The organism is Thalassotalea sp. HSM 43 (assembly GCF_004752005.1).
Classification (GTDB): Bacteria; Pseudomonadota; Gammaproteobacteria; order Enterobacterales; family Alteromonadaceae; genus Thalassotalea_A.
Genome location: NZ_CP038493.1, coordinates 2,420,396 through 2,535,738, shown reverse-complemented (window position 1 = coordinate 2,535,738; position 115,343 = coordinate 2,420,396). Strand labels below are relative to the sequence as shown.

At 43.5% G+C, this 115,343-nt stretch carries 105 protein-coding genes and 1 other RNA gene (1 of these 106 cut by a window edge); 44 read left to right on the top strand and 62 right to left on the bottom strand.

Annotation, left to right across the window (positions count from 1 at the left end):
- Positions 1-89: 89 nt before the first annotated feature.
- The 4 genes from E2K93_RS10910 to E2K93_RS10895 form a co-directional block, all read right to left on the bottom strand.
- Entirely contained in the window at positions 90-695 is a 606-nt protein-coding gene (locus E2K93_RS10910; RefSeq protein ID WP_189637752.1) for a lipase family alpha/beta hydrolase, read from the bottom strand.
- A 171-nt stretch (positions 696-866) separates the two neighbouring features.
- Positions 867-4,001, bottom strand: coding sequence for an efflux RND transporter permease subunit (locus E2K93_RS10905; protein WP_135439119.1), 3,135 nt, complete (start codon positions 3,999-4,001; stop codon positions 867-869).
- Between the two features lie 4 nt (positions 4,002-4,005).
- Positions 4,006-5,124, bottom strand: a complete 1,119-nt coding sequence (locus E2K93_RS10900; protein ID WP_189637751.1) for an efflux RND transporter periplasmic adaptor subunit — start codon at positions 5,122-5,124, stop codon at positions 4,006-4,008.
- 255 nt (positions 5,125-5,379) lie between these two features.
- Positions 5,380-5,745 (bottom strand): YacL family protein, encoded by a 366-nt coding sequence (locus E2K93_RS10895; protein WP_135439117.1) that lies wholly within the window; start codon positions 5,743-5,745, stop codon positions 5,380-5,382.
- Positions 5,746-5,901: 156 nt separating this feature from the next.
- Between E2K93_RS10895 and E2K93_RS10890 the strand changes: the two genes are divergently transcribed.
- On the top strand, positions 5,902-6,717 hold the full coding sequence (locus E2K93_RS10890) for a hypothetical protein (RefSeq protein WP_135439116.1): 816 nt from the start codon (positions 5,902-5,904) through the stop codon (positions 6,715-6,717).
- Between the two features lie 17 nt (positions 6,718-6,734).
- On the opposite strand, the gene E2K93_RS17850 is transcribed toward E2K93_RS10890, so the two are convergent.
- Entirely contained in the window at positions 6,735-6,860 is a 126-nt protein-coding gene (locus E2K93_RS17850) for a hypothetical protein (protein WP_267128052.1), read from the bottom strand.
- A gap of 85 nt (positions 6,861-6,945) precedes the next feature.
- Positions 6,946-9,543 carry a bifunctional aconitate hydratase 2/2-methylisocitrate dehydratase gene (gene acnB / locus E2K93_RS10885; protein WP_135439115.1) on the bottom strand — a complete coding sequence of 866 codons (2,598 nt, stop codon included), beginning with the start codon at positions 9,541-9,543 and terminating at the stop codon, positions 6,946-6,948.
- Between the two features lie 367 nt (positions 9,544-9,910).
- Here acnB and E2K93_RS10880 point away from each other — a divergent pair, with 367 nt between their 5' ends.
- The 5 genes from E2K93_RS10880 to E2K93_RS10860 all read left to right on the top strand — a co-directional run bounded on the left by E2K93_RS10880 (position 9,911) and on the right by E2K93_RS10860 (position 15,157).
- The gene (locus E2K93_RS10880; protein ID WP_135439114.1) at positions 9,911-10,888 is read left to right on the top strand and encodes a metallophosphoesterase family protein; all 978 of its coding nucleotides are present in this window, start codon (positions 9,911-9,913) and stop codon (positions 10,886-10,888) included.
- A 185-nt stretch (positions 10,889-11,073) separates the two neighbouring features.
- Positions 11,074-11,754 carry a potassium channel family protein gene (locus tag E2K93_RS10875; RefSeq protein ID WP_135439113.1) on the top strand — a complete coding sequence of 227 codons (681 nt, stop codon included), beginning with the start codon at positions 11,074-11,076 and terminating at the stop codon, positions 11,752-11,754.
- Entirely contained in the window at positions 11,747-12,832 is a 1,086-nt protein-coding gene (locus E2K93_RS10870) for an AI-2E family transporter (RefSeq protein ID WP_135439112.1), read from the top strand. Before E2K93_RS10875 ends, E2K93_RS10870 begins: the two co-directional genes overlap by 8 nt.
- 17 nt (positions 12,833-12,849) lie before the next feature.
- The gene (locus E2K93_RS10865; protein WP_135439111.1) at positions 12,850-14,073 is read left to right on the top strand and encodes an HlyD family secretion protein; all 1,224 of its coding nucleotides are present in this window, start codon (positions 12,850-12,852) and stop codon (positions 14,071-14,073) included.
- Positions 14,074-14,080: 7 nt separating this feature from the next.
- Complete coding sequence (locus E2K93_RS10860; protein WP_135439110.1) at positions 14,081-15,157, top strand: DUF2955 domain-containing protein; 1,077 nt, start codon at positions 14,081-14,083, stop codon at positions 15,155-15,157.
- Between the two features lie 343 nt (positions 15,158-15,500).
- Here E2K93_RS10860 and lpdA read toward each other — a convergent pair whose 3' ends face one another.
- From lpdA to ampD, 6 genes are all read right to left on the bottom strand, one after another.
- Positions 15,501-16,937, bottom strand: coding sequence for a dihydrolipoyl dehydrogenase (gene lpdA, locus E2K93_RS10855; protein WP_135439109.1), 1,437 nt, complete (start codon positions 16,935-16,937; stop codon positions 15,501-15,503).
- A 326-nt stretch (positions 16,938-17,263) separates the two neighbouring features.
- Positions 17,264-19,231 carry a pyruvate dehydrogenase complex dihydrolipoyllysine-residue acetyltransferase gene (gene aceF, locus E2K93_RS10850; protein ID WP_135439108.1) on the bottom strand — a complete coding sequence of 656 codons (1,968 nt, stop codon included), beginning with the start codon at positions 19,229-19,231 and terminating at the stop codon, positions 17,264-17,266.
- 36 nt (positions 19,232-19,267) lie between these two features.
- On the bottom strand, positions 19,268-21,940 hold the full coding sequence (gene aceE / locus E2K93_RS10845; protein ID WP_135439107.1) for a pyruvate dehydrogenase (acetyl-transferring), homodimeric type: 2,673 nt from the start codon (positions 21,938-21,940) through the stop codon (positions 19,268-19,270).
- 113 nt (positions 21,941-22,053) lie between these two features.
- Positions 22,054-22,827 carry a pyruvate dehydrogenase complex transcriptional repressor PdhR gene (gene pdhR / locus E2K93_RS10840; protein WP_135439106.1) on the bottom strand — a complete coding sequence of 258 codons (774 nt, stop codon included), beginning with the start codon at positions 22,825-22,827 and terminating at the stop codon, positions 22,054-22,056.
- Positions 22,828-23,259: 432 nt separating this feature from the next.
- Complete coding sequence (gene ampE / locus E2K93_RS10835; RefSeq protein ID WP_135439105.1) at positions 23,260-24,105, bottom strand: regulatory signaling modulator protein AmpE; 846 nt, start codon at positions 24,103-24,105, stop codon at positions 23,260-23,262.
- 86 nt (positions 24,106-24,191) lie between these two features.
- Positions 24,192-24,803 carry a 1,6-anhydro-N-acetylmuramyl-L-alanine amidase AmpD gene (gene ampD / locus E2K93_RS10830; RefSeq protein ID WP_228445274.1) on the bottom strand — a complete coding sequence of 204 codons (612 nt, stop codon included), beginning with the start codon at positions 24,801-24,803 and terminating at the stop codon, positions 24,192-24,194.
- Positions 24,804-24,824: 21 nt separating this feature from the next.
- Between ampD and E2K93_RS10825 the strand changes: the two genes are divergently transcribed.
- From E2K93_RS10825 to yacG, 9 genes are all read left to right on the top strand, one after another.
- Positions 24,825-25,346: a retropepsin-like aspartic protease family protein gene (locus tag E2K93_RS10825; RefSeq protein WP_135439104.1), complete on the top strand. Its 522-nt coding sequence runs from the start codon at positions 24,825-24,827 to the stop codon at positions 25,344-25,346.
- A 70-nt stretch (positions 25,347-25,416) separates the two neighbouring features.
- A complete protein-coding gene (nadC, locus tag E2K93_RS10820; RefSeq protein ID WP_135439103.1) occupies positions 25,417-26,310 on the top strand; it encodes a carboxylating nicotinate-nucleotide diphosphorylase in 894 nt (297 codons plus the stop codon).
- Between the two features lie 498 nt (positions 26,311-26,808).
- The gene (locus tag E2K93_RS17790; protein WP_323368246.1) at positions 26,809-27,222 is read left to right on the top strand and encodes a pilin; all 414 of its coding nucleotides are present in this window, start codon (positions 26,809-26,811) and stop codon (positions 27,220-27,222) included.
- A gap of 116 nt (positions 27,223-27,338) precedes the next feature.
- Positions 27,339-29,042 carry a type IV-A pilus assembly ATPase PilB gene (gene pilB, locus E2K93_RS10810; RefSeq protein WP_416316110.1) on the top strand — a complete coding sequence of 568 codons (1,704 nt, stop codon included), beginning with the start codon at positions 27,339-27,341 and terminating at the stop codon, positions 29,040-29,042.
- Positions 29,043-29,080: 38 nt separating this feature from the next.
- Positions 29,081-30,322: a type II secretion system F family protein gene (locus E2K93_RS10805; RefSeq protein WP_323368245.1), complete on the top strand. Its 1,242-nt coding sequence runs from the start codon at positions 29,081-29,083 to the stop codon at positions 30,320-30,322.
- Between the two features lie 84 nt (positions 30,323-30,406).
- Complete coding sequence (locus E2K93_RS10800) at positions 30,407-31,294, top strand: prepilin peptidase (RefSeq protein ID WP_135439101.1); 888 nt, start codon at positions 30,407-30,409, stop codon at positions 31,292-31,294.
- Complete coding sequence (coaE, locus tag E2K93_RS10795) at positions 31,295-31,906, top strand: dephospho-CoA kinase (protein WP_135439100.1); 612 nt, start codon at positions 31,295-31,297, stop codon at positions 31,904-31,906.
- Positions 31,907-32,009: 103 nt separating this feature from the next.
- On the top strand, positions 32,010-32,756 hold the full coding sequence (gene zapD, locus E2K93_RS10790; protein WP_135439099.1) for a cell division protein ZapD: 747 nt from the start codon (positions 32,010-32,012) through the stop codon (positions 32,754-32,756).
- Between the two features lie 174 nt (positions 32,757-32,930).
- Entirely contained in the window at positions 32,931-33,167 is a 237-nt protein-coding gene (yacG, locus tag E2K93_RS10785) for a DNA gyrase inhibitor YacG (protein ID WP_135439098.1), read from the top strand.
- A gap of 150 nt (positions 33,168-33,317) precedes the next feature.
- On the opposite strand, the gene E2K93_RS10780 is transcribed toward yacG, so the two are convergent.
- Positions 33,318-33,860 (bottom strand): hypothetical protein, encoded by a 543-nt coding sequence (locus tag E2K93_RS10780; RefSeq protein ID WP_135439097.1) that lies wholly within the window; start codon positions 33,858-33,860, stop codon positions 33,318-33,320.
- Positions 33,861-34,092: 232 nt separating this feature from the next.
- A complete protein-coding gene (locus tag E2K93_RS10775; protein ID WP_135439096.1) occupies positions 34,093-34,977 on the bottom strand; it encodes a LysR substrate-binding domain-containing protein in 885 nt (294 codons plus the stop codon).
- A 481-nt stretch (positions 34,978-35,458) separates the two neighbouring features.
- On the opposite strand from E2K93_RS10775, the gene E2K93_RS10770 reads away from it, so the two are divergent.
- A complete protein-coding gene (locus E2K93_RS10770; protein WP_135439095.1) occupies positions 35,459-35,974 on the top strand; it encodes a DUF3465 domain-containing protein in 516 nt (171 codons plus the stop codon).
- 106 nt (positions 35,975-36,080) lie between these two features.
- Here E2K93_RS10770 and mutT read toward each other — a convergent pair whose 3' ends face one another.
- The 3 genes from mutT to E2K93_RS10755 form a co-directional block, all read right to left on the bottom strand.
- A complete protein-coding gene (gene mutT, locus E2K93_RS10765) occupies positions 36,081-36,476 on the bottom strand; it encodes an 8-oxo-dGTP diphosphatase MutT (protein WP_135440474.1) in 396 nt (131 codons plus the stop codon).
- A gap of 88 nt (positions 36,477-36,564) precedes the next feature.
- Positions 36,565-39,249: a preprotein translocase subunit SecA gene (secA, locus tag E2K93_RS10760; RefSeq protein ID WP_135439094.1), complete on the bottom strand. Its 2,685-nt coding sequence runs from the start codon at positions 39,247-39,249 to the stop codon at positions 36,565-36,567.
- A gap of 85 nt (positions 39,250-39,334) precedes the next feature.
- Positions 39,335-40,192: a M23 family metallopeptidase gene (locus tag E2K93_RS10755; RefSeq protein ID WP_228445272.1), complete on the bottom strand. Its 858-nt coding sequence runs from the start codon at positions 40,190-40,192 to the stop codon at positions 39,335-39,337.
- A gap of 109 nt (positions 40,193-40,301) precedes the next feature.
- On the opposite strand from E2K93_RS10755, the gene E2K93_RS10750 reads away from it, so the two are divergent.
- The gene (locus tag E2K93_RS10750; protein ID WP_135439092.1) at positions 40,302-40,775 is read left to right on the top strand and encodes a DUF721 domain-containing protein; all 474 of its coding nucleotides are present in this window, start codon (positions 40,302-40,304) and stop codon (positions 40,773-40,775) included.
- Between the two features lie 54 nt (positions 40,776-40,829).
- On the opposite strand, the gene lpxC is transcribed toward E2K93_RS10750, so the two are convergent.
- From lpxC to mraZ, 16 genes are all read right to left on the bottom strand, one after another.
- Complete coding sequence (gene lpxC, locus E2K93_RS10745; protein ID WP_135439091.1) at positions 40,830-41,741, bottom strand: UDP-3-O-acyl-N-acetylglucosamine deacetylase; 912 nt, start codon at positions 41,739-41,741, stop codon at positions 40,830-40,832.
- Between the two features lie 276 nt (positions 41,742-42,017).
- Positions 42,018-43,166 carry a cell division protein FtsZ gene (ftsZ, locus tag E2K93_RS10740; protein WP_135439090.1) on the bottom strand — a complete coding sequence of 383 codons (1,149 nt, stop codon included), beginning with the start codon at positions 43,164-43,166 and terminating at the stop codon, positions 42,018-42,020.
- A gap of 67 nt (positions 43,167-43,233) precedes the next feature.
- Positions 43,234-44,469 (bottom strand): cell division protein FtsA, encoded by a 1,236-nt coding sequence (gene ftsA / locus E2K93_RS10735; protein WP_135439089.1) that lies wholly within the window; start codon positions 44,467-44,469, stop codon positions 43,234-43,236.
- Positions 44,462-45,238, bottom strand: coding sequence for a cell division protein FtsQ/DivIB (locus E2K93_RS10730; RefSeq protein ID WP_135439088.1), 777 nt, complete (start codon positions 45,236-45,238; stop codon positions 44,462-44,464). The genes ftsA and E2K93_RS10730 overlap by 8 nt, the downstream gene beginning before the upstream one ends.
- 55 nt (positions 45,239-45,293) lie before the next feature.
- A complete protein-coding gene (locus tag E2K93_RS10725) occupies positions 45,294-46,244 on the bottom strand; it encodes a D-alanine--D-alanine ligase (protein WP_135439087.1) in 951 nt (316 codons plus the stop codon).
- Complete coding sequence (gene murC / locus E2K93_RS10720; RefSeq protein WP_135440473.1) at positions 46,241-47,665, bottom strand: UDP-N-acetylmuramate--L-alanine ligase; 1,425 nt, start codon at positions 47,663-47,665, stop codon at positions 46,241-46,243. Before murC ends, E2K93_RS10725 begins: the two co-directional genes overlap by 4 nt.
- An 11-nt stretch (positions 47,666-47,676) precedes the next feature.
- The gene (murG, locus tag E2K93_RS10715; protein ID WP_267128051.1) at positions 47,677-48,753 is read right to left on the bottom strand and encodes an undecaprenyldiphospho-muramoylpentapeptide beta-N-acetylglucosaminyltransferase; all 1,077 of its coding nucleotides are present in this window, start codon (positions 48,751-48,753) and stop codon (positions 47,677-47,679) included.
- Positions 48,753-49,946 (bottom strand): cell division protein FtsW, encoded by a 1,194-nt coding sequence (gene ftsW / locus E2K93_RS10710; protein WP_135439086.1) that lies wholly within the window; start codon positions 49,944-49,946, stop codon positions 48,753-48,755. The genes murG and ftsW overlap by 1 nt, the downstream gene beginning before the upstream one ends.
- Positions 49,946-51,265 (bottom strand): UDP-N-acetylmuramoyl-L-alanine--D-glutamate ligase, encoded by a 1,320-nt coding sequence (gene murD, locus E2K93_RS10705; protein ID WP_228445270.1) that lies wholly within the window; start codon positions 51,263-51,265, stop codon positions 49,946-49,948. The genes ftsW and murD overlap by 1 nt, the downstream gene beginning before the upstream one ends.
- 47 nt (positions 51,266-51,312) lie before the next feature.
- Positions 51,313-52,392, bottom strand: a complete 1,080-nt coding sequence (mraY, locus tag E2K93_RS10700) for a phospho-N-acetylmuramoyl-pentapeptide-transferase (protein ID WP_135439084.1) — start codon at positions 52,390-52,392, stop codon at positions 51,313-51,315.
- Positions 52,386-53,780 carry a UDP-N-acetylmuramoyl-tripeptide--D-alanyl-D-alanine ligase gene (murF, locus tag E2K93_RS10695; RefSeq protein ID WP_135439083.1) on the bottom strand — a complete coding sequence of 465 codons (1,395 nt, stop codon included), beginning with the start codon at positions 53,778-53,780 and terminating at the stop codon, positions 52,386-52,388. The genes mraY and murF overlap by 7 nt, the downstream gene beginning before the upstream one ends.
- Entirely contained in the window at positions 53,777-55,318 is a 1,542-nt protein-coding gene (murE, locus tag E2K93_RS10690; protein WP_228445268.1) for a UDP-N-acetylmuramoyl-L-alanyl-D-glutamate--2,6-diaminopimelate ligase, read from the bottom strand. Before murE ends, murF begins: the two co-directional genes overlap by 4 nt.
- On the bottom strand, positions 55,308-57,074 hold the full coding sequence (locus E2K93_RS10685; protein WP_135439082.1) for a peptidoglycan D,D-transpeptidase FtsI family protein: 1,767 nt from the start codon (positions 57,072-57,074) through the stop codon (positions 55,308-55,310). The genes murE and E2K93_RS10685 overlap by 11 nt, the downstream gene beginning before the upstream one ends.
- Complete coding sequence (gene ftsL / locus E2K93_RS10680; RefSeq protein WP_135439081.1) at positions 57,074-57,382, bottom strand: cell division protein FtsL; 309 nt, start codon at positions 57,380-57,382, stop codon at positions 57,074-57,076. The genes E2K93_RS10685 and ftsL overlap by 1 nt, the downstream gene beginning before the upstream one ends.
- A gap of 48 nt (positions 57,383-57,430) precedes the next feature.
- Positions 57,431-58,372 (bottom strand): 16S rRNA (cytosine(1402)-N(4))-methyltransferase RsmH, encoded by a 942-nt coding sequence (gene rsmH / locus E2K93_RS10675; protein WP_135439080.1) that lies wholly within the window; start codon positions 58,370-58,372, stop codon positions 57,431-57,433.
- Positions 58,373-58,397: 25 nt separating this feature from the next.
- On the bottom strand, positions 58,398-58,856 hold the full coding sequence (gene mraZ / locus E2K93_RS10670; RefSeq protein WP_135439079.1) for a division/cell wall cluster transcriptional repressor MraZ: 459 nt from the start codon (positions 58,854-58,856) through the stop codon (positions 58,398-58,400).
- 622 nt (positions 58,857-59,478) lie between these two features.
- Here mraZ and tkt point away from each other — a divergent pair.
- From tkt to E2K93_RS10655, 3 genes are all read left to right on the top strand, one after another.
- Complete coding sequence (gene tkt / locus E2K93_RS10665) at positions 59,479-61,479, top strand: transketolase (protein ID WP_135439078.1); 2,001 nt, start codon at positions 59,479-59,481, stop codon at positions 61,477-61,479.
- Between the two features lie 16 nt (positions 61,480-61,495).
- Positions 61,496-63,136 (top strand): glucose-6-phosphate isomerase, encoded by a 1,641-nt coding sequence (gene pgi / locus E2K93_RS10660; protein WP_135439077.1) that lies wholly within the window; start codon positions 61,496-61,498, stop codon positions 63,134-63,136.
- A 164-nt stretch (positions 63,137-63,300) separates the two neighbouring features.
- On the top strand, positions 63,301-68,358 hold the full coding sequence (locus E2K93_RS10655; protein ID WP_135439076.1) for a PAS domain S-box protein: 5,058 nt from the start codon (positions 63,301-63,303) through the stop codon (positions 68,356-68,358).
- Between the two features lie 185 nt (positions 68,359-68,543).
- On the opposite strand, the gene E2K93_RS10650 is transcribed toward E2K93_RS10655, so the two are convergent.
- The 5 genes from E2K93_RS10650 to rnpB form a co-directional block, all read right to left on the bottom strand.
- Entirely contained in the window at positions 68,544-69,263 is a 720-nt protein-coding gene (locus E2K93_RS10650; RefSeq protein WP_135439075.1) for a DUF481 domain-containing protein, read from the bottom strand.
- Between the two features lie 276 nt (positions 69,264-69,539).
- Positions 69,540-70,127, bottom strand: a complete 588-nt coding sequence (locus tag E2K93_RS10645) for a hypothetical protein (protein WP_135439074.1) — start codon at positions 70,125-70,127, stop codon at positions 69,540-69,542.
- 129 nt (positions 70,128-70,256) lie between these two features.
- Positions 70,257-71,582: a GntP family permease gene (locus E2K93_RS10640; RefSeq protein WP_135439073.1), complete on the bottom strand. Its 1,326-nt coding sequence runs from the start codon at positions 71,580-71,582 to the stop codon at positions 70,257-70,259.
- A 162-nt stretch (positions 71,583-71,744) separates the two neighbouring features.
- Positions 71,745-72,158: a hypothetical protein gene (locus E2K93_RS10635; protein WP_135439072.1), complete on the bottom strand. Its 414-nt coding sequence runs from the start codon at positions 72,156-72,158 to the stop codon at positions 71,745-71,747.
- A gap of 406 nt (positions 72,159-72,564) precedes the next feature.
- Positions 72,565-72,947: RNase P RNA component class A (gene rnpB, locus E2K93_RS10630), an RNA gene on the bottom strand.
- A gap of 114 nt (positions 72,948-73,061) precedes the next feature.
- Between rnpB and E2K93_RS10625 the strand changes: the two genes are divergently transcribed.
- From E2K93_RS10625 to E2K93_RS10610, 4 genes are all read left to right on the top strand, one after another.
- The gene (locus tag E2K93_RS10625) at positions 73,062-74,363 is read left to right on the top strand and encodes a DASH family cryptochrome (protein ID WP_189637750.1); all 1,302 of its coding nucleotides are present in this window, start codon (positions 73,062-73,064) and stop codon (positions 74,361-74,363) included.
- A gap of 4 nt (positions 74,364-74,367) precedes the next feature.
- On the top strand, positions 74,368-74,517 hold the full coding sequence (locus tag E2K93_RS10620; RefSeq protein ID WP_135439070.1) for a DUF2256 domain-containing protein: 150 nt from the start codon (positions 74,368-74,370) through the stop codon (positions 74,515-74,517).
- Between the two features lie 104 nt (positions 74,518-74,621).
- The gene (locus E2K93_RS10615; RefSeq protein ID WP_135439069.1) at positions 74,622-74,876 is read left to right on the top strand and encodes a DUF3081 domain-containing protein; all 255 of its coding nucleotides are present in this window, start codon (positions 74,622-74,624) and stop codon (positions 74,874-74,876) included.
- 53 nt (positions 74,877-74,929) lie between these two features.
- The gene (locus E2K93_RS10610; RefSeq protein WP_228445266.1) at positions 74,930-75,580 is read left to right on the top strand and encodes a glutathione S-transferase family protein; all 651 of its coding nucleotides are present in this window, start codon (positions 74,930-74,932) and stop codon (positions 75,578-75,580) included.
- Here the strand turns inward: E2K93_RS10610 and rsmI are convergent.
- Positions 75,556-76,404, bottom strand: coding sequence for a 16S rRNA (cytidine(1402)-2'-O)-methyltransferase (gene rsmI, locus E2K93_RS10605; RefSeq protein WP_135439068.1), 849 nt, complete (start codon positions 76,402-76,404; stop codon positions 75,556-75,558). The genes E2K93_RS10610 and rsmI overlap by 25 nt on opposite strands.
- A gap of 129 nt (positions 76,405-76,533) precedes the next feature.
- Between rsmI and E2K93_RS10600 the strand changes: the two genes are divergently transcribed.
- The 4 genes from E2K93_RS10600 to E2K93_RS10585 are packed head-to-tail and all read left to right on the top strand — an operon-like array spanning position 76,534 to position 80,044.
- On the top strand, positions 76,534-78,489 hold the full coding sequence (locus E2K93_RS10600; RefSeq protein WP_135439067.1) for a penicillin-binding protein activator: 1,956 nt from the start codon (positions 76,534-76,536) through the stop codon (positions 78,487-78,489).
- Complete coding sequence (locus tag E2K93_RS10595; protein WP_135439066.1) at positions 78,476-78,856, top strand: YraN family protein; 381 nt, start codon at positions 78,476-78,478, stop codon at positions 78,854-78,856. Before E2K93_RS10600 ends, E2K93_RS10595 begins: the two co-directional genes overlap by 14 nt.
- A gap of 3 nt (positions 78,857-78,859) precedes the next feature.
- Complete coding sequence (locus E2K93_RS10590; RefSeq protein WP_135439065.1) at positions 78,860-79,450, top strand: phosphoheptose isomerase; 591 nt, start codon at positions 78,860-78,862, stop codon at positions 79,448-79,450.
- 30 nt (positions 79,451-79,480) lie between these two features.
- Positions 79,481-80,044 (top strand): BON domain-containing protein, encoded by a 564-nt coding sequence (locus E2K93_RS10585; protein WP_135439064.1) that lies wholly within the window; start codon positions 79,481-79,483, stop codon positions 80,042-80,044.
- A gap of 52 nt (positions 80,045-80,096) precedes the next feature.
- Here E2K93_RS10585 and E2K93_RS10580 read toward each other — a convergent pair whose 3' ends face one another.
- From E2K93_RS10580 to zapE, 10 genes are all read right to left on the bottom strand, one after another.
- Positions 80,097-80,777 (bottom strand): hypothetical protein, encoded by a 681-nt coding sequence (locus E2K93_RS10580; RefSeq protein WP_135439063.1) that lies wholly within the window; start codon positions 80,775-80,777, stop codon positions 80,097-80,099.
- A 56-nt stretch (positions 80,778-80,833) separates the two neighbouring features.
- Positions 80,834-82,432: a hypothetical protein gene (locus E2K93_RS10575; protein WP_135439062.1), complete on the bottom strand. Its 1,599-nt coding sequence runs from the start codon at positions 82,430-82,432 to the stop codon at positions 80,834-80,836.
- A 94-nt stretch (positions 82,433-82,526) separates the two neighbouring features.
- Positions 82,527-82,931 (bottom strand): ClpXP protease specificity-enhancing factor, encoded by a 405-nt coding sequence (locus E2K93_RS10570; protein WP_228445264.1) that lies wholly within the window; start codon positions 82,929-82,931, stop codon positions 82,527-82,529.
- A gap of 19 nt (positions 82,932-82,950) precedes the next feature.
- Positions 82,951-83,592: a stringent starvation protein SspA gene (sspA, locus tag E2K93_RS10565; RefSeq protein ID WP_135439061.1), complete on the bottom strand. Its 642-nt coding sequence runs from the start codon at positions 83,590-83,592 to the stop codon at positions 82,951-82,953.
- A 142-nt stretch (positions 83,593-83,734) separates the two neighbouring features.
- The gene (locus E2K93_RS10560) at positions 83,735-84,490 is read right to left on the bottom strand and encodes a cytochrome c1 (RefSeq protein ID WP_135439060.1); all 756 of its coding nucleotides are present in this window, start codon (positions 84,488-84,490) and stop codon (positions 83,735-83,737) included.
- Positions 84,490-85,755, bottom strand: coding sequence for a cytochrome b (locus E2K93_RS10555; protein ID WP_135439059.1), 1,266 nt, complete (start codon positions 85,753-85,755; stop codon positions 84,490-84,492). Before E2K93_RS10555 ends, E2K93_RS10560 begins: the two co-directional genes overlap by 1 nt.
- Positions 85,755-86,345, bottom strand: coding sequence for a ubiquinol-cytochrome c reductase iron-sulfur subunit (petA, locus tag E2K93_RS10550; protein ID WP_135439058.1), 591 nt, complete (start codon positions 86,343-86,345; stop codon positions 85,755-85,757). Before petA ends, E2K93_RS10555 begins: the two co-directional genes overlap by 1 nt.
- Before the next feature lie 364 nt (positions 86,346-86,709).
- Positions 86,710-87,102, bottom strand: coding sequence for a 30S ribosomal protein S9 (gene rpsI, locus E2K93_RS10545; protein WP_135439057.1), 393 nt, complete (start codon positions 87,100-87,102; stop codon positions 86,710-86,712).
- Between the two features lie 2 nt (positions 87,103-87,104).
- Positions 87,105-87,533 (bottom strand): 50S ribosomal protein L13, encoded by a 429-nt coding sequence (gene rplM / locus E2K93_RS10540; protein ID WP_135439056.1) that lies wholly within the window; start codon positions 87,531-87,533, stop codon positions 87,105-87,107.
- A gap of 245 nt (positions 87,534-87,778) precedes the next feature.
- Positions 87,779-88,894, bottom strand: a complete 1,116-nt coding sequence (gene zapE / locus E2K93_RS10535) for a cell division protein ZapE (protein WP_135439055.1) — start codon at positions 88,892-88,894, stop codon at positions 87,779-87,781.
- 328 nt (positions 88,895-89,222) lie between these two features.
- Between zapE and E2K93_RS10530 the strand changes: the two genes are divergently transcribed.
- From E2K93_RS10530 to E2K93_RS10520, 3 genes are all read left to right on the top strand, one after another.
- Entirely contained in the window at positions 89,223-89,675 is a 453-nt protein-coding gene (locus E2K93_RS10530) for a YhcB family protein (protein ID WP_135439054.1), read from the top strand.
- A 158-nt stretch (positions 89,676-89,833) separates the two neighbouring features.
- Entirely contained in the window at positions 89,834-91,180 is a 1,347-nt protein-coding gene (locus E2K93_RS10525) for a Do family serine endopeptidase (RefSeq protein ID WP_135439053.1), read from the top strand.
- 163 nt (positions 91,181-91,343) lie between these two features.
- The gene (locus tag E2K93_RS10520) at positions 91,344-92,405 is read left to right on the top strand and encodes a trypsin-like peptidase domain-containing protein (protein WP_135439052.1); all 1,062 of its coding nucleotides are present in this window, start codon (positions 91,344-91,346) and stop codon (positions 92,403-92,405) included.
- Positions 92,406-92,488: 83 nt separating this feature from the next.
- On the opposite strand, the gene murA is transcribed toward E2K93_RS10520, so the two are convergent.
- The 9 genes from murA to E2K93_RS10475 all read right to left on the bottom strand — a co-directional run bounded on the left by murA (position 92,489) and on the right by E2K93_RS10475 (position 99,461).
- Positions 92,489-93,751, bottom strand: a complete 1,263-nt coding sequence (murA, locus tag E2K93_RS10515; protein ID WP_135439051.1) for a UDP-N-acetylglucosamine 1-carboxyvinyltransferase — start codon at positions 93,749-93,751, stop codon at positions 92,489-92,491.
- Positions 93,752-93,784: 33 nt separating this feature from the next.
- A complete protein-coding gene (locus tag E2K93_RS10510) occupies positions 93,785-94,042 on the bottom strand; it encodes a BolA family protein (protein WP_135439050.1) in 258 nt (85 codons plus the stop codon).
- A 57-nt stretch (positions 94,043-94,099) separates the two neighbouring features.
- A complete protein-coding gene (locus tag E2K93_RS10505; RefSeq protein WP_135439049.1) occupies positions 94,100-94,402 on the bottom strand; it encodes an STAS domain-containing protein in 303 nt (100 codons plus the stop codon).
- Between the two features lie 3 nt (positions 94,403-94,405).
- Positions 94,406-95,101 carry a phospholipid-binding protein MlaC gene (mlaC, locus tag E2K93_RS10500; protein ID WP_135439048.1) on the bottom strand — a complete coding sequence of 232 codons (696 nt, stop codon included), beginning with the start codon at positions 95,099-95,101 and terminating at the stop codon, positions 94,406-94,408.
- A 23-nt stretch (positions 95,102-95,124) separates the two neighbouring features.
- On the bottom strand, positions 95,125-95,598 hold the full coding sequence (mlaD, locus tag E2K93_RS10495) for an outer membrane lipid asymmetry maintenance protein MlaD (protein WP_135439047.1): 474 nt from the start codon (positions 95,596-95,598) through the stop codon (positions 95,125-95,127).
- A gap of 18 nt (positions 95,599-95,616) precedes the next feature.
- Positions 95,617-96,396 (bottom strand): lipid asymmetry maintenance ABC transporter permease subunit MlaE, encoded by a 780-nt coding sequence (gene mlaE, locus E2K93_RS10490; protein ID WP_189637749.1) that lies wholly within the window; start codon positions 96,394-96,396, stop codon positions 95,617-95,619.
- Entirely contained in the window at positions 96,396-97,196 is an 801-nt protein-coding gene (gene mlaF, locus E2K93_RS10485) for a phospholipid ABC transporter ATP-binding protein MlaF (RefSeq protein ID WP_135439046.1), read from the bottom strand. The genes mlaE and mlaF overlap by 1 nt, the downstream gene beginning before the upstream one ends.
- Positions 97,197-97,511: 315 nt before the next feature.
- Entirely contained in the window at positions 97,512-98,312 is an 801-nt protein-coding gene (locus tag E2K93_RS10480; protein WP_135439045.1) for an outer membrane protein OmpK, read from the bottom strand.
- Between the two features lie 339 nt (positions 98,313-98,651).
- Positions 98,652-99,461: an outer membrane protein OmpK gene (locus E2K93_RS10475; protein ID WP_135439044.1), complete on the bottom strand. Its 810-nt coding sequence runs from the start codon at positions 99,459-99,461 to the stop codon at positions 98,652-98,654.
- 256 nt (positions 99,462-99,717) lie between these two features.
- On the opposite strand from E2K93_RS10475, the gene E2K93_RS10470 reads away from it, so the two are divergent.
- The 12 genes from E2K93_RS10470 (at position 99,718) to mgtE (ending at position 109,178) form a co-directional block, all read left to right on the top strand.
- On the top strand, positions 99,718-100,686 hold the full coding sequence (locus E2K93_RS10470) for a calcium/sodium antiporter (protein ID WP_135439043.1): 969 nt from the start codon (positions 99,718-99,720) through the stop codon (positions 100,684-100,686).
- A gap of 13 nt (positions 100,687-100,699) precedes the next feature.
- Complete coding sequence (locus tag E2K93_RS10465; protein WP_135439042.1) at positions 100,700-101,674, top strand: KpsF/GutQ family sugar-phosphate isomerase; 975 nt, start codon at positions 100,700-100,702, stop codon at positions 101,672-101,674.
- A gap of 18 nt (positions 101,675-101,692) precedes the next feature.
- Positions 101,693-102,241: a 3-deoxy-manno-octulosonate-8-phosphatase KdsC gene (gene kdsC, locus E2K93_RS10460; RefSeq protein WP_135440467.1), complete on the top strand. Its 549-nt coding sequence runs from the start codon at positions 101,693-101,695 to the stop codon at positions 102,239-102,241.
- Positions 102,238-102,804: an LPS export ABC transporter periplasmic protein LptC gene (lptC, locus tag E2K93_RS10455; protein ID WP_135439041.1), complete on the top strand. Its 567-nt coding sequence runs from the start codon at positions 102,238-102,240 to the stop codon at positions 102,802-102,804. The genes kdsC and lptC overlap by 4 nt, the downstream gene beginning before the upstream one ends.
- Positions 102,794-103,327 (top strand): lipopolysaccharide transport periplasmic protein LptA, encoded by a 534-nt coding sequence (lptA, locus tag E2K93_RS10450; RefSeq protein ID WP_189637748.1) that lies wholly within the window; start codon positions 102,794-102,796, stop codon positions 103,325-103,327. Before lptC ends, lptA begins: the two co-directional genes overlap by 11 nt.
- Positions 103,328-103,329: 2 nt before the next feature.
- A complete protein-coding gene (lptB, locus tag E2K93_RS10445; protein WP_135439039.1) occupies positions 103,330-104,058 on the top strand; it encodes an LPS export ABC transporter ATP-binding protein in 729 nt (242 codons plus the stop codon).
- A 99-nt stretch (positions 104,059-104,157) separates the two neighbouring features.
- Complete coding sequence (locus E2K93_RS10440; protein ID WP_135439038.1) at positions 104,158-105,621, top strand: RNA polymerase factor sigma-54; 1,464 nt, start codon at positions 104,158-104,160, stop codon at positions 105,619-105,621.
- Positions 105,622-105,644: 23 nt separating this feature from the next.
- Positions 105,645-105,932 (top strand): ribosome hibernation promoting factor, encoded by a 288-nt coding sequence (gene hpf, locus E2K93_RS10435; RefSeq protein ID WP_135439037.1) that lies wholly within the window; start codon positions 105,645-105,647, stop codon positions 105,930-105,932.
- A gap of 4 nt (positions 105,933-105,936) precedes the next feature.
- Positions 105,937-106,386 (top strand): PTS IIA-like nitrogen regulatory protein PtsN, encoded by a 450-nt coding sequence (gene ptsN / locus E2K93_RS10430; protein ID WP_135439036.1) that lies wholly within the window; start codon positions 105,937-105,939, stop codon positions 106,384-106,386.
- A gap of 12 nt (positions 106,387-106,398) precedes the next feature.
- The gene (rapZ, locus tag E2K93_RS10425) at positions 106,399-107,244 is read left to right on the top strand and encodes an RNase adapter RapZ (protein WP_135439035.1); all 846 of its coding nucleotides are present in this window, start codon (positions 106,399-106,401) and stop codon (positions 107,242-107,244) included.
- 44 nt (positions 107,245-107,288) lie between these two features.
- Positions 107,289-107,567, top strand: coding sequence for an HPr family phosphocarrier protein (locus tag E2K93_RS10420; RefSeq protein WP_135439034.1), 279 nt, complete (start codon positions 107,289-107,291; stop codon positions 107,565-107,567).
- A 252-nt stretch (positions 107,568-107,819) separates the two neighbouring features.
- Positions 107,820-109,178, top strand: a complete 1,359-nt coding sequence (gene mgtE, locus E2K93_RS10415) for a magnesium transporter (protein WP_189637747.1) — start codon at positions 107,820-107,822, stop codon at positions 109,176-109,178.
- Between the two features lie 345 nt (positions 109,179-109,523).
- Here mgtE and pmbA read toward each other — a convergent pair whose 3' ends face one another.
- On the bottom strand, positions 109,524-110,867 hold the full coding sequence (pmbA, locus tag E2K93_RS10410; protein WP_135439033.1) for a metalloprotease PmbA: 1,344 nt from the start codon (positions 110,865-110,867) through the stop codon (positions 109,524-109,526).
- Positions 110,868-111,028: 161 nt separating this feature from the next.
- Between pmbA and yjgA the strand changes: the two genes are divergently transcribed.
- A complete protein-coding gene (gene yjgA / locus E2K93_RS10405) occupies positions 111,029-111,556 on the top strand; it encodes a ribosome biogenesis factor YjgA (protein WP_135439032.1) in 528 nt (175 codons plus the stop codon).
- 81 nt (positions 111,557-111,637) lie between these two features.
- Here the strand turns inward: yjgA and tldD are convergent, their stop codons facing one another.
- The 3 genes in view from tldD to E2K93_RS10390 are tightly spaced (at most 16 nt apart) and all read right to left on the bottom strand, a layout consistent with a single transcriptional unit that may run on beyond the window.
- The gene (gene tldD, locus E2K93_RS10400) at positions 111,638-113,077 is read right to left on the bottom strand and encodes a metalloprotease TldD (RefSeq protein ID WP_135440465.1); all 1,440 of its coding nucleotides are present in this window, start codon (positions 113,075-113,077) and stop codon (positions 111,638-111,640) included.
- A gap of 16 nt (positions 113,078-113,093) precedes the next feature.
- Positions 113,094-113,927: a carbon-nitrogen hydrolase family protein gene (locus tag E2K93_RS10395; protein ID WP_135439031.1), complete on the bottom strand. Its 834-nt coding sequence runs from the start codon at positions 113,925-113,927 to the stop codon at positions 113,094-113,096.
- A 1-nt stretch (position 113,928) separates the two neighbouring features.
- Positions 113,929-115,343, bottom strand: the end of a protein-coding gene (locus tag E2K93_RS10390; RefSeq protein ID WP_135439030.1) for a YhdP family protein. The gene runs 2,662 nt beyond the window's last position; only the last 1,415 of its 4,077 coding nucleotides appear in the window; the start codon falls outside the window, past its right edge; the stop codon is at positions 113,929-113,931.

Genomic DNA, 115,343 nt, shown 5'->3' with positions numbered 1-115,343 from the left:
TAAAACAGAAGCTGCCGAAAGAAGTGAGTAACAGAAACTAATATTAGAAAGGAGTATCGATATAAAAACCGACTTTGGTTTATTAATCGTTAGTGGTCTGGGTCGCTAACGAGTGCCTTACATCGCTCATCAATGATACTCACCACGTCTTTCGAATACACCAAAGATGTATGAGTTTGATTAAGTACAATGTGCTCTGTCATGCCTGGTATGCGAGTTTCAGCAATACTCACTGTACCATCAGAGTCCTCGACTCCGTCGCGCCATACCCGATCCAGTAGTGGCCTAGCACCAATTTTAATGGAACCCGCGATAGAGATAAGCTTTTGCGGCACAGGCCAAGATTTAGTGAATCGTTTAGGCAATAAACCAAATTGAGTCGAAGAACCTAACAGATGTTGAATGTTTACTTTTTTCATGTCTTCGGCAATTTGTGCGCCTTGATGTGGCGTGCCAAGAGTTATCACTAACGGTACGCGTTCAACCGATACTTGACGAGTAAATAAATACTCCGTTGCGACAAGCCCGCCAAGTGAATGACCGAGCAATACTGTCGGCCCATCACCAACACGTTTATCAATGCTGTGAAACAATTTTTCTTTGTCTGCTTTGGTACTTGGGTAAGAAATATTTTCGACGATATGGCCAAGCTGCACAAGGCGATTGGCCAGCGGAGCCATGATAATTTTGTTCATAAACAATCCGTGTAATATGACAATTTTCATTTCTGCTCCAAATCAGATTAATGAGGGTAGGCGCTTTGATTTTGCTATAAAACTATTCGCTTGGCAAACTCAGTTTAGCGACCAAGCAAATAAAAATCGCACCAACTCAAACGAGTTAATGCGATTGATTTGCCTACTGAATTAACCGTGGGTTAAATTCGATGGCTGTCGTTTGCGCTTAAATTGGTTGCCTATATCCTCTCGTATCAGATACAGACTCGGAATCAAAAATAGCGTTATTACGGTGGCGAAGATAATACCGAAGCCCAGTGATATTGCCATTGGGATAATAAACTGCGCCTGTAAACTGGTCTCAAAATAGATCGGTAAAATACCAAAAAAGGTGGTAAGTGATGTCAGCAATATCGCACGAAAACGTTGCATACCCGCTTCAATAACGATATCCATCATTCGCATACCGGTATTTTTGGCACGATTAATAAAGTCGACCAAAATCAGCGAGTCATTGACGACAACACCTGATAACGCAATAAAACCGTACATAGACATCATATTAATGGTTTTACCGACGATCATATGTCCCCAGATGGCGCCAATGATACCAAACGGAATAACCGACATGATCACGAGTGGTTGGGTATATGATTTGGTTGGTATGGCAATCAAACCGTAAATTAAAAATAACGCCGTTACTGCCGCAAACATTAACTGCTGCAAAAAGTCCTGTTGATCTTTACTCGCACCTTCCATTCCATATTTTACGGTCGGGTATTTAGCCAAAATAGCAGGGATAATTTGCTCATTGAATTCACCAAGCACCTTGCGAGACTCGACTTTTTCACTGTCAATTTCAGCAGCGATTTTGATGGTACGTTTATTATTGATACGGGTGATTTTTGAGAATCCTTGGCCGATTTCAACATCAGCAACCTGATAGAACGGCACTTCCTGACCACTTGGGGTACGAACCCACATGTTTTCCAAGTCAGTGATTGAACGACGTTCTTCTTCAGGGTAGCGCACCATAACTTTCACTTCATTACGTCCACGCTGTATACGTTGCGCTTCATCGCCATAAAATGCCTGACGTACTTGTTTACCGAGATCGGATAACGACAAGCCCAGCACTTCCGCTTCAGGGCGAATCGACAATTTAATTTCTTCACTACCACGACTGAAAGAATTACGGATGTCGTACACACCGTCGTATTCACCGAGTTTATCCTGCACTTCCAAGGCCGCCTGCTCAAGCTCATACTCGTCCAGACCATTTAGTTGGAACTCTAAGGCGGCGCCACCACCCGCATTGGTACCGGCAAATAGGCGGAGCTCTTTAACTCCAGGGATTTCGCCTATTTGTTCGCGCCATAATTTTTCAATCTCAAAGGCGTTTAATTCACGAAACTCTGATTTATTTAATTCCATCAAAAAACCGCCAGCGAGATTGCCGTTGGTAAACACCATGATATGACGGATAAAGCTTTCCCCTTGATAGAGATTTTCCTCTGCCATTTCATAGCCTGAGTCAATAACCCGCTGCAATGCCTCATTACGTCGTTCCGGTGCCATACCGTCCTCCATAATGATTTGCCCTTGAATAAAGTCACTAGGCACACTAGGAAACACCTCTGTTTTAACCAATGAACCGGCAATTAAGCCAATTGAAAGAAAAAACAAAGCGATAAACGCCGCCATGGTGGTATAGCGATTTTTCAATGACCAGGTAATCGATCGTAGATAGGTGTTTTTAATAAAGATGTCGAGCCACGCTTTAAAGCGCAATTGAATACGATGCACAATATGGGCGTTGTCCGGATCAATCTCGGTGTACTTCATGTGCGCTAAATGCGCTGGCAAGATCCACTTCGACTCAATGATAGAGAAAACCAGACAAAGCATAACCACGATGGCGATTGATTGGAAAAAGCCAGAGAAGTTGGTGTCAATAAAAATCAGCGGCGCAAATGCGGCAATGGTCGTTAGAACCCCGAAGGTCGCAGGCATAGCGACTCGATGCGCGCCACGGATAACGTTATCAACCGAGTGGCCTTTATTTTGCACTTCGCTATAGACGCTTTCACCGATAACAATGGCGTCATCAACGACAATACCCAATACCATGATAAAGGCGAATAAGCTGAGTAAGTTTACGGTTACTGAGAAATCTCCTAATAACGGCATCATCATAAATGCGCCAAGGAAACAAATTGGAATGCCGACCATAACCCAAAAAGCGACACGCACTCGTAAAAATAGGGTTAATACTAAAAACACCAGTGCTGCACCAAGCATGAGGTTTTCAAACATCATGGTCAGGCGCTCGCTCAAATAAAACGACGAGTCAGCAAAGACCTCTACATTGGCACCTTCAGGCAGTGACTGCTGCTTTTTATCAACATAAGCACGTACTTGTTTGGCAATTTCTAAATCGTTTTGATTACTGGTAGAGCGAACACGAATACTGGTGGTGTTTTTGCCATCAAATAACGCGAAGCCTTCATCTTCAACGAAGGCGTCCTTAACGTTGGCTATATCGCCAAGGGTCAAATGGGTACCATCAGAATTAGTGCGTAATACCAGACGAGAAAATTCTTGCCCAGTATAGGCTTGGCCTTCTGTGCGTAATTGGATATAGCCACCGCTGGATTTAATGGTACCACCGGGTAAATCAAGCGAAGAGCGCTTAATGGCTTGTGAGATCTCATCAAATGTCAGGCCATATTCAAGTAATTGCAATTCCGATATCTCAATCGATATTTCATAATCTCGAATACCAACCACTTCAGCAATGTTGACGTCTGGTAATGCCGTTATTTCATCTTTAATGTCTTGCGCTAGCTCCTGTCGAGTGCGCCTGTCCATCTGGCCATTAACCGATACCCAAAGTACATCCATCTGAAACTCTTGCTTCATCACCAAGGGTCGCTCAATTTGTGCGGGAAAGGTGGTGATGGTGTCTATTTGCATTTGAATTTCATTGAGCTTGTCTTCCAGTGAATAACCGGAATTGATCTCGATGGTCACCGTAGCAAGGCCCTCAGTTGCCTCCGAAGTAACGCGCTTTAAGCCTTGTACATTTTCTAACTTTTCTTCGATTTGCAAAATAACCGACTGTTCGACATCGGCCGGTGAGGCACCAAGATGCGTCACCGTAACCATAATCGTATTAGGGCTAAATTCCGGGAACATCTTTTTGGTGATATTGAAATAAGAGTAAATACCCATGATGATGATAAACACCATCATTAAATTGGCAGCTACACTGTTGCGAGCAAACCAAGCAATGATACCCGTGAGTTTTTCTTGCTGCTCCATGATGCTACTCCGAGTCTGGTTCAGGCTTTATTGCGGCAACTTGCTCACCTTCAACGCGCAGCGGCATGCCTTGCACAGGGGTACGTAAACTGGTCATCACTATGCGATCGCCAGCGCTGAAATTATTTTTCACGTAAACGTCTTCGCCTTGAGCACGCACCACTTCAACCTCGATCACTTTGAGCTTGTTGTTGGCATCAATGATATGCAGCACATTGGTGCCATGAATCGCTTCTCTTGGCACAACAACGATATTGTCGGCTTTCTTACCTTGAATAACCGCATTAACGAACATGCCAATACGCACTTCGTCGTCATGTTCACGATTTTTCAAGTTATAGGGATCGTCAATTTGCGCGACAATATAGTGCACACGGGATTCATTACTGACTACACCTTCATAGCGAGCAATGAATGATGACCATTCATCGACTTTAAAGCCGTCGTGGTAGATGATTTTAACAGGACGCGAGGTATCGCCTATTTCATTTACTTTTGGCAAGTTTAAAAAGCGTAAATCAGATTGTTTGACCGGCAGTCGCACTTCGGCATAATCTATGGCAAAGGTCTTCGCCAATTGACCACCTATCGATACGTATTGACCAATATCGACGTATTTTTCGACCAATAACGCATCGTAAGGCGCATATATTTTGGTGCGTTCTAATTTGGTTTGTGCTTCTTTCAAATCCGCTTGCGAGGCTTTTACATCGGCTCTCGCCTTTTGTAATTGCGGTGTTCGTAACGCTAAAATTGGTGCATCATCTAATGGTTTGCCGGTCATGCGCCATTCTTCTTTGGCCTGATCTGAACGGGCTTGTTCTTGAATAAACTCGGCTTGCATCGATTCTAGACGTGATTGCGCTTCGAGCAAATTTACTTCATAGACGATAGGATCAATTTCCAGCATTAATTCGCCTTTAGAAAAATAACCGCCAACTCGTAATTTATCGGACACAAAAGTAATTTGTCCTGACACTTCAGAAATCATTACTGTTTCGGTACGTGCCTTTACGGTGCCCTGACTGGTCACTTCAAATACTATATCTTTGACTTCAATGTCGCTGGCCTTAACCAGTGGTGGACTAATATCTATCTCTTTCTTCTCCGGCTTTTGCGCCATTGAAGCGAGACCCACAAACCCTAGAATGCCAGCAAGGATGATCGCTATTGGCACTATTATGTTTTTCGTTCGACTCGGCGGGGCCGGGTTTTGAGCTTGAATCTGAGGATGTAATTTAGTCATTGCTAAGTACCGCGTTAATGATTTTTAAAACCTTGATATAGCCACTTAAATATAGCGCTAAAGCATTAATTTTTCTTCTATTTTTTCACTATAAAGTGATTTAACTCAATCGCCTATATAATTTACTTTGATTTACCAAAACTGATGCCAGGCACTAAGCATTTCCAGTAAGTCTTCTACGCCGCAACTCGCCGTTTGGTTCATATCGAAATTATCTACATCATCAATTAACCGCTCGGGCAAGTCTTGGTCACTGCAAATAATGTTCGCAAAAACGGTAGCCTCGCCCTCTTCTATACTCAATGAATACTCTTTACCGTTCAGTTGCAGCTTATCACTGCGGGTTTCGCTGGCATTAACAAGCGCTTGCACGGCATTAAATTTTGATTGGTCGGTGCCTATTTCACTTTCAAGCCACGGGCCGAATACATGATGTTCAAGGTTAAACTCGGCGCAAGGCTGGCCATTAATAAAGTCGAGGGTAAATTGATAGTCCATAATTGCTCTGGGTTGCTGTTAAAACAGTTACTTAACATAAAAAGTAGATGATAAACGCGTTAATTTTACTATGTTGGAAACTAAAAAGCGTTAACAACATCAAACGACCCATTGGAGTTAACAATAATTTAACATATTTTGATAACAACAGGGACTATGACCGCTTCTAGAGCCAAAAAATCAAAACTGAACTTGGTTAACGCACTGAGCTTGTCAGTGTTGCTGCACCTTGTTTTACTTGCGGTGTTTTTATCGCAATCCGTTGGCGTCGACAAGCTCAGTAATCGCCAACAATGGCAGGAAAACGCAAATCTCATCGATACACCTAAGCAAAATATCAAAAGCTACATTTATCGTTCACCGAAAAAAACAGCGGTTAAGACCCAGTTAGCACCTGAGTTAAGACCTGAGTTAACTTCTGAGCAAGCGCCTGAACTAGAGCCTCAGTTAGCACCCCAATTAAAAGCTGAGTCCAACGACCATGCAGAGGTAGAAGACAACAATGACGACATCGCCAACAATAAAGCAACGGAACCAACAAGCAAACAGCAATCCCCTTCAGCAAGTCCCGCCAGCTCGAGCAAAGATGTGATGGCAAAAGACACACAAGGCAATGACTTTAATCCCTATAAAACACGCATGCAGTTTGCTGAAAAGCTGCAACAACAAAGTCTGTTAGATATGCAAAAGCCGGAAAACGATAATGGCCCTTTACCGAACTGGCAAGCAGCGCCGATTAAACCATTAGTAAAAACACAATTACAAATAGACGCTGAAAATACCACGGTCATAGGAAATGAAACCATCATCAAAAAAGATGGCTGGTGTCAGCAAAGTACTGATTTAAGTTTTATCGATGATAATTTGGGGACGGTTTACTCGGCAAGCTTTTGCGGTGAAAGCAAAGCGGATAAATACTACCGAGAATTTATGAACAAGCACATGGAAGCATATAAACGCAAAGGCGAATAAACTGTGAGCGAAGCCCATTAAAAATTAGCGGTTGGCGTTGGTAGCAATCTTGCGACAAAAGTTCTGGTAATGCCCATGACTATGCCCATGGCAAGATTCATGGCAAGGTTCATGGCAACGCTCATGGCAATAGTCACTGCCATAGTTATGAAAACGTCCAGGACAATCTGCACACAATAAAAAGGGCCGCATTAGCGACCCTTTATAGTGTTATTAGTTAAACTGTAGTTATGCTACGTTTTGGGCAATAACAACTTCTTTTGCTTTGTTGGTGTAACTTTCCATCTTGTGGAAGTTCAAGTAACGGTAAGTATCGGCTGCTGTTGCATCGATTTGCTTAGCGTATTCCATGTACTCTTCTACAGATGGTAAACGACCAACGATAGCGCCAACGGCAGCTAGCTCTGCTGACGTTAAGTAAACGTTAGCGCCGGTACCTAAACGGTTCGGGAAGTTACGAGTAGAGGTGGACAATACGGTCGCCTTGTCAGCAACACGTGCTTGGTTACCCATACACAGTGAACAACCTGGAGTTTCGATACGAACACCAGATTTACCGTAGATTGAGTAATAACCTTCTTCGGTTAACTGATCACGGTCCATCTTAGTTGGTGGAGCAACCCACAAACGTGTTGATAAAGTACCGCCAAAGTTTTCAAGCAATTTACCCGCAGCACGGAAGTGACCAATGTTGGTCATACAAGAGCCGATGAATACTTCATCAACTTCGTCGCCAGCAACATCAGAAAGAAGCTTGGCATCATCTGGGTCGTTAGGACAACAAACGATTGGCTCTTTGATATCGGCTAAATCAATTTCGATAACGTGGGCATATTCTGCATCCGCGTCAGCTTCCATTAGTGATGGGTTCGCTAACCACTCTTGCATGCCGTTGATACGACGCTCGATGGTACGAACATCGCCGTAACCTTCAGAGATCATCCACTTAAGCATAACGACGTTTGATTCAAGGTATTCTTTAACAGCGTCTTCGTCAAGCTTGATGGTACAACCTGCAGCAGAACGCTCAGCAGATGCATCAGATAATTCAAATGCTTGCTCAACGGTCAAACCTTTAAGGCCTTCAATCTCTAGTACACGACCAGAGAATTCGTTGATTTTACCTGCTTTCTCAACGGTTAATAGACCGTTTTTGATGCCGTAGTAAGGGATAGCGTGTACTAGGTCACGTAAAGTGATACCCGGTTGCATTTCACCTTTAAAGCGAACCAATACTGATTCAGGCATATCAAGAGGCATAACGCCGGTAGCGGCAGCAAATGCAACCAAACCAGAACCCGCAGGGAATGAAATACCAAGAGGGAAACGCGTATGAGAATCACCACCTGTACCAACAGTGTCAGGCAACAACATACGGTTCAACCATGAGTGAATTACGCCGTCACCTGGACGAAGTGATACACCACCACGGTTCATGATGAAATCAGGTAATGTGTGGTGAGTTTGTACATCAACTGGCTTAGGGTAAGCAGAGGTATGACAGAAAGACTGCATGGTTAAGTCAGCAGAGAAACCAAGACATGCTAAATCTTTTAGCTCGTCACGGGTCATAGGACCTGTGGTATCTTGTGAACCAACAGTTGTCATTTTCGGCTCGCAGTATTGACCAGCACGAATACCGTCAACGCCACATGCTTTACCAACCATCTTCTGTGCAAGGGTGTAACCTTTACCAGAGTCAGCAACATCAACAGGCTTGTTGAACAAATCAGTTTCACCAAGACCTAGTGCTTCACGTGCACGGCCAGTTAGACCACGACCGATGATTAGAGGAATACGACCACCAGCACGAACTTCATCAAGAAGTACCGGGCTAAGCTCAAACGTAGAGATAACTTCGTCCGTACCAGAACGCTTAACAACACCTTCGTATGGGAAGATATCAATCACATCGCCCATGTTCATTGCTTGCACGTCTAGTTCGATTGGCAATGCACCAGAATCTTCCATTGTGTTGTAGAAAATAGGGGCGATTTTACCGCCTAAACAAACACCACCACCACGCTTATTCGGTACGTATGGGATATCATCACCCATAAACCAAAGTACTGAGTTAGTCGCTGACTTACGAGATGAACCGGTACCAACAACATCACCTACGTAGGCAAGAGGAATGTTGTCTTGTTGTAGTTCTTCGATTTGTGCGATTGGACCAATCGTACCGTCTTGATCTGGGTTGATACCGTCACGAGCCATTTTTAACATTGCTTTGGCGTGTAGAGGGATATCAGGACGAGACCAAGCATCAGGTGCTGGAGATAAGTCATCGGTGTTAGTCTCACCAGTAACTTTAAATACTTTAACCGTGATCTTCTCAGCTACGGCGTCACGGTTAGTAAACCATTCACCATTAGCCCATGATTCCATAACGGCTTTAGCTTGAGCGTTACCCGCGTCAGCTTTTTCTTTTACGTCATAGAAAGAATCGAACATAAGAAGTGTTTTAGAAAGACCGGTAGCGGCGGTAGCAGCTAGCGCTTCATCTTCTAATAAATCGATCATAGGTTGGATGTTGTAACCACCTAACATGGTACCTAGTAATTCGGTAGCACGTTCAGCATTAAGGATTGGTGAATTTGCTTCGCCTTTAGCTAATGCGGCTAAGAAGCCAGCTTTAACGTAAGCGGCATCATCAACACCTGGAGGCACGCGATTGGTTAGAAGGTCTAAAAGAAACTCTTCTTCGCCTGCTGGTGGGTTTTTAACAAGTTCTACTAGCTGAGCAACTTGTTCTGCATCTAGTGGCTTAGGAACAATACCTTCTGCCGCACGCTCTTCTACGTGTTTACGATAATCTTGAAGCACTTTGCTTTCCTCTCTTGCATAAAACGAATGTACCGGGTGTTAACCCTGTTCTGAACACTCGTTTATTGTGATTTTTAACCGCGCAAATTATACGGGATCTGGCGCAAAAACTGAATACACAAGTCAGTAATTAAATTTATATCTGGTATTCATGGCGTTTATATTGATTTACATCTCGGTATAGATTCAGGGCAGAACCGTTTGTTATTTTAGCCTAGCTTGGATGACATTTTGGTGACGATTACATTTAAATTAGAGAACAAGGCATAAGGGCTAAGGGCTAAGCGATGTTGTGGCAGGTTATTTATTTTCAACCCCGATTTAGATTCTATACTTTGTTTGGTTGAGTAAATTAACGGGACAACAGATGTCACATACAAAGACCTTTGTGTTGATAACTTTTTTCATTGGCTGTTTTGCCATACAGGCAAAAGCACCAGAATTTGTCGCACCAGAAGAACAGCCCGACATAGTTCGTTTTGCCGTCATTGCCGATTTAACCGGTGGTGAACGTCCGGGAGTTTTTAATGTTGCAGCCGAAGGCATTGCCCGACTGCAGCCCGATTTTATAATGAGTATTGGTGATTTAATCGAAGGCGGTACCGAAGACATCGCGCAAATGAACAAAGAATGGCGAACCTTTAAAGCCAACCTCAATAACCCTGACATTAATTTTTATCCGACCGTTGGCAACCATGACATATCCAACAGCGTCATGCGTGACTGGTATGAATCGACAGTTGGACCACGCTATTACCATTTCGTCTATAAAAATGCCTTATTTATCGTTATCGACAGTGAAGATTTTAGTGATGAATTTTTCATTGAATTAAAGCAAAAACGCGATAAAGCCATTGAGGTCTATAAAACCAACCCTGATCAATTTGCCGATACGGAATACGCGAAAATGCCACAACGTCATTATGGCGAGATAAGCAAACAACAAACCGACTATGTATTAAAGGTATTAAAGCAAAACAACGAGGTACGTTGGACCTTTCTGTTTATGCATAAACCGGTTTGGCAAGACGAAAACGAGAGCAACTTTAAGCTGATAGAAGATGCAATGAAGGATAGAAGCTATACCGTCTTTAACGGCCATGTACATATGTATCAACACACCCATCGCTTTGGCATGGACTACATTCAACTGGCAACATCCGGTGGCAAAATGTTTGCCGGTAAAGGCCAAAATATGGACCACATCACAATGGTCGCTTTATCCGATGATAAGCCGACCTATCTCAATATTAAACTCGACGGCATGATTGACAAAACAGGTAAAATTCCTGCAAAAGGCGATACGCTATGCTTTTCTGCTACAGACTGTACCAAAAGTAAATAAGCCTGCAATTCACTGGCTTTAATCTCATCTACAACAAGGCGTTGTCTGACGCCTTGCTGAACTCAATATAAATTCATAATAAACAACTGCTTAGTTTGTATAAAAATTGGCAGCATTGGCAACGCTAAACTATGCTTTTAAAGCATGTTAAACAAAAATAAACCTGACAGGATCTGCTCACCTTAATGACTGATAAAGATAATTTTATCTACCTAACCTGGTCGTTAGCATTACTGCTGTTTGCAGTGACCATAGTACAAAACAGTGTCGACCCCGCTTGGCAACGCCTAGTGCAGTCGGCAACGGTGCTTACGCTATTGCTCGCTGTTTGGGGAGTACAAAAGCGTGACAAGCGCCGTTTTGTGCTGCCTGTATTGATCATTGCCTTCTCTGTCGGTGGCAATTTATTTGATGATAACAGTGAAAATTATTTCCATTTATTTTTACTGTTGGTGTTTCTAGTTTTGACCGCCTTTAAAACCGCCAAACAGGTACTGTTTAGCGGTGAAGTTACTGGCAACACGATTTTAGGATCAATATGTCTATATGTCTTATTTGGTCTGATTTGGGCGGTACTGTACACCCTACTCGAAATTTTATTTGGCAATGCCTTTACCGGCATTGGTGATAGCACTAGCTGGCATCAGCTACTGCCTGATTTTATTTACTTTTCATTCGTAACCATTACCACATTAGGCTATGGCGACATTTCGCCAATTGTGCCGATAACCCGTTTTTTTGTATACCTTGAAGCCATCATTGGTCAGTTTTATATAGCCATTCTGGTCGCTAGTTTGGTTGGCTCCAGATTATCGAGTGTACAAGAACCTAAATCCAATAAACCTGAAGGGCAAGACGATGAATAATTCAAACCTTAGCGATACTAGCCGCAGCATTATAGATGCCGGTATAGTCATTATCGCCGGCATGATACTTGGGATAGCCTGTTTTGACATCATTAGGCCATTTATACTTCCCATTGCATGGGGGGCGATTATTGCTATCGCGTTATACCCACTATTTAATAAGCTAAAAACCAGTTTAGGTGGCAAAGGCGGCTTAGCGGCAGCCATACTCACCATTATTGGTATTTCAGCCCTAGTGATTCCAACTGTAACGTTTTCGACATCCGCAATCGACGCGATTGGTTCAGTAGGAGAGCAATTAAAAGAAGGTACCCTTGATGTACCACCGCCAAGTGAAAAGGTAAAAGAGTGGCCATTAATTGGCGAAAAAACCTATGCCGCTTGGCAGAAAGCTGCCACCAACATCGAAGGTTTTGCTAGCCAGTATTCTGAACAAATCAAAAATACATTTTCTGCAATGTTGGGCGCCGCAGCCAGTTTTGGTGGGGTGATATTGCAATTCGTTTTTTCGATGATCATTACCGCCATATTCTGGACCAATGCTGAGGCCTGTAATAGAGGATGTCAGATTTTCTTCTCTCGTCTAATGGGCGACAAAAGCGATGAAATCCTAAAAAATAGCGTGGCAACGGTGCGCAGTGTTGGCGCCGGTATTTTAGGTATCGCCTTTACGCAAGCCATACTGGCTGGTATTGGTTTAGTCGTTGCGGGCATTCCAGCAGCGGGCATTTGGGTATTGTTAGTTTTGATTGTCGCCATCGTGCAATTGCCACCTATCCTAATTCTCGGTCCTATTGCTGCTTATTACTTCTCCGTCGCTGACACCACGCCTGCGGTGATATTCTTAATCTACTCATTTTTAGTGAGTATGAGTGATGCATTCTTAAAACCGTTATTGCTCGGTCGTGGTACCGACATCCCCATGCTGGTGATTTTGATGGGCGCCATTGGTGGCATGATAATGTCCGGAATCATTGGTTTATTTACCGGTGCGGTGATTCTAGCCTTAGGTTATCAAGTGATGCTGATGTGGCTTAATACTCGTCAAACAAAGCCCCAGGAAAGCGCCGAAGAGTAACGCAGTAAAGGTGTACAATGAGCTCTAATAACGATAAAAATCAGCAAGATAACGGCGTCAATGATGACTCAGCTGAAGCACAACATAGTTCAGCTTCAGCTGCTGAGTCAGAAACTAAGTCAGAAGCCGTAGACGCAAAAGCTAGCGAGGAAAAGCCGGCTGGCAAAGCTGCTAAACCAGACTTTGCCAAGCGTTTTTCTAAAATAACGTTATCTTTAGCATTGTTGTATTTTCTTTGGTATGTGATTGGCGATCGGGTTACGCCAATCTCTGACCAAGGTCGCATTAGAGCGTTTGTTATTCCTGTGGTACCGCAAGTTGCCGGTAAAGTGTCAAAGATTTATGTTGGCGGTGACAAGGTGGTCAAAAAAGACCAAGTACTATTTGAAATCGACGATAGGGATTATCAATTGGCTTTAGAAAAAGCCAAAGCCAACCTTGAACTTACCGGACAAGAAATCGGCGCCGATACTGCCGTACTTGATTCCGCCAAAGCGCGACTCGATCAAGCTAAAGCGGATTTAGAAGTAAAGAAAATAAACACCAGCCGAGTGTTTATCCTCGAGCAAGAAGGCATTATTTCAGGTTTTGATGGCGATCGTGCTCGTGGCGTTTTAACGCAGGCAGAGCTCGCTGTCGTCGATGCCGAAGCCGGTTACGAGCAAGCTAAACAAAAACTCGGCAAAGAGGGTAAAAATAACCCCAAACTATTATCTGCATTGGCGGAGTTATCCACTGCTAGATTGAATCTTAGTCGTACTAAAGTATCCGCACCGAGTGATGGTGTGGTCTCTTATGCGAAAATAAACGTCGGTTACTATGCCGCTGTTGGCCAACAAATCATGACGTTTATTGGCAAAGACACGGTGTGGATAGAAGCCAGCTTTAGAGAAAATAATTTAGGCAACTTAAAGTCTGGGGATCCGGTCGATATCATTCTCGATTCCGCTCCAGGTCAAATATTTAAGGGCAGTATTGGCACCATAGGTTTTGGTGTTAACTTTGACAAAAATGAACCAGGCGCCCTACCTACACCTGAAAAACCAACCGGTTGGATGCGCGATCCACAGCGTTTCTCGGTCAATATCATATTCGACAAGCCAGACAGCATACCTAAACGCTTATTACGCGAAGGTGGCCAAGTCAGCGTTATCGCCTACACAGAGGAAAGCAATATTGTTTTCGACAAGTTAGGTAAAGCGTGGGCTTGGGTGACGTCTTACATGTCTTACCTGTATTAATACAACCATGAGAGTGACCACCGCAATTCATCATGCCTTGCACAGTCAAAGTGATGATGTGATCAGAATGTTGCGACTCACTTTTGGCCTGACGCTCGCCATCGCATTAGCGTTTGCGATTGCTTGGCCGCTGTCTTTTATTACCGCAGTGTTTACCGGCAGCTTTTTGGGTAATCGCAGCGGTAAAATGCCATTTAAAGTACTTGTCACATTATTAATGGTGGCAACGACCGCCTTTGTTAGCGGCATTTTGATATCCAGCATGCTGCTTAACTACCCTATCGTTTTCATGCTGGTGATGACGTTAATTATTTTCGCCGTTTCTTATTGGAGTTATCGCGGCGGTAATGATTTTGTCATTGCCATGTTATTGGTAGGTTTTACCTTAGTACCGTTGCTTGGCATATTGCACCCTGCCATCGCCGGTATTGTGACGCAAAATTTTATCATTTCTTGTGGTTTAGCCTTGTTCATTACCATGCTGTCCCACGAGATCATTCCCGATAAGCCGGATGTGGTCACCGCCCCTCCTAAACCCGTATTTGATGTTGGTGATAAAGTCATCGGTTTTCAATTGGCGCTGCTCAGTACCATCATCATCATGCCGGCGATGATATTCTTTTTTTATTTTGGTCTGACATCAGATTTATTGGTGCTGGTGTTTATTGCCATATTGGCCCAAAAGCCTGATGTACTTATCGGTATGAAAGGTGCGATGGGGCTTTTGCTCGGCAATATTATGGGCGGCATTATATCCATCGTTATTTTTAATGCCTTAATTATGGTGCCGAGTTACACCTTTATGATCTTAGTCTTTTTAGTGTTGATATCGTCTTTAGGGCGGGTCATTTTTTCTGACTCACGGCTTGCTCCACTATATGCGATGGCACTCAATACGGTGGTTATTATTGTTGCCAAAGGCAGTGGTGAAGATGGCAATGCCGCCGATGACTTTTATATACGTATATTTCAGATTGGCGCTGCTTGCGCATACGTTGTCTTTGCTGCTTATGTGACCACGCCTTGGCTCAGTCAAATCAAAGCCCAGTATCATCAACTGCAACAAAAAGCCTCGCCGCCATAATAGAACGGCCATGTCTGAACCACTAAAGCCGAACCGCTATAACTGAACCGCTATATCTGAACCGCTATAGCCAAATAATGATAAGAGATTCATTGTAGTCTTGTCTGAATACTCGAGTCACTCTAAGTGGGTAAGCGTAATCGCGACATCTTATAAATTAAATAATACGGCTCAGTTGGTTTAGCGTCTTTAAGTAAATGCTTTCAAGTCAAAGACTGCTAACCAAAGTCTCAAACCAATGTCTGCAAGCCAATGTCTTTAAGAAAATGTATTCTAGATAAAATTTGCCCATAAAAAAACGCCAGCACTTGCTGACGTTTTTGATAGCGATTCGATTAAAGAATTACTTCTTCTTTTTCTTAACCGCTTTGGCGTTTGGCAAGTCAGTAATTGAACCTTCAAATACTTCTGCAGCCAAGCCAACAGACTCGTTTAATGTCGGGTGAGCGTGAATGGTTAAACCAACATCTTCCGCATCAGCGCCCATTTCAACCGCTAATCCGATTTCACCTAGCATTTCACCAGCATTGATACCAACGATAGCACCACCTAGTACGCGACCAGTGTCTTTATCGAAGATCATCTTAGTTTTACCTTCAGTACGCGCTGAAGCAATTGCACGACCTGATGCAGACCAAGGGAAGTTAGCAACTTCGATGTTTAAGCCTTGCTCTTTCGCTTCACGCTCAGTAACACCTACCCATGCAATCTCAGGGTCAGTGTAGGCAATTGAAGGGATACAACGTGGTTCAAATACGTGCTTCTTACCAGCAATAACTTCAGCTGCAACGTGCGCTTCGTGAACCGCTTTATGAGCAAGCATAGGTTGGCCAACAACGTCACCAATTGCGAAGATGTGTGGCACGTTAGTGCGCAGCTCGTTGCTTACGTTGATGAAACCGCGCTCATCTACATTAACGCCAGCTTTATCAGCAGCAATTAAGTGACCGTTTGGTTTACGACCTACAGCAACCAAGATCTTGTCAAAACGAACCTGACCTTCTGGTGCTTTTTTACCTTCAAACGTTACATATAAACCGTCTTCTTTGGCATCAACGGCAACAACCTTGGTTGAAAGCATGATTGATTTAAAGCGTGGTTTGTTGTGCTTGGTGTAAATTTTTACAACGTCTGCGTCAGCCGCTGGTACCAATTGGTCAGCAAACTCAACAACAGAAACGTTAGCGCCTAATGAGCTGTATACGGTACCCATTTCAAGGCCGATGATACCACCACCTAAAACAAGCATCTCTTCAGGTACGTCTTTAAGCTCTAGGGCACCTGTTGAGTCGATGATGCGGTCGTCTTCAGGAATGAACGGCAAGTTCACAACAGATGAACCACAAGCGATGATCGCGTTGTCAAAGTTTACTGTGGTGTTACCGTCAGTGCCTTCAACTTCAATGCTGTTAGCGCCGGTGAATTTACCGTAACCGTTAACAACCTTAACTTTACGCATCTTGGCCATACCGCCAACACCTTGAGTAAGCTTGCCAACAACTTCGCTGTCTTTCCACTGGCGAATTTTTTCTAGGTCAATTTCTGGTTGACCAAAAGTAACACCGTGAGCGGCCATGTCTTTGGCATCATCAATCACTTTAGCAACGTGAAGAAGTGCTTTAGATGGAATACAGCCGACGTTTAGACAAACGCCACCTAAGTTACTGTATTTTTCAATTAATACTACGTCTAAGCCTAAATCTGCGGCTCGGAATGCTGCAGAATAACCGCCAGGGCCTGAACCTAAAACCACGACTTGTGTTTTAATTTCGTTGCTCATGTTTACCTCAAATTCTTGAAATTAGCGCCAATACTTAACCTGTGATTGACTACCAAATTACACCCCTGAATTCGTTCAGGCATGCAGTAAAATTCCTATTGTGAATGCGTTTAAAAGTGCTTAAGAAAACTTTTAACACACCCTCTAATTTTTTAAACGGGGCAAGTTTACAGTGTGTGACAAAAAATCGCCAACATTTATGTAAAAAATTCCAACCTTGCTCTGCTCTTGCGCTTAACCTACGTAAACTTTTCGATGCTTTGCAAAAGGGTTGTCATTATTACCACCAGATTAAAATCGCCGGTGCGAACACCGGCTAAAACGATTTACAAAATCATTTGACGAATATCGGTCATCATTGATGACAAATAAACGCTAAAGCGTGCTGCTAACGCGCCATCAATTACTCTGTGATCATACGATAGAGACAGAGGTAACATCAGACGTGGAACAAACTCGCTACCATTCCACTTAGGTTTCATATCTGACTTAGAAACACCTAAGATGGCAACATCTGGCGCATTTACGATAGGTGTAAATGCTGTACCACCAATACCACCTAATGATGAAATGGTGAAACAGCTGCCTTGCATGTCCTTCGCCGTTAACTTACCATCACGAGCTTTGGCAGAAATTTCCAATAACTCTTTAGACAGTTCATAAATACCTTTTTGATCAACGTCACGTACAACCGGTACAACCAAACCATTTGGTGTATCAACGGCAACACCAATGTGCACGTATTTTTTCATGATCAAGCTTTCGCCATCTTCACTCAAACTTGAGTTAAATACCGGGTACTCACGAAGCGCTGCGGCTGCCGCCTTCAAGATAAACACCAATGGCGTGATCTTAAAGCCTAACTTCTTCTTCTCCGCCAACACATTTTGTTGTTTACGGAATGCTTCTACCTCAGTGATATCGGCTTCATCAAATTGCGTAACATGTGGAATCGTTACCCAGTTGCGATGCAGATTAGGTCCTGAGATTTTTTGAATACGGGTTAATGGCACTTGCTCAATTTCACCAAATTTAGAGAAATCTACTTTTGGTTGAGCGATAACTTGCAAGCCACCTTCACCACTGGCAACCGAGGTATTCGCCGTTGCTTTCGGACGTGACAATTCGTATTTCACATACGACTGCACATCTTCTTTCATGATACGAGCTTTTTTACCGGTGCCTTTTACCTTGGATAAATCAACACCAAATTCACGGGCTAAACGGCGAATCGCCGGCGATGCGTAAATTTGACCTTGCTTCAGTGCAGAACCTGCACTTGGGTGGTGTGGTACTGGAGCGGCTTTCTTTTGTTGCGGTGCAGGTGCAGCAACAACCGTTTGTTCTTTCGCAGCTTCAACCGCTGGAGCAGCCGGTGCAGGTGCGACAGCAGCTTGGGTTTCAAGCAACAATACTAGGCTGCCTTCTCCCACTTTATCGCCAACAGCAACTTTCACTTCAACGACCTTGCCACCTTGTGGTGCCGGAACGTCCATGGTTGCTTTGTCAGTTTCAAGGGTAATCAAGCCATCTTCGGCAGCGATGTCATCACCGGCAGCAACCAGTACATCAATAACGTCAACTTCACCGTCTTGACCAATATCAGGTACACTAACTTCGATAACGGCACTGGCAGCAGGAGCCGCTGGTGCCGCAGCTGGTGCTGGCGTATCTGCTACAGGAGCTGGCGCAACCGGAGCTTGTGCAGCTGGTGCTGCAGCTGACGCTGATGCACCAACTTCTAGTAATAAGACTAAGCTGCCTTCTCCCACTTTATCACCAACAGCGACTTTCACTTCAACGACCTTGCCACCTTGTGGTGCAGGTACGTCCATGGTCGCTTTATCGGTTTCAAGGGTTATTAAACCATCTTCAGCACTGATTTCATCACCCGCGGCGACCAATACATCGATGATATCAACTTCACCGTCCTGACCAATGTCAGGTACAGTAATTTCAACCACTTCAGAACTAGCTGTTGCTGGTTCAGCAGCAGGAGCCGGCGCGGCTTCAGCAGCCGGGGCAGCGGCTTGTTCTGCAGGAGCAGAGTCCGCGGCAGCTACCTCAAGAACAACGATTAAATCGCCTTCTGAAATTTTGTCACCAATCGCTACTTTAATTTCTTTAACCACACCAGCATCCGATGATGGTATATCCATTGAAGCCTTATCAGTTTCAACACTTACCAATGCATCTTCTACCGCTACCGTGTCTCCGACAGCGACGCTCAGTTCGATAACTTCGACTTCGTCACCACCGACATCCGGTACGAGAATTTCTTTTATATCAGACATGTTATTATCCTTGCCTTACTTACGCTAATTGCTTAATTAAGCGTAAAGCGGGTTAATCTTGTCAGCGTCAATACCAAAGTCTTTAATGGCCTTGGTGACTACGTCCATTTTGATCTCGCCACGCTGGGCCAGTTCATACAATGAAGCAACAACAATATAGTTGTGATCAACTTCAAAGTGACGACGCAAGTTAGCGCGTGAATCAGAGCGACCGAAACCATCGGTACCTAATACACGGAAATCGGTATCAATAAATGCGCGAATTTGATCTGAGTACGCTTTCACATAATCCGTAGCTGAAATTGCTGGACCTGCATCTTTACTGATAACAGTTGTGATATAAGGTACTTTCGCTTCACTTTCTGGGTGTAACATGTTCCAGCGATTCGCTTCTTGACCATCTCGAGCCAATTCGTTGTATGACGTTACCGAGTATACGTCTGACGATATTGAAAACTGTTCAGCGAGAATACGAGCCGCTTCTCTTACTTGCAGCAAGATAGTACCTGAACCCATTAACTGCACGTTGGCTTTGGCTTTTTTGCCTGGCTCAACGCGGTCAAGTTTATAAATACCTTTAATAATGCCTTCTTCAGCATCCGCAGGCATTGCTGGGTGTTGGTAGTTTTCATTCATTAACGTTAAGTAGTAGAAAATGTTTTCATTTTCTTGGTACATACGACGTAAACCTTCACGAACGATAACCGCAACTTCATAACCGTATGTTGGATCATAAGTTACACAGTTCGGGATAAGGTTTGCTTGCACATGGGAATGACCATCCTGATGCTGCAGACCTTCACCGTTAAGTGTGGTACGACCGGCGGTAGCACCTAATAGGAAACCACGTGCCTGACTATCACCAGCTGCCCATGCCAAGTCACCAACACGTTGGAAACCAAACATTGAGTAATAGATGTAGAATGGAATGGTTGTCGCATTACAGGTTGAATAAGACGTACCAGATGCAACCCATGACGCCATGGCACCTAATTCATTAATACCTTCTTGCAATACCTGACCTTTCTTATCTTCGCGGTAGTACGCGACTTGGTCAGCATCTTGTGGTACGTATTTTTGTCCTTCATGAGCGTAAATACCAACTTGGCGGAATAAACCTTCCATACCAAATGTACGCGCTTCATCAGGAATGATTGGCACGATACGGTCACCAATCTTCTTATCTTTAAGCAATGCATTCAAAATACGAACGAAGGTCATGGTAGACGATACTTCACGTTCGCCACTGCCTTTGGTAATTGCTTCAAATGTTTTTAACGGTGGGATCTCAAGAGACTCTTCCGCTTGTTCGCGACGGGCAGGTAGTGAACCACCAAGACCTTCACGGCGCGCACGCATATATTGCATTTCTGGGCTGTCATCAGCAAAACGGAAGAAAGGCAATTCTTCTAATTGATCATCGGCAATTGGCATATTGAAACGATCGCGGTATTGCTTGATTGATTCAATGTCCATTTTCTTAACGTTATGTGCAACGTTTTGCGCTTCACCTGATTGACCTAAACCGTAACCTTTTACTGTTTTAGCCAAAATAACGGTTGGACGATCTTTGGTCTTCTTAGCATGATCATATGCTGCGTAGACTTTAACCGGATCGTGACCACCACGGTTTAGACGCCAAATATCGGCATCTGACATGTTGGCAACCATAGCGGCTGTTTCAGGGTATTTACCGAACCAGTTTTCACGGGTGTATTTGCCGCCTTTTGCTTTACAGTTTTGGTACTCACCATCAACTGTTTCATTCATAAGCTGCAAAAGTTTACCGGATGTGTCGCGAGCAATTAACGGATCCCAGTAAGAACCCCAAATAACTTTAACAACTTCCCAACCGGCACCACGGAAGGTACCTTCTAGTTCTTGAATGATCTTGCCGTTACCACGAACCGGACCATCAAGACGTTGCAAATTACAGTTGATAACGAAACATAGATTGTCTAGACCTTCACGAGCAGCCAAGCCAATCGCACCTAATGATTCTGGCTCATCAGTTTCACCATCACCTAGGAAACAATAAACGCGCTGATCTGAACAGTCTTTAATACCACGGTCCGTTAAGTACTTAAGGAAACGTGCGGTATAGATAGCTTGCAACGGACCCAAGCCCATAGATACTGTCGGGAACTGCCAAAAATCTTGCATAAGATGTGGATGCGGGTAAGACGATAAGCCTTCACCGTCAACTTCCTGACGGAAGTTATCCATTTGCGTTTCAGATAAACGGCCTTCAAGGAATGCACGGGCATAAATACCAGGAGAGATATGACCTTGAGCAAAGATAAAGTCACCACCGTCGGCAGGACTTGCTGCTTTAAAGAAGTGGTTAAAACCAACATCATATAAAGTCGCACTTGATGCGAATGATCCGATGTGACCACCAAGCTCTAAGTCTTTCTTAGATGCACGTAAAACCAATGCCATCGCATTCCAGCGAATCGCGGCACGAATGCGTGATTCAATGGTTTGGTCAGCAGGCATGTTAGGTTCTTGGCCAACAGGGATTGAGTTTACATAAGCAGTAGTTGCTTCAAACGGTAAATGAGTACCACCGCGACGGGCGCGCTCGATCAACGACTCAAGAATGTGATGTGCACGCTCTGGCCCATCTTGTTCAAGAATAGCTTCTAATGACTCAAGCCATTCTTGTGTTTCTTGCGGATCGATATCGTGATTGATTTGATCAGTCATAACGATGTTTTTCTCCAAATTTACGCCTTTATTTTCAAGGACGTTTTAATTTTTAAGTAGCCTTAAAGGTAGTCGAAAATAACGATAAACCTTAATTCTAAAGGCATTAAAGCTTACTGGGTTTGCAGTCGTCGCAACGATCTGGTGACCCTTGAGTTTTCTTCCGCCAGATTAAGCATTATCTCTTCGATGTAAGCCAAGTTTTTATGGCTTGCTCCCCACGCTTTGTTGGGTTCACCGCTGATAATACTTTCCATCAGACGTTTGCGATAATGAGCAATTCGCGCCGGAACTTCCGGACGTTTTGCCAATACCTGTAAATTCTTTTCTATATTGTCGATAAGCAAACCGCTCATCGCACGCGCCAAGTGTAAAATCACCGCATTATGCGAGGCCTCACATATGGCTAAATAAAATTCAAAAACACTTTGCGCTTCACCGCGAAAATTTTCACTTAGCTGAGTGTTTTCAATATGGGCAACGGTAATTGCTTCATATTTCGCTTCAATATTGCTGAAGTCTTCTTTGGTACCACGCATCGCCGCATAATAAGCAGCCATACCTTCAATGCCGTGTCGAAATTCAAGTAAATCAAATTGTGACTCACCTTTATTGGCCATTAACGCAAACAAAGGGTCCGACAGACCGCTCAATAATGTATCCGCAACAAAGGTGCCACCGCCCTGACGACGAAAAACCAAACCTTTAGCTTCCAAATTTTGAATTGCTTCACGCAACGATGGGCGCGAAACACTGAATTGCTCGGCTAATTCTCGCTCAGGTGGTAATTTTTGTCCGGCCGATAAGCTTCCTTCGAGTATCATTTCTTCTAATTGAGAAGTGATTACATCAGATAACTTAGGTTGTTTAATCTTCTTATAAGCCATTGAAAAATATTACAAACCGTTCAGTTTAAATTAATTAACCTTGGTAAATTGGTATTACCAATTTAGGGTTTCGATGCTTTAAAGTAACAGAGTTCTGTCATAATGTAAAATTATTACAACTACGACCAGTGCAACAAGACGTGTAACAAATTAGCAAAAAACCTTAATGGTATGACCAATATGTTAAAAATTGATGTTCGCTGTGTTAGCACGCAACGCTGTTATATATAAAGGGATAGGTAAAATATAGATGTAAATATTTAGCTTGCCAGAAAAGCGCCAAGTTAAGAGCAGAGTAAAGAGCAAAGTTAACAGCAAGGCCAAGGGTCAATTAAAGACAAAGGTACAGCAGGATATTACCGAAATAGCAGCCAAAAATAAAAAAGAGCCGGAAACGACTCTTTTTAGTGACGATATGAAATTAACTTTCAGTTAGTGGATAACACCCGCCATTGTCATAAACGCGGTAGCAGCAAGTAACAACATCACATTGCGTTTGGCAAGGCGCACCAAAAAGCCAGGTTCCGCGGTTAAATCGCCTTCTTCAATCGTGATTTCTTCCGATGTTTTGGCAACTTCACATAAATAACGGCGATTCGTAATGTGGGTGTTTAACATACCTTCCAGCCAATAGGTTAAGGCTCTAGAGAAATGGCCAACCAACATATAACCTAAGGCGACAAAGCGCACCGGAATAAAATCAATAACACTCAGCAAAGACCCCGACTTTTCAACGGCAATCTCAGGCAATATTGGTTCATCATTACCGTTACGAACCGCAGAGTTAGTAGCAACAAGCAATCGGTAGAAGACAACAGCAGCGATACCAAAGAAGATAAACATGAGCATAACCGCCATATAGTAACGGTAATTTACCCACACTAACGTTTGGCCGAACGACTCTTGTTCACTTTGCTGGCCATTTTGCAACTCCATTTGATAATGAGATACCGCGACTTCATCGCCACGCATCGCCGCATTTAAGAAGTTTTTGTAAGACTCTCTCGCGGTGTTTGAACCAAGACAGATAATAAGTAATAAGGTGGAGACGATAAATTCAACCAAGCCGCTATCAAAAAATTCTAACAGGCCCCACAGAATAAGCGCAGGCACTACGGCAAACGCTAAGATATTGCCGCGATTTTTGCTGATTTCACCTTTGGACACAAAACCACGCACGAGTTTAACGTACGAAATAAAATAGGTATCAAAATGCCAATTCTTTGACACCATTACCCGCTCAGCAGCGAGTGCGATAAGCAAACTGATAAGACTCATGTAAATCCTGACGACAACCGTTTGTTGTTTTTAAAAAAGCTGATACCTAATAGTATACAAAGATAATACTCAGAAACCATATAAAGTTACTGTTTTAAAATACAATTATCGGCGACAGCAGAGAAATATTGTTGCCAGTCAAAGCTTTCTCCGGGATCCGTCTTTCGACCTGGAGCGATATGACAATGACCGGTAATACGCTGCTTATTAATATCAGGATAATTGGCCATGATGGCCTCGGTTAATGTTGCGAGGGAGCTGTATTGTGACTCGGTATAAGGCAGATCGTCGGTGCCTTCCATCTCGATACCGATAGAATAATCATTACACTTTTGTCGACCACAAAACTCTGACACGCCAGCATGCCAGGCGCGTTTATTTAGCGGGACATATTGAATCACAGAACCATCCCGTCGAACTAAAAGGTGCGCAGAGACTCTTAACTTATATATGTCTTTGAAATAATCATCGTCGTCCGGGTTTAATTGCCCCAGAAAAAGGTCGGTTATATGATTTGAGCCAAATTTCCCCGGCGGTAAGGAAATGTTATGAATAACCAACAAACTGATGTCATCGCATTCCCTATCATCGCAATGCGGCGATGCTTTATGACTGATATGAAAGTCAAAACTATCGCTATCAAGCCAACCTTTATTGATCTTCACCTGTACAACCACCATAGTATTAAATAAGAGCATTATTAAACTACAAGATATCTTATGAGCGAAACAGATCACAGTAAAAAAATGGGCAAAACCATGATGTGGATAGCATGGGGGCTTTTTTTTGCGCTAATGATATGGTTTTTCCAAGGGGCATTGGACAAACAGCACAACCCAAACCAAAGACCGCAACTTAACTTAACCCAAGATGGTAAGAACGAAGTTACCCTTAAGCGCAATCGTTACGGTCATTATTTGTCGCCTGGTAATATCAATGGCAGTGAGGTGCTGTTCTTACTCGATACCGGGGCGACAAATGTGTCTATACCCGCCAATGTCGCCCAAGATCTCAACTTGCCAGTTCTTGGCACGCATTATGTGCAAACGGCGAATGGCTCAGTAAAAGTGCAACGAACTGAAATTGAGCAATTGAGCATTGGTAATATAATTTTGTATAATGTCGCCGCAAACATTAACCCAGGCATGGATACCGCTGAAATTCTGCTGGGCATGAGTGCATTAAAACAACTCGAATTCAAACAAAGCGGCCAATATTTGACACTGACAGAGCAATATTAGGTCACCAATATAGGCGATGTATACGCTATGTTTGCAAATAAAAGCATCAACAAGGCCATAGAGATTTAATATGTCAGAGCAAAACCTGAGCATTAGCCCGGAACTTGAAAAAGATATCGCAACCACCATTGCCTGGGCTCTCGCTGAAGATTTAGGTGCCGCGCCAGGCGAACAAGCCAGTGCCGACAATGATATAACCGCACAACTTATCCCTGCAGAAAATCAAGCAGTGGCAACCATTATTTGCCGTGACAATTGCGTTGTATCAGGCGTCGCTTGGGTTAATGAAGTATTCAAACAACTTGATCAAGAATCAGGCCTTAGCACGCAAATCACTTGGTTTGTACAAGACGGGCAAGCTGCGAAAGCCAACACTACTTTGTGTGAACTGCAAGGTAACGCCCGTTTACTATTAACCGGTGAGCGTACTGCTCTGAACTTTTTACAAAGTCTTTCCGGCACAGCGACCATCACCAGCCAATACGTAAAAGAGCTTGAAGGCGGTGAGACCAAACTGCTTGATACCCGTAAAACCATTCCTGGGATGCGCAGCGCACAAAAATACGCGGTAACCTGCGGTGGCGGCCATAACCATCGTATTGGCTTGTTTGACGCCTACCTTATTAAAGAAAATCACGTCAATGCCTGTGGTGGCATCAAAAATGCGGTACAAACAGCGCAGCAAAACCACCCAGGTAAAACCGTAGAAGTCGAAGTCGAGAGCCTAGATGAGTTAGAGCAAGCGATTGATGCCGGTGCCGACATAATTATGCTCGATAACTTTAGCACTGAGATGATTGCCAAAGCGGTTGAGCTGACACGTGGCAAAGCTAAGTTAGAAGTATCAGGTAATATGACATTGGAAAAGCTAAAAGCATATACCGCCGCAAAAGTAGACTTTATATCCGTTGGTGCACTAACCAAGCATGTTAACGCCATCGATTTGTCGATGCGATTTGCTTAAATTAGCTATCTATTAAGACAATGGCACTATTAACACAGTGGCATTAAACATAGCTAGAAGCGCAAATTAACAAGTACAGTCGAAGCAATTAGAGTGATATCAAAATCCCGTTAAAAATACCATTAAAAGTCCCAGCTCAGGCTGGGATTTTTAATTTAAAACGCCACTCAATTAAAGCAATTTAATCAATTACAACCGTTTAAGTTATAGCGAACTACTAGCAAACCATTAACGAATCACTAACAAACCGTTAGCAATAAAAATTTGCAAAATTTACTGAAATCGCCATTTTTAATGACTGTTAGTAAATAAATCAACGCATTAGCGACACTTTCAGCGCTTGAAAACAGAAACAAAACTGTATAACCGTTGAACAAATGCACAAAAATGCAGCAAAAGGTAAAATTTTCATCAAATTATAATTTACATTTTTTGCCAGATGCTCCATATTAGTCATTAGCCCCCATAACAATAAATATATATTTAATGGAATTTAATATGAAAACTATGAAATCTAATCAGGGTTTTACCCTTATCGAATTGATGATCGTTGTTGCGATTATCGGTATTCTTGCAGCTGTTGCGCTTCCTGCTTACCAAGATTACACTGCTAAATCAAAAGCGGCTCAGGCTGTTGCAACTCTTGCTGGTCAAAAGATCAAAGTAGCAGAAGTATTCTCTGTCTCTGGCGCAGTAGCTTGTACTAATGATGGTGTTGCTATCCAGCACTGTACAGTTACGGGTGATGAAGCTGTATTGTCGGTAGCTGATACGACTGGCCAAATCACAGCAACTATCACGTCTGTGACTCCAACTGTAGCAGGTGAAGGTCTAACATGGACTTGTTCACTTTCTGGTACAAATGCTGTAGCAATTACCGGTTGTACTGTAGCTGCTGTACCTGCTGTCTAAACAATTTACAATTGTTGTAATAAGTTTTTTTAAGAAAGCTGGCTATGGTGCCAGCTTTTTTTATTTCGTTTTTTTGTTAAAAAATGTAGACTGTAAGAAATATAAAATAAGAAGAAATACCAATGAAAGGACTCCACCGACAATCAAGCATCCTTTCCGCTGTAGTTCGTAGTGAATTGCTAGAGAAAGACAAAGCTGCGGCAATATTTGAACAATGCCAGAAAAAGCAAATGTCTCTTGTCTCTTTTTTAATAGAAAAAGAAAAGGTTTCATCCATTGCTTTAATAAAAGTATTATCGAAGAGCTTTGGTATCCCTTTAGTCAATTTAAAATCACTTGATTTGAATGCCCTACCTGAAGGTCTTCGTAACGAAAAGTTAGTTAAAAAGCATAATGCTCTACCTTTATATTTGCGCGGTGGTTTACTGCACGTTGCTGTCTCCGACCCTACCAATATAGATGCCCTAGAAGAGTTCCAGTTTAATACCGGCCACAATACGGAAATGGTGTTGGCTGATGATAAAGCGCTTCGCGATACGGTTGAAGGTATACTCGAAGATGAAAATTCCGCATTAGAATTAACCGATTTAGACGCCGATGAATTAAGTGATATCGATGTTGATGACACAGAAAAAGAAGAAGAGCAAGGTAGCGGCGAAAACGACGCGCCTATCGTTGTTTACATCAATAAAATTTTGCTAGACGCCATTAAAAAAGGTGCTTCGGATCTACACTTTGAACCATTTGAAACAAAATTCAGAATCCGTTTTCGTGTAGATGGTATTTTAACCGAAGTTGCAACTCCTCCAGTAAACCTTGCAAATCGCATGACTGCTCGTTTAAAAGTGATGTCAAAACTTGATATCGCCGAACGCCGCGTACCGCAAGATGGTCGTATTAAACTTGCTATTACAAAGAGTAAATCCATTGATTTTCGTGTATCTACATTACCTACTATGTGGGGTGAAAAAGTGGTTATGCGTATTCTCGATAGCTCAAGTGCAAAACTTGGTATCGATATTTTAGGTTATGAGGAAGAGCAAAAAGAGCTTTATTTAGATGCCTTATCAAAGCCGCAAGGTATGATACTGGTTACTGGCCCTACCGGTTCCGGTAAAACTGTATCGCTTTATACTGGCTTAAATATTCTTAATACCGAAGAGCGAAATATATCCACCGCAGAGGATCCGGTTGAAATTAACCTTGAGGGTGTTAACCAGGTGCAAATTAACAATCGAGCTGGCTTAACCTTTGCTGAAGCACTGAAATCATTCCTGCGTCAAGATCCAGATATCGTCATGGTTGGTGAAATTCGAGATTTAGAAACCGCTGAAATTGCCATCAAAGCGGCACAAACCGGTCACTTGGTATTATCAACTCTGCATACAAACTCAGCTGCTGAAACACTAACCCGTTTATTAAATATGGGGGTACCATCTTATAACGTTGCAAGTTCAGTAAGCTTAATCATCGCCCAACGTCTTGCACGCCGTTTGTGTAATCACTGTAAAGAAGTGGATGACATTTCTGAGCAAGCGTTAATAGAACTCGGTTTTGATGCTGCCGAAGTATCAGACATTACCATATACAAACCCAAAGGGTGTGATGAATGCACCAAAGGCTACAAAGGCCGTGTCGGTATTTATGAGGTAATGAAAATAAGTACCGCAAATGCCAAACTGATTATGGAAGGTGGCAGTTCACTTGATATTGCCCAACAGGCGCAAAGTGAAGGTTATAATAACCTGCGCCAGTCGGCATTGCTAAAAGCCAAAGCAGGCGTTACTAGCCTTGCCGAAGTTAGCCGTGTAACCGCATAACAGATATAATAAATGCATAATTATAAGAAGAGAATATTATGGCAGTAGCAAGTTCCCAACCGAAAATGGTTAAACCTAAACCTCTTGAAACGTTTCAATGGGAAGGGGTTAACCGTAAAGGTAAAAAAATCAAAGGTGAGTTATCCGCTACGAATGCAATGGAGCTAAAAGCGCAATTGCGAAAACAAGGTATCACGCCGTTAAAGCATAAAAAGAAACAAAAATCCTTATTCAGCGGCGACAAGCCGGTCAAGCCAGCCGACATTGCGGTTGTAACTCGACAAATTGCCACCATGTTAGGTGCGGGTGTTCCTTTGGTGCAAACCATTGAAATGATTGGTAAAGGTAATGATAACGGCAATATGCGCAAACTGCTAGGAGACATAGGCAATAAAGTTCAATCTGGCCTGCCGCTATCAGAGTGTTTAAGAGAACACCCAAGATATTTTGACGATTTATATTGTGACTTGGTTGAATCCGGTGAACAATCGGGTGCGTTAGAAGCCATTTTTGACCGGATTGCTATCTATAAAGAAAAAGCCGAAGCCCTAAAATCAAAAATTAAAAAAGCACTATTCTACCCCATTGCTGTATTAGTCATTGCTGCTGTTGTTACATCAATATTGTTAATCTTTGTTGTACCGACGTTCGTCGATATATTTAATGATTTCGGTGCTGAGCTGCCGGCATTTACGACTTTTGTGGTAAACATTTCAGACTTTATGGTGTCATCTTGGTACCTAATGCTTGGAGCATTAATTGCGGCGGGTTGGATGTTTAAACAAGCCCACCGAAGAAGTTTAGATTTTCGAGATAAAGTAGATGCGTTTGTATTAAAAGTACCTGTAATAGGTATGATCTTGGACAAAGCTGCGGTTGCTCGATTTGCACGTACATTATCAACAACGTTTGCCGCAGGCGTACCTTTAATTGATGCATTAGATTCAGCAGCAGGCGCATCAGGTAATGCCGTCTACCGAGATGCGATTCAAGATATCCGCAGTGAGGTTTCAGCCGGTATGCAAATGAATTTGGCGATGCGAAACGTAAACGTATTTCCGGATATGGTGATCCAAATGGTCACTATCGGAGAAGAATCCGGCGCTCTAGATGATATGCTCGCTAAGGTTGCAAACATTTACGAGCAAGAAGTCGATGATGCCGTTGATGGCTTGACCTCATTATTAGAACCTCTAATTATGGCCGTATTAGGGGTTGTGATTGGTGGTCTAATCATCGCTATGTACCTACCTATTTTCGCTATGGGTTCGATTCTATAAAAATAACCAAAACTAAGAAGCCGATGCACACAATCGTGCATTGGCTTTTTAGTTTAGTCATAACAAAAACAATAAAGGTTTCCTGTGCTTTCCGACTTAACCACTTTATTTGAACAATCCCCAGGTTTTTATTATTCATTTGCATTAATCCTTGGCCTTATCATTGGCAGTTTTCTAAATGTGGTAATCTTTCGTTTACCTAAAATGATTGAGGCTGAATGGGATTGCGAATGCCGTGAATTTTTAGCGGATGCTTTGAAAGATTCAGCTAAGGACAAAGAGCCACAAACAGTGACTCTTTCAAAGCCCGCTTCGACCTGCCCTAAATGCGGTCATAAAATCAAGGTATGGGAAAATATCCCAGTAATTTCCTGGTTATTATTGCGCGGTAAATGTTCATCATGCGCCAACCCGATATCCGCTCGCTACCCGATCATCGAAACCATAACCGGTATCTCGACGGTAGTTATCGCTATGCACTTTGGTGTCAGTTGGCAGGCAGCTGTGATGATGGTATTAAGCTGGTGTCTTATCACCTTAACCATGATTGATTTTGATAAAATGATTCTGCCAGATCAAATCACTCTACCATTAGTCTGGATTGGTTTGATTCTTGGTTTAAATAATGTTTTCGTTAGCCTAGACCAGGCGGTTATTGGTGCCATCGCCGGTTACATGAGTTTATGGTCTATCTACTGGCTATTTAAAATCGTCACAGGTAAAGAAGGCATGGGGTATGGCGACTTTAAGCTGTTCGCCGTGTTTGGCGCCTGGTTTGGTTGGCAAGTACTGCCGATGCTTATCTTGATGGCGTCTTTAGTAGGTGCGATTGTCGGTATTAGTTTAATGGTATTTAAAAGCCATGAAGGCTCAAAGCCTATCCCGTTTGGTCCTTATCTGGCGGTTGCCGGTTGGATCACCGCATTGTGGGGTGAAGGTATCTGGGCTTGGTATATGGGAATGATGGTATAGATGTCTAAGGTAATTATCGGTTTAACTGGCGGTATTGGCAGCGGTAAGACAACCGTTGCTAACCTGTTTGCTGAATATGGCGTCGATATCATCGATGCCGATATCGTTGCTCGCCAAGTTGTGCAACCTGGTCAACCTGCATTGCAGCAAATCGCGGCTCATTTTGGTGAAGACTATATTCTTGCCGATGGCAACTTAAACCGAGCAAAGCTTCGAGAAAAGGTATTTGCTGATCCTGACGACAAAGCATGGCTGAATGGCTTATTGCATCCATTAATTCGACAAACCATGAATGAGCAATGCCAAAATGCTAAAAGCCCTTATTGTTTTCTGGTTGCGCCTCTATTAATTGAAAACGGCATTAACCGCAGCGTTGATAATGTACTGGTCATCGATGTCAAACCTGAGACACAAATAGCCAGAACGGTTGCCAGAGACAATAATAGCGAAGAGCAAGTTAAACGCATCATTGCCGCACAAGTTGGCAGAGAAGAGCGTCTTATTCATGCTGACTTTGTTATTAATAACGATAAAGCGACAATGGAAGAATTGCGTATGCAAGTAGAAATATTGCATCGCAAGTTTTTAAAAATGGTCACAGAAAACGTTTAAAGCAAACTATTTCGCGAAAACCATTTAGCTCATATTGCCTTTGCCCTGTTCTCTCGTTACTATAGAAAAGATTCCAACAATAATTACAATATTAGTTACCTCAATGGCTGGCATTCTTTACGAGCACCCGTTAAACGAACGGATCCGCAACTACTTGAAGTTAGAGCAATTATTTGCTCAAGCTCGGTCGTGCCTAGCTCAAGAATTTGAATCAAGTCATACCTCATTTTTTAATGCCCTGTTTACCATTCTAGATACCATTGATCGCACCGATGTACGTGGTGATATGATCAAAGATTTGGAAAAACTAGAGCATAACCTGCACCTTTGGTCAAAATCACCGGCGGTTAACGATAAAGCACTGCAATTAAATCTAGAACAAACCAAAAAGCTTTCGACTGAATTACGCTCTAAGCAAAACCAGTGGGGCTCACTTAAAGAAGATAAGTTTTTAGATGCAATGCGCAAGCGCTTTAGTTTAACCGGTGCCTATTGCGGCTTTGACTTACCTGCCCTTGTGCATTGGCTAAATCAACCACCAATATTTATTCAACAAGATATCGACCGTTGGCTATCATGTTTAAGCACCATTGAACAAGCGCTCGTATTGGTGTTGAAGTTTATTCGTCAAAAATCCAACTTCGAACTGGTTGAAGTCGGCAATAGCTTTTATCAAGATAACGGTGAAGGATTGTTGTTACTTCGTATAGAATTAGAAGATGGCGCTGATTATTTCCCTTCGGTAAGTGGTAATCGTTATCGTTATTCGATACGTTTTATGGAGCTGTGCGATGCGAAGGGGCAGCAATACATTACAGATAATGTTTCATTTAAACTCGCTAAGTGTTAGTCCCCAACAAGTACAACCTATAATCTCGCTATAAACAACCTGAAACCAGCTAAACCCTAGTTAAAACCTCGCTAAACCTCGCTAAAAACTACTTAAACCCGACAATAGCTATTCTCTAAATCACATTGTTGCGTTAAAATCAGGTGATTATTCGCCATTAAAAACATTATTATTATGGTCACCAAAGTAAATTGTCCAACATGTGAAAAACAAGTCATCTGGAATGAAGAGGCTAAGTTTCGTCCATTTTGTTCTGAGCGTTGTAAATTGATAGATTTGGGCGATTGGGCAGAAGAGAATCATAAAATATCTCAACCTGCGCAAGGTGCTGATGCCTTGAGTGAAGAGATGCTTGATGCGCTTGAAGATCAGTTTTTGCAAAGCAACAAGTTTTTTGTCGATTCTGAGTAATGCTTACTCTGTCATTAGTAAAATAAAAGGTGCGCAGTTTTTTAACTCTTGCGCACCTTGATTTGTAAAATCATATTCTCACCTTTTTCATTACAATTGCTGTCGCATCCTTTCCTCCTCAGCAGCGATTGCTGCAATTACAAGTCACCGTTAGTGATTACTTGCTAACATCTCTTTTTTCATTAGTGCGACCGTCATGGCTTCAATATTGGCTTTAACGATGCGGTTATCGTCATATTTCATCGCCGTATTAAAGTCTTTAAATGCACTTACCTTGTCACCTAAATAGTGATTTACAATGGCGCGATTGCTGTAAGCGATGGCCGTAAGGTATTTACTGGCGTTGCTCTCGTTGTTGCTAATCACTTCAATTGCTTTATCACATGCGATTTTCGCTTCACTAAAGCGGCTAAGCTTTAAGTTCGCCACGCAATTTGCCATTAACAGTTCCAGCTTTTCATTTACGTCACTAGCTGAATTTATTTTGCTTAACGCATCTTCATAGTCACCAGCATTAATGTCACGCAATCCGGTACTGTTTTCGATCATTGCAATCTTAAATGTACTATTAAGGTGTGCGAGGTCTTCGTCAACCATCTTAGCGTTGGCCATATGGCTATGAGCAAGACCGGCAAGCAATAACGTTGCTAACGGCAGCTTTAAGCCTTTAAGTATGTGAGTTGATGTTTTCATCAGTATGTCTCCTTGAAATTAAAAAAGCGCAAACCAATCGGTTTACGCTCTCACTCTAGAAAAACAAGCCAATTCTGACAAACGAAATAAAATGACCTTTATAGGTTAATAAAATTCATATGATATTTTTATGACGCGTTTATGAAGCACTTTGGTAGCAAGCGCTATTAAGACCTAGCCCTAAAGCACTATGAAACTAGGGTACTAACTGCTTGTTCGTAACATAAATCCCTTAATATAAGTCACAAAATGTCTCTTGCATCCAATTGGCAAACTTTAATAGTTCATCAGATTGCTCAAGGTTTTCATGCTGCACTAAGAAGTATCTATCATTGGTCACTAACTCTTCTTCATAAAGGCGCACCAATAACTGCTCTTTAAACCAAGTTTGACTTATTGGCAAAGGAATTAACGCTATGCCCATGCCTTGTTGTGCTGCGCGAGCGACACCAAACATGCTATCAAATTGAATAATCTGCTTTGGATCAAAGTCCGGTACACCAACCTCATCTGCCCATTGGTGCCAAGCCCAGGGTCTGGATTGATGCAATATCAAAGGCACAGTTTTTAATGCTTTAAAACCCTCAGATGCCCACTTTCGATACAGGCGTTTATTACACGCCGGTACATATCTTACTGGGAACAAATCGGTAATAACTGGGCTATTTGGACGACCTCTGGACAAGACAATAGACAAATCGGCACTGGCAGCCGCTTGTGATCCTGTTTTAACCGTCTCAAGTTGTAAATTAATATCCGGGTGTGCCTGAGTCCAGTCGCTTAAACTCGGCACAAACAATTCGCTAGCAAAAAACTCAGGCAAGCTAATGGTGATGGTTTTATTTTGTTTGCTATTGGTGAAGTCATCAATGGTACTTTCTAAATCGGTAATAATCGGCTGAATGGCATGATAAAAACGCTTGCCGGCACTGGTTAATTCAATGGCTCGGGTTTGGCGAGTAAATAAATCAAATCCAAGTTGCTCTTCCAACTGCTTGATTTGATGACTGACAGCAGATGGCGTAAGAAAAAGCTTAGATGCGGCATGCTTAAAACTTAAGCACTTGGCAGCTATACAAAAGGAGCGCAAACCACGTATGGGTGTTTGAACGGCCATGAGTTATGAAAGATCCTAAGGGAATCAAAAACATTGATGATGCAATTCCCGCACCAACCATGTAAACCACTGTTTAATATAGGTTTAATTAAAATATGAAACAATGTGATGAATTTGAGAGCAACATAGCGCACTAAACTTGTGCATTTAAATGACAGAAAGAAAAATGGGCACCTAAAAGGTGCCCTAAAAATAACCAAATGATACTTTGTAAACTCATGGGGAGAGTTGTATTTATGATCTTGGGGAGACCAAATCAACAAAGCAAAGTAACGATAAACTTTTTGCTGAAATTCGACAAACGAGAAGAAATCATTTAACGATTTAAATAATTTCATCCATTTATATTATTGCCCATACAAATAGCAATAAAGTGGCATTAAAAAACAAGATTAATCGCCTATTCCCTTGCATTTGCGTTTCGCTATTTGGCATACTAAAAAAAGAATTAGAACTAGAGTACAACATACCTACTTTTATTATGAAGCATATCCTTATCGCCTTCGTCTTATTTGTCGCTGGCATTACTTTTTTGGAAGTACAATCAAAAACCAATGCTGAACCTGTCGCTGCAGACGTAAAGCCGACCAATGACATTGAAACATTAGAGCGAGCTTTTAGTAGCAGTAATTATCAAGAGTCCATAAACCTTGATGACTTTTCTGATTTAGAAAAAATTAGTTACGCCTTTGACAATGGCTTGTCTGATATCCAAGTTAGAGGCTTTGGTGAGGTCACCAAAGTACTGGCAGATGATAACGACGGCAGTAGACACCAACGTTTTATTGTCCGCTTGCAGAATAAACACACCTTATTGATCGCTCACAATATTGATTTAGCGAAACGAATCAATACCTTGCGCCAAGGTGATGAGATTGAATTTTATGGTGAATATGAGTGGAACGACAAAGGTGGTGTGGTGCATTGGACTCATAAAGATCCACGCAATAAGCATGAGCACGGTTATTTGCGTCATTCAGGCTTGAAATACTGGTAAGCCCTAAGCTACTAAATTTCATTCAATAAAAAAGCTTAATGAATCATCATTAAGCTTTTTTATTGCTTATTATTGCTTAGCGCACGCTGGCTTTATTTGCTAATCGCTACAAACCTTTGTCGATAATTTTGGCGACAATGGCATCATTGGCCTTTGGAAAATCAATTTCACTGAGCTGGTCTGCACTAAACCAACCTTGTTGTTGGCCTTCTTGTGCGGTAGGTTCACCGGCAAACTGATCCACCAAAAACACCTCTAACAACACCTGCTTATCAACGTAATCGTGGCTAATTTCAATCAAGGGTTGCATCGCTAGCGTATCGATAGCGATTTCTTCCTGTAACTCTCTATGCAAAGCCTGATGCACGGTTTCATTGTCTTCGACTTTACCACCAGGAAACTCCCATTTACCGCCCTGATGAGCGTTGGCAAGCCGCTTCGTTAAAAAGAACTGACCTTGTCGATAAATTACGCCAACGGCAACGTGTACTCGTTTAGTCATCGTCATTACTTCTGTTTAGTGATTAATTGTTTTAGCTCGTATAACAAAAAGGACGGTAATAACCGTCCTTCCTTCATTTCAGTACCTATTAGCCTAATTTGCCATGACACTGTTTGTATTTCTTACCTGAACCACACGGGCAAGGCTCGTTGCGGCCTACGCGCGGCAGTTTATTATCTTCTGTTGCCGTGCCACTGCTTTCATGGGTGAATTGCTTCTGCGCTTCTTCGGCTTTTTGCTGCTGTTGCTGCTCCATTTTTTCTACTTCGCTTTCTTGCTGAATGCGAACCTTAGAAAGCAGGCTAACAACATCGTATTTCAGGTTATCTAGCATACCTGAGAACAAGGCAAATGATTCTTTCTTGTATTCTTGCTTAGGGTTTTTCTGTGCATAACCACGTAAGTGAATACCTTGACGCAAATGGTCCATCGCCGCTAAGTGCTCTTTCCAAAGGTTATCAAGTGTTTGCAACATAACCGCTTTTTCAAAGTGGCGCAGTACTTCAGTACCGATTTGCTCTTCTTTGGCTTTATAAGCGTTATCGACTTCTTCGATAACTTTGTCGCGAAGTGATTCTTCGTGCAACTTATCGTCTTCTTCTAGCCACTTAGCAATTGGTAAATCAAGCGCTAAATCACCTTTCAATTGTTCTTCTAAACCTTGAATGTCCCACATTTCTTCTAAAGACTGTGGTGGGATATGGCCAGCAATAATACCGCTAACAACATCTAGGCGAATCGCTGCAATGGTTTCTTCGATATCACCGTCATCAAGCAATTCATTACGTTGATCGTAAATTACTTTACGTTGGTCGTTCGCTACATCATCGTATTCAAGCAATTGCTTACGGATGTCAAAGTTACGACCTTCAACTTTACGTTGTGCATTCTCGATAGACTTGGTTACCCACGGGTGCTCAATGGCTTCACCGTGTTCCATACCCAACTTACGCATCATGTTGGCAATACGTTCTGAGGCGAAAATACGCATCAAACCATCTTCCATTGAAAGATAAAAACGTGTTGAACCAGCATCACCTTGACGACCACTTCGGCCACGTAACTGGTTATCGATACGACGAGATTCATGGCGTTCGGTGGCAACGATATGTAAACCGCCAGCCTCAAGCACTTGTTCATGCTCTTCTTGCCATTTGCTCGTCGCTGCATCAATTTGTTCTTGGCTTGGGTTATCAAGCTTAGCTAATTCTGCCGCTAGATTACCACCTAATACGATATCGGTACCACGACCAGCCATGTTAGTGGCGATGGTCACCGCGCTAAGTTTACCAGCGTTGGCGACGATTTCCGCTTCTTCGGCATGGAATTTAGCGTTCAATACTTTGTGTTTGATCTTTTCTTTACGCAAGAACTGTGACAAGAACTCAGATGTTTCGATACTGATGGTACCAACCAATACCGGTTGACCACGTTTAACGCAATCTTGGATATCTTCAAGGATCGCTTCAAATTTTTCTTGCTGCGTCAGGTACACTAAATCAGGTAAATCTTGACGGATCATTGGGCGGTTGGTTGGAACAACTACCGTCTCTAGACCATAAATATGATTAAATTCAAATGCTTCAGTATCAGCGGTACCGGTCATACCGGATAGTTTTTGGTATAAGCGGAAATAGTTTTGAAAGGTAATAGACGCTAATGTCTGGTTTTCGTTTTGAATGTCTACACCTTCTTTGGCTTCGACAGCCTGATGTAAACCTTCTGACCAACGACGGCCTTCCATAGTACGACCGGTATGTTCATCAACGATAACAATTTCGCCGTCTTTAACGATGTAATCAACGTCCTTAACGAATAGCTTGTGTGAACGTAGTGCCGCCATAACATGATGCAACAAGGAAATGCTGCTTGCACCATAAAGCGAGTCGCCTTCGGCTAACATGCCACGTTCAGTTAGAATCTCTTCAACACGCACTTGACCACGTTCTGTCAAATATACCTGTTTTGATTTTTCATCAACGGTATAGTCACCGGTGCTTTCAACGCCCTCTTCATCTTCTCGGTCTTGCAACTCAAGTAGAGGAACGATTTGGTCGATCATCTTGTACAGCTCTGAACTGTCTTCAGCTGCACCAGAGATAATTAATGGTGTACGAGCTTCATCGATAAGAATAGAGTCAACCTCATCGATTACAGCGAAGTTTAACGGACGTTGTACACGTTGTTGCGGCGAAAATGCCATATTGTCACGTAGGTAGTCAAAACCGAACTCGTTATTGGTACCGTAGGTGATATCCGCTTCATAGGCTGCTTTCTTATCTTCAGGTTGCATACCTGGGATATTACAACCAACCGTCAAACCTAAATATTCAAATAATGGACGTGCCCAATCTGCATCACGCTTGGCCAAATAATCGTTAACGGTAATAACATGCACACCTTTACCGGTTAACGCATTCAAATAGGATGGCAGCGTCGCGGTTAGTGTTTTACCTTCACCGGTACGCATCTCGGAAATTTTACCTTGATGCAACACCATGCCACCGACCATTTGCACATCGAAATGACGCATCCCAAATACTCGAATACTGGCTTCGCGTACAACCGCAAATGCTTCAACTAAGATATCGCTCAGGCTAGCACCGCCTTCAATACGCTCTTTAAACTCAGCTGTTTTGCCTTTCAATTCCTCATCGCTTAGCGCTTTGATGGTATCTTCAAGGGCATTAATTTTAGTAACTTCTTTATTTAATTGCTTCAGTAGGCGATCGTTACGGCTACCGAACAGCTTCGTCATTAATTTTACAAACATGTTTATTAAACCAATTATTCAAATATATTTTGGCGACTACTAGGATTTTAGCGTGCGTTAAGTATTGTTATCGAGTGGATTTATCTTAAGTTTTTGGCTTGCGATAAACGTATTTTGCAGGATTGATTTGTTTGTCGTTTCTAAGAATTTCGTAATGCACATGTGGACCAGTTGAACGGCCAGTTGAACCCATTCTCGCAACAGGCTGACCTTTACTTACCACATCACCGAGCGTAACCAGGTTAAGTTTGTTATGGGCGTAACGGGTTTTGTAGCCATTACCATGGTCTATTTCAACCATATTACCATAACCATACTTCTCACCTGAGAAACTCACAACGCCACTACCAGTAGCGAATACTTCGGCATTTTCCTTTCCAGCAAAGTCGACGCCTTTATGCATCGCCGGTTTACCAGTGAAAGGATCTTTACGAACTCCGTAATACGATGACAACCAACCTTTACCTATAGGTCGTCCCGATAAATAACTCGTATTTTCGATATGGTGACCCAAAGCCAAAGATTCAAGTAATTTTAATTGATTTTCTTTGTGATCAAGGCTCAGGCTTAAATCGGAAATATGTTGATCGAGGTCACTATAAGACAAATGGCTTTGCACCGCCTGCGTTTGCAGCGGTCCACCACTTGATGGCATGGTCGCCATTTTAAACTCGTCTTTGGGAATATCAACTTCTTCAGCTAATCGTTCACCAAGGGCATTCAATCTTGCAACATGAGATTGCAACTCAGCAATTTTTGCAGTTAGGGCAACAACTTGTTCATTGCGGTAACTGTCATTTTGCTGTTTCGGTTTAACCAAATCTTGGTTGGTTTGCAGGTGCGCAGGCATTTCTTCAGGAGATAAGACCGAATGCATAACCAATCCAGATACCACAGCAAAGCCGCCAACGATGGCTAACCAACGAGGCTTACTTAGTTTCATTGAGAAACGAACATTTTGTCCGCGGTATATTAGTGTTAAACTCATAAACTCAAATTATTTTAGACAACGTTTGCCACTTTAACATAAAACCGCCATGGCACCATAAAAGATGAAACGAATCGTTAAAGCTCCACAAGATTTACAAACCTTGTTGCAAACTGCTAGCAGTAATATGGCTAATATTTCGGTAAAAGCACAATCACTGCAAATATTGGCCGACATTGTTAGACAAACTTGCCCAGATCTTCCTGAAGATGCCTGGCAAATTGCCAATTGTCGCGAAAACTTAGTTATCTTAGAAGCTAAATCTTCGGTATGGGGCCAACGGCTACAATTTGAACGTAACAATATAGCAAGCCAGCTCAGTTTGCAAACTCAGGGCATATTTAATCGCATTGAAATTAAAGTAAATCCTTTTGCTGTGAGAAAGCAAATTAAAGAGCAAGAGCCGGCAAAAGAGAAAAAGTCTATGTCTGCAGAAAGCGCTGAAGAATTACGAAAAGTAGCCGAGAATGCGCCAGACGGATTAAAACAAAAACTATTAAAACTCGCCTCTCATGTGAAACAAAAAAATAACCAATAAAAAACGGAGCATTAAGCTCCGTTTTTTGTTTAATCTGACCGACTTTATCGTAGGTTATGCATATATCGCATCTTGGTAGGCAATAGGTGATGGACGTTCGTCTTCATAAGTCACCCACTCCCAACTGTCTTCGCGTTTAAATACTTCGCGCAATAACATATTGTTTAAGCCATGACCTGACTTATAAGCATTTAGCTCGCCTAAGATGCTAACACTGCCCATATATAGATCACCGATAGCGTCTAAGATTTTGTGCTTAACGAATTCGTCGTCGTAACGTAACTCATCAGAGTTAAGCATTTTGTACTCATCAAGTACGATGGCGTTTTCTAAGCTACCGCCAAGGGCTAGATTGTGAGAGCGTAAAAACTCAATGTCACGCATAAAACCAAAGGTACGTGCACGACTGATTTCTTTTACGAACGAATTGCTCGACAAGTCCAAGCTCATTTGTTGTGTTGTGTTGGCAATCACAGGATGATCAAAGTCGATAGAAAAGTTTACTTTGAACCCTTCGTGTGGGCGTAACTCTGCCCACTTATCGCCTTCTTCAACACGAACAGGCTTGGTAATGCGTAAGAATCTCTTCGCTGCATTTTGCTCTTCAACACCAACGGATTGGATCAGGTAGACGAAAGGTAATGAGCTACCATCCATGATCGGAATCTCAGGCGAATCGACTTCAACAATCATATTATCAATGCCTAAACCAGCAACAGCAGCTAATAGGTGTTCTACGGTGGACACTTGAACACCTTGCTCGTTTACCAGACACGTACACAACGTCGTCTCACCAACCGCTTTCGGGGTTGCTGGGATATCGACAGCAGGACTTAGGTCAACACGACGGAAAATAATTCCAGTATTGGCCGGTGCAGGACGGAGAGTTAACTGCACTTTTTCACCTTTATGTAAGCCAACGCCAACGGCGTCTATTGCTTGTTTTAATGTACGTTGCTTGATCATATTTCGCCTTATAATCTTTTAGACCACCACGCTTTTAACAAATTCTTTAAAAAAGCGAGGCCGAATAATAGCAAAATTATCCTTTAGAGTCAAAAGTCTAACCTATTGGCCTGATACTTGCTTTACAACTTGTTACAACTGCATTAACAGCTGTAATCCGCTTGCATCAATACGTAAACCAATCCGCCAGAGACCAATACTCTGGTTACAATTAGCCACAATCTGGAACATCACATTCCAAATTGGACGCCAGCCTGATATTAATCAGACCGGATATTAGTCCGCTTGCTTACGCAAAAATGCAGGAATATCAAGATAATCTGCATCTGGTGCCGATGCAGGAGCAGCCTGCGGGCGTTCTTCAACAAATTGCGACTGGGCAACTTCTGGCTCTGGCGTATACGGCGCGTTTACAACCATTGGCTCAGGCTTTTGCACTGGCGGCACAATCGAAATTTCCGGTTTTTGCTGTTGGCCGATACCTGTAGCAACAACCGTAACGCGTAACTCGTCGGTCATTTCAGGGTCGATAACAGCACCGACAACAACGGTGGCATTTTCAGATGCAAAGGCACGAACAGCGTTACCAACGGTTTCAAATTCATCAATTGAAATATCTAAACCTGCGGTAATGTTTACCAAAATACCGCGAGCACCAGCTAAATCGACATCTTCCAGTAGCGGGCTTGAAATAGCCGCTTCTGCTGCTTCTTCAGCACGATCTTCACCACTTGCACAACCTGAGCCCATCATCGCTGTCCCCATTTCTGACATAACAGTACGTACGTCAGCAAAGTCAACGTTAATCAAACCAGGGCGAGTAATTAGCTCGGCAATACCTTGAACAGCACCTAGCAATACATTATTAGCCGCTTTAAAGGCGTCTAATAGTGATGTGCCTGGACCTAATACTTTTAATAGTTTTTCATTCGGAATGGTGATCAGTGAATCAACATTCTTCGATAAAAACTCAATACCTTGGTCGGCATAGTTCATACGCTTTTTGCCTTCAAACGGGAATGGCTTGGTCACAACCGCAACGGTCAAGATACCCATTTCCTTAGCAATTTCAGCAACCACAGGGGCAGCACCAGTACCTGTACCACCGCCCATACCGGCAGCGATAAAGATCATGTCAGCACCTTGTAAGGTCTGGCGAATGGTTTCGCGATCTTCTTCTGCACTGCGACGACCAATTTCAGGGTTTGCGCCTGCGCCCAAGCCCTTAGTTACGTCAGCACCGAGTTGCAAAGTCACGGTCGCAGAAGAATTGCGCAGTGCCTGTGAATCGGTATTCGCGGTGATAAATTCCACGCCTTCGATGGTTTGCACCACCATGTGTTCAACGGCGTTACCACCGCCTCCACCAACGCCGATGACTTTAATCACCGCTTCTTCGTTGTGCTCTTCCATTAATTCAAACATAATTTTCTCTCCGTTCTATCGTTTTTTGTTCCACCAAAAAAATGTTCAATTTTAAAATTTTGTCTATCTAAAAGTTGTTATTAAACCAACTCTTCAAGCGCGAAAGCATGCCAACCACACTTTCCCCTGCGCCCAACTCTGTAGTCTTATCATTGCTCGCTTGCAAGCCGTAATGCAGCAAACCAACAACGGTTGCATAGCTTGGATCGTTAACGTAATCGGTTAAGCCTTCAATATTTAATGGCGTACCCACACGTACTGGCATTTGGAATACTTCTTCAGCAAATTCCACCACGCCTTCCATTTTTGCGGTACCACCGGTAAGGACGATACCTGCAGCGATTTGATCCTCGAGTCCACTGGACTTAATTTCTTCTTGGATCAACTCAAATAATTCGTGATAACGCGGCTCAACAACCTCGGCTAAGGTATGACGAGACATACTGCGCGCCGGTCGACCGCCAACACTTGGTACTTCAATATTTTCTTCCATGCTGACCATTTGGCGTAATGCACATGCATACTGCACCTTAATGTCTTCTGCATGACTCAATGGCGTTCTAAATATTTTGGCAATGTCGCTGCTTACCTGATTACCGCCCACTGGGATAACCGCACTGTGACGAATAGCGCCACCGGCGACCACTGAAATGTCTAATGTGCCTGCGCCCATATCAACGACACAGACACCTAATTCTTTTTCATCATCGGTTAATACCGAATAGCTTGATGCCAGCGCAGAAAAAATTAATTGATCAGCGCTTAAATTGCAGCGCTCAACACATTTAACGATGTTCTTCGCCATATCGTTGGCACAGGTAATGATATGCACTTTGGCTTCCATACGAACGCCTGACATGCCGATAGGGCTTTTAATGCCTTCTTGTACATCAACGCTGTATTCTTGCGGTAACACATGCAGCATTTTACGTTCGGCTGACATCGGCACAGAGCGCGCGGTATGAATTACGTTTTCGACGTCTTCCTGCGTCACTTCATGGTCATTGATTGGCACCATGCCGTTTTCATTTTGACAAGAGACATGTTTACCGGAAATACCAAGATATACAGAACCAATACTGCAATCGGCCATGAGTTCCGCTTCATTCACGGCTCGTTGAATTGATTGCACCACCAAATTGAGATCATTTACGCCACCTTTATCCATACCACGGGCGGCATGGTGGCCTACACCAACAATGCTTAATTGGTTGTCAGGTGTCACTTCACCAACAACGGCGACGATCTTGGACGTACCAATATCGAGACCAACAACCAAATTTCTTTCTACTGCTTTAGGCATTTGTTTTTTCTTCTTCTAGTTTTGGTTTCCAACCAACGGCCATGCCGGTGTCATAGCGCAGGTCGATATAATCTACTTGCATGTCTTGCTTGGCCATTGATTTAATTTGCCTGTAGGCATCCATAAATCGTTGCACTCGCATGACTCTGTCTTCGCGCCCCAGATTCAAAGAGACGCCATCTTTTAGTGTTAAAACCCACGAATGACGCTCACTTAGCACCAATTCATCAATCTCAACCTCAATATAATTAAGCAACAAATTCAAATCTCTGTATGTTGCTAAAGCCAGAGTTTCACTGCCTTCTGGACCAAATAACTTTGGCAAACCCGGTGCTACCCGAGTTTGATCTGCTTGGAAAATGACACCTTGTTCATTGATAAAAAAATCATCATTCCATTGCGCTACCGGTGTTTGGTCAATCACATAAACACTTACCGTATCAGGCCATTGCTTGCGCACAGACGCCGAGTACACCCAGGGTAACTGCTCTAGTTCATGCTGTACCAAATTGACATCCAGTTGGAAAAAGTTATCCAATTCGCCCTGACGTAATGCGGCAACAATTTCAGCATTAAAGGTGTATGGTGTTTTACCTTTTATCACTAACGATGACACGGGTGATGCTTCATCCTGCATCATCGATTGATATACCTTTACCAGACCAAAGATCATTAACATGGTTACAACAATAAAAAACGCCAATCCGGACCAATAGTTCATTGGTACCTGATCAAGCAAACTATTATTGTTGTCTTTGCTCTTGCTCATAATCTAGTGCTAACGCCTTTAGCTAATCCCTTTAACGATATTTCTTTTTGTACAATTACTTATGTATATCACTTAGCTGCAATATTCGGCTCACTAGGTCTTGAAAGTCTAAGCCTGCGACCTTTGCAGCTTTCGGTACCAAGGATGTTTCTGTCATACCTGGAACCGTATTCACTTCCAGCAAGTTAAAATTGCCTTCGCTATCTTGCATCACATCAACACGACCCCAACCTTGGGCGCCGGTTGCTCGAAACGCTTTTAACGCCAATGATTGCAAGTGTGCTTCTTGCTCTGCTGGTAAACCACACGGGCACAAGTACTGGGTACTATTGCTTTGGTACTTGGCCTGATAATCATAAAACTCGTTTGGTGTGACCATAGATATTGCTGGCAATGCCTGCTCACCTAAAACCGCCACCGTAAATTCTGCACCACTAAGCCATGCTTCAACTAACACTTGATGGTCGTACTTAAACGCGTTTTCTAGTGCGCTCGCTAACTCATCTGCATCACGGGCTATCGCCATGCCAATACTCGAACCTTCTTTGGCTGGCTTGACCATGGCTTTGCCACCAAGATCTTGCAAAATCTGTTGGCAAGCATCGCTGCAGTAATCATCCTCGTTTACCACAGCAAAGTCAGCGGTTGGTAAACTACTGGCTTTAAATATTTGCTTGGTCCGTACCTTGTCCATCGACAACGCTGACCCTAATACACCAGAACCTGTATATGGAATCGACATGTATTCCAATGCACCTTGGATGCATCCGTCTTCACCACCACGACCATGCAAGGCAATAAATACCCGGTCGATGCCTAAGCTTTGCAGTTGGTTCAAAGCGACGTCTTTGGTATCAATACCGCTAACCTTAAAGCCCGCTTTTTGTAAACCATTGATAACCGCTTTGCCTGAATTTAACGACACCTCACGCTCAGCACTGTTGCCACCAAAAAGTACGGCGATATGCTGTTGCTTTAGTTGGTTAAGGTCAAGCAAGGTGCTCATGACGCATCCCCTTTGACGTTTAACTCTGGCGCCGCTACGACATCACGAGCAATAGCGCCAACATTACCGGCACCTTGGGTAATCAACATGTCGCCATGCTCTAATACGTTGCCAAGAATTTGTGGCAGTTGCTCTGGCGAACTAACATAAATTGGCTCCATGCTACCGCGAGAACGAATGCTCCAAGCCAAAGACTTAGAATCCGCATTAGCGATGTGCTCTTCACCCGCTGCGTATACATCGAGTAAAATCAATTGATCAACCGATGCCAACACTTCGACAAAATCTTCGTATAAATCACGTGTACGTGAATAACGGTGTGGTTGGAACATCATGACCAAACGACGCTCTGGCCAACCATTGCGCATCGCTTTAATGGTTGCTGCAACTTCACTTGGGTGATGACCATAATCATCAATTACCGTCATCTCGCCTTTTTCAGTGGCGATATCAGCTAGGTGTTCAAAACGACGTCCTATGCCTTCAAATTTCTCTAGTGCTTCAACAATGGCTTTATCTTCAACGCCTTCATCGGTCGCTACAGCAATCGCCGCAAGGGCGTTAGCAACGTTATGCAAACCAGGTAAATTCAACGTTACTTGCAAATCGTCGCGCTCTTTTCGCAACACAGTAAATTTGCTGACACCGGCATCTTGCTGATAATCAATGGCTCTAACGTCAGCGTCTTCACTAAAACCGTAGGTAATAAACTGACGGCCTACACGAGGTAAAATTTCAGCAACGACAGGGTTATCAATGCACAACACCGCTAGACCATAAAATGGCAAGTTATGTAAAAACTCAACGTAGGTGTCTTTTAATTTTTCAAAGTCACCTTCGTAGGTATCCATGTGATCCGCATCAATGTTGGTAATAACCGACACCATAGGTTGTAAATGCAAGAAAGACGCATCGCTTTCATCTGCCTCTGCAACCAAATAACGGCTCTTGCCTAATCGTGCATTAGTACCGGCACTGTTTAACAAACCACCGATAACAAATGTTGGATCGAGTTGCCCTTCGGCAAAGATACTGGCAATCAAACTCGTGGTGGTGGTTTTACCGTGGGTGCCTGCGATGGCAATACCATGGCGAAAACGCATCAACTCGGCAAGCATCTCGGCGCGAGGTACAATTGGAATACGCTGCTCTTGTGCCGCAACCAATTCAACATTGTCGGCTTTAATGGCGCTGGACACGACAACAACGCTAGCATCAGTTACGTTGTCACTTTGATGACCAATGTTAATTTTTGCACCCAGCTTAGTTAGACGGTTTACCACTGGGTTGACACCTATGTCAGACCCCGTCACTTGATAACCTTCGTTAAGTAATACCTCGGCAATACCACCCATGCCAGCACCACCGATGCCAACAAAATGAATGATTTTTACACGACGCATTTCTGGAATATTCATCATAAATTCTTTCACTAATCCACTAATGACCGACACAAGGTTGCAACTTGTTCGGTAGCATTAGGTGTAGAAACCGCTTTGCAGGCCTTAGCCATTTTCTTCAAAGTCGATTCTGAACTAAATAACATGTTCAATTTTCGCGATAATAAGGTCGCGTTTAATTCTGCTTGCGGCAACATATATGCCGCCCCAGCATCAACAAGATATTGGGCATTTTTAGTTTGATGATCATCAACCGCGTGTGGCAATGGGATGAAGATTGCGGGTTTTGCCGCCATCGCCAATTCAGACACAGTAAGAGCACCGGCACGACATATCACCACATCCGCCCATTCGTAGGCTTCGGCCATATCGTCAATAAACTCGGATACTTTGATCTTACTTTCATCAACTTGGTAACCTTGGTAAGACGCATCGACGTCAGTCTTATTGCCTTTACCGGTTTGATGCCAAACATCGATACCTTGCAGTTTAATTTGTGAGATAGCTTGTGGTACGGTGTCATTAAGTACTTTGGCACCTAAACTGCCGCCAACCACTAACACCCGCTTATTGATTTCGCGTTCATGTTCATCGGTTAACATGCTGATGTTGCCCCGTACCGGGTTACCTACCACTTGCGCATCAACACCACGACTGAAGGCATTCGGAAATGCGCTCAATACTTTGCTGGCTATCTTGGCTAGGTAACGATTGGTCATGCCGGCCACGGCATTTTGTTCGTGCAATACCAACGGAATACGCTTAATCCAAGCGGCGACACCACCTGGAGCACTGGCATAGCCACCCATACCAAGTACCACATCCGGTTGTACTTGATTTATCACATCTAGTGACTGCCACACAGATTGTAAAACTTTAAACGGCATGGTCAGCTTTGACTTCCACCCTTTACCGCGCAAACCGGAGATATTAATAAATGAAATATCAATATTGTGCGCTGGCACAACTTGCGCTTCCATTCGGTCAGACGTTCCAAGCCAATGCACGTGCCAGCCTTGTTGCTGTAAATATTCAGCCACAGCTAAACCCGGGAAAATATGCCCGCCGGTACCGCCTGCCATAATCAAGATTGTTGGACGTTTCGACACTACTTACGCCCTCCTTTCGAGGTTGCTTGAATCGCCTGCAACCTTAACTCATGATCAATGCGAATTAATACGACTATCGCCAGTGTCATGACTATCATTGAACTACCACCATAACTGATCAACGGCATAGTTAGGCCTTTGGTTGGGAATATCCCAGCGCTAGCACCAACATTTACTGCCGTTTGAAAACTCATCCAAATACCTATTGAATAGGCGAAAAAGCCTTCAAAATACTTTTCTTTTTCCAGTGCTTGTCGTCCTAGATACAGTGCTTTGACAACGAGAACCAAAACAACTGCCAGCAACGCCAACACACCAACAAAACCAAATTCTTCGCCAACCACTGCCATAACAAAGTCGGTATGGGCTTCAGGCAAGTAATCTAGCTTTTGAATGCTATTTCCTAACCCCAAACCAAAAAATTCGCCACGGCCATAAGCCATAAGCGATTGGGTTAATTGATAGCCGATACCAAACTCATCTGCCCACGGGTCTAAAAACCCGGTAATACGAGCCAAACGATAAGGCTCGTTATAAATCATTAGCGAAAATGCACTGAGTACCGCCACGACGATAGCGGCAAATTGCCACAACCTAGCTCCTGCTAAAAACAGTAAACCTAAGGCAGTACACCCCATTACAATCACAGTTCCCAAGTCAGGTTGCAACAGTAACAGTACGGCGAGGATGAATAATACCAACAATGGCTTAAAAAAGCCTTTAAAATTATCCATTACTTCGTCACGACGACGCACTAAATAGGCCGATAGATAACAAAAGAAAAATAACTTGGCAGGTTCCGCCACTTGGACGTTGATTAACCCTAAGCGAATCCATCGAGTTGAGCCGTTTACTTTATGACCAACCACCAATACCGCAGCCAATAAAAGGATGGCGAACAGCAATAAAACCCAACTGGATTTATGCCACTGTTCCATCTCTACTTTTAACGCTATAAACGCCACTACCAAGCTCAACAATACGTAGATACCATGGCGGATAACAAAGTGAAATGGGTTATTATATAAACGCTCACCAACCGGAATCGACGCGCTGGCAACCATCATTAAGCCCAAAAAATACAGGGTGAAGGCTAAGATAATAAAGGTACGGTCAAAGGTCGCAGGGGCTGTATCATCGCTGCCCTGACTAAACCACATAGGTAATTTCAACTGCCCTGCAAATGCCAACATCAGTGTATCTCCCTTACTGCCTGAATAAACATATCGCCACGCTGCATGTAGTTGTTAAACATATCGATGCTGGCGCATGCCGGAGATAACAGCACTAAATCGCCTGGTGTCGCTAACTGGCGAGCCGTTTTAACCGCTTGCTTAAGGGTGTCGACTTTAATTGTTCCAGCTTTTAAGTTTGCGATTTCATCGCCATCTTTGCCAAGGGTGATTAAGTGATCGACTTTGCTCAAACCTGGTAGCAACTCATTAAAATCAGCGCCTTTACCATCACCACCAGCGATAAGGATCATTTTTTGACGCGCTCTGGCTAAACCATCTATCGCCGCCAATGTGGCACCGATATTGGTTGCTTTCGAATCGTTTATCCAAACGATGCCATCATAGGTATCGATTTGCTTACAGCGATGATCGAGGCCTTCAAAAGACACCAAACCTTGTGCCAATTTATCTACCTGCCAATCGGTACAGACACCCAATGCCAATGCCGCCAAACAATTGAGTTGGTTATGCTTACCTGCCAGTGGTAAGTGGGCGCAATCAAGTAGTTTGGTGTCGCCGTAGGCTAAAAATTCTTTATCACCATCAACAACAACACCAAAGTGACCTGGTTGCGGTGCATCAAGACCAAAACTGATATCAGTGTCTTTTATGGTCTCAGGGCGAGTGCTAAGTTGTTCGCGATTAAATACCCGACGACGGCTTTGTTGGTATATGCGATGTTTAATCGCACTGTAGTTTTCCAACGTGTGATGACGATCCAAATGGTCATCACAAATATTCAGTACGGTACCAGCCACAGCATCTAAAGAGACCATGGTTTCAAGCTGAAAGCTTGATAACTCAAGAATGACCAGTTCGGATTCTTGCTCAGCAACCTCTAAGACCGGCAAACCGATATTACCGGCAAGTACCGCCTCGACGCCCATGTATTTCGCCAAGTGCGCTAATAAGCTCACCACGGTTGATTTACCGTTGGAGCCGGTCACGGCAAGTTTCGGCGAGCTATTGATGCGACAATACAGCTCAACATCACCAATCAATTCGGCATCAGCGCGGACGTTGTCACGGATCTCGGCAATATTAATGTCAACACCAGGGCTGGCAATGATAATATCGGCTGCGGCAATAGTTGTTGCATGCCAACCACCGGCGATGAGTTTTGCCTGCTTATTCAACTGCGCTAGACGTTTTTGCCCTGGCGGTTGCTGACGCGAGTCGTTGACAGCAAAGTCTACCCCAGTGGCCGTTAAATAGCGGGCACTGGCAAGTCCTGTGGCGCCAAGGCCCAGGACTAAAACATTTTTGCCGTTAAACATACTCATCATAAATGGTTAGTTAGTTTTCTCTGTTCTCTTATTGTCGATTAACGCAACTTCAATGTTGCCAAACCAATCAACACTAACACCACGGATATAATCCAGAATCGAACAATAACGCGTGGCTCTGGCCAACCTTTTAATTCATAGTGATGATGAATCGGTGCCATGCGAAATATACGTTTCGCGCGCAACTTGTAGGAGCCAACCTGCAATATCACCGATACCGTTTCAATCACGAAGATGCCGCCCATAATAAACAGCACCAACTCCTGTTTTACCAATACCGCAATAACACCTAAAATCGCACCTAACGCTAATGAGCCAACATCGCCCATAAACACTTGCGCTGGGTAGGTGTTAAACCACAAGAAACCAAGCCCGGCACCGACAATCGAGGTACATATAATCACCAACTCACTGGTCTCGCGAATATGCGGTAAATTTAGGTATTCAGAGAAGTTGGCATTACCAGTAACATAAGCAAATACCGCAAATGCGCCGGCAACTAAAATCGTTGGTACGATAGCCAAACCATCTAAACCATCGGTCAGGTTAACTGCGTTTGAGGTACCAACAATGACAAAATACACCAAGGCTACATACAACACGCCAAGTTGTGGCATCACGTCTTTTACGAATGGGATCAATAACGTGGTGCCTTCTGGCTGGGCGATAGCATACAAATAAAATGCGGTCGCTAAACCTGCAGCGGTTTGCCAAAAATATTTCCAACGCGCAATTAGGCCGTTCGGGTCCTTGCGTATCACTTTACGATAGTCATCAACAAAGCCAATAAGACCAAAGCTTACGGTGACAAACAACACCACCTGAACATAACGATTACTGAGATCGGCCCACAACAAGACGCTCAATAAAATGGTGCCCAAAATCAAGATACCGCCCATGGTAGGGGTACCGGATTTTGACAAATGGCTTTGCGGGCCGTCATCACGTACGGTTTGGCCGATTTGCATGGTTTGCAAATAGCGAATCAATTTAGGGCCAAAGTACAATGACGCAATTAATGCGGTTAATGTGGCAACAATAGCGCGGAACGTTAGATAGGAGAAAACGTTAAAACCGCTGTAAAATTCTGTCAGATATTGACCTAACCAGACTAACATGAACTCACCTCAGCCTTGTTACGCCATTGTTTAATGTCTTCAACGACAAGTTCCATACGGGCACTGCGTGAGCCCTTAACCAAAATAGTAATTGTTTGTTCCTCGTTAGTAAGCAATTGCGCCAGTTTTTCGATCAGCTTATCTCGCTGCGAAAAATGCGCGCCATCGCCATTAAACACTTGTGATGCGCTTTGACTTAGCACGCCAAGTGTTAATACGTTATCTATGTGATGTGTTAATGCATGCTCACCGATTTCTTGGTGATAGCGACGAGCATCTTCGCCAAGTTCTGCCATGTCGCCTAGTATCAGGATTCGGCGACCTGCATAACTGCCGAGCAATTCGACACCGGCTTTAGTCGACTCAACATTGGCGTTATAAGTATCATCAATCAGGGTCATTTTGTCCGGTAGACTGATCAGATTTAAGCGGCCTTTAACCGGCGCCATATTTCCAAGTCCAGATTTGATCTGCTCTAAGGTTGCACCAAACTCAAGCGCTATGGCTGCGGCAGCGACGGCGTTACATACATTATGGCGACCTGGTACAGGTACGGTAATGTCGATATTGCCTTGATATGTATTCAAGGTGAAACTGCTATACCCAAGGTCATTGAGGCGAACATCACTGCAATAACAATCGGCTTCTTTTACGCAGCTAAATTTGCGTACGGTTTTATCGGTTAAGCGCCATTGCCACTTGTGGGTATATGGTGTGTCTTGGTTATATAGCGCAACCCCGGTTTCATCTAGCCCTTCAAATATCTCGCCTTTGGCGCGGGCAACACCACATAAATCACCAAAGCCTTCTAAATGAGCTGCAGCAATATTATTGATGACGGCGACATCTGGCTTAGTAAGGGTTGTGGTATAGGCGATTTCACCAATGTGATTGGCACCAAGTTCGATCACCGCATATTGATGCTGATGCTCAAGACGCAATAAGGTTAACGGCACGCCAATTTCGTTATTGAAGTTACCATCAGTGGCTAACACGGTGCCAAGTTGTGACAAAATCGCTGCCACCATTTCTTTTACCGTGGTTTTACCGCTACTGCCTGTGATGGCTACAGTTTTTGGATTAACTTGCTGTTTTACATAAGCGGCAAGTTTACCCATAGCTTTGTAGCAATCGGTAACCAACAGTTGCGGGATGTCGACATCTTGCTCAGTCTCTACCAAGGCGACAGAACAGCCGATATCGGACGCTTGCGTGACAAAGCGATGACCATCAAAGTTCGGCCCTTTAAGAGCAATAAACAGATCGCCTGCTTGTAATTGACGCGAATCGGAACTGACACTGGTGATGGCCAAAGTTTCCGGCTCCTCGCAACGTAATATGTTTCCACCGACTACATCGGCGATTTCATTTAACAGTAATGGGATCATTGACCTTCCCTCTGTAAATAAAATTGACGAACAACCTCGCGCTCATGATAGGCGATGGTTTGTTCCCCAATTATTAAATAATCTTCGTGCCCCTTGCCGGCCAGTAGCACCATATCGTCACTACTCGCATTCGCCAAGGTTGATAACACCGCTTGTTGACGGTCTAGTATCGTCGTTGTTTTATCTTGGGCTTTTATGCCTTTAGCTATATCCGCGGCAATTGTTTCAGGCTGTTCGGTTCTTGGGTTATCGTTGGTTAGCACTATGTGATCAGCGTATTGCTCAGCAATCGCGCCCATTAAAGGACGTTTGCCTTTATCTCTGTCGCCACCACAACCAAAAACCGCCCATAGTTTACCCTGACAATGCGCCGTTGCCGAGCGCAACGCTTGCTCTAAGCCATCAGGCGTGTGGGCATAATCTACCACCGCTGTCGGCTCATTCGCCGCGCTGAATACTTCCATACGACCTGCAACTGGCTGTAACTTAGCCACCAAGTCAGGCAAATCGGCAAGCGTGATACCTTGTAATAGCGCCACGGCGATAACCGCCAACAAATTAGCAACATTAAATTGACCGAGCAATGGGCTATCTAACTGACATTGGCCGAAACTCGATTTCAAAGTAAAACGTATGCCGTTGTTGTGACAATCAAGGTCACAAGCGATTAGGTAATTCCAGCCAGCAAATTCGCTTTCATCTGCGTCAATAGCAAACGCCATTTTAGGGTTTGTATCGGGCAGACTATGCAACCACTGTTTACCAATTGCATCATCGGCATTTATCACCCATTTTTGTCTGCCATTAGCGACAAACATTGCCTTTTTCGCATCGGCGTAGCTTTGCATATCGCCGTGATAATCTAGATGATCACGACTTAAATTTGTGAATACCGCAATATCTAGCATCTCGCTGTTTAAACGATGTTGATGCAATGCATGTGAGGATACTTCCATGGCCACGGTGCTCACCTGTTGTGCGGTAAACTGAGCTAACAGCTGTTGTAACAAGGTTGGCCCTGGGGTGGTGTTATTAATATCCACCAAATTATCCAAGGTACCCGCACCAAGGGTGCCGATTATAGCGCTTTTGTTGCTCTTGGTAGAGAGCAATTGTGCTAAAAGTTGGCAACAACTGGTTTTACCATTAGTACCGGTTACCCCGACCAAAGCCATAGTATCAGCGGGGTTGTTATAATAATTTGCCGCCAATTGATGCAATTGCGTCGCCAACTGATAAAACGCCACACTTGGCACTTGACCACTGGCGCCTTCAAGCATCGTCACTTGCCCATGTTGTTGCGGTTGTTGGCATTGATAAATGACTAACGCTGCACCATTTTGTACAGCGGTATCGATAAATTGTTTGGCATCTTTTTGCGTACCAATTACGGCGGCAAAGATATCGTTTGCGTTTACCTGTCGAGAATCGTTAACCAAGTTGCGGCAATGGTTATCAACAAAGCCTGTTGCCGCTAAATCAATGCCTAGTCCGAGCAGTGTTTGGTTAATCGAGAAGTGACTTTGATTAGGCATCATTGTCTCCCTCTTTAACCGTCAATTGACTGATACGGGATGTATCGTCTGGGGCAATGTTCAAGGTGGTTAACGCGCCTTTCATAATACGCGAGAATACCGGTGCGGCGACTTCACCACCGTGGTAATCATCACCACCAGGTTCGTTAATCACCACAACAATCGCAATCTTAGGGTCAGACACCGGCGCAACACCGGCAAAAATGCCCATATATTCATTACCATAACCGCCAGCAGTGGCCTTACGTACGGTGCCGGTTTTGCCTGCGACACGGTAGCCATCTACTTTAGCTTTTGGCGCACCTTGCAATACCACCTGCTCCATCATATGCAAAACGGTGCGAGCATTTTCGGCATCGACCACTTGCTCACCTTCGTTAAACTTAGGATTTTTTTCAATAGACAGCGGAACTTTTTTACCACCATTACCAAACGTGGCGTAAAAGCGCGCCAACTGCAGTGGCGTAATTGCTAAGCCATAACCCCATGATAAGGTTGCCAATTCAAATTTTGACCAACGGTTACGATCCGATAAGCGGCCTGAACTTTCACCAATCAAGCCTGTGCCGGTATCTTCAGAAAAGCCCATTTCAAAAAACTTCGATAGCAAAAATTCCTTTGGAATCTCCATTGCTAATCGCGTAGTCCCCATATTGGATGACTTAATCAATACCTCGGTAAGGCTTAACTTACCGTAGTTTCTTGGGTCAGAAACACGGCGTCCACCAATACGCATCGAACCTGGTGAGGTGTTAATAATGTCGTCTTTTTTAACTGAACCCAATTCTAGCGCACTTAATATCGTTAACGGCTTCATGGTTGAACCCGGTTCAAACGTATCGGTAATGGCGCGATTACGAAATCTGTGTGTTGCCGTTCCCTTGCGATTATTTGGGTTGTATGACGGACCATTGACCATCGCCAATATTTCACCGCTGTGAATATCTAAGACAACCACTGAGCCGGATACCGCCTGAAACGACTTAACCGCGGCTTTTAATTCGCGATAAGCCAGGGCTTGAATGCGCTGATCTATCGATAATTCAATATGTTCAGGCACTTGTTTGTCGACTTTTTCCAATATTTCAATGCGGTTACCATGGGCATCTTTGATGTATTTGTCTTTACCATTGACACCGGTTAAGCGCTCGTCAAACAGACGTTCAATGCCTTCAATGCCATCTTCATCAACATTGGTAAAACCAACCAAATGCGCACTGATTTCGCCGGTTGGATAAAAACGTTTGGTTTCGACTAACACCTCTATACCAGGGATGTTCAGACTTACTTCAATGTAATCTGCCATTTGCTTCGACACGTGTCGCGACAAATAGGTAAAACGTTTCTTCGGGTTGGTTCCTACTTTGTCGATAATGGTCGACACATTCATGTCCAATACTTGGGCGAGGACATCGAGTCGTTTTTGCCAATCTTTACGGGCACGCTCATCTTTAAGAGCGTTTTTACCTTTAATAAAGCGTTGCGGGTCGGCATAAACCGTTTTAACAGGCACAGAGATGGCTAACTCTTCGCCGTTGCGATCGAGGATATCGCCTCGATAAGAATATACATGGGCGTTGCGGATGGTGCGGTTTTTGCCTTTTTGTTGGAGGGATTCAGGTTCGACGACCTGAATATAGGCGGAGCGGGCTACCAAACTGGTGAATACAAGGCAAATCAAGCCTACAACCACGTAAAATCGCCAAGCGATGGTGGTTGGTTTTAGGTTTGCTTTATTACGTTTAGCCTTAGTACCCATTATGGAGTTTTTATTATTATTTCACTGTTAATTTCAGGCCGATGCATATGCAGCGCTTTATCAGCCTTGGTTTCAATTTCACTGTGCTCTGCCAGTGAGTTTTGTTCTAATTGCAAATTGCGCCATTCAACATGGAGGCTGTCACGATCACCGTATAACTTTTCCAAATCACTGGTTGCCTGCCGGTTGATATGTGTCATATAGATCACCGCAAACGCCGAAAGCAGTACCAACATAGCCATGATATAGGTACCGCTATAACGCTTAATGTCTTGCCATATTTCCTGGGTTAAAACCAGTTTAGCCATGGTTAATCCTTTTAACCGATGACACTATTGCCCAATAGTTGTTATCGATTAATCTTTTGCCAAGCGGCGAGCAACTCGAAGAACTGAACTGCGCGAGCGTACGTTGTCAGAAACTTCAGATTTACTTGGTTTGGTGCGACCCACCAACGCCAGCTTTTTACCTTTTTGTAATTCTTCTTCTGTAATTGGCATACCACGTGGCACTTTCTTGCCTTGGCTATGCTTTTTCATAAACTGTTTGACCAGTCTATCTTCCAATGAATGGAAGCTAATGACCACCAAACGGCCATCTTCTTTTAATACATCCAATGATGCCGCTAATGCGCTTTCGATTTGATCCAGTTCCGAGTTGATGTACATGCGAATCGCTTGAAAACTTCTTGTCGCTGGATGTTTTTTAATTTCTTTTTGTGGTGCCGCTTGCTTGATAATTTTCGCCAACTCACCGGTGGTGGTAATATCTTGCTCTTCTCGGGCATCAACAATAGCGTTGGCAATACGCCACGCCATTTTTTCTTCACCAAAAGTTCTTAACACCCAGGTGATGTCTTCAACATCGGCAACTTTTATCCATTCTGCCGCTGTTTGGCCTTTGCTGGTATCCATACGCATATCCAACGGGCCATCATTCATAAAGCTAAAACCTCGACTGGCATCATCCAGTTGCGGCGAGGAGACGCCTAAGTCCAACAAGATTCCGTCGACCCGACTAATTACATCCAGATCGACGGCAATATCTTGCAGGTTAGCGAAGCCACTGTGCACTATGCTAAATCGAGGATCGTCAGCAAATCTTTGCGCAGACTCTATTGCTTGTAGATCACGATCAATGGCTATCAAACGTCCGTTTTCACCCAGGCTTTTTAGTATCAGTCCAGAATGTCCACCACGACCAAAAGTACAGTCGATATAGGTGCCATCTGGCTTTATATCCAGGCCATCTACGGCTTCTTGTAGTAATACTGAAATGTGTGCAAATTCTGTTGCCATAACTATTCCAAGCCTTAACCTAAGGCTAAAGCGATAAATCCGATAAACGTTCGGTTAATTCCAGCTTGCCTTGCTGATTGTCTTCAATTCCTTGATGCATTTGTGTCTGCCAGTCGTCTTCATTCCAGATTTCAAACTTATTAAACAAACCAACCAAGATAACGTTTTTTTCGAGATTGGCGTGTTGGCGCAGAACACTGCTTAATAGCAGGCGACCACTTTTATCTATTTCACATTCAGTAGCGTTACCCAGGAGAATACGTTTTATGGTACGCTCACTCGGGTTCATATCGGATAGGCGGCTCAACTTAAGTTCTAGCTCTTCCCATTCCGACAGTGGATACAACAATAAACAACGACTTTCAGTATGTAGAGTGCACACCATTTTACCCTCGAAATCGGCAAACAAAGACTCACGGTACCGTGTCGGTATCGTGATCCGATTTTTGCTATCTAAGGTGATGTTGCTTGCGCCTCTAAACATAATTTTTGTTGTTTTTCTATCGCTGTTGTTATTGTTCACTTTTTAAACAATAGCCTAAAGATCCACATTTCTCCACTTTTTCCCACTTCTGTACAGTTTAGTGACTATAGTCAACCCTTGTCAAGGGTAATTAGGCAACAAAAATATTTGCTGAAGGGCTTGTAATAAAAGGCTTGCTAGCGAATCGGCGCTAAGTTGTTATATATGTGGAATTTTGTGCAACGTCGTGGCGATTTTAACCCAAAAATTAATTTAAAAATCAGGCTTTTTGCTGATCAATTGTGCGGTGATGGTGATCAATGACAACTTTAGGGGGATCATTGTGGGATTTTAGCAGAAAGCCGATCAAAAAAGAGGAGTCTTAACTTGCCACTTTGGTTTCAACCCTGACAGTCCTATGCCTGCATTTGCTAAAACTCTATACCATTGGTTTCATAAGACAGTTAAGTAATAAAGATAAACGCGCAAACCATGTAGAAGCCGTAAGTGGTCATCTTTTAAAAAAACTGCCTAGACACCGTCTATACTCTACTTGGGTATCGAGAGGATATTCCCTCTTCCTCTTGTTACCACCCTATTTCCGCAATCTGGCTATTGCCTGACAGTTAAAAGGTAAATTCATATGGCAACCCGCAAACAACTTGCAAATGCAATTCGTGTACTGGCTATGGATGCCGTACAAAAAGCTAAATCAGGCCACCCTGGCGCCCCTATGGGTATGGCTGATATCGCTGAAGTTCTATTCAATGATCATCTAAAGCATAACCCGAGTAATCCAGACTGGCCCGACCGTGATCGTTTCGTGCTATCTAATGGCCATGGTTCTATGCTGATTTATTCTTTGTTGCATTTAAGTGGTTACGACCTTGGCATGGAAGATTTAAAACAATTTAGACAATTGCATTCTCGTACCCCGGGTCACCCTGAATATGGCTACACCCCTGGTGTCGAAACCACCACAGGGCCTTTAGGCGCCGGTATTGCTAATGCGGTAGGTATGGCCATTGCGGAAAAAGCACTGGCGAGTCACTTTAACCGTCCTAACTTTGATATTGTTGACCACTATACCTATAGCTTTTTAGGCGATGGCTGCCTGATGGAAGGTATCTCGCATGAAGTGTGTTCGCTAGCGGGCACCCTCGGGCTTGGTAAATTGATCGCTTTTTACGATGACAATGGTATTTCCATTGATGGTCATGTTGAGGGTTGGTTTACCGACAACAGCGCACAGCGCTTTAATGCCTATGGTTGGCATGTCATTGATAACGTCGATGGACATGACAGCAACGCCATCGATCAGGCAATAAAAGAAGCCAAAGCGGTTGCTGACAAACCAACATTAATTGTCTGTAAAACCGTTATCGGCTTCGGCTCTCCAAACAAAAGTGGTAGCCACGATTGTCATGGTGCGCCATTAGGAGATGATGAAATTAGCGCGAGTCGTGAGTTTCTCGGCTGGACGTATCCACCTTTTGAAATCCCTGATGACATTTACCAAGGCTGGGATAACAAAGCCAACGGCCAAGCCAACGAGTCTAGCTGGCAACAATTATTCAGCGCCTATCAAGCTGCTTTCCCCGAGCTTGCCACTGAATATCAACGCCGGGTTATCGATAAAACCTTGCCGCAAAACTTTGATCAGATGAGCAATGAGTACATCGCCCAATGTCAGCATCAAATGGCCAATATAGCCTCACGTAAAGCTTCACAAAATGCCATTGAAGCTTATGCCCCGCACTTACCAGAACTGCTTGGTGGTAGTGCCGACTTAGCGGGGTCAAACCTGACGTTATGGTCTGGCTCGAAAGGGATAAGCAAAGACGATGGCGATGGTAATTACCTCTATTACGGTGTACGTGAATTTGGTATGAGCGCGATTATGAACGGATTGTCGTTACATGGCGGTTTTATTAACTATGGTGCGACCTTTTTAATGTTCATGGAATACGCCCGCAATGCGGTACGCATGTCGGCACTGATGGGCATTCAAAATATTTTTGTTTATACCCATGACTCCATTGGCCAAGGTGAAGACGGACCAACCCATCAACCGGTTGAACAGTTAACCAATTTACGTACCACCCCTAAGCTAACAACATGGCGCCCTTGCGATGCAACCGAATCTGCTGTGGCTTGGAAGCATGCGATTAAAAATCAAAGTGGACCTTCGGCCTTGGTGTTCTCACGTCAAAACCTAGCGCATCAACCAAGAACCACAGAGCAAATTGCAGCTATCGAGCAAGGTGGTTACGTGTTACATGATAGTGATGGCGCGCCACAGGTTATCTTAATTGCGACGGGCTCAGAAGTAGAGCCGACTATGGACGCAGCTAATGCCCTGCAGGCTAATGGAGTACAGGTACGCGTCGTATCGATGCCGAGTACATCGCTATTTGACCAACAGTCTGATGCCTATAAAAACTCGGTATTACCGAGTGATTGCCAACATATTGTCGCCGTCGAAGCAGCGCACCCTGATTTTTGGCACAAATATGTCGGCCGACACGGTACCGTCATTGGTTTGGATCGATTTGGCGAATCGGCTCCCGGAGGCGCATTAATGGAGCATTTTGGTTTCAGCTCTGCTAATATCGTCGAACAAGTAGAACAACTCATTAAATAGTAAGGGAAAATTCTCCATGACTCGCTCGTCGTTACCCGCTTGGCAGGCATTACAGACCCATGCCAAGGACATGCAAACACAATCAATCAAAGCCATGTTTGATGCCGATAATCAACGCTTTGATAACTTTTCATTGCGACTACCAGGGCTTTTGTTTGATTACTCTAAGCAAAACATTAATCAGCAAACCATGTCTTTGTTTGAGCAATTAGCACAGCAATGTGACTTTGATACTTGGCGCGACAAAATGTTTGCCGGTGAGCGAATCAATATAACTGAAGATCGCAGCGTGCTGCATGTAGCGTTACGACGCGATACCAGCAAACCGCTTGACGTTGACGGCGAAAATGTATCTGCACAAGTTGCTGAGCAACTCGCTAAAATGAAAGCCTTTTGTGACAAAGTACAATCTGGCCAATGGCTAGGATTTACCGGTAAGCCAATGCGCCATATTGTTAGCATTGGTGTCGGTGGCTCTAACTTAGGCCCTGAGATGGCGACTAATGCCTTGAAGCATTACAAGCAAACTAACTTATCTGTGCATTACGCCTCAAACGTTGATGGCAACCAGATTGCCGATGTACTCGATGCGGTCGATCTTGAAGCCACCTTGTTTGTGGTCTCAAGTAAAACCTTTACCACCTCTGAAACCATGACCAATGCCAATACGGCAATGCAGTATCTGGTTGATGCGCTTGGTGATAAAGCCGCTATCGGCAAACATTTTGTTGCGGTTTCAACCAATACTGAAAAGGTAACCGAATTTGGTATTGATGCCGATAACATTTTTGATATGTGGGATTGGGTAGGCGGTCGTTTCAGTTTATGGTCAACAATTGGTTTACCCATTGCGTTGTATCTAGGCTTTGAACACTTTGAGCAATTATTACTGGGTGCGCGCAACGTTGATGAGCATTTCGAATCTGCACCGCTCGGGCAAAATGTCCCATTCATTATGGCCTGTTTAAGTATTTGGAACTGCAGTTTCTTAAATGCCCGTTCGCAAGTTATCCTGCCATATGATCAAGTGTTAAACCGCTTAACCGCATACTTGCAACAAGCAGAAATGGAAAGTAACGGTAAGCACGTCAATTTTTCCGGTGACACCGTTGATTACAACACTGTACCAACCATTTGGGGAGAAATTGGTATTAATGGCCAACATGCCTTCTATCAATATCTACACCAAGGCAATAATATCGTACCAGCAGATTTTATTGGCTCGATAACACCTATTCGCCATATGGCGCATCACCATGACATTCTGATTGCCAATATGCTTGCGCAAGCTGAAGCGTTTATGGCCGGCGTCAGTGAAAGTGAAGTGCGTGACAGCTTGGCAAAAGCTGGCAAGTCACAACAAGTCATCGATGAGCTTGCCTCACATAAAGTGCATCAAGGTAACCGCCCAAGCTCAATGTTTTTATTTGATAAGATCACACCATTCAGTCTTGGCCAATTAATTGCCATGTATGAGCACAAGATTTTTAGCCAAGGTATTTTGCTTGAAGTCTGCTCTTTTGACCAATGGGGCGTTGAGTTAGGTAAAGGCTTAGCCAATAATATTCATGCAGAAATTCTAGCCGATGGCGATGTTGATGGTCATGACAGCTCAACTCGCGCATTGATTAATTATTATAAGGCCAACAAAAGTTAACCTTATTTAGATACGCAAAAGCGAGAACGTTGTGTCTCGCTTTTTTTATGCCTGAAGAAAAAATAGGGAAAAGCTAGCGATATTATTCCTGTTTCTATAACAATGCGCTAAGGTACTGCTATGCTTAACTAAATTGTCTAATCTAGCTTAGATTTTGAAGTGCCATGTATAACGAATCCATTTTGGCCGCGGTCGTTCTGTTAATTGCTCTATTGATCTTTGTGGTGCGTAAAATTCGCCAACAAACACAACAGGAGTTAACCCGATTTCTTGGTAATGCCCAGTCGCGACAACTGATCGCTGGCGCCTTGATGATCTTTTTGATCATTATCTCGGTGATTATCAATTACGGTCTGCACACCATGCGTGAACAAATGCAGTCGCAGTCCACATCGTCATTAACAACCGTTGCTGATACCACAGAGTCTTCGTTATTAACCTGGTACCATAATCAAATCGCCTCATTGAAAGTCATTTCTGATGATGCTGAAAACATACAATTGGTGCAGCAATTACTCAAAGCGGATGTAAACACCCTCGCCACAAATCCATATTTACAACGGCTGCGGATTCATTACAATGAATTGCCTTTAGAGTATCGTCATGTGGGCTTTTTCATTATTTCTAAAGACAACATTAATTACGGCTCATTGCGTGATGAAAATTTGGGGCAAAAGAACCTTATTGCCGAACGTTTTCCCGAACATTTGGCCAGAGTATTTAATGGTGAAACCGTCATCATTGGTCCGATGCGCAGTGACGTATCATTGCATCAAGTGCAAAAAGGGTTAGGCGCCCACAACACCACCATGTTTATCGCCGGGCCAATCCGCAATGAGAAAGGCGACGTTGTCGCCGTGATGACATTGCGCATCGACCCATTTCGCGAACTGTTTAAAGTTGCCACCAGTGCCCGAGTCGGTAAAAGTGGTGAAACCTACTTAGTCAATAAGCAAGGCATTCTGGTCTCGCCCAGCCGCTTTGAAAAACAACTTACCGAGATTGGTCTTATCTTAGGAGGCCAATCAAGCATTCTCAGTATCGAGTTAAAAGATCCCGGTCGTGAGCTGACCGCCAAGGCTCCATATGACAAGCAAGAAGATAGCGGCAGTTGGCCGCTGATCGCCAGTGTGGAAAACGTTTTACAAGGCGAAAATGGTGAAAACAGCGAAGGATATAATGACTATCGCGGGGTGAAAGTACTCGGCTCTTGGCGCTATGTCGAAGAGTTAGAACTTGGCATTATTACCGAAATCGATCTGCAAGAGGTTCAAGAAGGTTATGTGCAATTGCGCTATACCATCATCGCCGTTTTGCTGAGTATTATTGTATTAACTGCCTTGCTCGCCAATACCGCACTTAATATTGTCACGCGCATGAATAATCGTTTAGCGCAATCAAATAATGAATTAGAGAGTCGCGTTGAAAAGCGCACCAAAGAGCTATCCGACCGAGAAGCACGGCTATGGGATTTATATCAAAACTCCCCCGTTGCACACGCCACCTTGCAACATAATGGCGCCATCAGTAAGCATAATAAAGTGTTTGCCCAGTTAGTCGGCTACGATACCGACCACATTAGTATCATTAAATGGCAACAATTACTCCCCGATGACGACACCAGTCATAGCGGCGAGAAAATGTTTGAGTCGGCGAAAAACGGTGTCTCCCTAAAAGACGTAAATATTGAACTGTTAAACGCCACCGGCGATATTCTCAAAATTGCCGCATCAGCAGTACCGTCAGAAGACAATAAAGAAATTCGCCTGTCACTGGTCGATATTACCGAGCGCGAGAAAGCACTGACTTTGTTGACTCAAAATGAACAACAATTCCGCTCTATGGTGACCAATATTCCTGGCACCGTATTTCGCTTTCGTTTTACCGAAGACTTTAATACCGATTCAAAGCTCATATTTGTCAGTAAAAAGATTGAAGAAATTACCGGTCACAGCGCCGATAAATTTGTCGGTAAAGGCGCAACATTAGATTTGGGCAACTTTGTTCACCCGGATGACCAAAAATTATTGGATGCGCTCACCGAACGCTCACTAAGAGATGGCAAGACATTCGCTACCACTATGCGCTTGACGAATAAAGATGGGAAGTACCGCACAGTGCAACTCAAGGCTGGGGCATTAAACGATCCGATCACCGACAGCAAATATTTTGATGGTGTGATGATTGACATCTCTGAGCAAGAGTCGCTGAAGAACGAACTACAAAATAGTGAAAGTCGCTACCGTACCATATTAGACAGTGTCGCTGATGGTGTCGTGGTTATTGATAAAAAAGGCATAGTGCAAGAATTTTCAACCGCTGCACAACGCATATTTGGATATAGCAGCGACGAAATCATTGGTAAAAATATTTCGGTTATTCAACCGAAACAAATTGCCGATCAGCATGATGAACTGCTTGATAACTATAAATCCGGTAAAAGTTCGACGGTTGTCGATAATGTCCGTGAAGTTCAAGGCCAACGCAAAAATGGCGACATTTTCCCCATGGACTTATCGGTCAAAGAAAGCGTGCTTGATGATCAAACCGTCTTTATCGGCATTATGCGCGACATTACTGAACGTCATCAGCAAGAGCTCAAAGTTAAGCAAAGTGAAGAACGGCTTGATGCGGCAACCTTTGGTGCACGTATCGGTTTATGGGAATTCTTCCCTGATAAAGAAATCATCCGAGTTAACCGCGTTAGCGCTAATATGCTCGGTCTCAGCCATGACAGCGACTTTGTCGAAGAAGAAAAAGACTGGTTTACCCTGCACGATAGTTTGAATACTTGGGGCAAATATATCCACCCTGAAGACAAAGACATGGCCGAGCAACGCATGATTGAATATTTGCGTGGTCAACGTACCGAGTTTAAAGAAGAGTTGCGCATGGGTGCAAACGCCAGTAAGTGGATACTTGATGTCGGTCGCATTACTGAAACCGATGCTGATGGTCGTGCGACACGGGTGTCGGGTGTGCATATTGACATTACCGAGCGCAAACAGCTGGAATTGGACTACATAAAAGCACAACAAGTGGCAGAAGAAGCGAATCAGGCGAAATCAGACTTCTTGGCCAATATGTCACATGAGATACGCACGCCAATGAATGCCATTATCGGCATGTCACATTTGGCGTTAGAAACCGACTTAGATAAGCAGCAACGTAATTATATTGATAAAGTGCATCGCAGTGCAGAAAGTCTATTAGGGATCATCAATGACATCCTCGACTTCTCAAAAATTGAAGCCGGTAAACTCGATGTTGAAGAAATTGACTTTAACCTTGGCGATATCCTCGAGAATTTAACCAACTTCGTAAGCATCAAGGCCGAAGAGAAACACCTAGAATTATTGTTCGATATCGAATCTGAACTACCGATGAATTATAAAGGTGACCCACTCAGACTGACCCAAGTTTTAATTAATCTGGCGAACAATGCGGTTAAGTTTACCAGCGAAGGGGAAGTGGTTATTCGCATCACCCGTAAATTTGCTAATGATGAAATTGCAGAGCTTGAGTTCTCGGTTATTGATTCTGGCATCGGCATGAGTGACGAGCAACAAGCCAAGCTATTTCAACCCTTCACCCAAGCCGATGCATCGACCACCCGCAAACATGGTGGTACCGGATTAGGTTTGGCCATATCGCAAAAGCTGGTCAAACTTATGGGCGGCGAAATAAAACTGGAAAGCGAAGCGAATAAAGGCAGCACCTTCTCTTTTGCCATCACCTTTAAACGTCAAACACCGCGACAAAGAAAGCCGATTGTGCCGCATCAAAAAATTGAACGCGTTCTTGTGGTCGACGATAACCTGCATGCGCGTATTATCTTTGAAAAAATCATCGCCAGCTTTGGTTATCAGGTGGATGTTGCAGAAAGCGCAGCAAGAGGCTTAGAGCTGCTGCAAGACGCGGATAAAACAAAACCTTATCAATTGGTATTAATGGATTGGCAGATGCCAACCATGGACGGCATTGAAGCAATTAAAATCATTCAATCCAAGCTTACCTTAAAGCATAAGCCAATCATATTTATGGTCACAGCCTATGGCCGTGAAGAATTAAACATACGCCTAGAAAATCTGCAGATTGAAACCATATTGACCAAGCCGGTGACCGCATCAAGCCTTAATGACGCTATCAATGATGCGATGGGCGACAAACGCTTAGGTGGCAATGGACATTCTCGTCGAGACGTTTCGGATGACGCAATTGAGGCACTACAAGGTGCCAATATACTGGCGGTTGAGGACAATGAAGTTAACCAAGAATTAATCATCGGCTTATTAGGCAATAACGGTATTCAATGTACCATCGCTAATAACGGCGAAGAAGCCATTGATATACTTAACAAGCAAAGCTTCGACGGCGTATTAATGGACTGCCAAATGCCGGTGATGGACGGCTATACCGCGACGAAACTGTTACGCCAGCAAGACAAGTTTAAAGACTTGCCTATTTTAGCGATGACCGCTAACGCCATGGCGGGCGACAGAGAAAAAGCCATACAAGCTGGGATGAATGATCATATCCCTAAACCGATAAACGTCAGTGCCATGTTTAAAACCATGGCGAAATGGATAACCCCGGCGGCTAGCAGCCAAGTCAGTGGCAAGCAATCACCTGAACAAGCAATAGAACTCCCTGAAAATTGGCAATACATTGATATCAGCGATGGTCTAAAACGCACCATGGGCGATAAAAAACTCTACCTTAAGCTATTAAGGAAATTTGCCAGCAATCAACGAGACTTTGTCCGTAATTTCAATAAGGCGTTGACCGATAACGACGAAGACAGTGCCACTCGACTCAGCCATTCGCTAAAAGGGTTGGCTGGCAATATTGGCGCAATGCAATTACTTCATGCTGCGGAATTACTCGAAGCGCAATGTAAATCCGGCAATATTAGTAGTTGGAGTTTACAAGAAGTCGATACCGCGCTTCAGGACGTGTTAGCGGAACTTGAAACCTTGACGCCTGAAGACGTACAAATATCAGCAAGTACCGAGATAAGCGAGCAACAACTGCATGATATTCTCTCTCAACTGAAAGCCATGCTGGTTGATTATGACACGCAAACCGGCGAGTTTTTACAGCAAAACCAGCAAGCCTTAATGACTAAAGACAGCAATGGTTGGTTACTTAAACTTAGCCAAGCCGTTGAAAGTTATGACTATGATAAAGCCATCACCTTGGTCGATGAAAAATTGAGCTAACAATTTAGCCAAAAAGCGAGCCCAAAAGATAGTCCAAAACAGAGCCTAGTCTAACCTTTTCACACACAGCAAAAACACAAAATCCAGCGAGGGTTACCCTTGCTGGATTTCTTATCAAAGTTCATGCGCTTACGAAAACGTAAGACTAAAGCAGCTCAGCTTCAAGCAATCAACACAACCGAAATTTAGAAAGAATAAGTCACACTGACAATCGTTTCTGTGTCAGTGTCTTCACTTCCTTCTGGAACTTCAGATTGATATTTTACGTTGTAGCTCAGTTTCATTGCTAAGGCGCCAATCACTTGCACCTTTAACTCACTACGGGAATAAGCGATATCGCTTTCATCACCTTTTTCATAACTAAGGTATTGTTTAAATGATGCGGTTTCTGAAAACTGCCAATCAACCAAAGTCGACAAGGTCACAATTGGCTCATCTTCATCTTCACCTGTAGTAGGGTCTTCAACTTTCGAAGAACGATAACCGGCACCAGCCTCAAGATCCCAATCTAATGTTTCTAAGTCGTATAAGTTCCAACCCACACCCGCGGTTAGCGTAGATTGATAATCATAACCACTGAACTTGTCGGTTTCGTAGGTTGCACGACCAAACACATAGTTTTTCTCGGTAAAGTTATAAGCCAACCGTGTAAAAGCCAGGTATTTCTCCGCGGTACGGTCATCCTCAGTTTCAGAGAATAATGACTCAGCAATAACATCCCACTTCCATGGTTTGTTTTCGCGAGTAACCGAAACTTTACCAGCCATAGTTGATTCTTCGGTGTTACCGGTAAGATTGGTATAACCAAAATCGACATCACCAGACCAAAGCTTTACTACTTCATCTTCAGCATAAACGTTGGCTGATGCCACAGAAAGGGCAAGCGCAAGATATTTAATCGTCATGATATTCCCTGAAATATTATTTATATTTGAGCAGCTTATAGCTGCGATTACTTTTTATACGAATATTGTAACCGCAATAGTTTAATAACACTACCGTTACAAACAGCGTTTTTATCGCTAAAAAAGCCGTTCTAAAGACTTAACGAATATGACTTAGTCGATAAATGTTTAAAGGTACCCTTAATAAACCTATTGCCACGCCATTGCTCATTAGACTAGGAACAGTATCAAACGCAAAGCGATGATTAGAAGCATTTATAGACAAACAACACCGCCCTATGAATCTATAACTTTCATGCACTTACGCGCTAATCGAGCTGTTTTTTGTGATAAAGGCAGTACCTCAATCCGGACATTATAAGGCTTTTCACTTTTGGCTAATTCAACATTCAAAGGTTGTCCCAGGGTAAGGTGATGAAATGCCAGCAAGCCTTTGTCCGTCGTTGGATCAAATAACACGGTATTATTTTTGATCACTAGCTTTTGCCAGCTTGTTTCATTAACGGATAGGTCAGCGACTTTAAATTGAACGCTGTCTATTGGCTTGATGTAATAATTACTGTTCTCATCGATATACAGAGCTTTGATGGTGAATGACGGGATTAATATATCGCCCTCTTTTTGCAACGCAATATCAACAGGGTAACTAAAGAAGTAATCATCATCAGCAGAAACAGCTAAATAACACGCCGATGCAGAGGTTATTTCCGATGCCGAACTAATATACTCTCCGAGCATCAGACTTCCTGATGAATCGATCATAGTAAACTTGAACGACCCCTTTATGCTGAGGTTTTCAGGCGTATCACTTGCGGCAACCTCAACCGACATAATAATGAAACACAATAGCCATAATCTAATCATTATTACTTCCTTAAAACGTTATCCTACTAGGATGTATATTATCGGCATTGATGACGCCCTTTAAACGCTCAAACATGATCCATTGTGCTTTAAGTTTGCTGTTGCTAAGCATTCGAGTCATTTACCACGCTAACTCAAATACCAAATCGCACCTATGGTGCAAATGGCAGGAACCACCATGGTCATTTTCGCCAGAGCCATATACGCCGACTGGTGTGTTTCACCACAAATAGCCCGCACTAATGTCACCACATAGCCATTATGAGGCAGGCTATCTAACACCCCTGACGATAAAGAAATGGTGCGATGTAAATGCTCTGGATTAGCACCAGCGTCAAGATATATCGGTCCCAAAATAGGCAATGCGATGGTTTGCCCTCCAGACGCGGAGCCGGTGATACCCGCAATAACCGTGACCGCAATCGCAGCGGACACCAACGGAGATCCCGGTATTGCCGTGACGGCGTCAACAGCAAAAGCAAATGCTGGAGTCACTTTAACAACCGTGCCAAACCCAACGACCGCAGAGGTATTCGCCCCAGCCACCAAGGCGCCTAAGGTACCTTCTGAGGTAACACTTTTTAGTTTACTGCTTAACTGGGGCCAGTATCCAATCAGCAACACCAAGCATCCCGCCAGCAAGGCGATAACCAAGGCATTGTTTTTATATTCTTGATGGAACAAAAATGCGGTAATAAACACCGCAAATAGCGAAACAAAGGCGATAATCGGGCTAACCTGTTGTGTTTGCTGTTGACCTTCGTTTGCCGACATAATCGATGCTTGGGGCAAGACAAAGCGCTCACCATTGGCATAGGCTTGGTTAATCATTCTGTTTAACCAGAAAATACCCGCAGCGGCCATAACAACAGCAGTCACTAAGCTAACCGGCCAAGCAGCATAAGGGGTGGTACCTAAATATGGCGCCGGTAACCAGTTTTGGATTTCCATAGAGCCAGCACTGGTCATGGTAAATGTGACAGAACCTAACGCTAAGGCGGCAGGAATAAAACGATGCGGTAAATCAGCTTGCTTAAATAGACTTGCCGCTAACGGGTACACCGCAAACGCGGCAATAAACGCGCTAACGCCACCATAGGTAAGAATGCCAGTTGCTAAGACAACCGCGGTAACAGCACGCTTCATACCGACATGATTAATAATCCAATAGGCAATGCTTTTCGCGCCACCAGAATACTCCATCAATTTGCCATACAAAGCACCGGTTAAGAAAACTAAAAACCAAACACTTAAAAATTTACCGAAGCCCCCTAAGTAGGCATCAGAATAATTTGCTACATCTGGGGCACTGGCGCTGGCGAAAATGGCAAGGCCATTAGTAAGCGCAACCACGAGCGCACAAATTGGCGCCGCAATTAATAGGTCCATGCCTTTTAAAGCAAGTATGGTGAGTAAAATTAATGAGGCGATTAAGCCAAGAAGACCGATATCCATAACAGGGCAATTAATTTTTATTATTTGCGTTTGTTATATCACAGGCTGAGAAAAAGCGAAAATCGAAGAGTAAAGAGTCGATAAAAAAGCAACACCCCAGAACAGACTATGTTCTGGGGTGTTAGTATTTGGTTATCTTAGGATTAGCAATTAATTGGATGATTATTCGGCTTTGACAATAACTTCACTGTTATTAACAACGTAAACTGGCGACTCTTTGTTTACACTGCTGCACTTAACATCAGGCTTATCACACCAGGTATCAACAACAGCCAGCTCACCAGCGACTTCAACAACATAACGCCAGCCATAAACCGTCTGCTTTTTCTTATTCATTGCTCGTTTAGCACCAATTAAACCGCCAGCAACTTTTGCCGCATCATTACCACTGCCAGAACCTATGGTTGAGCCTATGGCAACACCCACACCTGCCGCTAAAACCGGTCTACCGTCTCGGCCCACCTCACCGGTGATCACCTCGCTGCTTTTAACAACGCCTTCTTGTACTGTGCTCGCCGCATTAGCGGTTGCACATAAACACGAAGAGACCAGTAAACAAGTGAATAGCTTTTTCATGAAGATACCTCAACAGTAGTGCCTTAATGGCAAAATAATAGTTCGAGAGTATAGAGATAAGTCTTACGCGGCGATAACAATAAATAGTCATGAGCGTTATGACTGATACGCATATCTATGTCGCTACCGCAATTCGGTCAAGCCAAGGCTGAACAGGTGCGGGTTTACATTGCAAATAAGAAAAAAACCAGTACGGTGAATCGCACTGGGTTTTATTTTGTTTAGTGAGTTGGCCGTATAAGCCGGGTTCTGTTATGTCTAAGACACGACAATCATTCGTCTAGGCTATGAGTCGCCCCATAGCTCAAGCAAGCTCCTGCGGTATTAGCCGGTTCCAACGCGAGCGTTGCTTAACAGTAGATAAGAAAAAACCCAGTACGGTGATTCGCACTGGGTTTTATTTTATTTAGTGAGTTGGCCGTATAAGCCGGGTTCTGTTATGTCTAAGACACGACAATCATTCGTCTAGGCTATGAGTCGCCCCATAGCTCAAGCAACCTACCCGGTTCCAACGCGAGCCACGCCGTCAGGAACCCTATTTGGTCTTGCTCCGGGTGGAGTTTACCCTGCTGCCAACTGTTACCAGTGGCCCGGTGCGCTCTTACCGCACCCTTTCACCCTTACCGGTACTTGCGTACTTAGGCGGTCTTCTCTCTGCTGCACTTGTCGTCGGCTTTCGCCGCCCAGACGTTATCTGGCACCCTGCTCTTTGGAGCCCGGACTTTCCTCCCCTTACTCCGTCTACCCCGAAAGGTACAACGAGTAAGCAGCGATTGTCTGGCCAACTCGCGAGCATTTTAATCGAATGCATGCTCTGGGTAAACGAATTTAGTGGATTAAATGACAAACAGGCGGATAAAACCTAGGCAGTGTTTGCATCGTACAACCTATATGAGGGGTATTATGACAAACCATCTGTTTCTATTTACCAACGATTTACGCTTAGACGACAATTGGGCATTGCAAGCCGCAGCCGCTCAGTCTCAGAGGCTAGCACTGGCTTACCTGTTTGATGACAATGAATGCGTTGCTGATTTTAGCGACTGTCGGTTTACTGGCAACATGCGTTTAAATTTTATTCGGCAAGCCTTGCGACAATTGCAAACACAACTTAAAAAGTTTGATCAGCACCTGCATATTGTTTCCAGTCATGGCGTGTCAGCGCTGATAGAATTTATTGAGCGGCATCAGATAACGACCTTATTTTGCTCGACGCCAGCGGCAAGCAATGAACAACGTAAGCTGGCGTTTATCGTCAAACGCACCGGCGTCACATTGCATAGCGTCGACCAGACAACACTGCAGGCGGCAACTGATTTACCCTTCTCAATAGCAGAATTACCGCAAACCTTTAGCGCCTTTCGCCGTAAGGTTGAAAAACAGGACCTCAATATACAAGCCTGCATTAAGCTTATCAGCCTACCGCCGCCGGTTGCGCCGAAAGGCGATGATGATATGCGTACAGCCAACACCTTATCGTCTGTTGAGTATGCGACTAATGGGGCGGCGGTATTAAACGACTACTTCAAAACCAAACGAGCGTTAACCTACAAACAAACCCGCAACGCCTTAGACGATGAAGCGGCATCGACGCGTTTTAGCCCACTATTGGCGAATGGTTTAGTATCCGCGAGGCAAATTTGGTGGGCATTAAAAACGTTTGAACAAAACCAGCAAGCCAATGAATCGACCTACTGGATAGGTTTTGAATTACTCTGGCGCGATTACTTTTACTGGTTATTGGCAAAACATAAAGATCGTTTTTTTAAATTCACCGGCATTACTGGAAAGCGCCCACTAACCAGTTTTCATCCACAGCGTTTTAAAGCGTTTTGTAGCGGGCAAACACCTTCTGCGCTTGTCAATGCGGCAGTAAACCAACTCAATGCTACTGGTTATTTATCGAATCGCGCCAGACAAATAGTCGCCAGTTATTTCGTCAATGAATTACAGCTTGATTGGCGTTTTGGTGCCAAGTTTTTTCAAATGCAATTGATCGATTACGATGTCGCTGCAAATTGGGGCAACTGGCAATACATCGCTGGTGTTGGCTGCGACCCAAGACAGGGACGCCATTTTAATATAGCTAAACAGCAACAACTCTATGACCCAGATGGGCATTATATTAAGCGTTGGCGAGGTCAGTCCTATAGACAGACGTTAGACTCAGACATGGTTGACTGGCCGCAGTTGCAAGCGAGATAAACTGATGCCTGTCGCCGATAAACGTGCCATAAAAGTGTGTCCGGTGTGCATGAGACCATTTAATTGGCGCAAAAAATGGCGCAATAACTGGCCAAGCATCGTCTATTGCTCGGCGCGTTGCCGTTCTCAACGCCGTGCATTAGCGCGTCAATGAACAATTTTTCTGCTAAGTTATAGAGCAACTTAATAGCGTATAAAATTGCTATTGTGATAGATAATACAGCGCAATAAATTGCGTAACGCAATAGAGGGAGAAAGATGGAAAACCTAATTGATAACAAGCTGGCATTGACTGCATTTGAACGCATCACCCGGTTGGGCGAAAAAACGGATACGGGTTATCAGTTTCAAGGGGTGAGTGCTTGGCAAGACTATGACGGTTATACCTGCTTTTTAGGATATAACGATGTCACCATGACATTAATGTTTCACGGTAAATATGACATCGAATACAGCACCAGCGATTCACTTAAGCAATTTATGAAAAAAATAAACCTTATTTGCGCCGACTAACAACGAACTGTTCTATATTAATATTTAGATAATATATTGATTTGGCGAAATTTATGAGTATAGAACTTTGGCATTGCCACAACTCTCGCTCTTTACGAGTGCTTTGGGCATTGGAAGAGATGCAAATCCCCTTCACCTTACACAACCTGGCTTTCCCACCGCGCTTTCGTCATCCGGAATTTATTGAAATTAACAACCTAGGCACTGTCCCTTACCTTCGCGACGATACCATCAATATGACCGAGTCTTGTGCAATTTTGGTCTATTTGGCCAATAAATATGGCCAAGAACATTTAACCATCAGTTGCCAACACGCCGATTATGGTGATTATCTCAATTGGCTATTTCAAAGCGATGCCACCTTAACCTTTCCACTGACTCTGTTACTGCGGTATGGTCAATTTGAAAGCCAAGAACGTCAACAACCGCAAGTCGTCGAAGATTATACCGTTTGGTTTTTAGCAAGGTTAAAGCGCCTGAATGAGCACCTGGTCGATAAAACCTACTTAGTTGATGAACGTTTTACCATCGCCGATATAGCCGTTGGTTACAGTTTGTATTTAGGGCAACTGCTTGGCTTAGACCAACACTATAAGCCACAAACTAAATCTTATTGGCAACGTTTACAGCAAAGACCGGCGTTTATGGACAGTGTCAATGTCGGCGCCAGCGAAGCCGATTACTTCATATCTAAAGCAAACTGATACAAGGCATTCTTTTTAACGCCGTGAATTTCTGCGGCGATTGCGCAGGCCTTCTTTGGTTTCATTTCCGCCACCAGTAACTTTAAAGTTGCAATGGCTTCAGGTGGTATGGCATCCGGATCACGTGGCTTACCCTCGATGATTAATACCATCTCACCTTTTAATTGGTTGGCATCTTGTTGCAACCAAGCTAGCATATTTTCAGCGCTGTCTGCATGAACGGTTTCAAAGGTTTTCGTCAATTCTCGGGCGATGACAATTTGACGAGCGCCACCGAGCTGGCTGACGATATCCGCTACCGTATCTATCGCTCGACGAGGCGCATCATAAAACACCATGGTACGCGACTCTTCGGCAAGTTTTGCTAGCACACTCTGTCGCGCCGTCGATTTAGACGGTAAAAACCCTTCGAAAGAAAATCTATCGGTCGCTAACCCAGACACTGATAATGCCGCTATGGCAGCACAAGCACCTGGTACGGGAACTACCGCAAGGTTTTCCCTTCTAAGATGACGAACAATATGAAAACCTGGATCAGAAATGAGCGGTGTGCCGGCATCAGACACTAAAGCAATACTTTGCCCTTGCTGTAACATGTTGGCGATTTGTTCTTGTCTTTGACGTTCGTTATGATCGTGCAGCGACATGGTTTTATTTTTAATATTAAACGCGGTCAGTAATTTATTGGTATGACGGGTATCTTCACAGGCGATAACATCAACTTGAGAAAGCACGTCAATCGCGCGTTGAGTGATATCAAACAGGTTACCTATTGGCGTTGAAACCACATATAATGTACCTGAATTAACCGTAAACTGATTCATAGATAAATTTCCAGAGAAGACAAATGGTTGCTCGCAAAGCAGTGAGCGGTTTATTATATACCAATATACTCCCATAACCAGAAAGATAGTCTTATAGTTGCATATACTATTGATAGGATTGGCTAGCCAGTGACAATAAAAATAACTGCAAAACATCGTAACAACCTACTTCTTGCTGCTGTGTCCAGTGCCTTGCTATTTGCTTGTGCCAGTCCGCAACAAGAAAAACCACCCGTTAAAGTCAACGAACCTATAACAGAGGTTAAAATTGAGCAACCGAAAAGCGAATTAAGCGCCGACGATTTGCTTAGTAAAGCTGAGACTGCTGAAATCGACAAAGCCATCGTTTATTTATTACAGGCTGCCGATAAATACATCGACCAACAACAGCTTGGTAAAAGCTTGCACCTGTCAAATCAGTTAAGCCGCCTTTCGCTAACCCAGTCGCAACAAAACTACAACTTGCTTAATAGTGCAGAAGCGCTGTTTGAGTTGGGCGAGCTCGATCTCGCCAAACAACAATTAGCTGAAATCGATAGCGCAGCGCCAACTGAGAGACAACTGTACCTTAATGCACAAGTACACCAGCAATTAGGGTTAAGCGTTGAAGCGATCAGCGCCTATTTGACCTTTTATCAAAATTACCCAAGCTCAGAGATAAATGACATTGAAGGCTTGTACGAATTAATTGCCTCTTTACAGCCTTGGCAAAAATCTGCGTTAAAAAAACAACCCGTCGAAGGATTAAACGGTTGGTTGGCATTCGATACAGCACTGGCGCAAAATGGTGACAACGCCGTACAACTTAATAAAGCATTAAGCCAATGGCAAAGTCGTTACAGTGAACACCCAGCCAACCAGCTGCTAACCAAGTTTTCAGGCCTTGCCAATGAATTGGATAAACAACCTAAAGTAACCAGCATTGCGGTGTTATTGCCATTGTCGGGGCGAGAAAAATCGGTTGGAAGTACAATTCAAGCGGGTATTATTGCCGCCTACGATGGACAGCGAGAGCTAAATTTCATTGATACTAACTCGGCACCAATGGCGACGTTAATTTTGCAACTGCAACAGCAATCGCCTGATGTGGTTATTGGACCGCTATTAAAACGCCATGTCGATAGTTACTTGCAGATAGGTAATGAGAAACCGCAACCAAGTTTCAGTTCAATAAGCAGCGAAGCGAGCCTGAACCCAAGCCCGATGTCGCCAGAACCAAGTGCTGATGTTACTGAAAACACCTTAAAAACAGGGTTAAGTTACCCTTGGCAAACCTTGTTATTAAATTTACCAGACCAACAGCAATTGCAAGACAATCAATTTGCCCTGTCTATGTTACCCGAAGATGAAGCAGAGCAAGCGGCGTTCACCTTAAGTAAGAAAGGCTTTAATAATGCCATGGTGTTAAGCCAAAACAATGCGATTGGCAAACGCATTGCGCAAAGCTTTGCCAATCAATGGTTCCAGCAAACAGGTACCGAAATTACCGTGGTTTATTACCCGCCAGGCAAACAAATGCAAAACGCGGTTAAATCCAGTATGGATGTGGGTCTGTCAGACGAGCGAATTTATCTGATGCGAAATCGCATCAAGGAAAATGTAAAATCTGAGGCCAGAAGTCGCCGTGATGTCGATATGATTTATCTTATTGCCAGTACCGATCAGGCACGCTTAGTGAAGCCTTACATTGACGTTAATATCAGCCCGTTTGCCGAAGCGATACCGGTGTTTGCCAGTTCTCGCAGTCATGACAAACGCGCCAACCGCAATACGCGTCGTGACTTAAGTGGTTTGGTGTTTACGGATTCGCCATGGTTACTACCTGGCATGCCAGAAAATGATGCATTATACAGCGAGGCCCAGCAACTATGGCCAAACCGTTCTAGTCAGATGGAACGTTTTTATGCCATGGGTATCGACAGCATTCAGCTACTCGACAAATTATCAGCAATGGAATTAATCCCGTCTATTGTCCACAATGGAGAGACAGGTGATCTAAAAATGAATCAAAGCCGAGTAATAAGTCGTTCTTTATCTTGGGCTAAATTCCGTTCATCAAGGGTATCTCCCCTTGCTATGGAATAAGCTAAGTAAACGTCAGCAAGGCCAGCAATATGAGCAATTGGCGTGTCAGTACTTGCAACAACATGGATTGCAATTAGTCAGCAAGAACTTTACTTGCAAGCTCGGCGAGATTGATTTGGTCATGAACGATGCGGATTGCTTGGTATTTGTTGAAGTAAAATATAGAAAAAATAGTAAGTTTGGCAGTGCTGCTGAGATGGTTAATCACACTAAGCAACAAAAAATTATTAAAACTGCACAACTTTTTCTGCAAAAACGCGGTCTTAGTGAATATAATACAGCATGCCGATTTGATGTTGTCAGCATCACAGGCTCTGAGCGGACACCCGAATATTGCTGGCACAAAAATGCCTTCTATGGAGAATAAAACATGTTAGAAAGGGTTAAACATAACTTTCGCGAAAGTATCGAAACCAAAATTGCAGCCAGTGAAGAATTACCTGTCGCTATTGAAAAAGGCGGGATGACTATGGTTGAGTGCCTACTTGGCGGCCATAAAATTCTTAGCTGTGGTAATGGTGGTAGTGCGGGTGATGCACAACACTTTTCCTCTGAGCTATTAAACCGCTATGAAACTGAGCGCCCAAGTTTACCCGCGATAGCCCTGACCACCGACAGTTCCACCCTGACCTCAATCGCTAACGATTATAGCTATGAAGAAGTGTTCTCAAAGCAGGTTAGAGCGTTAGGTAACGCTGGCGATATTCTATTGGCTATTTCAACCAGTGGTAATTCGCAAAACGTCATCAAGGCGATTGAAGCGGCCGTTGCTCGAGATATGAAAATCATTGCACTAACAGGTAGAGATGGTGGTGAAATAGCCGGATTACTTGGTGAAAACGATGTCGAAATTCGCGTACCATCAGCTCGTACCGCAAGAATTCAAGAAGTTCACTTGCTTGCGATACACTGTTTGTGCGAAATTATTGATACGACCCTGTTCCCACAAGCGGACAGTTAAACAATAACAACCTAAAGCAAGATAATAAAAATGAAAAAGTTAACCATTGCGCTATTATCACTAACCATGTTGCAGGGCTGTGCTGCTGCCATTATTGCTGGCGTAGGTGCCGGTGCCGCGTCTGTAAATGACCGCCGTACTATCGGCGCTCAGGTTGATGATCAAACGATTGAAGTAAAAGCTTATACGCTAATTGCTGATAACAGTGAATTAGATGATGTTACCCGAGTACAAATCACCAGCTTAAACGGTACTGTACTTGTTGTTGGTCAAGCACCAAACCAGAATATCCGCAATAAGGTGATTGCCACCATTAAAGATATTCAGGGTATTCGCAAATTGCATAATCAAATTCGTATTGGCAATACAACGACCATAGGTACTCGCACCAATGACACTTGGCTTACGACTAAGGTGAAAACCGAATTACTTGCCTCGGATAAACTAGACGGGACAGCAATTAAAGTTATCACCGAAGATTCAGAAGTGTTTTTGATGGGTATGGTCAATGCCAATGAAGCCAACATTGCTGTCGAAATTGTTCGCAACATTAATGGGGTCGCAAGAGTCTATAAAGCTTTTGAAAACATCTAATCTGCGTTTAGGTATAACATTAGATGCAATAAAGGCGCTTTAAGCGCCTTTATTATTGCGCCTTAATATCAAATGTAACGTTAAAGTCGCGCCACATTCGCCAGCTTAACCCATAAAAGCAGATCATTAGTAAGCCCAAATTCCATTCGACAATATTTTCCCGCTCAAAGCTACTGTATCCTGTATATTGCATCACAACAGAGCCAACACCGACCAATAACATGGTTACCAACAACGCCAGTTTAATCCGTAAACAGCGTTTAAATATGGCGCTGAAATTGACCTTGTCTTGCAACTTAAATAAGGCGTTTATCATCAGTAATTGCGCTAACGGTGACAGGCCAAAGTAGAGAATAATGCCGTACCGGCGCATATAACGATAGACACGGCCGTCAGTGCCTAAAAAGTCGGCATACACCGCCAAGCTTATTGCGCCTATGATGCCACACACTAGCATCCACCGCAGCGAACGCTTGTACTGACAGCCGAGTTTTTGCAGCCATACATAGGCTAGATACCAATACAATATCAGCAGTACCGCATGCGCGATTTCAAAGGCGCGAAAAATAAATAGGCTATAACCTCGTCTGCCTGCGCGGCTGATTGACGTGCAGCCATCAAAGTAAGGAATACATTGTGGCACCCACTCATTGCTCGCACTGATCACATACACCAGATTCGGGGTGATAAAGCCAACGATAAAAACAATAAGTGCCAGATGTTTGGGTTGCATAATGCCCTAGTCTAGACGCTAGAGAGACTTTGCTCCATTACCAAGATCAGTGCTGATTAAAAATGTCGCCTTGCTAACAGGCGAATTTCTAGCCCTTTGACGTCATAGTTATCACTTAACGCGTAGGCAAGGTCAACATGAATCACTTTGTTTTCTCCTGCCGCATGAGGGCTGTATAAACGTAGGCCAAGTCCGACGGAGTCGAGCCAGCCATCTTCATCGTTAACCAATATCGAGTCGCCTGTGGCTTTGCCGCGGTCGTAAAATGCGACACCAGCGACATTGAATAGTCGCCACCAATTTAGGTTTGGATAATAACGCCCTTCTAAGGTAAATAAATGACTGTTTTCACCATGCTGATATTGCACTGGGTAGCCGCGTAATCCGGTATCCCCACCAAGGGTGACAATGCGATCTAAGTATTCGTTGTCGCTATATTGATTGGCGCTCTTAAGGTAAAGGGTCCAACGATCGGCCAACGTCCAAAATAACTCACCAGTGACCAATGCTCGTGTTCTATCTTGTTGCTGGTTTTGGTCATAATCAATGGCCGAGTTAAATGCCAAGTACCATTGTGCACCAAGGGTAAAAAACTTACTTGCGCTGAGTTGCCAGCTGCTGTCTCTGGTATTGTCACCCTGACCATCTGATATCGCCAGCCGACTTTGTATATGCCAACCAAAATTTATGTCTTCAATTTTTCCGACTTGATAGATATTGCTCAGCTTTTGATGTTGTTTTTGTTGGAACTCGAGGCCGACAAATGGCGCAGAAAATTCACGATCGGCAGGTAAAAAAGGTGCCGTGTTATCGTCTTCTATGGCAAATCGATGACGGTCGAGCCCATAGCCAAACTGCATCCGCCAAAATCGCTGTTGATTATCACTCAACAAATGTTGGTAAGAGGTGAAATAATTAAGAATATCATGACCGTATTCATACTCGTCGTTATCATTATGAAACAAGGTATCGACACGTTCGTTGTCGTTATAGAACAGTTTATAGGCGTGGCTATCTGCACTGCTGGCAAACTTTTTAGCCAGTGAAATGGCCTGTTGTTGGCCGTCATCATTATCGGCAAAACGTAACCCCAACTCACTGTTGGCAAACAACACATGAGGCACAGTGGCATTAACGATAAAGCCTGAACGGCGACTGTTTTCAAATGTCTTCAGGTCGAGCTCAATACCACGGCCGAGAAAATTGCGCTCTTTAACCCCTAACGCGTAGCGATTTTTGCCACCTTTACGAGAAAAATCTAAGGTTGGTAACAAGGACCAATTATCTCGTGTGGTAACGGTTACCTTCGCGGCTTTATCATCTACCTTGATATCCGCTTCCTCAATATAACTGAGCTTGCGTAATTTTCGTTCCCACTCTGCTAATTGCTTAGCCGTCAATTGACATTGCGATACAAACCAATATGATTCTTGGCGCAGTGTTGATTCGGTGGTATTGATGTGTAATTTGTTGGCCCAATCATGGAAGAAATAGTGTTGTTCTATATCATCACTAAAGATCGGTTGATTGATAAACTCGACGGTCATTGGTTGGCAGGTGCTTGCGGTCGTCTCAACGTCACTGGCATAGCTAGAATATGTTGCAAGTGTGCAACATGCCAAGACCAAAAGACTGTGCCAAGAGGTTGAATTCAAATCAATTTCCAACGTCGTTATTTTTTCTAAGTCTACAACAAAAAAACCAGCAATATGCTGGTTTTTATAAATTTACTGATGCCGTGTTATCGACTTATTTGACGATAGATAAGCTTGGCTTACCTTTTTTCTCAGGTCGTTTTGGCTCTTCTTCAGGCTCGCTTTCCCCTAGTTCAGGGTAATCGACGACAAAAGAACTACCAACACCGTTTTCTCGTGCATATATCGCGGCAACCGCTTCATGAGGGACGTAAAGGTGTTCAACCTTACCACCAAACCTGGCAGTAAACTCAATCACCTCTTCACTCATACTGATTGAACCAACTGAAGCGGGCGTAATATTCAGCACAATTTGACCATTGTCGATATGATTTTCTGGCACAACAACGTTAGGATAATTAGTATCAACCACAATATATGGCGTCAGTTCATTATCCAAAATCCAGTCATAGAATGCCCGGATCAAGTACGGTTTATTCGATGTCATGTCTACGGTCATTGTACTTCCTCAGCGATGCTTAGGCTGGACGACCAAAGCGAAGTTCGCGTTCGATTTCAGTTAACGAGGCTTGGAATGATTCGCGATCAAATAAGCGCAACATATACGCTTTCAATTCGCGACTGCCTTGGCCTGATAACTCGATACCTAATACCGGTAAACGCCATAGTAATGGTGCCAAGTAGCAATCAACCAAACTAAACTCTTCACTCATAAAGTACGGTGCTTCGTTTAGGATTGGGGCAACACTTAGCAGGCTCTCACGTAGCTCCTGACGCGCTTTTTCAGCGGCATCAGCGTCTCCTGACATTACGACTCTGGCAAGCGTATACCAATCATTTTCAATGCGGTGCATCATCAAACGACTACGTCCACGAGATACCGGGTAAACAGGCATCAAAGGTGGATGTGGGAAACGCTCATCCAGATATTCCATAATGATTTTCGCTTCGTACAATGCCAACTCACGATCAATAAGAGTTGGAACTGTGCCATATGGATTTAAATCAATTAAATCTTCAGGCAAATTATCTGGGTCTACCAAATGAATATCTACACCGACGCCTTTCTCAGCAAGCACGATACGAGCTTGATGTGAATACATATCATCGGCCAGAGAAAACAAGGTCATTACAGAACGTTTGTTGGCGGCTACAGCCATATATCCTCCAAATGTGTCATTTCCAATATTGCCAAAATATCCTTGGCAATCAAGGTACTGTATAAGTACGCGAAAGGGGCTAACCAAAATTATCGTTTCGATAACCAGTATAGCCCCAATAAGTTAGCTTAAGAAAGTAATATTAGTGAACGTCGCGCCAATATTCTTTCTTCAGCAAGTATGATAGTACGAACAAGATGAACAAGAAGCCAATTACCCAGTAACCTAGGCGCTTACGTTCAACCTTTACTGGCTCACCTGTATATTCCAGGAAGTTAGCCAAGTCGCGAACCAAAGTATCGTACTCTTGTGGTGTTAATTGACCAGGTTGAGTTAATACTAGATCCGCAGAGGTCAACGGGCGTTGTTCAGTCGATGGCAATTGCAACATTGCTTTTGCGTCATCGCTTAGCTCTTGTACGCCTTGCAGTTGTTGGAATACGTGTGGCATACCAACATCTTTAAATACGGCGTTGTTAACACCGAACGGACGATTTTCGTCAGCATAGAACGAGCGCAAGTAGGTGTATAACCAATCCGCACCGCCTTTCTTGTAACGAGTTACCAAGGTTAAATCCGGTGGCGCAGCACCAAACCACGCAGCCGCTTCTTTTGCTGGCATCGTGTTGACGATATGGTCACCGACTTTTTCGCCAGTGAACATAAGCGTCTCGATACCTTCTTTCTCATCGATTTCTAAATCAGCGAAGGTACGGTTATAACGTTGATACTGCAATGAGTGACAACCAAGACAGTAATTCATAAAGGTTTCAGCACCGTTACGTAATGACTGTTTGTCTGTAAGATCGTTGTTAGCTTTATCTAACGGAATGTTAGGACCTGCTGCAAATGCTAGAACAGGTACTAGAGCCAATAATGCAATAAGTGTTTTTTTCATTATTTTGTCACTCTCTCTGGAACTGGCTTAGTGTTCTCACCTTTTGAGTAGAACCAAAGGGCAATGAAGAAACCGAAGTAACCAATGGTAGTAATTGTACCAATCAAGTTATTGATAAAGTTCGACGGTTGAGTACCTAGGTAACCTAATAGGACGAAACACACAGCGAATTGAACAAGATTAAACAAATGTAACTTACTGCGGAATCGGAACGAGCGCACAACGCCACGATCAAACCATGGTAAAGCGAATAGCATACCAATAGCAGCAAACATCAGGATCATACCACCTAACTTGTCAGGAACGACACGTAAGATAGTGTAGAACGGACCGAAGTACCATACCGGAGCAATGTGCTCTGGCGTCTTCAAGCCATTAGCTGGTTCAAAGTTTGGCGCCTCAAGGAAGTAACCACCACCTTCAGGGAAGAAGAACATAACCCAGCAGAACAAGATAAGGAAACCAACAACACCCATGATGTCTTTTACAGAGTAATAAGGGTGGAACGGAATCGCATCCACGATATCGTATTTTTTGGTGTAATGTTCATGGAATTTGAACTTACTTTGCTCTTCGTCTGGTACTGAGCCTTTTGGCTTCTTAATGTCGGTACCGTCTGGGTTGTTCGAACCAACTTCGTGCAAGGCTAGGATGTGCAAGAATACCAACACACAAAGCACAAGTGGCAATGCAATAACATGCAAAGCGAAGAAACGGTTCAAGGTAGCGCCAGAGATGACGTAGTCACCACGAATCCAGGTAGTCAGGTCATCACCGATAACCGGAATCGCACCAAACAAGGATATAATTACCTGTGCACCCCAGTAACTCATGTTACCCCAAGGCAATAAGTAACCCATGAATGCTTCAGCCATTAGCACCAAGTAAATCAACATACCGAAGATCCACAGTAATTCGCGAGGCTTTTGGTAAGAACCATAAATTAAGCCACGGAACATGTGCAAGTAAACAACAACGAAGAACGCTGACGCACCGGTAGAGTGCATGTAACGTAGCAACCAACCGTAGTCGACATCACGCATGATGTATTCTACAGAAGCGAATGCACCATCGCCTGATGGTTCGTAGTTCATGGTTAACCAAATACCAGTAACGATTTGGTTAACAAGTACTAGCATGGCTAGAGAGCCAAAAAAGTACCAAAAGTTAAAGTTTTTAGGTGCCGGGTACTGACCTACGTGCTTATTCCAAGCATCCGTAACTGGCAAACGCTTGTCAATCCAAGCCATAAAGTTAGCAAGCATTATGCGTCTCCTTTACCAATACCGATAACAAGCGTGTTGTCATCTGGGAATGAATGCTCTGGAACAACTAGGTTCAATGGAGCAGGAACACCAGCAAATACACGACCAGCCATATCAAACTTAGAACCATGACATGGGCAGAAGAAACCGTAATCTACGCCTTCAACATGCTCAGCAAAATCGCCTTTTTTGTATGTTGGAGCACAACCTAAGTGAGTACAAACACCTTCAGCTACCAAATACTCAGGATTAATTGAGCGGTATTGATTTTGTGCGTATGCAGGTTGCTGTTCTTCTTGCGAATTAGGATCTCGTAACTGATCTTCATGACCGCCTAATGCATCGATGATCGTCGCTGGACGACGAACAACATAGATAGGCTTACCACGATACTCTGCACGTACCAGCTGACCAGCTTGAATTTTACTAATATTTACTTCGACTGGGGCACCGGCAGCTTTAGCTTTGGCACTTGGGTTCCAGGAAGCGATGAATGGCACAGCTGCACCAGCAACGCCTACACCACCAACGACAGATGTCGTGATTGTTAGGAAGCGTCGACGGCCGTTGTCCACGGGCGCATTGCTCATTTCATTTCTCCAATACTATTTATTAGACACAGAAAAAATTGTCTCGCCAGAGCTATATTAAACGTATCGCTCTGCCGATAGGATTTTTCTTACAACGATTTCTCGTGAATTTTCAGGAAAATTGTTGTTTTTATTGAATTTTGCTTCATTTTAACGAAAACAGAAAAAAGGTAGCAAAATTACGATTAAAAAATTTTGCTTATAATAAAGAATTGTACATTTTTTTACAAGATAAAACCTTGTCGGAAGTGCGCTTATTTAGGCCTTTTTCTGCAATAGCCTAAACTGTGTAAATTTTGGGTAAACAATTATTTAAGAAAAAAAAACCGGCCAGAAGGCCGGTTTTTTGCATCGAATAGTAAAATTAACGTTTCGAGAATTGTGGACGCTTACGCGCTTTGTGTAGACCCACTTTCTTACGTTCAACTTTACGAGCATCACGAGTAACGTAACCTGCTTTACGAAGCTCTGAACGTAGAGTTTCGTCAAACTGCATTAGCGCACGAGTGATACCGTGACGGATCGCACCAGCTTGACCAGAGATACCACCACCAACTACGGTGATGTTAAGGTCAAACTTCTCAACCATTTCAACAAGCTCAAGTGGTTGACGAACAACCATACGTGCTGTTGGACGGCCGAAATAAGTTTCGATGTCACGATTGTTAATGGTAATAGTACCTTTACCAGCTTTCATGAATACACGAGCTACAGAGCTCTTGCGGCGACCAGTGCCGTAATATTGATTATCAGCCATGATTACAACTCCAATACTTTAGGTTGTTGTGCCGCATGCTTGTGCTCAGCGCCAGCATACACTTTAAGTTTACGGTACATGTCACGGCCTAGAGGACCTTTTGGCAACATACCTTTAACTGCGAATTCAATTACACGCTCTGGTGCTTTTTCGATTAGCTTTTCAAAGCTAATTTGCTTAAGACCACCAGGGAATTCAGTGTGCGAGTAGTAAATTTTACCTTTCGCTTTGTTACCAGTTACACGTACTTTCTCAGCGTTAACAACAACGATATAATCACCGGTGTCACAGTGAGGAGTGTATTCTGGCTTGTGCTTACCGCGTAGGCGACGAGCAATTTCAGTAGCGATACGACCTAAAGTTTTACCTTCGGCGTCCACTACAAACCATTCGCGAGTTACGCTTTCTGGTTTAGCTACAAAAGTTTTCATTGATAAAAACCCATAATAAATAAGTTACATAAAAAGTTATTGCTACCAATAACCGATTAAATAGACTACGTTTTTACCCCTTCGAGTATCGAGTCTGTTGCTTTTTCAAGCGTTGTAACGTTGGGAGCCGCGAATTATAGAGAATATTTTTGTAAAAATGAAGTTTAATTTTCAATCAAATAGCGTTTTTTACAAAATATTGCAATTTAATGGATAAATTCAGGGCATAACTTTGCCAATAATGACTAAGGCAAGTGTTCAGAGCCCAAATATTCCATAGATTGCATTTCTTGTAATCGAGATAGACAACGTTTGAATTCAAAATTTAAACCGCCGTCGCTGTACAATTGCTCCATGTCTACCTCGGCGGAGATAATCAGTTTCACATTTCGTTCGTAAAACTCATCGACCAGAGCGATAAAACGGCGAGCGCTATCGTCGGTTTCACGGCCCATTTGTTTCACATTGGCGAGCAACACCGTATGGTAAATACGACTTAGCTCCATATAGTCTGATTGACTGCGAGCGGATTCACACAGCTCACTAAAGTCAAACTGCACTACGCCATCACTTTCTCGTAGCGTGGTCAAAGGGCGATTATTAATTTCTAAGACCTTGCCTTGCTGACCCGGCTCAACCGTTAATTGGCTAAAATAAAGCGCCATATTTTCATCGGCTTTGGCATCAAGTGGCGAATGAAAAATTTCCGCTTGTTCAAGGGTGCGCAAGCGATAATCAATACCACTATCGACATTAACCACATCACAGTTTTCGTTAATCAACTTAATCGCCGGCAAAAAGCGAGCCCGCTGTAGACCATTTCTATACAGTTCATCCGGAATAATGTTTGACGTCGCGACTAAGGTGACATTGTGCGCAAATAACTCTTCAAATAAGGTGCCAAGCAACATGGCATCAGTAATGTCAGAGACAAAGAATTCATCAAAACAAATAATACGGGTTTCTTCGGCAAACTTTTTAGCAATGATTTTTAACGGGTCTTGCTGACCTTTAAGCAGTTTAAGCTCGTCATGCACACGATGCATAAAGCGATGAAAGTGAACCCGCATTTTTTGCTCAAACGGCAGACAATCATAGAAAGTGTCGACTAAATAAGTTTTACCTCGACCAACACCACCCCAAAAATAAATGCCTTTGACTTTATTTGCCTTTGGTTTGGCCATGGTTTTTACCCAGCCTTTGAGCACTTTCTTAAAGCCAGTAACCGCTATCGGCTTAGTCTGCAAATCATCATACAAGCGCTGCAGTTGCTTAACCGCGTTTTCTTGTGCTGAATCGTGACTGAAACCGTTAGTTTGAAGATCTTGTTGGTATTTTTGCCAAGGTGTTAGCTTAATCATGGTATCGCTTTCGATAACTTATAAATAAGAGTATGGATGATTCACCTCTGATCATTATCAATTTCATGCTATGACGTTGAAAAATTACAAATAATCACCAGATCGGAGGTGTGAAAGTATTAAATTAACGCTATTATAAGAGAAGGCAACCAAGACTGCTATGCCAACTTGGTTGAAAACTCCATTAGGGCTGTCATTCTAATCTAATAAAACCCTAAAAAGAGTCATAAAATAACAAAATCCCTGGTTATACTCTAATCCTCTATAGCTTACTATACGTATCAAAACAGGAAACCAGGTTATTGTGTCGAAACAGTAAGGAATAAATATGGAATTCATCTACCTTCTCATCGGTGTCATCATCGGCGCTGCCGGCGGTTTTTTCGCGCGCAAACAAATGTCGGCTTCAGAACAAGAGTTTAAACACCTGCAACAAGAAGTGACTGAGAGTAAGACTTCACTTGAGCAGTATCAAAATGAAGTGGCCACACATCTACAAAACTCAACTAATTTATTGGCGAAAATGAATGACGCGTGCAAAACAGCGATGATTCAAATGGAACAAAGTACGCAACTTTTGGACCGAGCCAATCAACGTAGCAATGAAATGCCTTTCTTCTCAGCCGAAACTGAAGCGCACATTCGCTCTAATCCGTCACCGAAAAAAGCTAAACGCGGTGTACGCAATGAAGCGTTAACTGAGCCACCTCGTGATTATTCAGATGATCCGAGCGGCATATTCAGTGACGCGCAACAAGTTGTTACAAACAAGGCGAGCTAATACACAGCTCGTTTTGAACTTTGCTTATTCAAGTGAGTCACTAGTTAACAGTTACGACGAATTTTTATTCGTGATACGCAATCAAGCCCGGCTTAACTCTGGGCTTTGTTTTTTCAGTATAAAAATATTAAGAATTAACTAAAATTGGAGTCTTATATATGAAAAAGAAGTTTGCACTGACCCCTGTCGCGCTTTTAATTGGTTCTTTAACATTATTCCCCGCTAGTTCATATGCTGCCTTGCCAACGCAAGTAGACGGTCAAAGTTTACCGTCATTAGCCCCGATGTTAGAACAAACCACCCCCGCTGTGGTAAGCATTAGTGTGGAAGGTACGCAAGAAGTACAACAATCCGACCCTTTCCGATTTTTCTTTGGCCAACGCCGTGGTCAAGAACCGCAAGAGCGCCCTTTTAGAGGCTTAGGCTCAGGTGTTATTATCGACGCCGATAAAGGTTATATCGTTACTAATAACCATGTTATTGATGAAGCCGACACCATACTGGTCAATCTCACTGATGGTCGTCAGTTTAAAGCCAAGAAAATAGGCACCGATGCACAAAGTGATATCGCGTTGCTGCAAATAGACGGTGAAGACCTGACTGAAATTAAAATCGCTAATTCAGATGATCTGCGCGTCGGTGACTTTGCTGTCGCCATTGGTAGTCCATTTGGACTTGGCCAGACCGTCACCTCTGGTATTGTCAGCGCGTTGGGCCGTAGTGGCCTTAACATTGAACAGCTGGAAGACTTTATTCAAACCGATGCGGCAATTAATAGCGGCAATTCCGGTGGCGCGCTAGTCAACTTAAGAGGCGAGCTTATCGGTATCAATACCGCAATTCTAGGCCCTAATGGTGGCAACGTAGGTATCGGTTTTGCGATACCATCAACGATGATGCAGAATCTCGTCAATCAAATCATCGAATACGGTGAAGTACGCCGCGGCGTGCTAGGTGTCACCGGTAACTCAATTAATCCTGAATTGGCAAAAGCCATGGATTTAGAAACCAATCAAGGTGGCTTTGTCTCACAAGTTGCTCCAGACTCAGCGGCGGAACAAGCAGGCTTAAAAGCAGGCGACATTATCATTGAAGTCAATGGTCGCAAAATTCGCAACTTCAATGAATTGCGTGGCAAGATAGGTTCTATTGGTGCCGGTAACGACGTTGAGTTGACGATTTTACGAGACGGTAAACGCAAAACCTTTGATGTTACTCTAAAAGGCACAACCGAAGCCAACATCGCTGCCGCTAGCATGCACCCTATGCTACAAGGCGCTCAATTAAGCAGTAGTGAAGATGGCGAGGGCGTACTGGTTAGAAACGTTATCGAAAACTCCCCTGCTGCAGCCGTCGGCCTGCAAGATGGTGATGTTATCGCCGGTGTGAATCGCAAACCAGTAAGTAACTTAGCTGAGTTTCGCGATCTACTTGAAGAAATTGAAGGTGTTGTCGCACTCAATATCGTGCGTGGTAACACCAAACTCTACTTAATGATGCGCTAAGCTATGAGCGTTTTTCAAAGGGAAGCTATGCTTCCCTTTTTTGTTAGCAATTTGCCATCACAAGAATCTAGCCTGCGCATAAAACCGATGAGTTAACTCTTTGTCGACGGTGAGAAAAGTGCTAGTATTTTAAATATTGCCCTTTAACAACAATAAGCTGCGGATGAAAATTTTACCGGCACTTTCCTATATTCTTAGAGCGATCAGTTATGGCCTATTAACTGCCGTTGTATTATTGATATTGGTGCCAGAATTACGTGACGGCAACAGTGTATCCTTTAATATATTCAAGCCAGATACGCAAAAATCTGACCCGATGTCCTTTGCGACGGCCGTCGCCAAAGCCGCACCTGCAGTGGTTAACATCTATTCCGAGACCATTGAACGCGGCAACTATTATCAAAACACACCACGTAAACAAGTGAAGCTTGGCTCTGGGGTGATTATGGATCCTAGAGGTTATATCCTCACCAATTATCATGTGGTAATGAATGCGGATATGATTCGTGTGGTTCTGCAAGATAACACACGGCTCACCGCCGAACTGATTGGTAGTGACCAAATTACCGACCTAGCGGTGTTAAAAGTTGCCGCTGATAACTTACCCGTCATTCCTCGCGACGACAGCCTCACCCCGTTGGTTGGTGACGTTGTATTGGCGATAGGTAATCCATTGAATATTGGTCAAACCGTCACTCAAGGTATTATCAGTGCCACAGGTCGTAATGGTTTAAGTAGCACCAACTATCGTGAATTTTTACAAATGGATGCGGCAATCAATGACGGTAACTCAGGTGGCGCATTGGTCAATTCTAATGGTGACTTAGTCGGTATTACCTCTGCGCAATTTAAACGATTAAGTCCGCAAGTTAATATTCAAGGGATATTCTTTGCCGTGCCCTATAAACTGGCGGCCAAGGTTATGCGTGAGTTGATTGAAAACGGCCAAGTCATACGCGGTTGGTTAGGGGTAAGCTCTGACAGTTACAATCATCACCTTAAAGGCTTTGTTGTTAATCAAATTACGCCAGGTGGTCCTGCAGAAGCGGCAGGATTAGCGATTAACGATGTAGTTCATAAGATTGGTGGTCAGGAAATTAACAGCATCAACCACGCCTTGGATATTATTGCGGAAACCAATCCTGGCGCTCAGCTTGAATTCACCATTTATCGCGAGAATAAGCTGATCACTATACCTGTTATTATCGGCGAATTTAAACGCTAACCGCTGCCAATAAATGCCGCGATTAGGCGATCAAAAAAGGCAACCTTAGGTTGCCTTTTTTATTGCTCTATAAAGAATTAAATCTAGTTGATTTTAAAACGAGTGATATTCGCACCCAGTTTTTGCAACTTATCTTCAATCTTTTGATAACCACGATCAATGTGGTAGATACGATCTACGATGGTCTCACCATCAGCAACTAGGCCGGCGATAACCAAACTTGCAGAGGCGCGCAAGTCCGTTGCCATTACTTGAGCGGACGTTAATCCCTCAACACCAACAGATACTGCGGTATTACCTTCAAGTTTGATGTCTGCACCCATACGTTGTAATTCTGGTACGTGCATAAATCGATTTTCGAAAATCGTCTCAACTGTCGTCGCGGTACCTTGAGCAATAGCATTAAGGGTAACAAATTGCGCCTGCATATCGGTTGGAAATGCCGGGTGCGGTGCGGTACGAATATTCACCGCTTTCGGGCGTTCATTCATTTCCAGTTCGATCCAGTCATCGCCGAAGGTAACGGCAGCGCCGGCTTCTTGCAATTTACTGATAACCGCTTCCAACGCGTGCGGGTCGGTATTCAGGCAACGTATTTTGCCACCAGTAACCGCAGCAGCAACCAAGAATGTCCCGGTTTCAATGCGATCAGGCATAACCTTGTGCTCTGCACCTTGCAATGACTCGACACCTTCAATGGTCAATGTGTCAGTGCCAGCACCAGATACGTTGCCGCCCATGGCGTTAATGAAATTGGCTAAATCAACAATTTCAGGTTCACGTGCGGCATTTTCAATAATGGTGGTACCTTCAGCTAGTGCTGCGGCCATCATTAAGTTTTCCGTACCGGTTACGCTAACGGCATCCATAAAGATGGTTGCGCCTTGCAAACGGCCTTGTTTCTTAGCGATGATATAACCATTTTCGACATTAATTTCTGCCCCCATCATTTTCAGGCCAGAAATATGCAAATCGACCGGTCTTGCACCGATAGCACAGCCACCAGGCAGTGATACTTCCGCGTGGCCAAAACGAGCCAACAAAGGACCAAGCACCAAAATTGACGCTCGCATGGTCTTTACCATCTCATACGGGGCTAAACAGTTATTGATTTGAGAAGCGTCAATATGCACGGCATCTTCACCCTGCCAAGACACTTGCGCACCTAACTCACCCAATAATTTGCAGGTGGTATTAATGTCATTCAATTGAGGTACATTACTTACTGTCAACGGAGTTTCAGCAAGAATGGTTGCAAATAAAATCGGTAATGCGGAGTTTTTGGCACCGCTGATGACGACATCGCCATTCAGTTGGTTACCACTACTTATACGAAACGCGTCCAAAATAGCCCTTCTTAGTGTTATTTAATATGTTATTTATGACGGCATATTAAACATTTTTTCACGCTGCCACTGAGCAGAGTTAAATGTTTTAATGGTTACCGCGTGGATTTTGCCTTCGGCAATAGCGCCTGCCAATGGCGCATATACCGTTTGCTGTTTTTTTACACGAGACATATCATCAAACATATCGGCAACGGCAATCACTTTACATTGTGAGCCATCAAAAGTGACATGTAATTCATCCAGCGTCAGACTGTCGTGCAGCAAACGTTCAATATCACTAACATCCATAGTGACTTCTCCAATTTTGTATTTAAGTTGCCAGAAATGGCGTTTATAGATTGACGCTTAATTCAGCGCCAACAGCTCATTAACTCGGCTTAAAGTAGCGAGTTTAACCAATTCTAAGGGTGGTTGGGAATAGTTAATTTTGATTTGTTTTTGTGCAGCGAACTCGAACAGCGCTATCAGCCAGGCCAGGCCTGCGGTATCAACCTTATTAAGCTTCGATAAATCAATATCTTGGCTATCTTGACTAACAATATCGGCAAAAACCTTTTGTTGCTTACCGATTATGCTTTTTCTTGTTAGTTCACCAACGACGGCCAATTGACCGTCATCATTGGTATCTATAGTAAAGTCGTTACTCAAGGATTACTGCTCCGTCGCCGGTTCACTTTGGGCTTCAATCTTAGCCCGAACTTCATCAGCGTTATCTTTAAATACGATCTTACGCTGACTTTTTTCCTTTAGCATTTCGGTTACTTTGGGTACCCCGTTTTGCGCTAAAATACTGCGTAATTCTTTTTGCTTGGCGTCTAATAGACTAATGCCTTCAGCAACAAGATCGAATGCTTGCCATTCATTGGTTTTACTGTTTTTACGGACTTTAAATTGAATGTTAATTGGTGGGCGTTGCTCATCGATAATATCAACACCTACCATAACAATTTTCTTCTTAGAAAAATCTTGTTCCGGCTTGAATACGATGCGTTGATTATCATACAAAGTGAAAACCTGTGCATATGAGGTAATCAAATACTCACGAAATGCTGCAACAAACTCACGTCGCTCATCTTTGCTGGCTTTCTTGGCATAGTTGCCAAGCACTTTTAACCCCGCATATTGGTAAAATATATGTGGCATCAACTCTTCACGAACGATGTCTTTAAGGATTTCTGGGTTTTCACGGATGTTTGCTTCTTCACTTGCAAAACGATCAAACGTAACTTGTGCAACTTCTTCAATCATTGCATAAGGGTTTGATTTGTCGACATCAGCGCTCGCCAATGTAGAAAAACTGACAATCGTAAAAACAAAACTAATTAATTTAATAAATAAAGATTTCATAAATGCTAATTCCGACAAATAAATTAGTCTTCACCCTGACTAAACAAAAACTGACCAATCAACTCTTCTAATACCAGAGCTGGCTTAGTATCTTCAATAAAATCACCTGGCTGCAATGTGCCTACACCAAGCTCTTCATCAACAAATCCTGGCTCTAAGCCAAGATATTGTTCACCTAATAGACCTGCAGTCAGTATAGAGACCGAGGTAGACTCAGAAAAATTGCTGTACTTACTGTAAATATCGAGAGTTACTACCGGCATATAATCTTCTGTATCCAGCTGAATCGACTGAACCCGACCAACGGTTACACCACCAACTTTGATTGGCGAGCGCTCTTTTAAGCCACCGATATTGTCAAATTTGGCATACAGCTTGTAGGTTTCACCATTACCTTTGATGCCAGCATCAGCAACTTTCAACGCTAATGCCAATAGGGCAGCTATGCCCAATGCAACAAAAATTCCTACCATTAATTCTATTTTCTTCGACACCATGTCACTACACCTACTATGCTAATTCGCAAACATCAGGGCGGTCAGAATAAAATCCAGACCTAAAACTATTAACGACGACTGCACCACTGTGGAAGTAGTCGCCCGACTTATGCCTTCTGACGTCGGCACACAATCATAACCTTTATATACAGCAACCCAAGTAACGACAAAGGCAAAGACAACCGCCTTTATCATGCCGTTCATGACGTCAGCACTCCAATCCACCTGAGCTTGCATCACTGACCAATACGTACCAGAGTCAACACCTAGCCAATCAACACCGACTAAATGCCCACCAAAAATTCCCACTGCAGAAAAAATCGCAACCAACAATGGCATAGAGATAAAACCTGCCCAAAAACGTGGTGCAATGACGCGTCGCAATGGATCAACGGCCATCATTTCCATACTACTAAGTTGCTCAGTCGCTTTCATTAAGCCTATTTCAGCGGTTAATGCTGAACCGGCTCGACCGGCAAATAATAGCGCGGTAACAACTGGCCCTAACTCACGCAGTATAGACAACGCAACCATAGGACCAAGGCTTGCTTCAGCGCCGTAACCTACCAGTATAGTGTATCCTTGCAGCGCTATAACCATACCGATAAAGGTACCGGACACGATAATTATCAACAGTGATAATACGCCAACAGAATATAATTGCTTAGCCAGCAATGGCCAGCCTTTGCGCACATTAGGCCAATGTAACAACGCTGATAACAACATCAACAACGCTCTACCTAGCCCTGCCACCATAGCGATTGTGGAACGCCCTAAATTTACTATTTGTTCAATCATTAACCGGCATCTCCAAGCAACTGCTTTTTATATGAGCTTGCAGGGTAATGAAATGGCACCGGTCCATCGGCTTCGCCTTTTATAAATTGTTTCACCAATTGTGATTGTTGCTGCTCAATTTCTTGCGGCGTACCTTCACCAATGATGCGTTGATCAGCGATGATGTATATGTAATCAGCGATACTCATCACCTCAGGTACATCATGGGAAACGACAACCGAGGTTAATCCTAAGGCGTCGTTAAGGTCGCGAATAAGGCGAACAACAACCCCCATTGAAATTGGATCCTGACCAGCAAAGGGTTCATCGAATAAAATCAACTCAGGATCAAGGGCAATGGCTCTGGCCAACGCCGCACGTCGAGCCATGCCACCGGATAATTCGCTTGGATGCAATTCCATAGCGCCACGCAATCCAACTGCTTCTAACTTCATCATCACCATTTTGGCAATCAGATCTTCTGGAAGTTGACTGTGCTCTCTAATAGGAAACGCCACATTGTCAAATACCGACATATCAGTAAATAAGGCACCAGATTGAAATAACATACTGATTTTTTTACGGAGACGATAAAGGTCCTTGCGAGACAATGCAGGAATGTTTTCGCCGGCAAACAGGATTTCACCTTGCTGGGGTTTTAATTGCCCACCAATAAGACGCAACAACGTGGTTTTACCAATACCACTTGGTCCCATGATTGCGGTGACTTTGCCTTTCGGAATGTTGAGGCTGATATTATCGTAAATACAACGCTCTTCCCTGAAAAAGCTTAAGTTTTTGATCTCTACAAGATTTTCCATCTTCACTTACTGATAATTATTATCGTTTCGATTTTACCCGAGCTGTATTGGTTTCGCATTATAAATTAGTAAGTAATTGTTAATATATTATAATTTTTAGCCAATCACGTCCGTTTTTTCAGAACGAAGCGTCACAAAACAGGTTTTTTATCTTCAAATTATAGCTTACGACCCTAGTTCAAGGATTAAGTTCGTTAGGTATTTGCAATATAAATTAAAAAATAACAAATAAGCAGCGTTATTTCAGCCATTAAAAAAGGCGCCAAAGCGCCTTTTTTCGTTAAATATTACATTTTTTATCAATAGGTTGCGTTATTAGAAGTTGTATTTCGCAGTGACGATTGCCGCATCTTGATATGCTGAGGTACCAAGCTTGTGGTCAGCGTAACGGTATTGCAAGCCAAGTGTCAGTTTCTTATTGGTGTGCCACCAAAGAGATACCGCACCATTGTGACCAACTGAGTTTATGATGTATTGCGTACCATTGTTACGGAATTGATCATCTCGGCCAAATTCAGTTTCATGCCATTGCGTCACGGCAAATTTTTCTTCGCCAATCATAAAATCATAACCTAATACATAACCGGCCATGAAACCGTTCATACCTGAGCCAGCAAACGTTTGATTTTCAACGTGCACACCGATGAATGGCTTGATCCACAATCCTGATTCAGTAAACAAGTCGTAACTTACACCCAACACGACGTTTTGATCGTAAAAGCCACCAGATGCTTCTGTGAATGAGTAAATGTGACCATAGTAGTTCCAATTTGACTCACCGATATTGACCGCAACAGACCCTTTCGCTGCGATACGGAAACCATCGGTGTCTCCTTTATCGTCTTCATCGGTGCGTGAGTTCTGTGGATTCTCAAAATCGATAAAACCGTATACATCACCCCAATCAAAGCCTGCGCCACCTTCAACTTCGATATAAAAGAAATCTTCTTTAGGGCCACCAAAGCCGCCGATATCAGGATCCGTTCTGTCTTCCGTCTTGTCGCTCCAGTCAAGATAGTTTATCGAAACATTTGCAAAACCATAATACTGTTCTGCCAACGCTGGGGTAGCTGCCATAGTTGCTGAAGCCGCCAATACAATCGCCAATTTACGCATCTTAATATCTCACATCTAATACATCACGCAGGCTATTGCTGAAAAAGCACCTGCTGCCTAAAAACTGGCGGGCATTGTATCGATTATTTTCTGTGCAACCATCTTTGTTTGGTTATCAAATGTAATCAATTAGAGACAAAAATTAGAGGGAGAAAGGGAAATGACTAAAATACAACACATTGAATGAGCATTTGGGTTACAAAAGATCACAATAAACATGGAACTTTCCAGTCTATGTGACTTTGTAACCGCCAAGTGCTGTTAAAATTACGTTAAATAACAAAGGTGTAAACTTGATCTCGATCAAACTGTAAACGACAAGTAAACCCAGTTAACATACTAAAAATTGTATTTAAGGGTGTAAATTATGGCGTCGTGATAGGCAGCTGTGCCTAATTTATGATCAGCATAACGATATTGAACGCCGGTGGTCATTTTACTGCTGAAGTGCCACCAAAGTGCTACCGCGCCGTTCCAACCCGTCGAGTTCAATGTGTATTGGGTACCATTGCCTCTAAATTGGTCTTTACGCGCAAACTCAGTTTCATGCCATTGGCTGATACCAAATTTTTGTTCGCCAATTTGGAAATCATAGCCCAACACCCAACCTGCCATATAACCATTAGTACCTGAACCGTTAAATGTTTGGTTTTCGATATGCACACCAAGAAATGGCTTCATCCAAAAACCGGATTCGGTAAAAATGTCATAACTAAAGCCTAACACCCAGTTTTGATCATAAAAGCCGTTCGATGCTTCAGAAAAGCTATAAAAGTGCGAGTAGTAATTCCAATTTGAGTCGCCAACATTAACCGCGATCGAGCCTTTCATTGCATAACGAAAACCATCGGTTTCGCCAGCATCCTCTGAAAACTGACCGTAGTTGCGACTATTACCAGGGTTTTCAACATCAAAGAAACCATAGATATCGCCCCAATCAAACCCGGCTCCACCTTCTACTTCGATGTAGAAGAAGTCTTCTTTTTCCCCACCAAAGCCACCAATATCGGGATTAGAACGATCTTCGGCTTTATCAGTCCAATCTAGAAAGTTGATGTTTACATCAGCAAAACCATAAAATTGTTCCGCCTGTGCGTTGGAGGTCACGAATGCAAATGACAAAAGTGGAAGTAGTAACTTATTTTTCATGGTGATTCCCTATATTGCTTAACAGGTTGTCTGGCTTTATTTGCTACTTGCAGCAAATGGCTCTGTTATTGCTATGAATAAAAGCTTATTTTGTTTTTCAATATTTGCCATTTTTCACGGCGATTTTGTCTAAAACTAAGGGGAATTTTGCTTAAATCTGTGATTTCTCCACAAATTTTTTGTTTATTTGTACTTTATCTCTTTTAATTTGTGTCATTTACAGCGAAAATTTAAAGGCTATTTTATGGAGCAATAGATGTTCATTGAAGTCTTAATACTAATAATTTCTCTTATCGCGCTAATCTACAGCGCCGATAAATTTGTCTTTGGCGCAGCAGCGATTGCGCGTAATTATGGCATTGCGCCGATGATTATCGGTCTTACTATCGTCGCGATGGGCTCATCCGCGCCGGAAATGGTGGTGGCAGCAACCGCTTCTTTACAAGGCGCACCGGATACCGCAATAGGTAATGCTATCGGTTCAAATATCACTAACATCGCTTTAGTGTTGGGCCTTACTGCGTTATGCAAACCGTTAGCCGTTTCATCACTCACCTTAAAACGTGAGTTACCGATTCTATTAATCGTCACCTTTATTGCCAGCTATATGATGTTTGATCTGAATTTCAGCTTTATTGAGGGCTTGTTATTAATGGTCGGCTTCTTGGTGTTCATCATTAGTTTACTTATGGTGAGTATAAAACAAGTAAAGCACCATAAAATTGAAGATCCGATGATTGCTGAAGCGCAATCTGAAATCCCAGAAAACGTCAATAACTTAGTCGCCCTAGCTTGGTTGGTGTTTGGACTCGTGCTACTGCCATTAAGTGCTAATTACCTCGTTGAATCAGCCACGGTTATTGCCAAAGCGTTAGGCATGAGCGATTTGGTGATTGGTTTAACGATTATTGCAATTGGTACCAGCTTGCCGGAATTGGCAGCGAGTGTGGTCAGCATCATCAAAAAAGAAGATGATTTGGCTTTGGGCAATATCATCGGCTCCAATATCTTTAATATTCTTGCTGTTTTAGCGTTACCTGGTCTTATCGCGCCCGGTGTCGTTGACAGTGAAGTCGCGAGTCGTGATGTGCCATATATGATGGCGTTGACTATTCTCCTTTTTGCCTTATGTTTTAGCCGCTCTGGACATTTTAGAATCACCCGTGTTAAAGGTGGGGTTATCTTCATTGGCTTTATCGTCTATCAATACCTAATCTTTACCTAGGATTCTTTAGTTTATGCCTAATGCAAAACAATTTAAGCAACTTGCCGCAAACGTAATCGATATTGAAAAACAAGCAATCGAAAATTTGCATAATTATATCGACGACGAATTTGCCAAAGCCTGTCAATTGATGTTTGATTGCTCAGGTCGAGTTATTGTTATCGGTATGGGTAAGTCCGGACATGTCGGCGGAAAAATTGCAGCGACATTGGCCAGCACAGGAACACCAGCTTTTTTCGTTCACCCTGGAGAAGCCAGTCATGGTGACTTGGGGATGGTGACTAGCTCAGATGTGGTCTTGGCGATATCGAATTCCGGTGAAACCGCTGAAGTATTGGCGATTATGCCGGTTATTAAGCGCATCGGTTCAACCTTGATTGGTATGTCAGGCAATACCAATTCAACATTAGCCAAATTGAGCGACGTACATATTTGCATCGCCGTGCCTCAAGAAGCATGCCCGTTAGGTCTTGCACCTACGTCGAGTACAACAGCGACCTTGGTGATGGGAGATGCGATGGCGGTGGCATTATTGAACGCTCGCGGCTTTACTGCTGATGACTTTGCATTGTCACACCCAGGTGGCAGCCTAGGTAAACGTCTGTTGTTGCGACTTGAAGATGTTATGCACAGTGGTGATAGACTGCCTAAAATTCATTATCGGGCACTTATTAAAGATGCACTTGTCGAAATGACACAGAAGGGTTTGGGTATGACCGCCATTACCGATGATGATGGTCGATTATTGGGCTTATTCACCGATGGTGATTTACGCCGAATCCTTGATGAGCAGGTAAATCTGCATCATGATTATATAGAGTCGGTGATGACCAAACATCCTGTGGTTGCTAAACGACAAATGTTGGCAGCCGAAGCATTAAAGCTAATGGAAGATAAAAGCATCAATGGTTTAATCATCGTTAATGATGACAATGAGCCTGTCGGCGCAATGAATATGCACGATATACTTAAAGCAGGAGTATTGTAATTGAGTACTGGCAAAACCATGACCACTACCTTGTACGGGCAGGTCGACAGCGCCATTATAGAGAAAGCCAAACAGATCAAATTATTGGTCTGCGATATCGATGGTGTTTTTTCTGACGGTCGTATCTACCTCGGTAACGATGGTGAAGAGTTGAAAGCATTTAACACAAAAGATGGTTTTGGTATTAAAGCCGTCGGTCAAAATGGTGTCGATGTTGCAGTCATTACCGGGCGCAAGTCCAACATAGTACAAAATCGCATGCGCGCTCTGAACGTAAAATTCATTGTTCAGGGACAAGAAGATAAAATGCCTGCGCTTATCGATATCGCCAATCAATTGTCTATCGACCTAGAACAAATAGCCTATATCGGCGATGACGTACCAGACTTACCCTGTATCGAGCAGGTTGGTTTTGGTGTCGCCGTTAACGACGCTCACCCTTTGGTTAAAAATGGTGCTGACTACATTACCTTTTTAGCTGGTGGATGCGGCGCGGTACGGGAATTATGTGATCTTATTATGCAATCCCAAAACACCTTGCATCTGGCAACAGGAGCAAGTGTATGAGTCGATTGCATCTGATTTCCATTCTGTTGTTTATTTTGGCACTGGCGTCTTATGGATACCTTCATTATCAACAATCACAGCAAGCTGACGTTGAGGTTATTAAACCTTTAGATGAGCCTGCTTTTGTTGCTAATGCACTAAGCTCAAAGAAATTCGACAGTGATGGCCATCTGGTGCACACCATTTACGCAGAGCAAATGACCCACTTTGATCAACTGGGCGAAACCAAATTACTTAAGCCTGCCTACACTTTATACCCCGATGACGGCTCTGAGCCTTGGCGACTAACCGCAGAAAGTGGTTTTCTCGGCAAAGACAATATCTTAATTCTAAAAGATAGAGTAAGATTAATCTGTGAAGATAAAAATGCCTTCATCTCAGAAGTTCAGGGGGAAGAGTTGGCATTGGATCTGGATACTAAAATAATAACCTCAGACCAAAATATCCTATTGAAAGGTAAAGACTTTACCATGAGCGGTGTAGGTTTGAAGGTTGATATAAATACTACCGAAATGACATTGAGTGAACATGTACAAACAACCTTTAAAAAACATGACTCATAAACTATTAGTCAGTGCTGCCTTATTGCTTCCCAGCTTTTGGCTGAGTGCTGAGCAATCAGACTTTGAAAAAGAAATTAAAATTGTTGCGCAAAAACAGTCAACCGATTTAAAAAATCGCATTGCCAGTTATATCGACGACGTCAAAATAACCCAGGGCACTTTGACTATCGAAGCCGATTTAGTTCAAGTCAGCAATGAAAACGATTCACAGGCAAAAAAATATTTGGCTAAGGGAACACCGGCCAGATTTAGCCAAACGCTCGATAATGGTGATCAAATTGAATTGCAAGCCAATGAAATTAGCTACTCACCATTAACCAATATCATCGTTATTCGTGGTAATGCCAAAGTAAGTCAGCAAGGCAGCATGGTGCAAGGTGATGTGATTACCTATAACCTTGAAACCGAGCAGCTTACTGCCGATGGTGATGGCAGCGGCATTGTGACCACAATTATCGAACCTGAAGTGAAAGACAAGATCAACAAAAAAGACAATAACGAAACCACTGAACAAGAACAGTAATCATGACTGCAACGCTCGAAGCCAAAAATCTCGCTAAGGCCTATAAAGGTCGTAAAGTTGTTAAAGATGTCAGTATGACGGTTAAAGCCGGTCAAGTAGTTGGCTTGCTGGGTCCTAATGGCGCAGGTAAAACCACATCGTTTTATATGATTGTCGGCCTAGTCGCTAGCGACGAAGGTACCGTGACACTGAACAATGTTGATCTTACCTTATCGCCTATGCATGAGAGAGCGCGTCACGGCATCGGATACTTGCCTCAAGAAGCATCGATTTTTCGCAAGCTTTCTGTCTACGATAACATCATGTCTATACTGCAAACCCGCAAGGAAATGACGGCAAATGAGCGTCAAGAAAAGCTTGAGTCGTTGGTTGAAGAGTTCAATATCGGTCATATCGTAGAAAATACTGGGCAAAGCCTATCCGGTGGTGAACGTCGCCGCGTCGAAATTGCCAGAGCATTGGCGGCGGATCCGCAATTTATCTTGCTCGATGAACCGTTTGCCGGTGTTGACCCTATTTCAGTGGGTGACATTAAAAAAATTATCTTACATTTAAAAGAACGTGGTATCGGTGTCCTTATCACCGATCACAATGTTCGTGAAACTTTGGATGTATGTGAGCATGCCTATATCGTTAGCCATGGTGAGTTGATAGCCCAAGGCAATGCTGAACAAGTTTTATCAAATCAACATGTACGAGACGTCTACCTAGGCGAGAAATTCACGCTATAGTTATAACTAGTGCAAGGAAAAAACGCCGCAATGATACAGGCTTAATTGCTTGGTTATGCATTGCCACTTGTATTCTGTTTTATGGAAAGCAATTAACTAATGAGACCAAGTCTTCAGCTGCGCATTGGCCAGCACCTAACGATGACTCCACAATTGCAACAAGCGATAAAATTGTTGCAACTATCGACCTTGGATCTACAACAGGAAATTCAGGAAGCGCTTGAAAGCAATCCATTGCTGGAAGCCGATGACAATCAGCAACAAAGTAATGAGGCAAGCACCACCGAAAGCAACGGTTTAGATGGCAGCGAAGATGCAACGCCAACACAAGATGAAATCACCACCAGTGAAGCCTTAACCCAAAATGAAATCCCAGAAGAGCTGTCTGTCGACTCAACATGGGAAGAAAGCTTTAGTGCCGGAGTCTCCAATACTGGAATGGCATCCGGTAATGACGATACCGTCTATCAAGGTGAAACCACGGAAAACATCCATGATCACCTTACCTGGCAGATGGAACTAACACCATTTACTGAAACCGATAAAACCATCGCGGTGGCGATTATTGACGCCATCGACGACGCCGGTTACCTAACGGTCAGCACAGAAGACATCCAAGAAAGCTTAGGCGATGATGAGATTGAATTAGACGAAGTTGAGGCGGTATTAAAGCGCATCCATATGTTTGATCCAATTGGCTCCGGCGCGTGTTCTATTCAGCATTGCTTGCTGATTCAACTTGACCAATTTGACGCTGGCACGCCGTTTCTCAAAGAAGCAAAACTGGTTATCAATAATCATATTGACTTACTCGCCAATCGCGATTTTCGCACCATAATGCGTAAAACCAGACTTAAAGAGCCACAACTTCAAGAAGTGATGCGCTTGATTCACAGTCTTAACCCACGTCCAGGCGATGCCATCGTGCAAAACGAGGAACAATACATCATTCCTGATGTCAGTGTGTTCAAGAAAAACGGCCGATGGGTGGTTGAGCTAAATCCAGAAACTGCACCTAAACTAAATATCAATAATCACTATGCTTCGCTGGCAAAAACCAGCTCGGCGGAAGATAGCCAATTTATACGTTCGCATTTGCAGGAAGCAAAATGGTTTATTAAATCATTGGAAAGCCGCAATGAAACTCTGATGAAAGTGTCCAATTGCATTGTACAACAACAACAGGGCTTTTTTGAACATGGACCGGAAGCTATGCGTCCTATGGTACTGAACGACGTTGCCGAAGCGGTTGAGATGCACGAATCGACAATTTCTAGGGTTACCACACAAAAGTACATGCATACGCCGCGAGGAATATTTGAATTAAAATACTTCTTTTCAAGCCATGTGAGTACCGAAAACGGCGGGGAGTGTTCGTCTACTGCAATTCGAGCTTTAATTAAAAAACTGGTCGACGCTGAAAATCCGAAAAAACCATTGAGCGATAGTAAAATGGCGGAGCTTTTGGCAGATCAGGGGATTAACGTTGCACGCAGAACGATAGCCAAATACCGAGAGTCTTTGGGCATTCCTCCTTCAAACCAAAGAAAAAGCTTAATTTAAGCCAAACCATAAGGAAACAGCTTATGCAAATCAATCTTTCTGGTCATCATGTTGAAGTTACTGCCTCTATGAGAGCGTATGTTGAACAAAAATTTGAAAAACTTGAACGTCATTTCGACCACATAAACAATGTTTATGTTGTATTGAAAGTAGAAAAGCTGCAGCAAATCGCCGAAGCCACACTGCACGTCAATCAGGGAGAGATTTTTGGCTCCGCTGAAAATGAAGACATGTATGCCTCCATTGATGCACTTGTGGAAAAACTAGATCGCCAAGTGCTAAAACACAAGGCCAAACTGTCTAAACATTAACTATATGAAACTCGCTAATTTGTTATCTCCGGACTGCACCATATGTGCAGCTCCGGGCAACAGTAAAAAAAATATTCTAGAGCAAATCAGTGTACTTGCCGCTAATAAAATCTCTACTTCGTCAGCCAAAGAGCTGCTAAACGACCTTATCGACAGAGAAAAACTCAGCAGTACCGGTATAGGCAAAGGCATCGCCATCCCGCATAGTAAAATCGATAACACTGAACAACCTGTGGCGGTGTTAATCACCACAGATAAGGCGGTCGACTTTGATGCGATTGATAATAAGCCTGTCGATATATTTTTCGCTTTATTCGTTCCTGAAGATAGCTGCCAACAACACCTAGAAACTCTGGCAAGTGTTGCGAAATACTTTTCAGACAAAGATAATAGTAAAAACGTGCGCCGCTGTACCAGCGCCGATCAACTCTATAGACTGGTCGCTAATGGCTAACAGGAGCAAGCAATGAAGTTAATGATCGTCAGTGGCCGATCCGGTTCTGGTAAAACCGTCGCCCTTCGAGTACTCGAAGATCTCGGTTATTATTGCGTTGATAATATCCCGGTAAACCTTTTACCCGCGTTGACCCATACCGTCATTAACGACTACGAAAATGTTGCTGTGTCATTGGATGTGCGTAACTTACCGCATAACCCGGAAGATGCTCGCGAGATAATTGATTATTTACCCAGTACGGTTGAGTTAAGCATTCTCTATCTTGACGCTGATGATCAAGAATTGGTGCGACGTTACAGCGAAACTCGCCGATTGCACCCTTTGATTCGTCAAAACATGGCGTTAGATCAAGCGATATCATTAGAGAAAAAGCTACTCGACCCGGTGGCCAGTCGCGCCAATCTTTATATTAATACCACCAGTTTGACGCCACATCAGTTAGCGGATTTAGTGCGTGAACGAGTGATGGGCTCAAAAACCGGTTCTTTGGTTATAGTGTTTGAATCATTTGGTTTTAAATATGGTGTGCCAACCGACGCCGATTATGTCTTCGATGCCCGCTTTTTGCCAAACCCATTTTGGGAACAAGGGCTAAAGCCATACAATGGCCTCGATCAACCGGTTCAAGACTTTCTTGCTAGCCAACCGATTGTCACTAAGTTTATTTGGCAGATAAACTCTTTTATGATGACTTGGTTGCCACATTTAGAACGTAATAACCGCACCTATTTAACCATAGCGGTTGGATGCACAGGCGGGCAGCATCGCAGTGTTTATATTGCTGAAGCTCTCGCCAAACAATTTCGCAAAGAAGAACGAGATGTGCAAATTCGTCATCGCGAACTTACTAAATAGCGACGCTAAGACTCGCGACCAAGTTATCCAGGAAAGCAACGGCCATGTACACTTGTGAATCACGCTTCGTAAAAATAGAAAATAAACTCGGCTTACATGCAAGAGCTGCAACTAAACTGGCTAAATTAAGCCAAAACTATCGTGCCACCATCACCATTAAACTGGATGACAAGTCCGCCGACGCCGACTCCATTATGGGCTTAATGCTGCTCACTGGCAGTCAAGGAAAAACCGTTGAAGTGATCAGCGAAGGCGATGATGCCGAACAAGCACTGAGCGCGGTTTGCCAATTATTCGGTGATAAGTTTGATGAAGCTGAATAGCCGACAAACCCGCCACTAGATTTTTAACACCTCGTTAAGCAACTGATTTAGCAGCTAACTTTTGACAAAAATACAGAACTCGCGGAAATATTAGCTGATAATTTCCGCTAATTACGTTACACTTCAACCAGATAACTCATATTAATGGGACGCAATCTAATCCTATAGGTTTGCTATTCGCGCTGCAATTGTAGCTCAACCCATCAATATCAAAATTAAACAATAACAGCACCCTTGAGCATGAGGTGGAACGTGCCAGAGTTGTCAGAACAGGAAATCAGCCAACAAAGACTACTGGAAATAAATACCGCTCTCGACAGTGGTATGTTCGTGTACGTGCGAAAAATGTTCCAGAGCATGCCTGCCTATGACATCGCCTTATTACTTGAATCATCACCAGCCAAAGGCCGTACTGTGCTATGGCAGCTGGTCGACCCTGATCTGCACGGCGAAATCCTCGAAGAATTATCAGAAGAAGTTCGTAAAGGCATATTGAAAAACATGCAGCCTGAGAAGGTTGCTGCCGCCGCAGAAGGCATGGACATCGATGATTTGGCAGAAGTGTTACGTACCCTGCCAGATTCTGCCTACAACGACGTACTTGATTCAATGGATGCCCAGGATAGAACCCGGGTAGAACAAGCGCTTTCATACGATCCGGAAACCGCCGGTGGTATCATGAATACCGATGCCATCACATTGCGTCCGGATGTGACCATCGATGTGGTATTGCGCTATTTACGCTTAAAAGCTGAATTGCCGGAAGCGACCGACTCATTTTATGTGGTTAATCGCGATGACAAGCTCATCGGTAGCGTTTCTCTTGCTTCATTGGTTACCGCAAGACCAGAGCAAACCATTGCGGAAATCACCGATACCGAAACCATCCCGGTTAATGTCGCTATGGAAGATACCGAAGTGGCAATTATGTTTGAGCGCCATGATTGGTTCTCAGCACCGGTGGTCGATGATAGCAATCGCTTATTAGGTCGTATTACCATTGACGATGTGGTCGATATCATTCGTGAAGACGCGGAACACTCCATGATGAGTTTAGCCGGTCTAGATGATGAAGCAGATACCTTCGCGCCGGTTATCAAAAGTACTCAACAGCGCTCCGTTTGGCTCGGTGTAAACCTTATTACCGCGTTACTTGCCGTCGCGGTATCGAGCATGTTCGAACCCATTCTTGCGGAAATGGCCATTTTAGCGGTACTCAATACCCTGGTGCCAAGCATGGGCGGTGTCGCAGGAAGTCAAACCTTAACCCTGGTTATTCGTGGTATGGCACTTGGTCACATTGGTGATAATAACGCCCGCACCATCTTAACCAAAGAGCTAGCGGTTGGCTTTTTAAATGGTCTCATTTGGTCACTGCTCATTGCCTCTATTGTCTCCTTATGGAAACAAGATCTAATGCTTGGGGGCATCATTGCGTTTGCAATGTTGGCTAACCTCACAGTTGCCGGTCTTGCTGGCGTTATCACCCCATTGGCGATGAAACGTATCAATATTGACCCTGCCCTTGCTGGCGGTGTTATCCTGACAACCATCACAGACGTGGTTGGTATCTTTGCATTTTTAGGCACTGCCACCCTGCTACTAAGCTAATTCAAACTAAGCTAATTTAAACTAAGCTAATTTAAACTAAGCTAATTCAAACTAAGCTAATTAAGGCTAATTCAAATAAGCTACGACTAGCGAATATTATTAAGTGTTTAGTAAAACATTGATTGTAGCGTTAAGAACGTGCGATATGACTCGCACCTTGATATGGATATGGGATTTGCGTTGAAACAGGACTGGCTTGAACTAGTTTGCATTAGAACTCATTTGGACTAGAGCTCATTTGGATTAGAGCTAAACGGCAATTAACGTCGCTGACAACCTGCACTACTTGGATTCAATACACTGAATCTTGGCACATGCAGGCGTCAAAGACATATGCAATCTGGGTTATTGACCTGATATTTGCATCTGTTCAATCAATAAACTGCCGGTTTTGATACTGCCACGCAAATCAAAATCATTGCCGCTTAACACCAGACTTTTGAAAATATCTTTAAGGTTTCCTGCGATGGTAATCTCTGACACAGGGTACGCTATTTCGCCATTTTCGACCCAAAATCCAGCGGCACCACGAGAATAATCACCAGTAACAACGTTCACCCCTTGGCCCATTAATTCAGTCACCAGCAAACCGGTACCGAGCTGTTTCAGCATAGCGTCAAAATCACCACCGTTGGCGGATACCTGCCAATTGTGAATACCACCCGCATTACCTGTGGTTTGTAACCCCAGTTTACGAGCCGAGTAACTGGTTAATAAATACGACTGCAAATGACCATCTTTAATGATATCGCGCTCAATTGTCGCAACACCTTCCGAGTCAAAAGCAGAACTTGCCAAGCCGCGCTTTATAAATGGCATTTCTCGTATTTGCAGATGCTCGTTGAAAACTTGTTCACCGATAGAGTCTATCAAGAAGGACGAGTCACGATATAAATTACCACCACTGATCGCAGAGATAAAATGACCAAACAGACTGTTGGCAACATCAGCACGAAACATCACTGGGCACTTTTGTGTCGCGAGCTTACGACCATTTAAGCGAGCCAGAGCCGCATCTGCAGCTTGTTCACCTAAGATCTTTGGCTCTTGTAAATTGGCAAATTCGCGACTGACACTGTAATTGTAATCACGTTGCATATCGTCCGCGTCGCCAGCGATCATCATACAGGTCAGGCTATGACGTGTACTTGGGTAGGCGACTAATTGACTATGGCTATTGCCATAGACTTTAAAACCTTCGTAACTGGCAAAATTGGCGCCGTCAGAATTGATGATGCGTTGATCACGCTCTAACGCGGCGACCTCCGTCTCACGCGCCAATTCAATTGCTTGGTCTGGCGTTATCGGTTGCGGGTGATAAAGATCCAAATCCTCTGGTTCAAATGCTAAGGATTGTTTATCTGCCAATCCTGCACATGGGTCGACAGAGGTATAGTCGGCAATATTTATTGCTGCTTGCACCGATTGCTGCAAGGCGCTGTCGGATAAATCCGCTGTCGAAGCAGAGCCTTTACGACCATCTTTATATAAAGAGATGCCTAACGCACCATCGTTATTAAATTCTACCGTGTCAACCTCGCCCATACGCGTTGAGACACTCAGTCCCTGCATTTTAGAAATCGACACCTCGGCACTGTTAGCACCAAGTTTTTTTGCCATTTCCAGTACTTTGCTGACACTGTCTTTGACTTGTTCTATTGAGTGATCAATTGATTGCTTTTGTTCCATGATTTGGCAGATATAGGAATAGACTTAGGGCAAGGATATCACAGCCAGTAATTTTCCCAACGCCAATTCGATAATTTATACAGATAATTTCCAACAAGGCCGCAAATGCGCAGTAAAAACAGTTATAATAAGAAAAACTTAACTTGTTAAAATTTCAGGATATGGCTAGAGAAATTGGCGAATACGATGAAGAGAACGACATTCTTTACGTAAGCAAAACCGAACTTAAACAGGACATGAAAAATCTGGCAAAGCTTGCAGAAGACATTTGCCATATGGGTGCAAAGCAACGCAGTCAATTAGCACTGAATGGTGAAATTGAAGCGGCTTTGGTTGTTGCCGATAAAATCAAAGGTAAACACGATGCCTTTAATCGCAACGTACAATTTATTGCTAAGCAGCTAAACAGTCTTGACGTTGAAGCACTGCAATTACAAATCGATATCATGCAAAACAAGCATGGTATTGCCGAAGTACAGCACCGCTATTATGAAGAATTGCGTGATGAGATTATTGGCGCGGACAACAGCCGTATTGAAGCGCTTATTAGCGACAATGCAGGCTTTGATCGCCAACGCCTAAGACAGCTTATTCGCCTAGCAGGCAAAGAAGTAAAGCAGCAAAAACCGGGTAAAAACTACAAAGAGTTGTTTAAGTACCTTAAAGAACACGTGCCGTTTAAAAAATAACGGCTCTGCTTTTGCTACAGATATAAAAAAGGCCCGCTTCCCCAAAAAGGTAGCGGGCCTTTTTTATTCGCTATTACGCGGTTACTGAGTGCCGCCTATGGTCATTTCATCGACTTTCAAGGTCGGCTGACCAACGCCAACAGGCACTGACTGGCCGTCTTTGCCGCAGACGCCGACACCACTATCTAACGCCAGATCGTTACCAACCATACTGACATTTTGCATCGCTTCCGGGCCGCTACCGATTAAGGTCGCGCCTTTTACTGGTGAAGTGATTTCACCATCTTCAATTAAATACGCCTCAGCGGTGGTAAAGACAAACTTACCTGAAGTGATATCTACTTGTCCGCCAGCGAAGTTGGGTGCATAAATGCCTTTCTTCACCGATTTAATAATATCTTGTGGCTGGTGTTCACCGGCAAGCATATAGGTGTTGGTCATGCGCGGCATAGGCAAATGTGCATAAGATTCACGACGCCCATTACCTGTTGGTTTAACACCCATTAAATGGGCATTATGTTTGTCTTGCATGTAACCACGTAAAATACCATTTTCGATTAAGGTATTGTATTGCCCTGGTGTGCCTTCATCATCAATAGATATAGAACCTCGGCGCCCTTGTATGGTGCCGTCATCGACAATGGTACAATGTTCTGAAGCAACACGTTGGCCAATTTTGCCAGAGAATGCTGAAGAACCTTTACGGTTAAAATCGCCCTCTAAGCCGTGCCCAACCGCTTCATGTAATAACACGCCAGGCCAACCTGCCCCTAACACAACCGGTAGCATACCTGCTGGAGCATCAATGGCATTGAGGTTAACCAATGCTTGACGAACCGCTTCTTCGGCATAGCCTTTATATCTTGGCTTATTGCCATCTAATTCAAAAAAGTAACTGTAATCAGTACGCGCACCGCCACCAGAGTTACCGCGTTCACGGCGGCCATTGTCTTCCACCAACACCGAACAATTCAGGCGTACTAATGGGCGGATATCGTTGGCAAAGGTACCGTCGCTCGCTGCAACTAATACTCGCTCATAGACACCAGACATACTAACAATGACCTGTTTAACACGGCTATCTTGAGCTCTTGCGTGCGCTTCAACTTCATGCAGTAGATTGATTTTCTTTTCTTGTGCCAAACTTTGCAATGGATCGCTATGTTGATATAACGGCGTTGCATCTGTTGGACTAAACACTTTCACCGTACCAGACTTTTCTTCACTAACAATACTTCTCGCCGCTGTAGAAGCTTTCATTAATGCATCAAGGTTGATGTCATCAGAATAAGCGAAACCCGTTTTTTCACCCGCAATTGCACGCACACCAACACCTCGCTCGATATTGTGTGAGCCTTCCTTTACGATGCCATCTTCAAGCATCCAATGTTCATTACTGGATGCTTGAAAATACAAATCAGCAAAATCAATTTTGCGCGAAAACATATGGTCTAGGCTGCGTTGTAATTCTTCACGGCCTAAATCACTGGCGTGCAGTAATTCTTGTTCAACATGGTTCATTAACGGATCCATCAAGTCAGGGCTCATTGCTGTTCAATGAGCAATTAAAGCGATTATGTTTTGCAACTGGAATACTTTCTCTGACCCGCTTAAGCAGGTCTAAATCCAGCGGCGCGGTTATACTGGTCAGCTCGTCGGTTAAACAACAAACTACCTCACCCCAAGGGTCGATTATCATCGAATGGCCATAGGTTTGTCGACCATTTTTATGCTCGCCAGATTGGCCTGCGGCAACGATATAACATTGATTCTCTATCGCTCTTGCTTGCAGCAGGGGTTGCCAATGGGCTTTGCCGGTAACTTGGGTAAAGGCTGCAGGTACAGCAATAACATTGGCACCTAACGCCGCTAATTGCTGAAATAGTGCAGGAAAGCGCAAGTCATAACAAATACTCAGACCCAATTGAATATCTTGCAATGGCTGTTGTACCACCTTGAGACCAGCGTCAGTATATGCAGACTCACGATAGCTTTTTTCACTATCTTCGACATCAACATCAAATAGGTGCAGTTTTTGGTAGTTGGCCAGCAAGCTACCGTCTGGTGCAAACAACATACTTGTCGCTTGAAATTTTTCGCTGACGCTTTGTGTTGGTATGCTGCCTGCCAATAAATATATGGCATATTTGCGCGAAAGCTGTTGCAAACCTTGCTGCATTTTACCTGTGCCTATCGGCTCAGCAATATCCAACTGCTGTTTATCGCGTCCACCAAAAAACAAACAACATTCAGGTAACACAACAAGGTGTTCTGCGGCAATGGATAGAGTCGATAACTGCTGGTCGATAAATGCTAGATTTGCATCAATATCAGGCACCGACTGCATTTGTATCGCCGTCAATTTCGCCATATCAAATATCCGTCGCAGCGTCGCTATTAACGTCAGCGGCGACTTTCTCGTCTAACACCTCTGTCTCTGGCACTTTAGCATCCGACACCTTGTCAGCCACACGTTTGTTTTCAATGGCCTTATCTTTTCGCTCAGGCTCTCGAACAGCGTTAGTATGTGAAGCGGTTTGCACGCCACCATGTTGGTCTTGTTGCTGCTGTAAGTCACTCAAGTCAGGCTTTGACTTACCCACATTGACGTTACGACTTTTGCGATCAACTTCTTTGAAATTTGGCTCGGCAACGGTGCCAGTTAACTCAAAGGTGATCACCGAGATAACTTCGGCCTTCTCAATAGCTTCATTAACCACTAACGCCGCGGCACCGGCAAGCGGATTAAAGAGCCAAGCTGCGATAACCGGCAAACTGGAGGTAACTTTCGGTGCAAATGACATTCTATAATCAAGCTGATGATTCACCAGGCTGGTATTACCTTGGATGGTTAGGTTACCTGCAGCGCCATTCATTTTCAGGTTATCGGTGTAAACAACACCGTTTACGACGGTAAAATCACCTTTGAAATCACTGTAAAACATGCCTTTGGCAAACACATCGCGAAAATCCAGGGTCAATTTACGAATCAAGGATTGCAAACTCAACACACTAAACAAACGAGCGCCTTGGTCACTGACCTCAGCAAGGTATCCATCATCAAGTCTAGCCTTAGCCTTACCACTCAATGACTCGACATTAAACTGATGCGGTCCACCTTTCCATTTCAATTCATAGCTGCTCTTAAAGCCACTGTCTTTGATACCAGATTGGATATCAAATATAGCCAGTTCTTTTTCGACGTCCGCCGTATTTAAGGTGCCCGATAATTCAGTGATATCAACAATGCTGTCTTTTCGCCATGAACCACTTAACTTAAGCTCTGTTTTTTTGCGCGTTGCGGTAAAGTCACGCAATAACACCATGCTGCCATCGCTCTTTTCCAGTTCAAGCGTTACCTTGCCAAAATCGAATAACTGATATTTACAGCTGTCACAGGTAAGCTTTAAATTAGGAAAATCTGCTGGGCTTATATTTGCTTGCTCCGCATCATTTTTTTCGGGAGCAGGCGGAAATACTTCAACTTGCTCTGGTGGCTCGGTCTGTTGCGCTAATAACTCAGGGTCCTGAAAGTGAATAAAATCAGCATCAACTTCTAGCCCACGCTGTTCAAATTCGTGGAAGAATTTTATGCGCCCACGGATCTCATCACTGTTAAGCTGCAATAGCCACCAGTCCTGCTGAAACAATAAATTGAAATCGACATGATGAATAGGCACACCATACAGATCAACAGTGTCAACGTTACCACGAATCCTTTCTGGCGCTTCAAGAAAAGCATAGCTTTCCTCATTGGAAGCGATCTCTTTGTCATCAGGTAATGAAT

What these genes read in the sequence shown, in the direction of transcription:
- E2K93_RS10910 (WP_189637752.1), bottom strand. Translation starts at nt 695, where the DNA reads ATGAACAAAATTATCATGGCTCCGCTGGCCAATCGCCTTGTGCAGCTT.
- E2K93_RS10905 (WP_135439119.1), bottom strand. Translation starts at nt 4,001, where the DNA reads ATGGAGCAGCAAGAAAAACTCACGGGTATCATTGCTTGGTTTGCTCGC.
- E2K93_RS10900 (WP_189637751.1), bottom strand. Translation starts at nt 5,124, where the DNA reads ATGGCGCAAAAGCCGGAGAAGAAAGAGATAGATATTAGTCCACCACTG.
- E2K93_RS10895 (WP_135439117.1), bottom strand. Translation starts at nt 5,745, where the DNA reads ATGGACTATCAATTTACCCTCGACTTTATTAATGGCCAGCCTTGCGCC.
- E2K93_RS10890 (WP_135439116.1), top strand. Translation starts at nt 5,902, where the DNA reads ATGACCGCTTCTAGAGCCAAAAAATCAAAACTGAACTTGGTTAACGCA.
- E2K93_RS17850 (WP_267128052.1), bottom strand. Translation starts at nt 6,860, where the DNA reads ATGGCAGTGACTATTGCCATGAGCGTTGCCATGAACCTTGCCATGAAT.
- E2K93_RS10880 (WP_135439114.1), top strand. Translation starts at nt 9,911, where the DNA reads ATGTCACATACAAAGACCTTTGTGTTGATAACTTTTTTCATTGGCTGT.
- E2K93_RS10875 (WP_135439113.1), top strand. Translation starts at nt 11,074, where the DNA reads ATGACTGATAAAGATAATTTTATCTACCTAACCTGGTCGTTAGCATTA.
- E2K93_RS10870 (WP_135439112.1), top strand. Translation starts at nt 11,747, where the DNA reads ATGAATAATTCAAACCTTAGCGATACTAGCCGCAGCATTATAGATGCC.
- E2K93_RS10865 (WP_135439111.1), top strand. Translation starts at nt 12,850, where the DNA reads ATGAGCTCTAATAACGATAAAAATCAGCAAGATAACGGCGTCAATGAT.
- E2K93_RS10860 (WP_135439110.1), top strand. Translation starts at nt 14,081, where the DNA reads ATGAGAGTGACCACCGCAATTCATCATGCCTTGCACAGTCAAAGTGAT.
- lpdA (WP_135439109.1), bottom strand. Translation starts at nt 16,937, where the DNA reads ATGAGCAACGAAATTAAAACACAAGTCGTGGTTTTAGGTTCAGGCCCT.
- aceF (WP_135439108.1), bottom strand. Translation starts at nt 19,231, where the DNA reads ATGTCTGATATAAAAGAAATTCTCGTACCGGATGTCGGTGGTGACGAA.
- aceE (WP_135439107.1), bottom strand. Translation starts at nt 21,940, where the DNA reads ATGACTGATCAAATCAATCACGATATCGATCCGCAAGAAACACAAGAA.
- pdhR (WP_135439106.1), bottom strand. Translation starts at nt 22,827, where the DNA reads ATGGCTTATAAGAAGATTAAACAACCTAAGTTATCTGATGTAATCACT.
- ampE (WP_135439105.1), bottom strand. Translation starts at nt 24,105, where the DNA reads ATGAGTCTTATCAGTTTGCTTATCGCACTCGCTGCTGAGCGGGTAATG.
- ampD (WP_228445274.1), bottom strand. Translation starts at nt 24,803, where the DNA reads ATGCTCTTATTTAATACTATGGTGGTTGTACAGGTGAAGATCAATAAA.
- E2K93_RS10825 (WP_135439104.1), top strand. Translation starts at nt 24,825, where the DNA reads ATGAGCGAAACAGATCACAGTAAAAAAATGGGCAAAACCATGATGTGG.
- nadC (WP_135439103.1), top strand. Translation starts at nt 25,417, where the DNA reads ATGTCAGAGCAAAACCTGAGCATTAGCCCGGAACTTGAAAAAGATATC.
- E2K93_RS17790 (WP_323368246.1), top strand. Translation starts at nt 26,809, where the DNA reads ATGAAAACTATGAAATCTAATCAGGGTTTTACCCTTATCGAATTGATG.
- E2K93_RS10805 (WP_323368245.1), top strand. Translation starts at nt 29,081, where the DNA reads ATGGCAGTAGCAAGTTCCCAACCGAAAATGGTTAAACCTAAACCTCTT.
- coaE (WP_135439100.1), top strand. Translation starts at nt 31,295, where the DNA reads ATGTCTAAGGTAATTATCGGTTTAACTGGCGGTATTGGCAGCGGTAAG.
- zapD (WP_135439099.1), top strand. Translation starts at nt 32,010, where the DNA reads ATGGCTGGCATTCTTTACGAGCACCCGTTAAACGAACGGATCCGCAAC.
- yacG (WP_135439098.1), top strand. Translation starts at nt 32,931, where the DNA reads ATGGTCACCAAAGTAAATTGTCCAACATGTGAAAAACAAGTCATCTGG.
- E2K93_RS10780 (WP_135439097.1), bottom strand. Translation starts at nt 33,860, where the DNA reads ATGAAAACATCAACTCACATACTTAAAGGCTTAAAGCTGCCGTTAGCA.
- E2K93_RS10775 (WP_135439096.1), bottom strand. Translation starts at nt 34,977, where the DNA reads ATGGCCGTTCAAACACCCATACGTGGTTTGCGCTCCTTTTGTATAGCT.
- E2K93_RS10770 (WP_135439095.1), top strand. Translation starts at nt 35,459, where the DNA reads ATGAAGCATATCCTTATCGCCTTCGTCTTATTTGTCGCTGGCATTACT.
- mutT (WP_135440474.1), bottom strand. Translation starts at nt 36,476, where the DNA reads ATGACTAAACGAGTACACGTTGCCGTTGGCGTAATTTATCGACAAGGT.
- secA (WP_135439094.1), bottom strand. Translation starts at nt 39,249, where the DNA reads ATGTTTGTAAAATTAATGACGAAGCTGTTCGGTAGCCGTAACGATCGC.
- E2K93_RS10755 (WP_228445272.1), bottom strand. Translation starts at nt 40,192, where the DNA reads ATGAAACTAAGTAAGCCTCGTTGGTTAGCCATCGTTGGCGGCTTTGCT.
- E2K93_RS10750 (WP_135439092.1), top strand. Translation starts at nt 40,302, where the DNA reads ATGAAACGAATCGTTAAAGCTCCACAAGATTTACAAACCTTGTTGCAA.
- lpxC (WP_135439091.1), bottom strand. Translation starts at nt 41,741, where the DNA reads ATGATCAAGCAACGTACATTAAAACAAGCAATAGACGCCGTTGGCGTT.
- ftsZ (WP_135439090.1), bottom strand. Translation starts at nt 43,166, where the DNA reads ATGTTTGAATTAATGGAAGAGCACAACGAAGAAGCGGTGATTAAAGTC.
- ftsA (WP_135439089.1), bottom strand. Translation starts at nt 44,469, where the DNA reads ATGCCTAAAGCAGTAGAAAGAAATTTGGTTGTTGGTCTCGATATTGGT.
- E2K93_RS10730 (WP_135439088.1), bottom strand. Translation starts at nt 45,238, where the DNA reads ATGAGCAAGAGCAAAGACAACAATAATAGTTTGCTTGATCAGGTACCA.
- E2K93_RS10725 (WP_135439087.1), bottom strand. Translation starts at nt 46,244, where the DNA reads ATGAGCACCTTGCTTGACCTTAACCAACTAAAGCAACAGCATATCGCC.
- murC (WP_135440473.1), bottom strand. Translation starts at nt 47,665, where the DNA reads ATGATGAATATTCCAGAAATGCGTCGTGTAAAAATCATTCATTTTGTT.
- ftsW (WP_135439086.1), bottom strand. Translation starts at nt 49,946, where the DNA reads ATGTTGGCATTTGCAGGGCAGTTGAAATTACCTATGTGGTTTAGTCAG.
- murD (WP_228445270.1), bottom strand. Translation starts at nt 51,265, where the DNA reads ATGTTTAACGGCAAAAATGTTTTAGTCCTGGGCCTTGGCGCCACAGGA.
- mraY (WP_135439084.1), bottom strand. Translation starts at nt 52,392, where the DNA reads ATGTTAGTCTGGTTAGGTCAATATCTGACAGAATTTTACAGCGGTTTT.
- murF (WP_135439083.1), bottom strand. Translation starts at nt 53,780, where the DNA reads ATGATCCCATTACTGTTAAATGAAATCGCCGATGTAGTCGGTGGAAAC.
- murE (WP_228445268.1), bottom strand. Translation starts at nt 55,318, where the DNA reads ATGATGCCTAATCAAAGTCACTTCTCGATTAACCAAACACTGCTCGGA.
- E2K93_RS10685 (WP_135439082.1), bottom strand. Translation starts at nt 57,074, where the DNA reads ATGGGTACTAAGGCTAAACGTAATAAAGCAAACCTAAAACCAACCACC.
- ftsL (WP_135439081.1), bottom strand. Translation starts at nt 57,382, where the DNA reads ATGGCTAAACTGGTTTTAACCCAGGAAATATGGCAAGACATTAAGCGT.
- rsmH (WP_135439080.1), bottom strand. Translation starts at nt 58,372, where the DNA reads ATGGCAACAGAATTTGCACACATTTCAGTATTACTACAAGAAGCCGTA.
- mraZ (WP_135439079.1), bottom strand. Translation starts at nt 58,856, where the DNA reads ATGTTTAGAGGCGCAAGCAACATCACCTTAGATAGCAAAAATCGGATC.
- tkt (WP_135439078.1), top strand. Translation starts at nt 59,479, where the DNA reads ATGGCAACCCGCAAACAACTTGCAAATGCAATTCGTGTACTGGCTATG.
- pgi (WP_135439077.1), top strand. Translation starts at nt 61,496, where the DNA reads ATGACTCGCTCGTCGTTACCCGCTTGGCAGGCATTACAGACCCATGCC.
- E2K93_RS10655 (WP_135439076.1), top strand. Translation starts at nt 63,301, where the DNA reads ATGTATAACGAATCCATTTTGGCCGCGGTCGTTCTGTTAATTGCTCTA.
- E2K93_RS10650 (WP_135439075.1), bottom strand. Translation starts at nt 69,263, where the DNA reads ATGACGATTAAATATCTTGCGCTTGCCCTTTCTGTGGCATCAGCCAAC.
- E2K93_RS10645 (WP_135439074.1), bottom strand. Translation starts at nt 70,127, where the DNA reads ATGATTAGATTATGGCTATTGTGTTTCATTATTATGTCGGTTGAGGTT.
- E2K93_RS10640 (WP_135439073.1), bottom strand. Translation starts at nt 71,582, where the DNA reads ATGGATATCGGTCTTCTTGGCTTAATCGCCTCATTAATTTTACTCACC.
- E2K93_RS10635 (WP_135439072.1), bottom strand. Translation starts at nt 72,158, where the DNA reads ATGAAAAAGCTATTCACTTGTTTACTGGTCTCTTCGTGTTTATGTGCA.
- E2K93_RS10625 (WP_189637750.1), top strand. Translation starts at nt 73,062, where the DNA reads ATGACAAACCATCTGTTTCTATTTACCAACGATTTACGCTTAGACGAC.
- E2K93_RS10620 (WP_135439070.1), top strand. Translation starts at nt 74,368, where the DNA reads ATGCCTGTCGCCGATAAACGTGCCATAAAAGTGTGTCCGGTGTGCATG.
- E2K93_RS10615 (WP_135439069.1), top strand. Translation starts at nt 74,622, where the DNA reads ATGGAAAACCTAATTGATAACAAGCTGGCATTGACTGCATTTGAACGC.
- E2K93_RS10610 (WP_228445266.1), top strand. Translation starts at nt 74,930, where the DNA reads ATGAGTATAGAACTTTGGCATTGCCACAACTCTCGCTCTTTACGAGTG.
- rsmI (WP_135439068.1), bottom strand. Translation starts at nt 76,404, where the DNA reads ATGAATCAGTTTACGGTTAATTCAGGTACATTATATGTGGTTTCAACG.
- E2K93_RS10590 (WP_135439065.1), top strand. Translation starts at nt 78,860, where the DNA reads ATGTTAGAAAGGGTTAAACATAACTTTCGCGAAAGTATCGAAACCAAA.
- E2K93_RS10585 (WP_135439064.1), top strand. Translation starts at nt 79,481, where the DNA reads ATGAAAAAGTTAACCATTGCGCTATTATCACTAACCATGTTGCAGGGC.
- E2K93_RS10580 (WP_135439063.1), bottom strand. Translation starts at nt 80,777, where the DNA reads ATGCAACCCAAACATCTGGCACTTATTGTTTTTATCGTTGGCTTTATC.
- E2K93_RS10570 (WP_228445264.1), bottom strand. Translation starts at nt 82,931, where the DNA reads ATGACCGTAGACATGACATCGAATAAACCGTACTTGATCCGGGCATTC.
- sspA (WP_135439061.1), bottom strand. Translation starts at nt 83,592, where the DNA reads ATGGCTGTAGCCGCCAACAAACGTTCTGTAATGACCTTGTTTTCTCTG.
- E2K93_RS10560 (WP_135439060.1), bottom strand. Translation starts at nt 84,490, where the DNA reads ATGAAAAAAACACTTATTGCATTATTGGCTCTAGTACCTGTTCTAGCA.
- E2K93_RS10555 (WP_135439059.1), bottom strand. Translation starts at nt 85,755, where the DNA reads ATGCTTGCTAACTTTATGGCTTGGATTGACAAGCGTTTGCCAGTTACG.
- petA (WP_135439058.1), bottom strand. Translation starts at nt 86,345, where the DNA reads ATGAGCAATGCGCCCGTGGACAACGGCCGTCGACGCTTCCTAACAATC.
- rpsI (WP_135439057.1), bottom strand. Translation starts at nt 87,102, where the DNA reads ATGGCTGATAATCAATATTACGGCACTGGTCGCCGCAAGAGCTCTGTA.
- rplM (WP_135439056.1), bottom strand. Translation starts at nt 87,533, where the DNA reads ATGAAAACTTTTGTAGCTAAACCAGAAAGCGTAACTCGCGAATGGTTT.
- zapE (WP_135439055.1), bottom strand. Translation starts at nt 88,894, where the DNA reads ATGATTAAGCTAACACCTTGGCAAAAATACCAACAAGATCTTCAAACT.
- E2K93_RS10530 (WP_135439054.1), top strand. Translation starts at nt 89,223, where the DNA reads ATGGAATTCATCTACCTTCTCATCGGTGTCATCATCGGCGCTGCCGGC.
- E2K93_RS10525 (WP_135439053.1), top strand. Translation starts at nt 89,834, where the DNA reads ATGAAAAAGAAGTTTGCACTGACCCCTGTCGCGCTTTTAATTGGTTCT.
- E2K93_RS10520 (WP_135439052.1), top strand. Translation starts at nt 91,344, where the DNA reads ATGAAAATTTTACCGGCACTTTCCTATATTCTTAGAGCGATCAGTTAT.
- E2K93_RS10510 (WP_135439050.1), bottom strand. Translation starts at nt 94,042, where the DNA reads ATGGATGTTAGTGATATTGAACGTTTGCTGCACGACAGTCTGACGCTG.
- mlaC (WP_135439048.1), bottom strand. Translation starts at nt 95,101, where the DNA reads ATGAAATCTTTATTTATTAAATTAATTAGTTTTGTTTTTACGATTGTC.
- mlaD (WP_135439047.1), bottom strand. Translation starts at nt 95,598, where the DNA reads ATGGTGTCGAAGAAAATAGAATTAATGGTAGGAATTTTTGTTGCATTG.
- mlaE (WP_189637749.1), bottom strand. Translation starts at nt 96,396, where the DNA reads ATGATTGAACAAATAGTAAATTTAGGGCGTTCCACAATCGCTATGGTG.
- mlaF (WP_135439046.1), bottom strand. Translation starts at nt 97,196, where the DNA reads ATGGAAAATCTTGTAGAGATCAAAAACTTAAGCTTTTTCAGGGAAGAG.
- E2K93_RS10480 (WP_135439045.1), bottom strand. Translation starts at nt 98,312, where the DNA reads ATGCGTAAATTGGCGATTGTATTGGCGGCTTCAGCAACTATGGCAGCT.
- E2K93_RS10475 (WP_135439044.1), bottom strand. Translation starts at nt 99,461, where the DNA reads ATGAAAAATAAGTTACTACTTCCACTTTTGTCATTTGCATTCGTGACC.
- E2K93_RS10470 (WP_135439043.1), top strand. Translation starts at nt 99,718, where the DNA reads ATGTTCATTGAAGTCTTAATACTAATAATTTCTCTTATCGCGCTAATC.
- E2K93_RS10465 (WP_135439042.1), top strand. Translation starts at nt 100,700, where the DNA reads ATGCCTAATGCAAAACAATTTAAGCAACTTGCCGCAAACGTAATCGAT.
- kdsC (WP_135440467.1), top strand. Translation starts at nt 101,693, where the DNA reads ATGACCACTACCTTGTACGGGCAGGTCGACAGCGCCATTATAGAGAAA.
- lptC (WP_135439041.1), top strand. Translation starts at nt 102,238, where the DNA reads ATGAGTCGATTGCATCTGATTTCCATTCTGTTGTTTATTTTGGCACTG.
- lptA (WP_189637748.1), top strand. Translation starts at nt 102,794, where the DNA reads ATGACTCATAAACTATTAGTCAGTGCTGCCTTATTGCTTCCCAGCTTT.
- lptB (WP_135439039.1), top strand. Translation starts at nt 103,330, where the DNA reads ATGACTGCAACGCTCGAAGCCAAAAATCTCGCTAAGGCCTATAAAGGT.
- E2K93_RS10440 (WP_135439038.1), top strand. Translation starts at nt 104,158, where the DNA reads ATGAGACCAAGTCTTCAGCTGCGCATTGGCCAGCACCTAACGATGACT.
- hpf (WP_135439037.1), top strand. Translation starts at nt 105,645, where the DNA reads ATGCAAATCAATCTTTCTGGTCATCATGTTGAAGTTACTGCCTCTATG.
- ptsN (WP_135439036.1), top strand. Translation starts at nt 105,937, where the DNA reads ATGAAACTCGCTAATTTGTTATCTCCGGACTGCACCATATGTGCAGCT.
- rapZ (WP_135439035.1), top strand. Translation starts at nt 106,399, where the DNA reads ATGAAGTTAATGATCGTCAGTGGCCGATCCGGTTCTGGTAAAACCGTC.
- E2K93_RS10420 (WP_135439034.1), top strand. Translation starts at nt 107,289, where the DNA reads ATGTACACTTGTGAATCACGCTTCGTAAAAATAGAAAATAAACTCGGC.
- pmbA (WP_135439033.1), bottom strand. Translation starts at nt 110,867, where the DNA reads ATGGAACAAAAGCAATCAATTGATCACTCAATAGAACAAGTCAAAGAC.
- yjgA (WP_135439032.1), top strand. Translation starts at nt 111,029, where the DNA reads ATGGCTAGAGAAATTGGCGAATACGATGAAGAGAACGACATTCTTTAC.
- tldD (WP_135440465.1), bottom strand. Translation starts at nt 113,077, where the DNA reads ATGAACCATGTTGAACAAGAATTACTGCACGCCAGTGATTTAGGCCGT.
- E2K93_RS10395 (WP_135439031.1), bottom strand. Translation starts at nt 113,927, where the DNA reads ATGGCGAAATTGACGGCGATACAAATGCAGTCGGTGCCTGATATTGAT.